This window comes from Vibrio artabrorum, from assembly GCF_024347295.1.
In the GTDB taxonomy this organism is placed as follows: Bacteria; Pseudomonadota; Gammaproteobacteria; order Enterobacterales; family Vibrionaceae; genus Vibrio; species Vibrio artabrorum.
The window spans coordinates 461,372-576,714 of the sequence record NZ_AP025459.1; the positions used below are offsets into that span (position 1 = coordinate 461,372).

Here is a 115,343-nt window from a genome sequence, read left to right on the forward strand (position 1 = left end):
TAAAGCTCAATTAGATACATTCTGGGTGTGGTTAATTGATATAAATCAAAATAATCACAAGTGAGCATTGAATGATTACTTTTGATTGGTAAAGTCTAGTTCGTGAGCAAAACTAGAATCATCACATCCTACAAATCATTAAAATTAAAAATTAATCAGGGGTAAAGATATGGAATTCTTATATGATATTTTCTATATTTTTTACAGTCAGGTAATGACCAAAGCACCGTTGCTACTCGGTCTTGTTACTTGTCTCGGCTACATCCTTCTAAAACGTGACGCAACAACTGTTATCTCCGGCTCTATAAAAACCATCGTTGGTTTCATGATAGTGCAGGTAGGTGCAGGAACATTGGTAGCGGGTTTTAAACCGGTTATTGAAAAAATGAGTGAAATACATGGATTGACAGGATCGGTCATTGACCCGTACACCTCCATGATGTCCACCATGGAAACCATGGGCGACAATTACTCTTGGGTTGGGTATGCAGTATTACTGGCTCTTGGGCTAAATATTCTACTTGTAGCCTTCCGCCGTATTACAGGTATCAGAACCATCATGCTGACTGGGCATATCATGTTCCAGCAAGCTGGCCTCATTGCTGTTTTCTACTTCGTGCTTGGTGCAAGTATGTGGGAAACCATCATTTATTCAGCAATATTAATGGCATTGTACTGGGGTATTTCCTCAAACATCATGTTCAAGCCGACTCAAGAAGTCACGGGCGGGGCGGGTTTCTCTATTGGTCACCAGCAACAGTTTGCGTCATGGGTTGCGACCAAAGTTGCCCCGAAGCTTGGCGATAAGAATGACAGTGTTGACCACATCAAACTGCCTAAATGGTTACATATTTTCCACGACAGTATTGCAGCAACAACGTTAGTGATGACGGGCTTCTTCGGAATTATCCTTCTTTCGTTTGGCCTTGATAATCTTCAAGAGATGGCCGGTAAAACGCACTGGCTCATCTACATTTTCGAAACAGGTTTGAAATTCGCTGTTGCGATTCAAGTTATCGTTACCGGTGTTCGTATGTTCGTTGCGGAACTGTCCGAGGCATTTAACGGTATTTCTCAACGCCTTATTCCTAACGCTGTTTTAGCCATCGATTGTGCGGCTATTTACGCCTACTCTCCGAACGCAATGGTATTTGGTTTTATGTGGGGCGCAGTGGGTCAATTCACCGCTGTTCTTGCAATGCTAGCGTTTGACGCACCAATTATGATCATTCCTGGCTTTATCCCAATGTTCTTCTCGAACGCCACTATCGGTGTGTTTGCTAACCACTTTGGTGGTTGGAAAGCAGTGATGAAGATCTGTTTCGTGATGGGCATCATCGAGGTGGTGGGTTCGGCTTGGGCAATTCATATCTTTGCTCAATCTGGTACTGAGTTTAACGGCTGGATGGGTATGGCTGACTGGGCGCTTGTGTTCCCGCCAATCATGCAAGGTATCTCTAGCTCTAGCATGTTCTTCTTTGTGATTTTGGCTTTGGCGGGCGTTTACATGTTCTTCGCTTCTAAGCAACTACGAGCAGAAGAAGACGCAGAAGCTGCCGCTGAAACAGTGACCGCAGTAACGCCTGAAGGCATTGAGGTTGAAGTCGCGGTTCCACAACAATCGACAGCAACCGCTGAAGCACTATCAGCTTCAACAACAGCAGCTTCTACAACATCAGAAACACGAATCTTGCCAACCGCTGACCAAAAACCGGTTCGTGTCTTAGTGTGCTGTGGCTCAGGGCAAGGATCTTCAATGATGTGCTCTAAGAAAATCAAAGAGTACTTGGACAAGAAAGGCATCCCAAGTTCGACCTTTAACAGCGCTATCACCGATTACAAATCGCACCTTGGTTCATTCGACATCATTGTGACTTCGGTTGCTCTGGCCGCGAAGATCACGGGGTTACCGGAAGGTAAGCAACAGCTTGCGGTGAAGAACATGATTATGGTGAAAACTTTCGGTGACGAGCTGGTTTCCATCATCGAGAACCACTTCCACAAATAATGATAAATGGCTCAGTGGTAGTGCACTGCTGAGCCAATAAAAACAATTATATAAGTGAGCAATAACATGAACTTAAAAGAATCTCTTATCAAGAATAACTCTATCCTACTGAATGCAAAAGCCGCTGACTGGAAAGCCGCAATTAAGCTTGGTACTGACGCATTGGTGATAGCGGGGGTGGCTGAAGAGCGTTACTACGATGCAATTACTAAAGCGATTGGTGAAGAAGGCCCTTATATCTGTATTCACGATGCGTTCGCACTGCCTCATTGCCGCCCTGAAGATGGTGTTATTCGTACCGGATTTGCATTAACCGTGCTTGAAACGCCAATTACGTTTGAAGGCGTTGATGAGCCTGTTGATGTATTGATTACGCTCGCGGGTAAGGACTCAGAAGAGCACATCGAAGGGACGATGCAAGTGGCGAACTTGATTGAATTTGATGAAGACTTCTCAAAACTTCGCGCGTGCAAAAGCCCAGAAGAAGTGGCGCGTTTAATTGATGCTGCATTGCTTCAAGCGGAAGCGGCTTAAGGAGTCGATATGTCTAAATATAGCCAATTGAAACAACGTGTCTTAGAAGCAAATTTGCAGCTCCCTAAATACGCTTTGGTGACATTCACTTGGGGTAATGTCTCTGAGTTTGACCGTGTTAACGGAGTGATAGCGATTAAACCATCGGGTGTTGAATACAGCGACATGACAGCTGAAGACATGGTGGTCGTCGATCTAGAAGGCAAGGTTGTTGAAGGCAAACTCAACCCTTCAAGCGACACCGCAACGCACTTAGAGCTTTATAAAGCATTTCCTGAAGTGAGTGGCATTGTTCACACGCACTCACGCAGTGCCACCATTTGGGCGCAAGCGGGTATCGACATTCCAGCCTTGGGCACCACTCATGCTGATTACTTTTACGGTGACATCCCATGTACACGTCGATTGTCTCACTCTGAAATTGCTGAAGAGTACGAGAAAAATACGGGCTTGGTGATCATTGAAGAGTTCAAGCAGCGTCGAATCGATCCAATGGCCGTTCCTAGCGTGATTGTTGCAGGACATGCACCGTTTTCTTGGGGAAAAGATGCCAATGACGCGGTTCATAACGCGGTGGTATTAGAAGAAGTGTCGGCAATGGCGTTGGCAACGCGCACCTTGAACAGCGGCATCAAAATTCAGCCAGAACTGTCCGATAAACACTACTTACGTAAGCACGGTGAAAATGCTTATTACGGTCAACAGTAAATTGGCTTTTTGTTTAAGTAAGCCGTTTAAGTGGTTTCTATTGTAAGTAGCTTCAATATTAATTAGGCCCGACTTCAGGGGAATAAGTGAGAGGACTCTATGTATAAAGTGCTGGCGTTAGATCTCGATGGAACCGTGTTGAAGGATGATCACACGATTCATCCAGAAGTAAAAAAGGCGATTCAAGAAGCCAAACAAAGTTGTCACGTCGTAATTGTTACGGGTCGACACCACACAGCTGCACGACCTTATTACTACGAATTGGGGTTAGATACGCCAATCATCTGCTGTAACGGCACTTATGTTTATGATTATCAAACTGAAACGGTATTGACTCAAAACGCCATAGAGAAAGATAAGGCACTTGCTTTCATTGATATGGCTGACGAGTTTCAGCTCAAGATGGTGATGTACATCACTCATGCCATGACGTACTCGCAGTACAACCCATTTGCCTACATGCTGGCATTGGAAAGCTGGGCTGAAACGGCACCAGAGCAATATCGCCCACAAATTTACCAAGTGGAATCATTCGTAGAAGCCGCTCAACAAGCTGAACACGTTTGGAAGTTTGTGGTGGAGGGGAGCCAAGATTCAGTCGACTGTTTAATGCAGCACCCATGGATTGAAGAGAACTTCAACGGTGAGCGTTCTTGGTCAAACCGAATCGACTTTGCAGCGAAAGGTAACAGTAAGGGCCTACGCCTTGCTGAATATGTCTCAGAACTTGGTTACCAACCGACAGACGTGATTGCTGTCGGCGATAACCACAATGATATTTCCATGCTTAAGTACGCCGGATTCGGAGTAGCGATGCTCAATGCGGATGACATCGTCAAATCACACGTTCAACGCGTGTGCTCAACAGATAACAACCATGATGGCTTAGCCCGTCTAATACGTGAACAAATTAAAGGATAACAACATGACTAAACCAATGATTCAGATCGCCCTAGATCAAACAAATCTTGCTGCTGCAATTGAAGTGGCAAACAACGTTGAAAGCTTTGTTGATGTGATTGAAGTGGGCACTATTTTAGCTTTTGCTGAAGGGATGACTGCGGTTTCTACCCTTCGTAAAAACCACCCAGACCATATCCTTGTGTGCGATATGAAAACCACCGATGGCGGCGCAATTTTGGCTCGTATGGCATTCGAAGCGGGCGCTGATTGGATTACCGTTTCTGCAGCCGCACACATCGCGACTATTGGTGCCTGTAAGAAAGTTGCTGATGAATTTAATGGTGAAATCCAAATCGAAATTTACGGAAACTGGACCATGGACGACGCTCAATCTTGGGTAGACTTAGGTATTTCACAAGCGATTTACCACCGTTCTCGTGACGCTGAATTAGCTGGTGTAGGTTGGACGGAAGAAGATCTAGTGAAAATGCGTGCACTGTCTGAAATGGGCATCGAGCTTTCTATCACAGGCGGTATCGTGCCGGAAGACCTTTACCTATTTGAAGGCATTAAAGCGAAAACCTTCATCGCAGGCCGAGCACTTGCGGGTGACAAAGGTAAAGAAACAGCAGAAGCGCTAAAAGCTCAGATCGACCGTTACTGGAACTAGGAGGCGCTATGTACCAAAACTTATTGCGTCACCGGATAGGGCTTTATGAGAAGGCCCTACCTAACGAACTCAGTTGGGAAGATAAACTTAAGCAAACCAAAGAACTCGGCTTTGATTTTCTTGAGATATCGGTAGACGAATCAGATGAGCGTCGCAGCCGACTGGATTGGAATGACGATGAAGTGTATGCCTTGCGTCGCCTCTGTGAAAAGCATGGTATCCCGCTGCAATCCATGTGTTTAAGCGCGCATCGCAAGTTCCCATTTGGATCCGCCGATCCGGCGATTCGTCAACAAGCTGTCATCCATATGGAGAAAGCGATCTCACTCGCTTACAAATTGGGTATTCGTACCATCCAACTCGCTGGGTATGACGTCTACTATGAGCCCGCCGATAAAGTGACTCACCAGAGGTTCATTGAAGGCATGAAGCTTTCGGCGCAGTTGGCGGAAAGATCAGGGGTTATGCTCGCTGTCGAGATCATGGATACCGATTACTTGAACTCTTTGAGCAAGTTTGAAGTACTGAGTCGTGAAGTCAATTCTCCGTATTTCACGGCGTATCCAGATGTGGGCAATATTTCTGGTTGGAATTACGACATAGTGACGGAACTGAAGTTGAGCAAGCCTCATATCACTCAGATCCACCTCAAAGACACTTATAAAGTGACTGACGAATACAAAGGTCAATTCCGAGACCTAGTAATTGGTGACGGTGAAGTGGACTTCAATGCCATTTTTGAAACATTGAAAGAAACGGAGTGTGTCGTACCACTCGTGATTGAGATGTGGGCTCAAGATGAGCGTTGGAAAGAGAATATTCTGACGGCACAAAAGCGTTTGAACGAGGTATGTGTTCAAACGGGTGTTCCCGTGCTATTTGATCGTTAACTTACATTTAGCATTATTAACCCGTTTCTCTTTGCGTTCTCAATGCTCCTAACGAAAAGAGAAAATGCAGCATATTGCCCCCAATATGCTGCATTTTTATATCAACATGGTGCTCTAAGCTTATTGAAGCAAAGTTCGAAGTAGTGGCTGTTCTTAAACAGCAATAGTTACATGATCACGGCCTACTTCAGCCATCTTAATTAGGTAGTCCGTATGGTATTTCTTCTTGATGACGATTTGGCTACCGATTTCAGCAACAATCTTCACGACCTCTAACGCATCAGAAGGATGCAATGAAGAATCTTTTGAAATTTCGATATTAACGCCCAAATTTGCCAGTTTCATAATGTCGCTAGAGTGCATGATAATATCCAATATATTTTATTATGGTGGACTATATCATCATCGATTAATTCAACGCCACTCTGCTAAGCCCAAAGTTTTGAACGATGCCCTCAAACTATGATTTCAATATGCAAGTAGTGGAATTTGATCGCAAACTGATATCATGGTCTTTCTTATGGGATTATGCCAACTTTGGCGGGGATGTTGTTGTTCAGTCTCGTGTGAAGAAATGAACAGTCAACTTGATAGGTTTTATCTATAACAAAGATAAATAGAAACGATTATGTTTATTTTTAATGCCGACCTATTCTTTATCCACACTAATTCAATGGTTTAAATACTGGATCTACTTAAATTTACGGTGTCACAACGATTGTGCACATTTACCCTCTAAGGAATCGATCATGAGTAAAAAACTAACTACAGCAGCAGGTTGTCCTGTTGCTCATAACCAGAATGTTCAAACTGCAGGCAAGCATGGCCCTCAACTTCTTCAAGATGTTTGGTTTTTAGAAAAGATGGCGCACTTTGATCGTGAAGTCATTCCTGAGCGCCGCATGCACGCGAAAGGTTCAGGGGCTTACGGTACATTTACAGTGACGCACGACATCACTCAATACACCAAAGCCAAACTGTTTTCTGAAATAGGTAAAAAGACCGACCTGTTTGCACGTTTTACAACGGTAGCTGGCGAGCGTGGCGCAGCGGATGCTGAACGTGATATTCGTGGTTTTGCGTTGAAGTTTTATACTGAAGAAGGCAACTGGGATATGGTGGGTAATAATACTCCAGTATTTTTCCTTCGTGATCCTCTTAAGTTTCCAGATCTTAACCATGTGGTGAAGCGTGACCCTCGCACGAATTTACGCAGTGCCAAGAGCAACTGGGATTTCTGGACTTCTCTACCTGAAGCGTTACACCAAGTCACTATCGTGATGAGTGACCGCGGTCTCCCTGCGACTTACCGTCACATGCATGGCTTTGGTAGCCACACGTTCAGCTTTATTAATGCCGATAACGAGCGTTTTTGGGTGAAATTCCACTTCAAATCTCAACAAGGTATTAAAAACTTATCTGATGCAGAAGCGGCAAAATTGATTGGTGAAGACCGCGAAAGCCACCAACGTGACTTGCTTGAAAGCATTGATAACCAAGACTTCCCTAAATGGACACTAAAAGTACAAATCATGCCAGAAGCGGATGCGGCAAAAGTGCCTTACAACCCGTTCGATTTAACGAAGATCTGGCCACATGCGGATTATCCGTTGATTGAAGTGGGTGAATTTGAGCTAAACCGTAACCCGCAAAACTTCTTCGCAGAAGTGGAGCAATCAGCTTTCAACCCTGCGAATGTGGTTCCGGGTATTAGCTTTTCACCGGATAAAATGTTGCAAGGTCGTTTGTTTGCTTACGGTGATGCACAGCGCTACCGTTTGGGTGTTAACCATCAACATATTCCAGTTAACGCACCTCGTTGTCCTGTACACAGCTATCACCGTGACGGCGCAATGCGTGTTGATGGTAACTTTGGTAGCACATTAGGCTATGAGCCAAACATCGAAGGTCAATGGGCAGAGCAGCCAGAATTTGCAGAACCGGCACTGAATCTTGATGGTGCGGCAGCGCATTGGGACCACCGTGAAGATGATGATTACTTCTCACAACCGGGCGATCTGTTCCGCTTGATGACACCAGAGAAACAAGCGATTCTGTTTGATAATACCGCGCGTGCGTTAGGCGGTGTACCGAAAGAGATTCAACTGCGTCACCTAAGACACTGTTATAAAGCGGATCCTGCTTATGGTGAAGGTATTGGTAAGTTGCTTGAGATCGATGTGAGTGAATTTAGTTCATAATCGATGATTTAAGCTAGTTGTCGAAAGGCCATTGAGTTCACCGCTCAATGGCTTTTTTTGATCTTGCGGTTTACCAAGTGACCTAATATTGGGTAATTTAACGTGTGGTTTGGCTCTCTAGTCAAACGAACTCCTTAAGCTTCGCATGACTTGAGTTGATAGTTTTTGTCTATCGAACTGATATGTTTTACCCATTATCTTTCTACGATTGATGAGCCTATTATTCTGCTATCAGAATATAACGTCGTTGGGTTTGAGATGAATAAAAAAGCAATAATCGTAGAAGGTGGGGCAATGAGAGGGATTTTTGCCGCTGGAGTATTAGACGCCTTTATCAAAGACGATTTTCTTCCTTATGATTTTGCCATCGGTGTATCTGCCGGTGCATCGAATCTTATCGGTTATTTATCTCATGCGCCTAAGCGAAGCTATAACGTAATTACCACGATGGCGACGGATAAGATGTTCTTGAATCCTGCTCGTTTTGCTAAAGGTGGTAATTTGGTGGACGTTAAGTGGTTGTGGAACGAATCTAATCAACGTTATCCACTGGATTGTGGTGAGCTGTTTTCAAGTATCCCACTCATCGCTGCTGTAACAAACATCGATACGGGTAGCGCCGATTACTATAATATTAAGCCTGACAATCTCTCCAACGTAATTGAAGCGACAACGGCTTTACCTATCGCCTATCGTGAAACCCCGTGTTTCTCTGGTGGCTGTTATACCGATGGAGGTGTCGCTGATTCAATCCCAGTTCGTGAAGCATATCGTCGGGGGGCGCGTGATATTACCGTGATTCTTTCTCATCCTCTGAGCTACCGTATGAAACCTCAGAAGCATCAATGGATATTGAAAAAACTGTTAAAGAAATTTCCCCACATTGCCGAGTCGATGGCGGTGCGTGCCGAAAACTACAATCAGTCTCTGGCGTTTATTCGTAACCCACCCAAAGATGCGACCATTAAAGTGATTGCCCCACCAGAAACGTTCGCGGTTAAGCGCTTAACCATGGATAGAAGCATTTTAGATGCCGGTTATGAGATGGGCGTAAAAGCGGGAGAAGAGCATCTTGCGATTCGAAAAGGTGTGTATGGTTTGGATACCGAGGATTGTCATTTTTGTATCTAGTGGATCCACATTGCATCAATGTGGAAATGAAAATACCACGCCGTTCATTAGGACGAGCGTGGCTTGGTATTTAACCTTGGAACGGGTTTATGATTAAACTAATTCATTACCGCTGGTTTTACCTGTGAAGAAGGCATTAACACTGATTAGTGTGGTGTTCGCAATGTTGAATAAAGCATCTTTAGTCAAGAAAGCTTGGTGACCGGTGAATAAGACGTTATGGCAAGCTGACAGTCGTCGGAATACATCATCGACAATCACATCGTTAGATTTGTCTTGGAAGAACAGCTCTTTTTCATTGTCATAAACATCTAGACCAAGTGCCCCAATTTTACCCTGTTTTAGGGCCTCGATTGCCGCCGTTGAATCCAGTAACTCACCACGGCTAGTATTAACGATCATTACGTTGTCTTTCATTTGGCTAAACGCTTTTTTATCCAATAGGTGATAGTTCTCTTTACTCATTGGGCAGTGCAGAGAAATCACGTCAGACTCTTGGTATAGCTTATCGAGTTCAACGTATTGAGCACCTAATTCGACGGCTAATGGATTTGGATAAGGGTCGTAGCACAGAATGTTCATGCCTAAACCTTTCAGAATACGCATGGTCGCTAAGCCAATTTTACCCGAGCCAATCACACCAACGGTTTTGCCGTGGAAGTTAAAGCCAACCAAACCCTCAAGAGAAAAGTTCGCATCACGAGTACGCTGATACGCTTTATGTAGTTTACGGTTTAAACACATCATCATACCGACAGTATGCTCTGCTACCGATTCTGGGGAATAAGCCGGAACACGAACTACTTGCAGGCCAAACTCTTTGGCTGCGTCTAGGTCGACTTTATCAAAACCGGCACAGCGCATCGCGATCAGCTTAGTGCCGCCTTGCGCTAAAATCTCTAACACATCTCGCGATAGGTCGTCGTTTACAAACGCACAAACCACTTCGTTATCATGCGCCATTTTTGCTGTTGTTGTCGTGAGTCGAAAATCGTGAAAATGAAACTCAGCGTTGAGTTCGCCTTTTGCAAGTTTAAATGATTTTTCGTCGTATGATTTTGAGCTAAAAAAAGCAATGTTGAGCATGGCTTCCTCTCTAACCTAAAATATAAATAACCCACTGATTCATTGTCTGAAATGGGATTAAAACGAATAACTCTGTTCAGTGTGCTAGAGTTTTTCACTCTTGTCTATCACCATTAGCCATTGTTATTACCATGATTATTTGGCCTTTATGTTTTCATTTTTTGAACATTATAAATCACCTTACGAGATGGCTTGTTTATAAGTTCATCAATATTGAATGGATCTTACTTTCGGGTGTTGAACGTCTTCTTGGTCTCTTTCTCGGACCAGACGTTAATGTTGAATTGTGCGTCGTCGCTCAGCTCTACTCGATGCCAATATTGAGGTGGGCTTGTGGCAAATTGCCCAGTGTGACGGAATACGTAAATGACGCATATAAGACCTCTTATTTACCGGTATTTTTGTTGATTCACAACGATGAACGGGTCTTTGGACACTGGCTAAATGAGTCAAGTGGTTTGACCCCTGTAGTGCTGCATCAATAACTAAAGAGAATTATTTCTAGATGCGTATAATGAAGGCTTTCGATCTCAATATAGCCGTTTTTTATGCTTGATAATCTTCGTATGGCCTTGAACGTATTGTTCGTGACCATCAATACCGCAATGACTGCGTTTACCGTGAGCTTCTTTGGCCTTATCAAACTGATTCTTCCAATCTCTATTGTGCAAAAGTCGTGTACACGTTTAGCCAATTTCACTTTTTGGTGTTGGGCTTCGCTCAATCAATGGATTTTGAACATTAACAACGATATCGAGTGGCAAGTTGAGGGAGGAAAGGATATCTCAACGAAGCAGTGGTATTTGATGATGTCGAACCATCTAAGCTGGGCGGATATCGTGATCCTGTCTTCAATCTTGAAAGACAAAATGCCGATGACTAAGTTTTTCCTTAAGCATGAATTGCTGTACGTCCCTTTTGTCGGCTTGGCATGTTGGGGCTTAGATATGCCATTCATGCGCCGTCACTCTCGCGAGTTTTTGCTGCGCAACCCTGAGCGTCGAAACGATGATTTCAATGCCATCAATAAAGCGTGTACTAAATTCAAGCTAGCACCGACTACCTTGGTCAATTTTGTTGAAGGAACGCGTGTAAATCACGATAAACTGGTGGCTGCAAAGACACCTTATCGATACCTACTAAAGCCGAAAACCGGCGGTGTGGCGTTTGCTTTGTCTGCAATGGGTCCAATCTTAGATGGGATCGTGGATGTCACTTTGGCCTACCCTGAAAACCAAACATCACCATTTGAAGATATGTTGAAAGGCAAAATGACGAAAGTCGTTGTGCGTATTAAATTGCACCCAATGGATGAAAACGTTAATGGAAATTATTTTGAAGACAAAGCGTTTAAACGTCGTTTTCACAGTTGGTTGAATAACACATGGAAAGAGAAAGACGACTATCTTGATACGATTTATGGGCCTGATACGGCTTATGGAAAGCAAGAGCCGTAAACCCAAATTTATCGATTCGATGGCAATAAAAAAGCCGATAGTTCGCTGAACTGTCGGCTTTTTTATTGAATCGGTTTCGTCAATGACGAGTGAAAATAGATGGCTGCTAGATCGCTTGGTAAGCCTCAATAATGTGCTTGACTTCGCTCAGCTTACCCTGCTTCTCTTGACCTTGCTGCATTCGCAAGTAGTGCTGTAATGTTTTGGCTTTGTACTGCTGAGAGATCTGTAATTGTTGTTGATCAATTGGAACCCAAATCTTGTCACCAACGTTCGATATGTCACGAACTGGTGGACGATTTTTTCTGTCGCCTTGGTTGTTACTGACCAGTAAAATCTCATAGTAACGGCGATTTTCTTCAATCAACACTTCATCAATAAGGGCGAAGTTGAGCGATTTTAAATGGCTTCTCAGTTCGAATTGCTGATGCACAGGGCAAAGCAAGAAATCGATCGCGGTGTTTGGATGTTGACGGTGAATGTCATCGACTAACTTTTGAGTGAGATCCCCCCCCACACCCGCAATAATAACAAGGTGTCTGCCGGTGTGCTTATGCAATGGAATGGCTGCGACATCTAAGCAGTAGACTTGCCACTGGCTATAGGTGTGCTGCTCGGTATGGCTATCCTGAGGGAAGTAATGTGTGAGCTTACCTTTAAGCTCGTTCATTAGAGACGGGACAATATCAACAAAGTGAATCTGAGGCGCTTTGTTGTCCGACAAAAGTTGAACGCCCAAGAAGCCGTGATCACAACAACAGTCCCAAATATGTTGGTAATCATTGCTGACAAGAGAGTGGAGAGTTTGCAGTCGGTGACTAAGCTTCATAAAATTTGCGTCGTTGGAAAGTTATAGGGTGCCTTGGTATCGAAGGCGCATTGTAATGGCTTTATAAAAAAACAAAAGCACATAGATGTGAAATCCTACGTGCTGTCTGTGAATTTGCTGATGTTTATGAAGCTTGTGCGACGTCTCTTATCTGGCCTTCAACACGGTTTTTTCCGAGCTGCTGCGCGGTCAATCTGGCCTGTTTTGCTAACGCTAACGCAGATGTTCTGTCACCTTCTATTCGTGAGAAGCCGATACTGACACTTAATGGTAGCGTGATGTCTGGTGTGGTAATGCTCTTCTCGGCAACGCCTATTCGACATTGTTCCAACTGGAACTTGGCGTCTTTAGGGTCATTCGCTTTGAATAACACCGCAAATTCTTTCCCCCCAACACGTGCAATACAAAGACTTTTTGGCTTAGGGAAGTTCCAACGTATCGATTCAGACGTCACCTTTATCATCTTGTCTCCAACTGCGTCACCGTAGGTACGGTTTAAGTGGTCAAAGTTATCGATATCAAATAGAGCGACATAGGTATCAGGTTCGTTGATGTAGTTTTCTATTTCAATATTAAAACGATTTGTGTTGTCCAACTGTGTCATTGGATCTTTGTTACTCAATTGATGGTGGAGCAGTAAATTAGACAAAGAGACTTCAGTATAATCTCTTATCATACGGAGGATGCTCTGGTTGATCGGTAATCTGGCGTTAACGTAGAGCACCGCGATCAACTGATTGCGCGAGGACAGAGGAATGCAATAGTGGCGCTGGTGTATTTTGAGTTTATGCGCCAAGGGATCCGCGTATTTTCCGCTTTTATAAACCAGGGTACCCAGTGCAAACCGGTCGGCAAGAGATCTATCATAATGTACCGTAGCTTGGTTTCCGTGGTAGTCAATCGTATTGAATGAATGACTCTCTGGTTGATATAGGCAGAATTGGATACCTTTATGATAGGTAAAGCTATCCAGTATGGACTTTAGCTCTTGTTTAAAGCTTGCAAGGTCATCAACCTTGTTAAGTTGCGACAACGATACATTTAAATGGTAAGCCAGATAATTGGCCCCAACCCATAACAGAAGCAGTGAGCCGAGGACGATTCCTGTTAACGTGAATTGGTGTGAGCTGGTCAAAATATCGTGGCGATCTGTACCTGCGATGAATACCCAGTTTAAGCTATTATCCGCATCAAATACCGATATTTTGAAATTATCTTGATAGTAGTATTCGTGTTTACCGAACGTCTCACCCTGTAAAACTCGCTGGCTGATCCCAGCATGGTAGCTGATTGACTTTGAGCCGATGCGTTTCGGATCTGGGTGGAAGACGAGTCGTTCAGTCGCGCGATCAACCACAAACACATAGCCATCATTAAGAATTTTTAAGTTTCTTAAGTTTTGTGTCGCTTGCAGAAGGTCAAACTCAACCCATATTTCTTCTTTCAATTTTTCCGTGGTGTGTTTAACCGCGAAAACCCAACGTCCATTGGTTTTTTGATAAATGGAAGAGAGATAGAAGTTTTTCACAACGCTGTTGAGCGGATGCCACTGTATAGCTGAAATTTGTTCTCTTGAAAGAGGTATGCCTTGTGTGGAAATATAATTCTGAGATTGAGGCTGATATCGAATGATATCGGAGAAGTCTGGTATCTTTTGTAGAATATTCTCGCTGACGTCTCGAAATTTTTTATCATTAAAATTGGAAGTCTTGGATAAATCTAAGTTGGTCTCTAGGAAGTAGAGTTTACCGAATGCTGCTTCAATGTTTGAGCGAATGATAGAATTTGCGGTATGAATATTTGATGATGATTGTTCTGTTGCTATTTTTTCTACTTTTTCTAATTGAGTGATAGCAAGATAAAGCATTCCTACCATTAATAAGAGTATATATGGCTTAAAAAGCCGAATAAGTGTTTTAGGTAAAGCCATGATATCCAAAGACGTGATAGATTCATTTTTATAGTACGGCCATACTAAACAGTTTTTGTGATCACATCAATGCAAATGATTCCATATAGAAAAATGAAATTTGTGATATTCAGCAAACAAAAAAGCCAGTGATAAATATAACTGGCCTCTATTGGTTTTGGTGTGCTATTCGGTGTGCTCAGCTTTCTTGAAGGAATCGTGCAAAATAGCCATTGAAGTCGGAGATAGCAACATTTCACCGTCAGCATGACCGAGTGTGACATTTTTCAGGTTGGTATCGCAAATAGTTACCCAGTTTTGTTTGCGATCATTCGGTAATGAGAATCGAGCCGGCGCATTTGTTTGATTGATCAGATAGATCAATTCGTCGCCCTCTTTACCGATCCCTAAATGCAGCGCGACCGAGCTTAAATGGTTCCAATCATCATGCTCCATTAATGTGCCATCAACACGACGCCAAAATATTCGGTTGGAGTTACGCTTTTCTCCACTGAATGCCCTGATAAAAGGCACCATGTATTGTTGACGTGCAGAGATCATTTCCGATAGCCAAGTCTTAAAGTCAGTCTTGTTATCAGAGTCTTCCCAATTAAGCCAACTGGTTACACCATCTTGGCAATAGGCGTTGTTGTTGCCCTTTTGAGTATGGGATAGCACATCTGCTGTCAGAATATGTGGAATACCAAAAGCAAATAACAAACTTGCCATAAAGTTACGCTTCTGTTTTTCACGCATTGCGATAATTGAGGGGTTTTCTGTCTCACCTTCAACCCCATAATTTTCAGAGCGGTTATCACCGTGTCCATCACGGTTGTTCTCACCATTCTCTTCGTTGTGCTTGTGCTTGTAAGAAACAAGATCTTGCATGGTGAAGCCATCATGGTAAGTGATGTAGTTGACGGTTAATTTATACGGCCAGTGCGCTGCACTGTAAATGTCTCGTGACCCCATCAGGCGAGTGGCAAACTCTTTTAAGTAGCCTTGATCACCACGCCAAAAGCTTCGAGTGATGTCTCTAAGTTTGTCGTTACACTCGTTCCAACCTAACGGAAAATTGCCGACTTGGTAGCCATTAGGCCCGATATCCCAAGGTTCAGCGATCAACTTGGTTTCTTTTAGTACTGGATCTTGAGCAACGGCTTTGAAAAAAGCAGCCTCAGGATTGTAATTATCGCCTTCACGGCCGAGTGTCGCGGCCAAATCAAAACGGAAACCGTCAATTTGAAATTCATTTACCCAGTAACGCAGCGTATCCATGACTAAATTCAATGCTGGTTGGTGCGTCAGATCAACCGTATTTCCGCAACCTGTAAAGTTCGCGTAATGGCAACCATGTTTAATGTAGTGGCGGCTATCCAGTGCTTTTAGGTTGAAGGTTTGTCCTGCTTCACCACCTTCTGCCGTGTGGTTGTATACGACGTCGAGAATCACTTCAATTCCATTGCGGTGCAGTTCGCGAATGGCCGTTTTAAGCTCAGTAACAGCATCTTTTTCTGCATAGCGTGGATCAGGCACCATGAACAGATAGGGGTTATATCCCCAATAGTTAACCTTGTTCATGTCTAATAGATGGGTTTCATGCATGCATGCTGCGATGGGCAAAAGTTGAAGAGAGTTAATGTTTTGCTGTCTGTAGAACGCAAGCATTTCTGGGCTGACCAATCCCAAATAACGACCTTTTGTATGGGAGGCGATTTCTGGATGGAGTTGCGATACGCCTTTCACGTGGGTTTCAAAAAGCACCGTCTCCTCGCGGGCTATCTGCGGCTTTTCGACGTTCTGCCAGTCAAAGGTGTCATCAATGACAACACACTTCGCCATCGAAAAACTCTTTTGATTGGTATACGGCGTTGCGTAATTGAGTGGCTCGCTAATGGCTTTGGCGTATGGGTCTGAAAGTAAAATTGGGCCATTGTCTGTCTCAGCAATGAAACCGTATTTTTGCCCAGCTTTAATTCCGTCAACAAATACATATTTGATATCAGCGTATTCATTTTCTAATTCATAGGTGGTGAATTCATCGTTCTCGTCGAACAGAGCGAGCGATAGAGATTTACAATCTGGAGAATATATTGAGAAGTTGCAGCCAGTGTTACCTAGCGTTGCACCTAGCGGATAAGGGCGAGCGAGCATTCTAGTCATTGCTTGATTTCTTGTGCGTTTATCAATGTCAGTGAACTATAAGTAAAAAGCTTTGTCTCAATAAGGTCAAGCAACTTCATAGATTAATTAACCTGTAAAAAATAATTCGTAGATGAAGTTCAAATTATATATTTGAGCTGGATCTCACTAATGGTGAATTATTAGATCTACGTTGTGTCTACTCCTCCTATATTAAGTGATCTACCTCTTTAAAACACCGTTCTGTTTATTTTCTACTCCCTTCTAGTCCCCCTTAATTTAGTTAAGGGTGGAGGACGTCAAATTTGTCATCCCCGCTTAATATTGACCCCGTTGAAACGAATTAGGGGAAACCCTAAACCTCTCTATCTTACGACTACCATTACTGCCTTTGGTCGCCGCAAGAGAGCAAAAATATAAAAATCTAAAATAAATCGTCCTTAATGGAGTTAAGAATGAAAAAAGTAAGTTTGATTGCTGCAGCGGTGACTACTGCACTTATGGCTGGTTCTGCATTCGCTGAGAATGAAGTTGCACTGGATGTAAAAAGTGGTGATTCGGCAATGGAAGTAGAGGTAAAAAACCCTACTGATGTTATCGCCGACGGTTGGGAAGTGCATGGTTATATGTCTTCTAACGTTCGTGTCGTAGATGGTAAAACAGTAGACACTGAGTTTGGTAAGCCAGATTACAAAACGGCTGGTACTCACGGTAAGAGTACAAACCAAGTTGAGTTTGTAGTTAAGAAGCACTCTGAATACCAAAATGGTGTGTGGGCTGATTATGTTCTTCGTACTGAATATGGTAACGGCAACTCATATGCTTATTCTTCTTCTGGTAGCCAAAAAGATAACACCACAGCACAACTTGAAGTAAAGGAAGCGTATGTTGAGCTGGGTGGCATTTTAGGTGATGATACCTCAATCTGGGGTGGGCAACGTTTCTTAAACCGTGCTGCAGGTATCTTGTCTGGTGAGTTCTGGAAACAATCTTCTGGTATTGGTGCTGGTATTCAAACTAAGCTAGGTGGTAACACGGCAGGTATCGCATACGTGATGGCAGATCCTGATGCTGGTTCTTCAACTCCAGGCGCAGAGCGTACGACAGCTTCTTCTATCGACTTGTATTACTACGGAGTAGATGCCGGTATTGGCTCTCTTGACTTTGACTTGAAATACGGTCAAAAAGTTGTAAACGGTGGTGAAGATGAAGATGGTATCGGCGCATCTGTAACGCTAAATACAAGCTACTACGGCCTAGATGGTTGGACACAAAACGCGATTGCATACGGCACTGGTGTGATGCAAAACCGTGGTGTTAACTTCGGTGGTTGGTCTGGCGGTAATGATGATGCTGAGTCTCTATTCTTGACTTCTTACGGTGTGTTAAATATCTCAGAAAGATGGCAACTGGGTACAGAAGCGACATATATCACAGCTCTTGACGAACTTTGGGGCGCTAAAGGCCTAACACGTTATATTGTTGCAGCTCGTCCTTCTTACAAGCTGAACGACAACGTTCGTTTAGAAGCAACGGCTTCTTACGGTCATGAAGAGGGTGATCAAGGCTACTGGGGGCGTACAGGTGATGATGTAGAAAGTAACATCATTAACTTGGAGGTTGCTACAGCGTTCACGGCAAACTCCGATTACTTCGGTCGTCCACAAGTTAAGCCTTATATTAGTTACATCAAAGCAGATGATGATGCAAGTGCTAAGCAAATTGGTATCGAAAACGGTAATGACCAGTTTGTATTCGGTGTGCACACTGAAATTTGGTTCTAAACCATTGACAGTATAGGGCAGCCAATTGGCTGCCTTTTTCTGCTTTCCCCAGCAACAACCAATAGTGAGAGAGATTACAATGACAAATAAAAGCTCTATGTTAGCCGTTTTACTAGGTGCCTTGCTAAGCGGTTGTGCTTCCGATGCTCAAGTTCAGACACAATTAACACCTCCAAACAATGCAGAGGTGTGTTGCAGTGACTTTTCACAGTTCCCATTCGCTCAGCTTAACGACAGTGAAGATTTAAAATTTGATATCGACTTAGGTTCTCCTGTCGGTACATTTACCACAGGTAATAGCCACTTTGCTGCCTTTAAATTCAGCGATCGCTCTGCAGAAATGGTGGTAACACTGTCTAGTTTGATGATTGATGACTCGGTGTTTGCTCCAGAAGCGATTCTACTGGATGAACACTTCCAACCAGTGAAAACATTGAAGTTTGAAGACTTTAAGGTTCAGGCATCCGATGCGTTTACACGTACTAGTTACATTGAACGCCTACGTGTTGATGCAAGTAAGACACCTTACATTATTATCTACACACCTGCTGATGAGCTAGGAAAAGCGATCACAGTTGATCACCCTGCGAAAGTTCGTGCGAAAGAGTTTGGTGAAGTGATGCCTATGGTCACAGATCCCGTATACACCAATCAACTCGGTGGTCGTCTAGAGTTAGAAGTTGAAACTCTCAAGCTTCGTCCTTACCGTGCTAAAGCTGCTGTAGTTCCAGTGACTGCTGTTGCCGCGCCTGTGGTAGTGGCAACTAACAAAGCTGATACGCAGATTCGTGTGCAACAAGAGACAAAAGACTTCTATTTATCGGCTATACAAAATGCGGTTAAATCTGGTGACGTACCTAAAGCCTTAAGTTTGTTAGATGAAGCAAAGGCGCTCAATGTTGAAGGTGCACAAGAAGCTTTTGTGCGAGCCGTCAACGCGAAATAACTTATTAGTTTAATAGATTAAGGCTTAATGGCTTAGTAGCCCAGTATCTTAGTCGCTTAGATAGAGATCGAACGCTCCTTTAAGGGGCGTTTTTTCTATCTGTATTGATATATTTTAGGTTTAGAGGTAGTTATGCAATCTGAATTGATTCTTATTGATGAGTTCCTAATTCCACAACTTAATCGAACTCGCACGCTTCGCCTTTATCTTCCTGCGGGTTACCGACGATCAGAACAAGCTTATCCGGTCTTATACATGCACGATGGACAGAATGTCTTTGAAGAGTTCACTGCGACATATGGGATGTGTTGGGATGCACGAACCACCCTTGATGAGATGCAGAGACGTGGTAAATTATCGGGGTTAATTGTCGTGGCAATCGACAGCAGCAATGAGCTTGATAAGATGGCGCGTTATAACGAGTATTCGCCTTGGAAAGCACATCGAGATATCAAAGAAATGGGCGTGGGTGATGAGTTACTTAAATTTGGTGGTGAAGGTGACGATTACATGGCTTTCATCTGTCAAACATTGAAGCCTTATATAGACCAAAACTACAGAACAAAGCCTAGCCGAGAGTTTACGTATCTTGCTGGTAGCTCCATGGGGGGATTAATCAGTTTGTATGGAGGCTCTCTATATCAGGATATCTTTGGTGTACTTGGGGTCTTCTCTCCAGCGTTTTGGTTCAATAAACCCTCATACTTTGAATATATGAAAGAGTTTAACTTTCGGTATCCAACGAAAATATATATGGATATGGGAACGGATGAAGCTCGCGAAGGCGCAATAGTCGATTTTGCTGGTGTATATCTAAGTGGTTCGCGGCAAATGAATAAGTTACTCGCTCAAAAACAGAACCTGACGCTGTTTTATCAAGAAGGTAAAGATCATAAGCATAATGAACTTGCTTGGTCTCTGCGATTCCCTGACTTCATCGACTTTATTTTTAGATAATAAAAGAAAGGCCTAATTCCATTCTATTTTTAGTAAAAAGGGGATTAGGCTTTTTGTATATAGGCTTGCTTGCAACGCAATTAGTCTTTGGCTACTGATAGCTGTTGTTTATTCCGTTTATTCAACAAGTAGTCATTGTTAAACATACAAGGGTGTTTCCTAGAGAAATCAGGTTTAGCAAATTGTAAGTCACTTAAAATGGCACTACTTGGTTTAGGTTGAATATCAATATGCGCTTGTTTATTGCTTACTGTGACTTGATTTTGGTGACGATCGATCATTACATCTAACTGCTCTGTCAATAGTGTCGAGATAACAGCCACAGATTCTTGGTCTATATCCAGTTTAAGAACCAATGTTATTTCGGAGCTTATTGTACCTTCTAAATTTGAGTGAATCTGGTAGTGAGAAATACCACTTTTAGATTCAAATTTTAGCCGTAGTTGACCTCCTTTTCCAAAAGGTAACGTCGCAACCAATTCATGCCAACAACTTGGAAGGTTGGGTGTTAGGTGTATCTCTTTATCTAATAAGCGTGGGCAGTATCCCAAATAGTCTTGTTGCGCGTTACGAGCATATTCGGAAACAGACCAAGCTTGAGCGAATGTGCCGGATTCTACAAGATCACGGCCATCGACTTGGTAAGCATCCAAATTCTCACTCATTGTTCCTCTACAGCCTTGTGTAAGGATTTGCTTCGCTAAGTTTTTGGATAGTTGGTAACTGAGGTCTTGTTTTTTAAACTTGTTGAGAGCGGTGATGGTAAAGCCGGCATTCCACCCCCAGATCGTACCATTGTGATAAGCCGCGTCTTTGTGGTACATGGCTTGGTTGTCATGATATGGGTGAAAATCAACGTGTTCTTGTTGTAACGAACAGATCCCCCATGGGAACAATAACTTTTCGACAGCATTCTTGATGATGTATTGCTCTCTTTCGCTCTGATTTAGCTCAACTTTCTGAGGAATTGAAATCGTCATGAGTTGGTTTGGCCGCACGCTATAGTCGGGAACGTCACCTTCAGATAAATGGTCGGCTAAGCGATTATGTACATGATCCCAAAATTTAGTTGCGAAGTTTTCCTTCACTTTTCCTGCCTGGATTTTCCAGCGATTTTCTGCTTCAGAGTCGCCCACTAAAGTTGCGAGTTGAATGGCACAGTTTAAGCTTTCAAACCATAAAGCTTGGATGTCATTGGCTTTAGGTCCACGAGGAGACCAAGGTGTCATCCCATCAATTTTTGCATCCATCCATGTATCAGGATGGCGATGTGCCATCAAGCTATCTTCATTTAAGTAGTGTTTTTCGACACCTGTGATGAAGCGCTTCAGGGTTGGGTAAATAGCCTTAGCGAACGCGACATCACCAGAATAGTTGATGTATTCGAGAGCTTCTCGAATCATCCACGGTGTACCATCTGTAGTGTTGTAAATGATGTTGGTTTTACTTGTCACGCGATTGGGGATTCGGCCAAAATTCACGGAGCTTTCGTCGAGCATCTGCATTGATGCAAAGTTTTCAATTATCTCTTTAGCTTCGTTAAATAAGCCATTAACCAAGCTTGTTCCTGATAAAGCGATAAACGTATCGCGGCCCCAGCAGTCTTTGAACCAAGGTAGCCCAGCCCAAATACCTGTTCCAAATTCATGGCTAACAAAGGCTCTACTGGCAAGGCGTGACCACATAACTGCCCGATTGTATTCCAGGTCGTTGGTCCACAAATAACTATTGGTCAGGAATTCATAAGCTCGCTGTTGGTGAAGAACGTGCTCGTTATTTTTGACCGCTTGATTCACCAGTAAACTAGCGGATTCAAGAGTGTCAGCAAAGCCTAAATAGACAATAAGGTCTGTTTGTTTATTCGACGTTGAGAGCATCAGTTTTACATTACTCTCTGCGAGTTGAACTAGGTCGCGCAGTTCATGGTGATCGTCTAGTGAGACCTCTTGTGCATGTATTGAATGGTTGCCAGCGATGGCGACAAATCTTGGGCTGCCTTCAGGGCAAACTTGAGGGCTGAGTTCTAAGACTACATTTGAGCTTGAGGTATGAACGGTAGAGTGAACCGTCGGTATGTTGAGTTCTGGAATCAGGCTTAAAATGCTTGGTTTGTTTGACAAAACGGTGAGCGATACAAGCCTCGAACCTTGAATAAGGCTTAGTGATTCCTGACTATTATTGTAATGATGCTCAATTCCATAAGGCATAAGGCGAGCACATTGAGCCTTTAGCTTATTATTTACCTTGCCGTTGGTATAGCTGGCGAAGGATCCGAGTATCCAACCTTGATGGTGACGATATTTTCCGCTGTTTACATAGTTATAGGTGGCACCGTGATAATAACCATCGATGTTATCCCCGAATACAAACGGGAATGACTGTTTGTCTGTGATGGCTAGTTCTTGGAATAGTTGCTCGTGTGGTATTGCAAACTCAGGGTGCTTCCAGTCAGGAAATACGCCCTCAATCTCAATGAGTTGAATATCAAGTCGCTCTCGTTGAGGGGTTGATTGAGTGTTGTATTCCCCTTTGCTTATGGTAAGGGTTGGAGTCGATGAGGAGAATCCAACCTTTAAGGTGTACTGACCGGCTTCAGTGGGTGAGAGCAGTAGGTCATTGCCAATGCCTTGTGTGTTGATAAGAGATATTGCTTGTTCGAACTCGCAAAGTGTTGCTTCACTTTCATGCCCTGAAAGTGTCCATTGCTTGGTTCCATCTGAATCAGAGATCTTGAAGCGATAGAGATCGGTTGATAAGCATATGCTTGCTCTGTAAGAGCCATCTTGCTCTTTGATCAGTGGGGTATCTAACCCCCAACCATTAAATGTTCCTTTGAGATAAAGCGTAGGGATTTGCATAACGAGGTGACTTCCAAAACAAAAAAGGCACAGCATGCGCTGTGCCAAAGGACAATAGGATATTAATAAGAAGAAAGATTATTTGGTAATTTGCTTAGCTGCTGTGTCTAGTGCTTCTTTAACCGTTTGCTTACCTTGCATTGCGTTATCGATTGCAGCACCCTCAGCGAACCAGTAAGCGGTCATTTGCGGGATGTTAGGCATGACTTCGCCGTTTTCAGCGTTCGTCATAGTTGACTTGATGCGTTCATCACTCTCAAGGATCTTTTGGAATGATTTCAGTGTCACGGCACCAAGAGGTTTATCATCATTCATGATTTTCAGAGCATCGTCTTGGAACAGGTAGTTTTCTAAGAACTCGACAGCAAGGTCAGTATTTGGACTTGCAGCATTGATACCAGCACTTAGGATTCCAACAAACGGGTTACCCTTACCACCATTTAATGTTGGCAATTCTGCAACACCATAATTAACACCAAGCTTATCTAAGTTGCCCCAAGACCAAGGGCCGTTAATAGTCATCGCGACATTACCATTGGTAAACTCGGCTTCAGAAACTGAGTAATCCATGTTCGGGTTAACAACGCCTTGGTTTACCATATCAACTAAGAATTGAAGACCGTGAACGCCCGCTTCGTTGTTAACACCAGTGCTTTTAGCGTTATAGCCTGTTTCTGTTTTCTCAAAAGCGAATGCACCACCAGCAGAGATCATTGGCCATGTGAAGTAAGCATTTTTCACATCCCACATGATGGCTTTTTTACCTTGTTTAGCCATCTCTTTTTGAATAGCAGCAAGTTCTTCCCATGTTTTCGGTGGGTTTGGAAGTAGATCTTTATTGTAGATGAGAGAAGGTGCTTCGATTGCTAGAGGGTATCCTACAATTTTTCCGTTCACTGTGACCGCGTCCCAACTGAAGTCGACAAGCTTTTCTTTGAACTCTTTACTTGGGTTGAGTTCGTGAAGTAAACCTGATTCAGCGTAACCACCAAAACGGTCATGTGCCCAGAAGATGATGTCTGGACCGCCTCCTGTTGCTGCGTGTTGTTGGAATTTAGCTTCCAGTGAATCCGGGTACTGAACATTGATTTTTACACCGGTATCTTCTTCAAATTGTTTACCAATTTCAGCGAGTCCGGCATAACTTTTATCACCATTAATCCAAATAGTGATTTCACCTTCTTCCATAGAAAAAGCGGGTGCATTGAAAAGAGCAGCAAGGGTACAAATAGACAGTGTTTTCAATAAAGGTTTCATAGTTTCATTCCTTATTCAGAAGGTTATCCATAACGATAATCACTTCAATCAGTTCTTATTATCTAGGAGTGATTTTATCGGTTTACTTGTGCCTTGAGAAATAGGTAAATAGATAGGAGATATAGCAAAAATCTATATCATGAAGGCGAAGCTAGAGTTTTAGAGGAAGATGGGCTGCTTTTGTGATATTGAACGTGAAAAGAAATGTGAAGGTGGGCTCAAACAAATTGTTGGTCATTTTTCTAGAGCTGGCTAAGGCGATAATTGCGAATGTCGGTTTATGCTGTATTCAGTTAAAACCACTGATTAGGAATAATAAAAAAGGCAAGGAATTACCTTGCCTTTGTGTGTGTAAGGAGCTTATGGAGCTATAGTTTTAAAGCAAAAGATTCATAAGGTGCTAGGTGTAATAGTGAATCTAGATTCGAAACTTCACCATAGTTGTTGATTAGGCAAGTTGGTGTTTGGGTGCGATATTGTTCAGGAACTTCAAGCGTTAATGACTCTCCTGAGAAGTTACATACGACAAACAGTTGCTCACCATCTAACTCGCGAACGTAGGCAAAAACCTTATCATGTTCTTCAAAAACAGGAATGAAAGATCCGTAGACAATTGCTGGATGAGCTTTGCGTAACTCAATTAATTTCTTGTAGTGGTAAAATATTGAACCTGAATCGGCTAATGCACTTTCGACATTTATATCCGGGTAGTTTGGATTGAGCTCAATCCACGGTGTTCCGTTTGAGAACCCTGCGTTAGCTTGATTGCTCCAGTGCATTGGGGTTCTGGCATTGTCACGGCTGTTCTCATGAATGGCATCCATCATGTGTTCATGAGTGACACCGGACTCTGTTTTTACTTTGTAGAAATTATGAGTTTCAATGTCCTTGTACTGATCCAAGCTGTCGAAGGCAACGTTGGTCATGCCAATTTCTTCACCTTGATAGATATAGGGTGTGCCTTTCAAGAAGTGTAGACAAGTCGCAAGCATTTTTGCTGACTCAATTCGGAAGTTTTTGTCATCACCGTATTTTGACACCAAGCGCGGTAAATCGTGGTTATTCCAGAATAGGGAATTCCAGCCACCATCGGCTAGTTCTAGCTGCCATTTAGTCAGAACATTCTTGAATTCTCTAAGGTCGAGCGGAATAGGATTCCATTTGTCACCGTTTTCCCATGTTAGGGTGATGTGTTCAAATTGGAATACCATCGATAGCTCATTTCTATCTTGTCCGCTGTATAGCTTAGCGATCTCTGGTGTTGCGCCCCAAGTTTCTCCAACGGTTAACAAATCTTTATTGCCAAAGGTAGCCTGATTCATTTGTTGTAATAGCTGGTGTAGTCTTGGCCCGTTGCCTGTAATTCCTTTATCGATCTCTTTACCGATAAGGTCGATCACATCTAATCGGAAGCCGCCGATGCCAAGGTCTATCCACCAGTTCATCATATTATGAACTTCTTCTTGTACCTTCGGGTTTTCCCAATTCAAATCTGGTTGACGCTTTGAAAATAGGTGGAAGAAATATTGTTGTGTCAGCTCATCCCAATGCCAAGCGCTACCGCCGAAGATCGATTCTTGGTCGTCTGGTGCGCTGCCATCCGGTTTTGCATCACGCCAGATGTAATAATCTCTATATGGGTTATCTTTAGAAGAGCGAGCTTGTTCGAACCAACGGTGTTCGTCTGACGTGTGGTTTACCACTAAGTCCATGACAATTTTAATATCACGTTTTTTTGCTTCGTCCATAAGGCATTGCATGTCTTCCATGCTGCCAAACTCTTCAGCAATCGCTTGGTAGTCCGAAATATCGTAACCATTATCATCCATTGGAGATTGGTAAACCGGCGATAACCAAATGACATTGATGCCAAGTTCCTTGAGGTAATCGAGCTTACTGATAATCCCATTTAGGTCGCCGATACCATCGTTATTTGAGTCTAAAAAGCTACGCGGGTAAATTTGGTAGACTACCGCGTCATGCCACCATTTCTGTTCCATCTCAATGTCCACTGAATTAGATAATTGTCTTTACTATAATGATTTCGTCTTTGAGTGGGAAATAGCATTACTAATGCTCTATATAGAAAAATCCTATATCATGTTGTCTATCCGCGGTGTGGTGTCATCAGTGGATTAATTTGTCGAATTTCTAACCTCGCATTTTGTGATCGAATGCAAACTAAGAGAGTTTTATGAATAAGTTATATCGATATTTTCTGATGGTTGCGCATACAGGCAGTATTAAAGGTGCTGCAGAAAAACTGAACATAAGCCAGCCCTCCTTGACCGCTGCAATTAAGAAATTAGAGAGTGATATTGGTGTTGCTATTTTTATTCGGAAGTCAAAAGGCGTTGAACTTACCGAGTATGGATTGTTGTATCGTGAATATGTGCAAGAGCAGCAAGAAAAGCATCTGTCGCTAATGCACCGTTTTACTGATATGCAGCAGCGCCAATTAGGTAAATTGAAGCTCGGCACAGGGGAAGCTTGGTGGGAGCAATTTGTCTGTAAGGCTGTTGAAGAGTACAAACAACAAGAACAAATGGGTTCGTTACATTTAGAGTTCGGAAATAATTTATCTTTGATGCATCACCTTGTTCAAGGGGATATAGACTTGTTTGTTGGCCATGAAATTTATGGATTGCATGAGCGATGTAAAGTGACTTTTTACCCACTATTTCAAGACAAAGAAGCCGTGTTTGTCCGAAATGGTCATCCATTGTTAACAAAGACATATCTAGATTCCAGCTTGTTAAGGCGTGACATGTTGGCGTATCCCATACTCCAAGTGACTCCCGATCACTCCAGACACAACTCCGTACTTTCTGATCACGTAAACTCACAATCTTCTGGGCGAGATGCTGAAGTAATAGGGCGAGATGTTTATGATGTTGATTCTCTTTTTCCGAGCTTAGATATGTTAAGCATGTCAGATGCTGTGATGCCATACAGTCACAAAATGTGCGATTGGATGAATAAAAGAGGTTTTGAAACTTTATTGATTGATGATTCTAAGCGAGGGAATGTCGGTCTTTACACGAAGCTGGGGGCGGACGATCTTAAGATTAAAACCTTCATTGAAATTTTACAGAAAGCTAATTTTGATTAGGCGTTTCAAACGAACAGGATTTTGTGAATTTTCGATGGTTTAACATCTGCACTGCTCATGGCATTTCGGTACTTAACATATTTGAGATTTACGTTAAGTACCGTTATCGTTATTTTGACGCCTCACCATGAATGACTTTGGGAGCCGTTGATTGGATGTTTAACATTCAAGCTAAAGTCGCGAGAGGTGTTATTTATCACTCAAGTAACCGATTCCATTTTCCACATGTGGCGTCTGTTGTTTTTAATTCTTGTTCTTGAATCTATTGTTGAGTTACTGAAGCAACGGGGCCACCCACACTGACATTTAGCTCATTAATCGCATTCAGAGTGAAGGTGTAGCTACCCGCTTCTGTTACGTTAAGTTGACAATTCTCGCCTGAACCAAGGTTGATTGTTCCATCTGCAAGTTCAATAGAGTCACAGCCAAGATTCGGTGTTTTCCAATCTGCGTCCGCAAACTTGAAGCCATAGTTGCCCACTTCTAAATCACCCGTTACCGAGTAAACGCCGTTGCCAATAAAGGTCATCGTCCAAGCATCAACAGGGTTCCAGCCATTCATATCACCACGAACATATACGGTCGTTTGGCCGTAGGGAGGGATGCTCGATACATCCTTGTCTGAGTTATCAACCGGTAACCCCGCACCTTGTGCACCATTCTGTGCTTGTACAAATACAGCGGTGGTTAATGCCGGTACTGTGAAGGTTCCAGCGGCAAAGCTTGCACCCTTCACTTTGTTGTCGGCCGAGTTTTGTTGGACATCGTGAAGGGTAAAGCCGGTTGCTCCGGTGATTTTGAATGATTGAGGTTGATGGGTTGAGTTTATAACCGCAACAATCGCATCATTGGCAGGGTCAAGATCTTCGCCTGTCGTTATGCCATCATCGATAGACATCACGATTAGACCTTCGATTTGATTTTCCCCAACGTTGTGGAAATCAACACGCTTGATGACTTCTTCAGCGGTGTCTAAGCGGAACAGTTCACTTGAACTGCGGATTTTTAATAGCTCTAGGAATTGCTGGTTAGTTAACTCAATATCCTTAGTGTTTGGCTTTGCTGTCTGGTCAGCAGCAATGGTTTTGATCAACTCCCAGTTAGCACCATCTTTGTCTTCACGTGGTAAGCCAACATTCCAATTATTGTCAGTCCCATCGAACCTCACCCGGTTGTACCAATCACCAGAATCGTAAGAATCGCGCTGCATTGACTTAGAACGCAACAGCTCAGAGCCCATATGAATAAAGGGTATGCCTTGCCCCAACATCACGGTAGAGAGCGATACAGACTGCATACGAGCACGCTCTGCAGAACTCGTACCCGTGGCGATCTTATAGGCGTTATTATCCCAAAGCGTTTGGTTATCGTGTTTCGACACGTAAGAGATGTTCTCTGACGGCATCTTAGTGTAGCCCGCGGGTGCGCCATTGTAGTCGACGTTTTTACCCAGTTTGGTATCGCCTTTGTAATCAATCAGCACGTATTCTGCTAAGTTGCCGGCCATCCCCAAGCGAACAAGATCTTGGTTGTGTAAGCGACCATTGATCGAATCTTGATCAACTTTGGTTTCTTCGTTGGCAATTGCAGCATTACCGAAGCCTTGGTTAAAGCGAAGTGGGTGGTTGCCCTCAGAGTCGACGCCACCATCAAACGGGCTGCCGCCACGAACGGCATCACGTAATCGATCAGAGAAGGTCCCGATTTCTGTGCCTGCCATGTTGATTTGGTTTGCTTGATCGAAGCGTGCGTTATTCGCGACTTCGCCAAAATCCCAACCTTCACCGTAGAACAGTGTGTTTTTGTCGATTTTACGTACTTCAGCAAGAGCTTCTACCATTACGTCTTTGGGTTGGTGGCCCATTAAGTCAAAACGGAAGCCATCCACTTTATAATCGTCAGCCCATACTTTAAGTGAATCGATCATCAATTTACCCATCATTAGGTTTTCGGTCGCAGTGTTATCACAACAGGTCGAGTTCTCCACGCCACCAGTGTTGACGTTAAGACGGTGGTAGTAGCCAGGGACAATCTTATCCAGCACTGATTTGTCGTTTACGCCAGATGCATTGGTGTGGTTGTATACCACGTCCATGATCAGCTTGAGCTCCATGTCGTGGGTGGCTTTTACCATTTGACGGAATTCGAGAATACGCTTAGAGCCATTAGGATCGGTCGCGTAACTTCCCTCTGGAACCGTGTAATGAAATGGGTCGTAGCCCCAGTTGAAGCTATCAAGCATACGTAAGTCATTCATTAATGCTTGGGCGTCGCCCGTTGAAGGGTCATAACCATCGAGTACATCTTCAATGGTTTTGTTTTCGTCTTCGTTACCACACAAGGCTGCCGCTGGTTTTACATCGCATAGCTTGCCAACTGTGTCGGTAATATCGACACGGTTCGCTTCTGCTTCATCGACGGTGGCGATATCAAATGCCGGTAATATATGCAGCGTAGTTAAGCCTGCATCTTTCAAAGCTTGAAGGTGCTTGACCGACTCACGATCGGCTTCTGTGAGCGCGAGGTACTTGCCGTTTAGGCTCGTTGTGCCTAGCTTGTCGCTAAAGCTAAAGTCTCGTAGGTGTGATTCGTAAAGTACGTGATCTTCGTCTTTTTTGACCGTTGGGCGCTTATATTCCACCCAACCTTCTGGCATTAAGGCTGGGTCATCAAGGTCGATAACTTGCGAGTATGCAGAGTTCTTCGACAAGCTGAGTGAGTAAGGGTCAGTGACTAGGCGTGTTTCAATGTTGCCTGTGATTGGATGGTAGACTGTCACTTGGTAACGATAGTAACGGTTGACGGCATTAGACACAGTATCCGTCGCCCAAATGCCTGTTTCAGGGCTCTCCGTCATGGGGAACACTTGGGAACTTTGCAGGTCTTCGCTATAAAGGACGAGTTCTACATCTTGCGCGGTTGGTGCCCAAAGCTTGAAGGTAGCAGCACTGCCTTCAACAATCGCACCTAATTCTTCTCCCATTGCATTACCAGCATCTTCGCTCGCAAATACCGCATCAAGCACACCTGGTTTTTGAACCTCAGTGGAAGAGATAACGTCGCCATTGGTATTGTAGGCAACAAGAATGATCTGAGATTTCAAAATCGTGCGCAGTGTGCGGTCGTCAACATCGATAGTCAGGGCTGGTAAGCTTGCAAGGTGGCGGAAACGGGCTTTCAATGCGGAAGACAGTTCCCCGTCTTTGCTTAGTTCGATGGCTGTACCCCCGACAATCTTTTTGTCATCGTTCATCGTGATGCTGTTATCGAGTGCGTAGAACAGCTTCACAGAATCAGCGTTACCAGCGGCTTCCCAAGCGATAGTCTCTGCGTCCAACCAATGTGCTTTTTGACCATCAATATTGACTGGGCGTTCTGAAACTGGCTCATAGTACAACTCACTGCTGCCCTGGAACCCGAACACACCTTGTGTATCACCAAGTTGAGTGAGATCGACTTTAGAATTGGCACTGCCAAACGCTTTCTCGTCACCATTGTGTAAAATGAAGTTCATGCATTTATGTGGGTCAGAAGCGTCTGGGTCGACTTTTAATACGTAGTAGGCGCCATAAGTGTCACTGATACCGTCAAATTCATAAGGTGCTTCCCAGTTAGTACCGGTTTCGCTCAACCCCATGCCTATCAAGTCTGTGCTAGTGCAACCATCGCCATTCCATAGGTGAAGTCCCCAGCCGTCGTAAGTAGAGCCAGACGTGCTCGCGGCTGCCACATCACGTTTGTAATAAACAACCACTTCGTTTTCGCCTGCTTTGTATAAACCGCTGTTGCCAGAGTCCGTGCTGTTGTCGGTATCACTGCCACAACCAACGATCAGAGCCGCAGTGAAGAGAGGTAAAATCGCTTTGGTTAGAGCAGAACGCTTGAAATTGCTCTTTTTGGTTCTGTTGAAGGTATTTGGTAGAGTGATGCTTTTATTCATATTTATGTTGTTCACGTTTGATATCCATATGTCACTTTTTATGAAGATGAATATCCTAGTCTTAACAATGGTCAGCTATTTGTGATGGCTATGTATAAAGTTATTTTTAATAGGTAAAAATAGATAACCTAGTGTCAATATCACGTTTTGTATTTGGTTTGCGTTAAATGAGTTGGATCAATGGCTCATTTGTTTAATATTAATAATGCAGGGCGTAGAAGCCAGGCGTAGTTAATAAGGATGAGAGCTCATCCTTATTAATGTGAGGAATATATCGAATTGAGAGAGTGTTAATTTAACTCAGGAATTAAGTTGTTTATCAATTAATTAAAGGGGAGTTGTTCGATAATTAATAGTGATAAATATATTATCCATGTAAGGATAGCACCCAAGCCAAAGATGCCAATGGTTTCAATTCAACATTAAAACGGCCAACACCGTTCTCAATATTGAGCACTTGTTGCGCTATGCCTTCAATCTGCTCATCAAGTAAGTAATTGCCATCAACTCGTTTGAGTTTTTGAATGACGTCATGTGAAATCTCTATTTGAATACTTTCTGTGGCGTGCTGGCTGAAATTTACCGCAACGATGGTGAGTTCTTGGTCGTTATAGCGTAGGAAGGCGTATACCGAATCGCTTAAGTTATTGCTCTGGTGTAAGTCTCGGTAGTCACCCGTCATCGATGAATGCGCTAGCGAAAAATTCATTACCTTTCTGTAGAAGCATCGGAGCTGTTTTTCGCTATCGTTCAGTAACCCGCCATCGAATGCACCGTGGTTCATCCATTTTTGGTGCTGTGGGACACCGATGTAGTCAAAGATGGATGTACGCGAGGGTTGTCCAAAGCCTGCATTGTCCGCCCCCGGTTCTCCAACTTCTTGCCCAAAGTAGATCATGGTTGGAGAACTGCTCAATAACGCGCTGACTAGCATCGCAGGCTTTGCGACATGTGGATTGCCAACAAACTCGGGAGAAGCGATGCGCTGCTCATCATGATTGTCCAAGAAGTGCAGCATGTGGTGCTCAATGTCCATCAGTCGATGTTGGATCTCAGGGATGATGGCTGTTGAAGCTTTGCCCTGCATGATGGCTTTGAGGCCGTCGTATAGGTCAACCTTGTCATATAAGTAGTCCATTTTGCCTAGGTGAATATAGTCTCGGTATAAGTCTGGCTGATACACCTCTGCCATTAGCAAAGCCTCCGGGGTATGCATCTTTATCGAGGCGTTAAGGTAGCTCCAAAACTCGACAGGCACCATTTCAGCCATGTCGTAGCGAAAGCCGTCAACGCCTTTGGCTAACCAGAATAAGGCGATGTCTCGGAATTTAACCCAAGAGTTAGGTACCGTTACTGATTCCCAGAAATGATAATGATCGCGGTAATCACGCTGGGCATAGTTTTTGGGTAGCTCAGGAAAGTCTTTTGTGCCGTCAGGGCGTACACCGTAATTTATTTTCACGGTTTCATACCAATCGTCGAAATCCGGTTTCGCTAAGCGTGAGCCGTTTCCTGTCCATTTGGCGGGCACTTCGATAAACGGTGAACGTAGGTTAGGGTGCGACTCACCACCAAGCGGTGTAAAAGCTGGCTCTATCTCCGGCAGTTCAAAGGTGCTGTTGGGGATGTAGTAGAAGTTATTGTCTTTGTGGTATGCCTGCGTAGTGTCATCGTGAGTCCCAAAGTCACTGACGCCTTCAGGATTATTTAACCCTATATAATGACGTGCAACGTGGTTAGGAACGATATCGATGATCACTTTTAAGCCGTTGTTGTGGCTTCTTTTGATTAATGCCTCAAACTCTTCGACACCTTGCTCAGGATGATCGGCGAGATCTGGGTTGACGGAGTAGTAATCTTTAACCGCATAAGGTGAGCCTGCGCGGCCTTTCACTACGCTCGGATGATCGTCTGAGATCCCGATGTGTTTGTAATCATTGATGACGGCGTGATGTGGCACTCCGGTATACCAAATATGAGTCATGCCGAGTTTGCGGATTTCAGACAGCGCTTTGTCGGTAAAGTCACTGAACTTGCCGACGCCATTTTGCTCGATTGTGCCCCATGGAATACGTTGGGTGTTTTTATTGCCAAATAAACGCGTAAAAACTTGGTAGATGGCGTATTTTTGGTTGTACATATTTATAATTCCTTTAACTTCCATCCTGTTATGTCAGGATGAAAGGGCTGGTGTATTTTTGGCAGGCTAACTGAATTGCAATATGCTTTACTCATCCTTATTCAAATTTTCAGGGCGTAATTGCTACAGTATGTGAGCTGTTACTCAAAAGGAGTCGACGTTGTCTTCATCTATTCAAATCGTTATCACTTATTTGGTTCTGGTGGCGGGATCTATGTTGTTTGCTGAAAGTTCTAAAACGCTGCTGGTGTGGTATCTCGTTATTGGTGTGGTAACGTTTTTGGTGTACGCAAAGGATAAGCGAGCCGCGATCAAAGGCAATTGGCGTGTGCCAGAGAAAACCCTGCATATTTTTTCTGTTGTTGGTGGTTGGCTAGGGGCGCTGATCGCTCAAGATACGTTGCGACATAAAACGCAGAAGCAGCCGTTCAGAGCTATCTATTGGGTGACAGTGGTAGTCAATGTTGCAGCGTTTGTATGGACCTTAACACCGAGTGGGCAGGCGACGTTTGGGCGTTGGGTGAGTGGTATTATTGGGTATTTTTAACGAATGTGATGGCCAGTATTTGTCTACTCGCCATCAATAGGTAATATGGGTCGATTAGAGCATCGGAATCGTTGATGCTAGAAGCAAGCACGCCATACCGTAGTTGAAGCTTTTGATGCGGATGGGGGTTGTTAACCAGTGTTGCAGCTGTTTACCTGCCGCCGTCCAGAAGGTCACTGACGGTAAGTTCGCGAGCGTGAAGATACCTGCGATGATCGCAAGCTCCCACCACGAACTGCCGCTGCTATAAACGGAGAACGCAGTCAGCGCCATCGACCAACCTTTCGGATTCACCCACTGAAAACTTGCAGCGCCGATGAAGGTCATTGGCTTGTAAGCCTCGGTGCTTTTGGCTTTGCCACTCATGGCTATCTTGATTGCAAGGTACACGAGGTAAGCAAGGCTCAGGTATTTCAGTATTTGGTGCGTCACTGGGTAAGCATTGAAAACACCCATCAAGCCGAAACCAACCAGCAGCAACATGGCTGCAAACCCAAGTGCAATACCTAACATGTGTGGAATGGTTCGGGCAAAGCCAACGTTTGCACCTGATGTCATGAGCATGATGTTATTTGGACCCGGTGTGAAGGTCGAGACAAACGCAAATAAGGCAAGTGCGCTAAGTTGTTCTAAAGGCATAATGGTTCTCCAGCAATAAAATGAACGAAGTGACTGACCGGTCATGACTTTCACGTGTTGAGAAACATAGTAGGTGGAAAATGAGGCAATTATGTGCTTTTATTTCATCTATTATCACTAAATGCACAATAATAAGTACTTATGGATAGATTTGACGAAAGGATATTGCAAGAGCTTAAATTGGACGGCAGAATCTCCAATATTGAGCTGTCAGAGCGGATTGGTTTGTCGGCTTCAGCAACCCTAAGGCGAGTACAAGATCTCGAGCGCAAAGGTATTATTCAAGGCTACCGTGCAGTTTTGGATAACGGGTTGATGGGTGTCGGTTTTATTGCTTATGTTTCGATTGGTTTATCGAGCCACAGTAAAGCCGCCCAGTTGGAGTTTGAACAACACGTCAGTATGGAAAAAGAGGTGGTGGAGTGCCACAACATTACCGGTGCCAACGAGTACTTGCTCAGGGTCGAAACCAAAGATCTACCAAGCTATAAGAAGTTTCATGCCGATGTCCTTGGGGAATGTGCTCAGGTTCAATCCATCACGACCATGGTTGTGATGGATACCCCCAAAGACGAACGCTAGTCGAGTTTAATTTCTGGAGAGGCACAGTGCCAAATACCAATCAGTTGTTGTTGTTCTTAGATGTGGTTCAACAAGGGTCGTTTACCAAAGCAGCCACCTTGCATGATATGGACAATTCGTCGCTCTCTAAACAGATCAAAAAACTCGAGCAGGATTTAGGTGTACAGCTGCTCAACCGTTCTACACGTTCGTTTTCTTTGACGTCGGCAGGGGAAGATATTCTCGCGCAGACTTATGTGTTGAAAGACACCATCAATCAGATACAAGGCATAGCCGATTCTTACCAGTCCGAGCCCCAAGGCGTGCTGAGAATTACCTCACCAATCTATTTTGGTCAACAATATCTGCAACCTATTATCACTCAGTTCATGAGGCAGTACCCGGATGTTCAGATCGTACTTTCATTAGACGATAAGATCACCAATATCATTGCTGGGCAGTTTGATATTGCGTTTCGCTTCAGTAAGCTTGTTGAATCCAACTTGATTGCCAAGAAAATTGCCGACAGTAACTTCATGCTCGTGGCATCAAACGGTTTTGTGAAGCAGCACGGTGAACCCAAAACGCCGCAAGATCTGCTCGCGCTGCCTGCGGTGATTTATACCAATGGCGATATGACGGTCGACCATCTACGCATCAGTGAAGAGCCGCATGGCAACACCTTCCAGAGCCTAACGATTCGAGGCAACTGTAAGGTGAGTGATGTGCGTACCATGGTGTCTTGTGTGAAAGATGGCTTAGGGTATGGCTTCCTTGATCAATCGAATTTGTATGCCTCAATGAAAGAGCTCGGCTTAGTCACCTTACTTCCGGATTACCCGATTTCTACGACGGATACCGCCATCTACGCGGTGTATCCACACCGCAAGCAGACCAAACTGGTTAAAGAATTCATTACTACGGTTCAAGGTTATATTGGTTCTCCAACCATTTGGGAGAAGATGCAGCAAGGTTAGTTGTTTTTCTAATCGTTCAAACATAAAAAAGGAGCCAGAACGTCGAACGGTCTGGCTCCTTTTTATTCCTCCGGCTATAGCTAATTTACAATGTAAAGCTTAGCTATAGCTGGCGCGAACGGCTCATGCTCACTAATACCTATCAATGCTCATGAATCACTTCTTTACCACTCGGATAAGCTTTGGAACCCAGCACATCACCGTCGACTTCTTTACCATAGTAGCCTTGGTGGTTGTGGTAACGCTTAGTATTACCTGCAACATCACCTTTGTATCGTGGGTCTTGTGGGCGTTCATGACTATTCACAAATGCAGCCACATCCCAAGCATCTTGAATCGAAAGCTGCTGGCTCTTTCCAAGCGGCATGTTTTCATAGATAAAGTAGGCAGCGGTGTTCACGCGGTGCATACCCGCGCCCCAGTTATACGCGTTTTCGCCCCACAGTGGTGGGAAGTATGAACGGCCATCTGATCCTTTAATGCCTTCACCATTTTGACCATGGCAGGTTTGACAACTGGTTTGGTAAACCTTTTCGCCACGCGCTATCGATGGCTCTTGTTCAGGGTTTGCAATCTTAGGGTAGCCACGGCCGGCCAGTTTACTGCGGTCATCGATTGGGTATTTGCTTAACAGCTCTTCAGGGAGAGGGAAGCTTTCCGCTTTACCACCGACTTGTAAGTCAGCATCGCTGATCTCAGGAACAGGCGTGTCTTGCATGCCGTTCTTATCTAAGATTCCGCCCATCGCCAGCCAGTATGAATACGCCGTCAGTGCAACCATTTCTTTTGAACCCTCAGCCGGTGGCAGACCATTCATTGAGTAGGTGAAGCAACCTTGGATACGCTCTGCGTAGCTGTTTACTTTGTCGTTCTTGGAACGATACGCAGGGTAGGCCATATACGCACCCCAAAGAGGGGCAGCGTTAGGCTTCATGCCTGCTTGCATGTGGCAATTTACACAGTTTTGCTCGTTGCCGACGAACGTACCACGCATCTGTTGTGAATCGACAAACAGGGAATAGCCCAGTTTTACTTTGTCGCCAAACTCCCCATCAGGAATATCGACCAAGTCGCGTGGCACCAGATATTTGTTATCTTGAGGTTTCTCAACTGCTGGCAGTTCGGTTTGGCGATCAGGCAACTCTGCTTCGGCATAAGCGATTCCAGAGGCAAGGGTTGCGGTAATTAAAAGTAGTGTTTTCATGCGAGCCCTTTAGTATCGGAAAGAGGCGAAGTAGTAAGAGAGGTTTTTGATCTCATCGTCGGTTAACTTGCTGGCGATATTGCCCATCATGTTTAAATCATCACCCTTACGAGTGCCGTTTTTCCAAGCGTTGAGCTGAGTCTGAATGTAGTCGGCATGCTGGCTCGCTAGGCGTGGGAATTTGTCGACACCCATACCACTTGGCCCATGACAGGTTGCACAAGCAGGAATGTTTCGATCCCAATCACCTTGGAATACAAGTTTACGATACGGGTTATCGATATCGGCTTGTGAGCCGCGTTGTTCTAAATCGGTGAAGTCGTATGAAGGTAGTGAAGCGAAGTATTCAGCAACTTCCCGACGAATCGCAGGATCAGAGACACCATCAGCCATGCCCTTCATGATCGCGCTTTGACGCTCACCATTTGAGAACAGAACAAGCTGATGCTCGAGGTAATCAGCATTGAGGCCTGCAAGCATAGGGGCGATATTGGGCATGCCTTTCCCGTCGGCTTGGTGGCAGCCACTGCAGGTTTCTGCAGCTTCTGGCATTGGATGGGGTGCTGCTTGTGCAAAACCGGATAAAGAAAGGCTTCCTAGAGCAGCGATGCAAAGCGTTAGAGTTTGAGTTTTTATGTTCAGCTTAATCATGAGGCGTCGCTATTGGTTGTAATGCACGCATTTTCGACATAATTGGTTGTTCGCGCTATTGTGGATTTCCACATTAATTCACTGGGAACTTGAGGTAAGTTTCACATTAATAACCTCAGTCACCATGGTGGTATTGATGTGGATTTCGATAGGTGAATCCAACTGCCGTTAACGAAGTGCAAGGGAACTGCCATGTTCGCCTCGGTGTGACTGCTTGTTAAGGCTCTTTATGGCACCGATTGTATAAGCATAGACGCTTAATGGGGCTAGGTGAGAAACTTGCAGGGAAGTGATGTGAAGAATTGATGCTTTGGCGTTGAATAGCTTAAAAAAAGCAGAGCAACCTCGAATGACGAAGTTGCTCTACTGTGCCCGGTCTTGATTTGACTGAAATAGGGGAGCTGTTAACGCCTAGACTTTGTAGATCTTAGCCGGAAGCGCTTGCCTTGCTGCTGCACCCACAACCCAATCCAACATCACACCTTTGCCTTCTCGCGTTGGGTCAATCAAGCCAATATCATTAATGTTAACGCCATCGTTTGACTTCATTTTCACGGGTTGTTGTGTGTCACCGATCCAGTGTGCACGCTCACCGAGTTCTTTATGACCAAAGCCGTGTTCAAAGCCTAATGTGCCCGGTTTGATGCCATCGATCACCATTGCCAATGCATGTGTGGTTGAGCTCGGAGTTTCAATGGCAAACACGTCACCGGTTTTGATTCCCGCAGAAGAAGCGTCTTGCGGGTGGATGTAAACTGGATTTACCCCTTTGATGGATTTTAAGCGTGGTGACAAATTCGATACCGCACTGTGAATGTTGGACTTAAAGTTGGTTAGCGTAAATGGCCACTCTTTTGCTGGGAATTGCTCAGCCAAAGGTGTGCCGTCTGCCAGTTTTTGTGGGTACCATGTCGGGCAACCCATATATTGCTCGCCACTGATGGTATTGCGAGAGGTTCCCAGCTTTTCATTCCAAATAGCCAGTGGCTTGGTCCATTTGTACTTCATGGTTTCATTAGTGTAGGCATTGGTGGCGTCTTCAAAACGGCCGCCACGCGCAAAGATATACGCTACCTTGAGCATCTCTTCAGGCTTGAGCGTTTTGTTCATCACTGGCACTAGGCGTTCGAGACCAGACCAAACAATATCTTCCGCATCGACGTTCGGTACGCCACCTTTGACGAAGGCTAAGTTTGCCGCCGATCGTAGGTAGAAATCTTCAGCGCTATGAATACCATGCCAGTTGCCTTGATTGTCTTTGATTACGTTGTCGCCGAAGCCTCCTAGGCCAAGCGTTTTCGCCACATCAATAAAGAAGTTCTCTAGGTTGATGGCTCGTCCGTCTTGAGTGCGGGAGGTTTTAGGCTCAACAATCGGCCAGCGAGCGGTGATCGCTTTGGTCGCGACACCATGCCACGGAGTTGCCATGCCCCAGCTTTCGTAGGTCACCGTGTCTGGCACGAGGTAATCCGATAATGCTGTCGTTTCATTAATGAAGGCATCGATAGAGACGATCAAGCCAAGCTGTTTTGGGTCCTTAAGCTTCTCGCCTAATAGGTTGTCTAAACCCGGAACACCATAAAGTGGGTTCGCCATGTGGTTGATCCATGCCTTTGCTCGGTAAGGATAGCCATCAATCGCAGCTGATAAGTGCTCAGTTAAAAGCGGTGCTGAGATTGGGTACCAAGGCGCGCGCGTTGGGTAGGGTGATTGACCTGCCGCAACACGACGCTTGTATTCACTGGTCTTGTGATATGGGAACTTGCTGCGAGACAAGAACACGCCTTGAGGCTTAGTCTTACCTTTGAACTTAGTAAAATCGTAGCGAGGGCCTGCAACTGAAGTTGGGTAGCCGCCGGCTTTCGCCATCGCACCGCCTTTCATATTGATGTTACCGATCAGCGCGTTCAGCATCAAAATAGAGAACGAGTTGTAGAAGCCGTTGGTGTGCATGTTGCCACCGTGTGTATCGACGACCGCTTTCGTCCCGTAGCTCGTAAAGCGTTTTGCGAGCGCAATAATTTGGTCTTGTGGGATGTCACACTGCTCACTGTAGTAAGCAAGGTCATATTTGAAGGCTTCGTCTTTTAATCTTTGTAGAGAAGATTTAACACGAACAGTCTGGCCATCGATCTCTATGTCTTGATCAACGAATAGTTCCGCTTCATCCACCTGAATATTTGCTGTGAATTGTGACGTTGTTGTATCCAAGACGATAAAGGCATCTTCGTCAGACAGTGGTTCGCCCATTTCGAGTAAACCCATATCCGAAGCACGAAGCATACGCCCATTTTGCGGGTGTGTTTCGTCACTGATCACAAGGTGTGAAGCGTTACACCAGTGTGCAGTGCCTGCATTTTGCATCGCCTGTGCACTTGGACGAGACAAGAAGTCATGATTGTAGCGTTGGTTTTTAATGATCCATTGGATCATACCCAGTACCAATGCTGAATCGGTGCCCGGTTTGATCGGTAGCCAATTGTTGCGATCACCTGCTGCAAGGCTTGAAGAACCTGCTGGAAGGCTTGGTGTGACGATGGTGTAGCTGAGTTTTCCGTTGGTACGAGCCTCAGCCAGTTGTCGTGCTTGGCGCTTAAACGGGTTACCCGCTTGTGCTGGAGACATACCGATGAACAGAATGAACTCGGCGTTATTAAAGTCGGGCTTTAAGTGCGAGAACTTATCTAAGTCATTCATGATCGCGCCAGAACCTGCGCGGAACGCGTAGCCACAGTAAGATCCGTGGTGACCAAAGTTGCGTGTGCCGTAACTGTTAAATGCAAAGCGCTTCAAAATGTCGTCACGGCCTTCATTTCCGGCATTAGTCACCAATAACTGGTTGGCTTTTGGCCCGTATTCAGGGTTGTTTGGATCGAGTGGTGTTTCGATATCGCGAATCGAACGTAAACCCTCAACTTCGCCTTCACCGAACAAGTCGCCCCCCTCGGTGATCTCAGAGATAAGTTGCTCGTAGCTGATTGGCTCCCACTTGCCTTCACCACGCTTACCGACGCGTTTCAGTGGCTGAGTGATTCGGTATGGGCTGTTTTGAATCTCTAGCATGCCATTACCACGGGCGCAGGCTGTCGAGCGATTATTGATACCGGATTCACCAGACAAGCCAATGTAGGCATCTTTTACCGGTGTTTTGAACGGGATCTGCTGGTCACTTGATAGTGGGTGATATGGGTTACCTGAAATACGCAAGATCTCGTCATTGCGATTGTCGATGCGTACACGTAAGCCACACAGTGTCCAGCAACCAAAACACATTGATGGTGCCACGCGTTGGTTTGGATTTGGTGAGATCTTACCTTGCTCATCGACACTGTATTCGGTTTCTAACGAATTACCGTGGTGGATGTGGTTGGTTTTCTTACCTGCGGTGCCGTCGATAGCACCGTGAACGATATGCTTTGTGGTTGTCGCATAACCTGCAGCAAAGGCGCCCACACCACCAGCAGCAAGACCTGTTTTCAAAAATTGACGACGTTTGTTATCCATGATGATTCCTCAGACTACAAGCTATGTGAGCGGTTAAGTGGTGATGATGTGTTTTGAGCTGATATCGTTTTCGGCCCCGAACGAGTAGACACGATTTCAGAGGCGAACAACGCAAGTGCTAGCCACAGACCACACATGCCAACGATGCCGAGTAATCCTGCGCTACCCATAGGCAGTTCATAAGGGAATGGGCCTACATCAAAACGTGGAATGGTTTGAACTTCCATCATGGTGACCCAGCGTACCGCCCATGCTGAAACCATGGTTGCAAGCGCAACAGCGATAATTCCTAGCTTACTTTGTGATAGGCGTTGCAGTGGCAGAACTAAGATCATGCACAGTAAAATGCTGGTGGTCATGATGCCCAAATTGACGCTCCAAGCGTCGTTCTCATACAGATTCAAGTGATCATGGTTAGATGCCCAAATCGACATGAGAATGATGGCAAGGCCACCCGTTAAGGTAATGGTTCTTTGTACTAGAGCGAGGTCTGTTGGTTTTAAGCTTGGCTTGGTGGATGGCAACAAAGCCCAAATCAATAGGGTTAAACCCGTTGCAGCAAAGAACGCGGTCGTGAACCAAAGCAGCGGAGAAGCCGGTTGATGCCAAAGCGGTCGGCTCGCCAAAATCGCAATCTCGGCGCCTGTATAAAGCGCGATGCTTAGGCCTGATAACGCAGTTGCAGCGGCTAATGCAATCATCACTTTTTTCGATATCTGCCAATGGCCCAGTGTTAACCAAGACAGGCGTTTTAGCAGTGGGTTTTCACTCTCTTTGAGCTGTGCGATGTCATCACGCAGGTAAACCCATGCGGTTGTAACAGCTAACCCAGAGAACAAAGGTAGAAACAGAGATCCTAACGACATCCATGACCAAGGTGTGATGTGAGCGTAGAAATGCCACGCACGTCCCGGTTGGTGCAAATCACCAGTTAAAGCTAATGGCCCAACAATCGCGCCGATGGCCAGCACAAGCACAAGAGCTGAACGGAATTGATGGCTGGTTGAATTTTTGAATATCAGGGCAATCAAAAACAGAATCGCAGCCGCGTACGCTGAGCCGATGTAGAAGAAATACTGAACTGCCCACGGTAGCCAAGCGATCTCTTGAGCGGGAACTAACACCTCAGTGATATTCATGCTGTCTCTCCTTGTTTTCCTAGTGTTGCGATGGCTGAATCTTGTTTGTCAAAGGACGAGTTATCAATGGCGGCTGGATCATAAATCGCAGGCTGACCTTCTATATGGCTAACGAAACGCTCGTTCATGCCGATATAGAAAACATGTGGATTGGTATTTTGCTCTGGCTTCAGTACTTTGATGTCGTCTTGGTTTTCATTGAGTAAGCGGTTGATCTCACTGTTTGGATCTTTAAGGTCACCAATCACACGCGCGCCACCAACACAGGTTTCAACACAAGCGGGCAGTAAGCCGTCTTCAAGGCGGTGTGCACAGAAGGTACATTTGTCAGCGGTAAGGGTGTCGTTATTGATGAATCGAGCGTCGTAAGGACAAGCTTGAACACAGTAAGCACAGGCTACGCAGCGTTCGTTGTCGACCATCACAATGCCGTCTTCACGTTGGAAGGTCGCTTGAACAGGACAAACCTTGATGCAGGGAGCGTTATCACAGTGATTGCACAGGCGAGGCAACATGAACGATTTTACGTTTTGTTGAGCGATTGAACCATCATCAAGGGAGACTTCATATTGTTTTACGGTGGTTCTGAACTGACCAATCGGCGCTTGGTTTTCAACGCTACAGCCAACTGTACACGCCTGACAGCCAACGCATTTACGTAAATCAACCGCCATGGCGTAGCGTTTACCGACTTCGCCTTTGCGGTCAGGTTGGTTGTTATTGCGAATGGCGGTGCTTGCGACTGCAGTGTTGATTCCGGTGATGGGAATGAGCGCAGCACCCGCGGAAACCTTGCCGAACTGGCTGAGAAACCGTCTTTTCAATGAGTCCATGTTGTTACCTATAAATGGGTATTCTATCTATTGGGCTCATTGTTAGCTTTTGGGCGTACGCGGGGTATTGTGGATTTCCACATACCCAGATCAAAGTTGATCTAGAACAAATGTGGTTTTATCAATCTAGCTGTTATGCTTTGTGTAAACGCGCTATTTAACGTGTCGTCAATGCTGTTATTTGAGTGTACATGCCGTCAGTGTGGAGAAAGAGATTTTAGTGACAGTCCGAAACCTAATATTAATCGTTAGCCTCTGGTGGTTGAGCCTAACCGCAGGAATCTGTTTAGCCGCTCAAACGGAGCAAGAGGTTAAAGCGACCAGTGCTGTTGAGTCGGAACAGGTTATTGAGGTCGGTGTACTGGCTATCCGAGGCAAGCGTTCCGCACAGCAGCGTTGGCAGCCGACGATGGATTGGCTGTCGGAGCGCATTCCCGGAAAACACTTTGTCTTGAAACCTTTCAACTTGGAAGAGATGGCCGAAGCGGTAAAAGGTGTTGAGGTCGACTTTGTCATCACCAATCCGGGTCAGGCGGTACGATTAGGTCGTCAATATGACCTCTCTTGGATGGCGACCATGACTAGCCATAATTTCGAAGATCGAGGCATCAGCAATACCCGAAGTATTGGCTCTGCCTTGGTGGTGAGGAGAATGTCACCTTATATCTCGCTCGAACAATTAAGCGGTAAGCCGATTGCGGCCGTCTCTGAAAATGCATTCGGTGGCTATCTAACAATGCGTTATCAAGTGATGCAACAAGGGCTTAATCCCAACCGCTTTTTCTCTAACACCCAATTTTTGGGCTTCCCGATCGACGCCAGTTTGTATCAACTGCGTGAGGGGCATATCGAAGCGGCGGTGGTTCCAGTTTGTTTAGTCGAGAACATGATCAGTGAAGGTTTATTGATCGCGGGGCAATATCGAGTTATCGACAATCAAGCGCCTAAGGGGTTCCGATGCCAAGTGTCTACGCCGTTGTACCCCAATTGGTCGTTTGCCAAAACAGAACGGGCTTCTTCGGCACTGGCCAAACAGATGAGTCAGGTGTTATTTGCGATGCCTAAGAGCAGTGCACCCGCCATTGCAGCGAATGCATCGGGTTGGACGTCACCGACAAGCCTGCTTCCGATCGATAAACTTTATCAACAACTCGACATGCACCCACTGCAACAACCTTGGTGGAAAGAAGCGCTAATTTGGCTTAAGTTTAATCAACAGTGGGCATGGGCGTTCTTTATTCTGGTGGTGCTATTGAATGCTTACCACTTCTGGTTAGAGTATAAATTTAGCCGCAGTAAAAAGCAGTTGGAATCCACCTTACACCAGTTAAAAAGCAAGAGTGAACAGCTAGAGCATTCTCAACGTATCGCGGTCGTTGGTGAACTTGGAAGTAGCTTAGCACACGAGATCAATCAGCCTTTGGCAGCGATTCGTAACTATAGCGAAGGTGGTTTACTGCGGATTTCGAAGAACAAGCCACTGACAGATATAGAGCCTGTGTTCGAGAAGATTCAGTCTCAAGTGGATCGTGCTGATGCGATTATTCAACGCTTGAGAAACATGATAAAGAAACGCTCATCAAAGAAATCTCAAACGGATATCGAGCAGTTACTAACAGACACCATTGAGCTGCTGCAATTTCGCTTACAGAAGCACAAGATAATCATGGAACGTCATGCTGTTGGGCATCCTATCCAATGGTATGTCGATTCTGTGGGGTTGCAGCAGGTGATAGTCAACTTGATCAACAACGCGACCGATGCGTGTAACGTACAACAGCATCGCCAACAAAGCGCCATGTCTGATATTGATAACAAAAATAGTCAACCCGCGACAATTAAAGTGATTACCGAGTATCAACCGGATAAAATGATGTTGTCGATTATCGATAACGGCACGGGGTTAGAATTCACTGAACAAGAAGTGACTCAAGCTTTTGTGAGCAGCAAAGAAAACGGCTTAGGGTTAGGGCTCGCGATTTGCCAAGATGTGATAGAAGATCACAGTGGGCAAATGGCCATCAAGTCACTGAACCCGCATGGCTGTCATGTTGCGGTGACACTGCCTTTCTCTCTTTCAAATGATTCATAAGGAATCTTGTTATGTCTGAACGCCATCAAAGGCTTCCTGTCTACGTGGTTGATGACGATGAGTCGATGCGCGACTCGTTGGTGTTCCTATTAGAAGAACATGATTTCACCGTGTCAGCTTTTGAAGATGGCCTGAGTTTTTTGGATTCAGTGGATTTGAGTGTGCCGGGGTGTGTGGTGTTAGACAGCCGAATGCCAGAGATGAGAGGCCAGCAAGTTCATGAGTTAATGGTGAAAGCGCAGAGCCCACTGTCGGTGATTTACCTGACAGGCCATGGTGATGTGCCAATGGCGGTCGAAGCCTTACAAGCCGGCGCGGTGAATTTCTTTCAAAAGCCAGTTAAAGGTCGCGAGTTAGCTGAGGCAATCAAGCAAGGGTTAAAGGCTTCGGAAAAGCGCCTACATCTGAACGTGTACCGACAAGCATATGCATCGTTGACCACACGTGAGATAGATATTCTTAAGCAGATCATAGATGGCAAGCGTAACCAAAAGATCGCCGATGAATTATGCATTGCAATGAGAACAGTGGAAGTACACCGAGCCAGTTTGATGAAGAAATTCTCGGCTAAAACGGTCGCTGAGCTTGCTTATGTATATGGTCAATTGACGTAACGATAGTCGGGCGATATTCCTGATAGGAAAACACCGATGTGACTGCTGACTTCTAGGGGGCTGATAAAAGGAACGCTTCATAATTTGTCGGTATTGAAGCAAGATCACACCGTCTATGAGTTGCTGCCCCTAGGCGACTTATCGCAATGTAATCTTGAGATACTGAACGACGGTCATTTTAGGACGGAACGCATTCATCACGGCGCTTCTCCTTGTTATTCGAAACACAACATTCACTAAGGGTTGAACATTCTCTCTGCGTTGAGTCTGGTATCAGCCGAATTAGGTTAAAATATTTTATGAGTACAATGGGAATTGCAATTAGTGCCGCGGCTCTTTCGTTAATACTTGTGGCGGTTTGGCTAGTTTCTTTATCGCTAAAAAAGCAGCGCTTGGAACAAGAACGTAAAGCGCGGGCCGACAGTTATCGAAAAGCGATTGAAAAAGCGCGTATTCAAGAGCAAAAAGAACGCCACTTTAAAGCTGAAACCGGACATGTACCGTCGATTCTGTATTTAGCAAAAGAAGCTGAACGTAACAATATTAAGGAAGCTCTGTATTGGTACGACAAAGCGGCACAACTCGATAATATCAATGGTATGTATGGCATTGTGCGCCTGAGTATGAAACGCCAAGATGATCTCGTACTTAGAGAAAAAGCCTGTTTTTGGAAGATTGCGATATCGGCATTGGATAACGATTTGGGTGCGAAGTTTGAGATGGGTAAAGCGCTGGTGCTTGGCCTTGGTACCGATAAAAACATCCTGAAAGGGTATACCTACATTGAAGAATCTGCGATTGGTGGCAATACCGAAGCGATGCTCTATATGGGGGAATGGTGCTTAAACAAAGAAAATCCGGACTATTCAGCTGAAAGTTCAGTTGAGTGGTACCATAAAGCCGCGAAAAATAACAACCTAAATGGCAACATAAAACTGGGTATGAGTTATTTAAACGGTGTTGGTGTTGAGGCTAATCACGGTGAAGCGGTGTATTGGTTTGAAACGGCCGCTGAAAAAAATAATGCAGAAGCGATGTTTTTAGCGGGCGAAGCTTGGATAGATCATGGCGAACAGGGTAATACTATTGCCTATATCTGGCTGTTTTTATCAGCTCATTTTGGTTACACCGATGCCAAACCATTGCGAGACAAAGTCGGCGGCGTACTTGGTGTGGATACGATAGTAGGATTACAAGCTCTGACTAAGCCAATAATGAATAAGTTGACTCAAGGAGCCATCACTAAACACTCGATCATTAAAGCACTCAACAAGCTCTATAAGCGTCATGTTCCTATTCCCAAGAAGGAGTGTGACATTTCAGATGAAAATTGTGATGAATTCAGTGTCGAGAGCCATGGTCTAAACCGATCATCGGCGAGTGAGCCTGATTCGAAATTCGATTACAGTCAGCAGGCGAGAGCTAGCCAAGAGAGTGATACGACAAAGCAAGACAACACCCCAGAGACAAATTCAACGGATAAGCCGACAAATGTGAACCGTGGTGCTTTGGACTTTAGTCAGGCGACGGTTGAACCCAGTTGGAAAAATAACCACTAATATCGGGTTAGATTATTGATAAATAGATGATCTTTGAGTGATTGACGGTCTTTAGAAGTTCACAATAGAAAAAGGGAAGCGGAGGCTTCCCTTTTTTGTATGTGATTAACTGTTAAAGCTTATTGAGCTTTGTTTTGATTCGCTTGGCAAACTGCAGCTGTGAAGACAACGTCAGTTGAGCTGTTAAGTGCTGTTTCTGCTGAATCTTGAATTACACCGATAATGAAACCAACGGCTACCACTTGCATCGCGACATCGTTTGAGATGCCGAATAGGCCACATGCGAGTGGAATTAATAGAAGTGAACCGCCTGCAACACCCGATGCCCCACATGCTGAAATTGCAGCAACAAGGCTTAGTAGAATGGCAGTGAAGATATCAATCTCAATCCCCATCGTGTGTACGGCAGCCAGTGTTAACACTGTGATAGTGATAGCAGCACCCGCCATGTTGATCGTTGCACCTAGAGGGATAGATACCGAGTAAGTATCTTCGTCTAGTTTTAGCTTTTTACAAAGGTTCATATTCACTGGAATATTTGCAGCGCTTGAACGGGTGAAGAAAGCGGTTACACCAGATTCACGGAGACACTGAAGTACCAGTGGGTATGGGTTCTGTTTTGTCTTTATAAAGACAAGCAGTGGGTTAACCACAAGGGCTATGATCAGCATTGAACTGAGCAGAACCGCTAATAGTTGACCGTAGCTCGCAAGAGCATCAAAACCGGTTGTTGCGAATGTCATCGAAACAAGACCAAAGATACCGAATGGTGCAAGACGAATAATGAAGCGAACAATGTGTGACACACTGTGGCTTAGGTCTTCGAAAACCGCTTTGGTGGTTGCTGATGCGTGGTGCAGCGCCAGACCAAGGCCGATAGCCCAAGCAAGAATACCGATGTAGTTCGCATTCATTAGCGCACTCACAGGGTTATCAACAAGTTTGAATAGAAGGGTATGGATTACTTCAGCAATACCTTGAGGAGGGTGAGCGCCTTCTGCACCAGCAACCAGTGTCAAAGTGGTTGGGAACATGAAGCTCAGTACTACAGCAGTCAGTGCTGCAGAGAACGTACCAATCAGGTAAAGCACAATGATTGGTCGCATATGAGTATGCTGACCCTTCTTTTGGTTTGCGATAGAAGCCGCAACAAGAATGAAGACTAAAATGGGGGCAACCGCTTTCAGAGCGCCAACAAACAGACTACCTAGTAGGCCTGCATCTTGAGCTGCTGAAGGAGAAACCATGGCGAGAATGACACCGAAAACAATACCAGCAAGGATCTGTAGAACGAGATTTCCACGAGCGATGCGGGCGAGCATGTTGTGATTTTGCATAAAATACCTGCAATTGTTAATTTATTATAGTGATGTATCTTTTTATAAAGTGATACTCAATCCAACTATATATTAGCGGAATGGGCGGTTATATTATCGGGATCTACTGGGGTGTCTAGGAATAGTTTACATTTAGGGTGATTGTTTGCGCTATGTGGTGCTTTTGGAGCTAAATGTTAATTTTTTGTGGGGCGAATGGGGTATAAATTCGTGTGATAATACTCTGTCGGCTCAATGTTCTGATGAAGGTGAGCTTAGAATCGATTTACAACATCATTATGCGCGAAATGCGGTTATCAAGATCAAGCTGAACCCCGAAAGCACTAAGCTTTATCGGTTATAAATGAATAAAGCGAATGAGCCTGAGTCGAATTTAATATAGATAGGGCTCTAGAGAGCGTCATGTGTTATTGGGTAGGCAAGCAGTGTTCATTGATCAAACAATAGTAAACCGGGTAAAAATATACGCTAGCCACGATGGTAAGAAATCATCGTGGCTGACATGATTTTATCATTTATGAACAGGATTAATGATGGTTGTGATTCATCTTTTTCATACCGCTCATTACTTTTTTCACGGGTGCATCAAAGGTCTGTGTTTCACCGTTTGCGAAGGTCAGTGTCACTTCGATTTGCTCACCTTCTTTTAGGCTGCTGTTTAGATTGAACAACATGATGTGTAGGCTACCTGGTTTAAGTACCGCTTCACCATTCGCAGGAATAGTGATCTCTTGAACTTGGCGCATCTTCATTATATCGCCGTCGACGATAACATCGTGAAGCTCTACCTTTCCTGCCGCAGGCGTCGTTGCAGAAACGATAGCGCGATCTTTGTTGCTGTGGTTGACTAAGGTCGTGAATACTGCGCTGTTCACTGCTGAAGGCGGTGTTGCACGTGCATATGCGTCATGAATCAGAATGTCGTTATTCGCTTGAGCAAGAGGAGTGAGTAATAAGCCAGCGAGAGCCAATGCTTTTAACTTCATGTTGTTGTCCTTAATTGTTATGTTGTTGGTCTGGGAGCTGACTTTTTTCGAATTTTATTCATTAAGTTTTTTAATTTTCTATACGTTCTCAGCCGTTGGTGGTTTCGTGCGTTAATCTGTTGATGGCTTCAACAATTGGCGCTGGCGTTAACGTATGCGGCACTTTGGTTATCAGCGTGCCATCGGGCTTTAAAAAATAAAAATATGAGCTGTGATCTAAGGTGTATTCCAACTCTGAACCTTCAAGTTTGGTCTTTCTGAAAATCACCCCATAGTTATGTGCAAGCGTTGTTGTCACCTCTAACGGGCCACTCAATCCTTCCATCATTGGGTGGAAATATTGTGCATATTCGTAGGAGGCTTGCGCAGCATCACGTTCAGGGTCAAGAGAGACAAAAATTGGGCGGATTTTTGCTTTTGCTTCATCAGAGACTTGGTTAAGCGCCCCGGCTAACATCGCTAAAGAGGTCGGACAGACATCAGGGCAACGTGTGAAACCGAAATAGACGATACGAATTCTGTCATCATTGCCATCAAAGATTTTTGTTGGTTGGTTATCTTTACCGAAAAGGGTCGTTTCAGATAATTGTTGCTTTGCAGCGTGTTGTTTTTGAGTTTCGTATTGACCATCAAGATAGCTTTTAATGCCAAAGCCAAGTACAAACGCGACCACTAATGCTAACGACCAATTTTTACTCATCTTGCCATCCTTATTGCAGGGTTTACGGTTTTAACGCCATCGGTGAGTTCACCGAGCCAAGTCATTGTATTCATGGTACACGCAGGCAAAATGACGTCACCCTCATAGATATTATTCCCAATGTTTTTCAATTGAAAACGGGCGGATCCCATGTCCATTTCTAAGCCAGTAAGTGACAGCATTAATGTGTCAGAGGCTGCATCATCCCAAATGACGTTGACTTTGGTTGGGACCAGAGGTTGAGCGGTCTCATGTTCAAGAGTCATAGCAACCGCGTTTTGTTCGCAAGACGCAGTGGAAAGCATGCAGTAGTCATCTAAGTTAACGTCAACAGAAGCATGCGCCATGGCGGATTTTAATTGCTGAATGGCTTGTGGCCCATAAAAGCCAGCCACGAGAGCAATACCAAGAGTCGCAACCTTTAATGCAGAGTGCATGTCGTGTTCTCATCGAATGTTATAACAGCAGCGATGTTATCACACCCCTCAATACGAGCTTGTATCAAAAAGCAATTTTGTGCGTATCGTAGAATTAAAAAAGCGAAGCCTTAGGCTTCGCTTTTGTCTGTGCAATAGGGATAGAACTTAGTCTTTCTAAGTTCTATCCGCTCTAAACGCTTTTCAGCAGTTCGCTGAATGGTTAGTCAGCGTTGCGCTCTGCAAATTTCTCTAGCCCTAGGACTAGAACGATCGCGGCCAACATCATCACAATAGCAAGTGCAAGTTGAGATGGCTGAGCGGTCACTGTTTCGAAATTGAATGGCGACAGATTGTGTTGAAGTAGGGGAACCTGTTCACCTTTTGAATTGATGTGCCAGCTTATGGTTTCTTTCCAAGGCCAAATCTTAGGTAGCGTACCTATCATCAAACCCGTTAAGAACACCAATGTGAAATCGCGGAATGAGCGCAATAGCCAAGAGAGCACGTGTGAGAAAGTCAGTAGACCGATCACACAACCGACGAGGAAGAGCGCAAGCACATCTATCTGAAACCCTTTAACGGCGCCAAGAACGGGGCCATACATACCTATTAGCAAGAGAATAAAGCTACCGGAGATGCCAGGTAAAATCATGGCACATATCGCAATGGCACCGGCAATGAGCAAATTAATGCTGGTTGGCTCCATTTGTAGGGGCTTAATCACGGTAATGCTATAAGCAAAGGCCATACCAAGCAGTAAAAAGACAAATCGAATCATGTCGCGCTTTTCGACTTGCTTAAGCACATGGAAAACCGACACTAAGATAAGGCCAAAGAAGAAAGACCATAGTGGAATAGGGTGTGTGACCAATAACCAAGAGATCAGCTTTGCAAGCGTTGCAATACTGGTGAAAATACCTGCAAACAGCGAAATTAAGAAAGCTCCGTTGATGTGCTTAAACGCGGCTTTGAAGCCTTCACGTTTCCATAAGCCAAGCAAACTCGGGTTAACTCTTCGAATGCTCTCAAGTAGCGTATCATAGATGCCGGTGATGAATGCGATGGTGCCGCCTGATACGCCAGGGACAACGTCGGCTGCGCCCATGGCGATGCCTTTGAAAAAAGTACTTAAGTAGTTCATGACTTTATAGAGTTGAAGGTGATTTTGTGCAGTATACAAACTTTCGTATAAAAAAAGTATGGATATACTAGGGTCTGTTGACCTTTCGAATAAAATTGAACCACGAAAGATCAACAGACCCTAGCGAGAAAGCGCTTTTATTTTTTCCGTTTTTTCTTCTCGAAGCTACCAACGAAAAAAGCGAGCCACTACCCGTGACTCGCTCCGGTTCGTCTTAAATTTGAACGGGTCTTAGTATCCCATTAATTGCAGTAAGTTCTTAGCGGTATTGATGGCTTCTTTACGGTTGGCAATGTTCAGCTTTTGATAAAGGTTCCGAATGTGAGTCTTGATTGTTGTCCCTGCGACATCCAACTCTTGAGCGATCTGCTCGTTACTAAAACCTGAGTAAATTAATCCGAGCACTTGCCATTCTCGCTGGGTGAGTGGGCTAGTGCGCACAAGCTCAGGGATGTTGGGGTGATTAACCAGATTCTCAACAAAATCTTCGTCAAAGTGAATCGAACGGCTACGCTGAGTTGTTGAGATGTCTTTCATGATTTGTTGAGCGCGGTGACGCTCTAAATCGCCTAAACCCGGTTTATTACTCAGTTTGTCTACGATATGACCAATAATGCTACCGTCGATTAAAAAGTTACCGACCATGCCCGTTTGATTGGTCATATGCAGCGCTTCTTCAAGTAACACTCGCGCACTGTCTTCGTCGTTCGTTTGGGTGCGCAGCACCGCTTCAACAATTAAGTTTCGGTTAGTGTCAGTGACAAGGTGAGACCGTTGAGCTTCGCTTTTTAAGAACGTTAATGCTTCCTCTGCGTCTTCGTATTGCTCTAAGATGATGTGAGCACGAACAATATTTCTCCATTGCAGCTGGCAGAAGTGGTTACTGGCTGATTCCGGCCGAACCGCTACATTTAGCCAATCATGGATAGCATCTTTATCGCCTGTTATTTGCCAAAAAAGTATCAAAGAAAGAGAAGCGTTTGCTGTCCAATCAACGTGGTAAGTGGACTGGCGTAACAAGTGTTGAATCTGGTCGATAAATTTCGACGCTTTATCAATTTCGCCACGGCTTAGTGCGAGTCGAGCCAGCATTGAGTAGCTGTGTAAGTGCTTACTTGGGGAGTGATGGCCAAGGATATCTAAGCCTTTGTAACAACACTCTTCCGCTTCATCTAATCGGTTCCAACACCAGAAGATCTGAGCTCGAACACGAAGCAAAAATTCGTGTAAAGGTACGTATTGAAGTTGATGCTCTTCAATCAATTTAAACGCGCTATCTTGCAGCTCGAATGCCGCCTGAACATAACCTTGAGCAATTAGAATTTCACTCTGTTGCAGAATCGCCCACAGCGCTTGATGGTAAACCTGATGCTGACGTGCCAGCTTTTCAGTCTGTTGCATCATTGGCAAAGCACGGCTTAGATTACCTATCACGTGGTTGACTTCGCCAACAACGGAGGTGGCTACAATTCGGCTGCGGTATACGGTGGTATTGAGTTGGCTCAGTGCAAGCTCTGCTAACTCTAGTGCCTTTTCAGGTTCATTGTTGTTGATCGCCACTTGTGCGCGCAGGGCGTTGTATTGACCCTGTTGTTGAGTATCCAATTCGATGTTTCGAGCTTGAAACTGCGTTTCGGCTTCTTCTAATAGCGTACCCACTTGATTATAGCGGTGCTGACTTTGTGCAAGCCATGCGCGTAGCATGGATAACTTTGGATCACTGTATAGTTGATCCGTTGTTAACTGTTTGATGGCCATTTCTAACGATGAAAGCTCGCCTTGGTTGAACATTTGCCACCCATGTTCACTCAGGATTTGAATAATCAATTGTGGGTCGTCAGCGCGCTGGGCGTGTCGCAGTGCTTGATGAGGCGTTTTTTGTTTAATCCATGCTTTCGCCGCACTTCGGTGCAATTCGGCTTCTTGTTGAGGAATTCGAGCCTGACGCTCGTGCGCTAAAAACTCGCCGAACAGATTATGGAAGCGGTACCAGTTTTTTTCGCCCTCTAGCGGGTAGATGAACAGACCGAAGCGATTGAGTGACTCGATCATTCCGAGCGCATCTTCACGCTGTGTCAGCGCACTGGCGAGTTCGTCATTGAAGTGGTCGAGCACAGAACATTGCATCAAGAACTGTCGTGTTTCAGAGTCTAAAAGGTCGAACACTTCTTCAACTAAATAATCCCAAAGGTGAGCATGGTTAAAAGTTGAGAACGACTCTGCTGACTGGGCAAGGGTGCGTTTTTGATGTTGTGCTTGCAGCGCAATCAGTTGCATTGCAGAAGGCCACCCCTCTACATAAGTACAAATGCTATCCGCCGTGACGTCATCAATGCCATCGGTCACGCGTTGATTGAAAAAGCGCGTGGTCTCTTCGGTATCAAAAGCTAACGAATCGTTACCTAACTCAATCATTAAGTCTCGAACTCGAAGGTTAGCGGTACCAAGCGGCGGCATACTGCGACTGGTGACGACGACGGTCAGGTTATCGGGCATATGCTTTAGGAAAAAACGCATGGCTTCGTGAATATCGTCATTGTTCACTAAGTGATAGTCATCCAATACCAAGAAACATTCTTGGTGGAATTCAGACATTTCAGCAAACAGTTCACCAAGTAAAGAGTGCAGTGATGAAAACTGGCGATTCTCTGCTAATTTTTGGGTTTTGGGACAGGCGTGTTGAGTCGCTTTGTTCAGTGATTGCAGTAGGTAGTTGAGGAAACGGAATGCATCATTGTCACTTTCATCGATGCTATACCAACCCACATTGGGTTTATCGATTAACCATTGGGCAGCCATGGTGGTTTTACCGTATCCCGCTGGAGAGCGAAACAACACGAGCTTATAACAAGCTGCACCTTGTAGGAGGTCAAGCACTCTTGGGCGCAGTATTGCATTATGTAAGCGGCCGGGACGAGTCAGTTTCGAAGGGATCCACATATCGAAGTCTTTCACCTATTCCATGGCTTATGTTCTGGATTATCCCAATTTATCGTTGAGTGCACTCCAATAACATTAGCCTAATTACTTAAGTCTGCACTCATAGTACGTGACGCAAAGCGATGCAGACTATGATCCTCCTCTGAAACCTTGCACTTCTGCATGTTTTTGGCCCTCTACGCCCTACATTTGTGATTTAAGTCACTTGTCGGGCGATTTTTACCTGTCTTTATCTCCTACTGTGTACGGATTGTTGTGCAAAAAATGAGACGCAGAAAATATTTTCGTGATCTGAATATCAGATTTGGCAATGAGGTTAAATGCGTTCAGTTGACGTCAGATTCAGCCAAGTGACGTTATCGAATGGGAGCTTGTGATCTTAGTCACTTCAAGTTTTTGTTCTCAGGCAGAACATGAGAGTCAGATCACTAACCCAATCGCGTTACGCCCCCTACGCCCTCCCATCTACTCCTAGTCAGTGGCGTTAGCAGGATGATGTTTAGTTTATGGTGACCGTGCACGATATGTCACAGATGAATTAGAACTATTAAAAGCGAGATTTCTGAAATGAAACCAACTCAGCAAAAAACTTTCGATAAAGTGTCATTCCAAGAGAGTGTTAAGAAACATTTATCTGCAACCTACGCCACAACCGTTGAAACAGCAGACAGCCGTTCATGGTATCTAGCAATGGGTCGTGCTCTTGCAGAGCTCACGACTTTTGACCTGCTAGAAACTGAAAATGATGAAAAAATTAAGAACGCGAAAAGCGTTAACTACCTATCTCTAGAGTTTTTGATTGGCCGTTTAACCGGTAACAATCTGATCAGCATGGGTCTGTACGAGCAAATCACTCACGCGATGGAAGAGCTAGGTCAAAACCTAACGGACCTTCTAGAAGAAGAGCGTGACCCATCACTCGGTAATGGTGGTCTTGGTCGTCTAGCGGCTTGTTTCATGGATTCTTGTGCCGCTCAAGAATACCCAACAGTCGGTTACGGTCTTCACTACGAATACGGTCTATTCAAACAATCTTTCCAAGACGGTCGTCAACAAGAAGCACCTGATGCATGGCGTGGTGTGGAAGGTTACCCATGGGAAGTCGCTCGCCCAGAACTCGCACAACACATTGGTTTTTACGGTCATGTAGAAGTTGAATACATCGACGGTAAAGAAGTTCGTATTTGGGTTCCAGGTATGGAAGTGAAAGCAATGCCTTGGGATCTCCCTATCGTAGGTTACGAGTCAAACACGGTTTACCCACTGCGCCTTTGGGAATGTCAGGCAATCGCACCATTCTCACTTGCGAGCTTCAACAACGGTGATTACTTCGAAGCGCAACACTCGCTCATCGATGCAGGTAACATCACTAAGGTTCTGTACCCGAACGACAACCACGAGAAAGGTAAAACTCTGCGTCTAATGCAGCAGTACTTCCACTCAGCAGCGTCGGTTCGCGATATTTTACGTCGTCACGAAGCCGCAGGTTTCTCTCTAGAAGATCTGCCTAAGCAAGAAACGATTCAGCTTAACGATACGCACCCAACGATTGCGATTCCTGAGCTAATGCGCATCTTGATTGACGAGAAAGGTCTATCTTGGGATCAAGCATGGGAAATCAGTGCTCATACGTTCGCCTACACCAACCACACACTACTTCCTGAAGCACTAGAGACTTGGTCTGAATCTCTGATCAAGCGTCTTCTTCCACGTCACATGGAAATCATTTTTGAAATCAACCACCGCTTCATGCAAGAAGTTCGCAAGATGTGGCCGGGTGACGGTGAGAAGCAAGCGAAGCTTTCTATCATCCAAGAAGGTTTCCACCGTATGGTTCGCATGGCAAATCTCTGTGTGATTGGTTCTTACAAAGTAAACGGTGTCGCGGCGCTTCACTCACAACTGGTTAAGAAAGACTTGTTCCCTGAGTTCAACGAAATCTTCCCAGGCAAACTGACTAACGTAACAAACGGCATCACGCCGCGTCGTTGGTTGAAGTTCTGTAACCCAGGTCTATCTACACTAATCACTGGTAAGATCGGTACTGAGTGGCCAGCAAAACTTGAGCAGCTAGAAGGCATCGCTCAGTTTGCAACGGACGCGAAATTCCAAAAAGAATTCATGGCGGTTAAGAAAGAAAACAAACAGCGCCTAGCTGATTGGGTTCAAGAGAACATGGGTATCGAGCTAGATACTAACGCTATCTTTGACGTTCAAATTAAACGTCTTCACGAATACAAGCGTCAGCATCTAGATTTGCTCCACATTCTCTCTCTGTACCACCGTATTCTTAACGAACCGGGTTTTGAGTGTGAGCCACGCGTATGTTTCTTCGCAGCGAAAGCCGCACCGGGTTACCACTTGGCGAAAGAGATCATCTTCGCGGTTAACAAGATTGCAGAGAAGATCAACAACGACCCTCGCATCGGCAACAAACTGAAAGTGGTCTTCATTCCTGACTACCGTGTCAGCATGGCTGAAATCATCATCCCTGCCGCAGACGTTTCTCAGCAAATCTCACTAGCGGGTAAAGAAGCATCAGGTACGGGCAACATGAAGATGGCGTTAAACGGCGCGCTGACTATCGGTACGATGGATGGTGCAAACGTTGAGATTCGTGAAGAAGTGGGTGATGAAAACATCTACATCTTTGGTCTAGACGTTGATGGTGTTCAAGCACTGAAAGCTCAGGGCTACAACCCATACGACTACTACAACGCTGACCCACTATTGAAAGCGTCTCTGGATCTACTGATTGGCGATGAGTTCACTCCAGGTCAACCGGGTCTTCTGCGCGCGACGTTTGATAGCCTGCTTGATGGTGGTGACCCTTACCTATGCCTTGCTGATTTCGCCTCTTACGTGAAAGCGCATGAAGATATGAGCAAGCAATACAAAGACCAAGCGGGTTGGGCTAAGAAAGCGATTCTTAACACCGCGTTGGTCGGTAAATTCACCTCAGACCGTTCAATTCGAGATTACGTGAATAATATTTGGAAACTTGAAGCGGTTAACCGTTAATACTTCCAAAGTAGCCAAGGCAGTGTCTGTCTTGGCTCAATTAGCTTGGCGGCAAATGGATAGGTTGCCTATCACTGGCCACTTTCAAACTGATTGCCACAAGCTAATTGATGAGTAATAGACTAAATAACAACCCTACAAGATTGAAAGCGTCAGAGCGTTTTCGGAGAGAGCGATGAAAGAACAGACCGTATTAAAACAAGTCGCAGAAATGGCACATATTGCCGACAGTTACGTTAGTGCGTGGGGCGATGAAGCACAAGTATCAGACGAAACGATCACGTCGCTACTGGCTTCATTGGGATACGATACGAGCAGCGATGATGCTCTGCTAAAGTCAGCAGAAAGAAAACACAAAAAAGAGGTGCTGGATCCAGTTCTTGTCTTGCGTGATGGTGAGCCAGTAGAAGTGGCGCTAAATTTAGGTGTCAGCGCTCGTGAAAGTGAGTTTAGCTGGTGCTTAGAGACCGAGCAAGGAGAGGTACTTGAAGGCTATCTTCAATCTCAAGTCGTTCGTGACGAGCGTGCCGAGGGTGGCCCTTTAGTGTTTGCACTGCCAGGTGATTTGGCATGGGGTTACCACAAGTTGATAGTCAGCCGTAAACGCCGTAAGAAGCCTTATGAGATGACATTGATTATTACACCAAAGGCGTGTTTTAAGCAGTCACCAATTGAGCAAGGCAAAAAACTATGGGGGCCAAGTGTTCAGCTGTACACACTAAGAACTCAGCATAACTGGGGCGTAGGTGACTTTGGTGATCTAAAACAGCTGGTGGCTGATATCGCCTCTCGTGGTGGTGACTTTGTCGGGCTAAACCCAATTCACTCACTGTTTCCTGCCAATCCAGAAGGCGCGAGCCCATACAGCCCATCTTCACGTCGTTGGTTGAACATTTTATACATTGATGTGAGCTCAGTACCTGAATTTGCATTAAGTGCAGAAGCACAACAAATTGTAGGCAGCGCTGATTTTCAGCTTCGTTTACAAAAAGCTCGCGAAGCGCACTGGGTCAATTATACGGAAGTGTCTGAGCTTAAAATGAGCATCTTACCTCTGTTATTCGCAGAATTTAAGGTCCGCCACCTAAACAAAAATAGTGACCGTGCCCAAGCGTTCTTAGCGTTTGTGGAAGAGGGCGGCGACAGCTTGATGCATCAAGCGGCGTTCGATGCTTTGCATGGTGAATTACATGCTGAAGATTCAGGTATGTGGGGATGGCCGGTATTCCCTGACAAATACCGTACATTCGATAGCACTGCGACACAGAAATACATTAAAGAGAACCTAGAACAAGTGCATCTCTACATGTATCTGCAATGGTTAGCCGATTGCCAGATCAACGATGCACAGTCTCTCGCTGAAGAAAAAGGTATGGCGGTTGGCCTTTACCGAGATCTTGCGGTAGGTGTTGCTGACTCAGGCAGTGAGTCATGGGCTGATGACGGAAACCTAGTGATGGATGCAAGCATTGGCGCTCCACCCGATATTCTTGGTCCTTTAGGACAAAACTGGGGTTTACCGCCACTGAACCCTCAAGTGCTGAAAAACACCAGTTACGACGCTTACATTAAGTTGCTTCGTGCAAACATGAAACATTGTGGTGCGCTGCGTATTGATCATGTTTTAGGTCTACTGAGGTTATGGTGGATTCCTAAAGGTGAAGACGCAACCAAAGGGGCGTACGTCTACTATCCCGTGCAGGATATGTTGTCGATTTTGGCGCTTGAATCTCACCGTTACCAATGTAGCGTTATCGGTGAAGACTTAGGAACTGTGCCGGACGAAATTGTCGATATCCTTGCTGATGCGGGTGTGCACTCTTACAAAGTGTTCTTCTTTGAAACATCAAAAGAAGACGGTGGCTTCATCTCACCTCAGCACTACGCATCACAATCAATGGCAGCATTATGTACTCACGACATGCCAACGCTTCGTGGCTTTTGGCATTGTGATGATTTGAAGATGGGTCAAGAGATTGGCTTATACCCAGATGCTGCACAACTAGACACTCTGTTCGATGACCGCCTTGAATGTAAGCAAGGTATCTTAGATTCAGTGGCATGGCATGGTTTCCTACCGGAAGGGGTTGGTCGTGATGCAAGTCAAGTACCGATGGACTCTTATCTTGCTGAGGCACTTCAACTGCATGTTGCGGCTGGTGGTTCAACTTTATTAAGTGTTCAATTAGAAGATTGGCTTGAGATGGATAAGCCAGTAAACATTCCTGGAACGGTCGATGAGTACCCTAACTGGCGTCGTAAGCTATCAATGAACTTGGATGAAATTTTTGCTCACGAAGGGGTAAACCGTATCGCTTCCAAGCTGACAGAGACTCGAGAAAAAGCCGGTAAATAGTGTCATTGAGTGACTGGAATATAGGTGGCTTTTTGCTTATGGCTTATGAAACTACAACCTCGGTCACTCAATAATGAATGCTCATCTGATAGAATAAATTGTCATAATATTGCCCGCATCAAGAGCGGGCATTTTTGTATTATATTTTTTGAATGTTTGGTTAGGGAGAAAGGTTTTGGAACTAAGTTCGATTTCAAAGCAAAAACAAATATATACCCAACTATCACAGGCTTGCTTCACTGACCCATTTGCGTTTTTAGGTCCTTACTTACCTTCTGATCAAGGTGCATTAAGAGTATGGATTCCCGGGGCAAATAAAGTCGAGTTGATCATTGGAAAGGAACCACGTGTTGAGTTAGTGCGAGAGGGGGAAAGTGGTTTCATCCTTAAGCAAGAAAGAGACTTACGTTACACACACTACAAACTTGCGGTGGATTGGTCCGGTGTCGAACAGATCATCGATGATCCATACCAGTACCATGATCTGTATATGAGTTACGAAGATCTTCATACACCTAAAGAGATGTATCATCACATGGGGGCTCAGTTTATTACGCTAGAGCGTGATGGACAGACGATTTCAGGTACGCGTTTCTTGGTGTACGCACCGCATGCAACTGCGGCAAGCTTGGTGGGTAACTTCAACGCTTGGGATGGTCGCCGCCACCCAATGCAACGCCTAGATTATGGTCTGTGGGGGCTATTCATTCCTGAACTGGAAGAAGGCGCTCAATACAAGTTTGAATTAAAAGGACCACATGGAGAAGGCTTACCGCATAAATCCGACCCATGGGGTTTCTACTCAGAGCAGTACCCTTCATTTTCATCGGTGACTTACGATCATGCTCGCTACCAGTGGCAAGATGCACAGTGGCAAAATCGCCCAGTGACGCAAAAACGTAAAGAAGCACTTTCCTTCTATGAATTACATGCAGGTTCTTGGAAACGTAATGCTGAAGGTGAATTCTTAAATTACCGTGAGCTAGCCGCCGAGTTAATCCCATACTTGACGGATCTTGGCTACACACACGTCGAATTAATGCCGGTTTCAGAACACCCATTCTATGGTTCTTGGGGCTATCAGCCAATTGGTCTTTTTGCGCCAACGAGTCGTTTCGGCTCTCCGGATGACTTCAAATACTTCGTTGACCAATGTCACCAAGCCGGTCTAGGTGTCGTTTTAGATTGGGTTCCTGCCCACTTCCCAAGTGACGATCACGGCTTAGCGAACTTCGATGGTACACCATTATTTCATGATCCAGACCCTCGTCGTGGTTGGCACCAAGATTGGAACTCGTACATTTACGATTTAGGCAAAGAGCATGTTCGTCGTTTTTTGGTTTCTAATGCATTGTACTGGTTCGAGCAATTCCACATTGATGGCATTCGTGTTGATGCAGTCGCTTCGATGTTGTACCTCGATTACTCGCGTAGCCACGATCAATGGATTCCAAATGCAGACGGTGGCAACGAAAACTATGACGCTATCGCGACCCTGAAGTGGATGAACGAAGAAGTTTATAAACACTTCCCGAATGCAATGACGATTGCTGAAGAGTCGACGGCTTTCCCTGGTGTTTCAGCCCCGACTTTTATGGGCGGTTTAGGCTTTGGTTTTAAGTGGAACATGGGCTGGATGCACGATAGCTTGTCTTACATTCAAGAAGACCCAATCAATCGAAAATATCACCACGATACGATTACTTTCCCGTTGGTTTATGCCCATAGTGAGAACTACGTATTGCCTCTGTCTCATGACGAGGTCGTGTACGGTAAGGGGGCAATCCATAATAAGATGCCTGGTGATGAATGGCAGCAAACAGCAAACCTACGTGCTTATATGGGTTATATGTATGCGCAGCCGGGTAAAAAGTTAAACTTCATGGGATCTGAATTTGGTCAGACGGCTGAATGGAACCATGATGATCAATTACAGTGGTTCTTACTCGACTTTGAGCGTCATCAAGGTGTACTGCGCTTAACTAAAGATTTGAATAATCTATACCGTTCTGAAGTCGCGATGCATGATCTTGATTTTGACCCGAACGGTTTTGAGTGGCGGCTACAAGATTCTGCACAAGCGAGCATTTTAGCTCATGAGCGTATCAGTGAATCTGGTGAACGTGTATTGGCTGTATCGAACTTTACGCCTGTGCCTCACGAGCACTTCCGTTTAGGCGTTCCTGCGCAAGGACAATATTCACTGCTGCTTAATACTGACTCGGTTGATTACGCCGGCAGTGGTTTTGAAGTGAAGCCGATTGCAGAGATCGAATCAGTAGAAAGCCAAGGCTTAGGTACTTCTATTGAGCTACGCCTACCACCGTTATCGACGGTTTTTTATAAATTGCACTCGTTTAAAAGCTAAATCAATTCAAAAATTTAATGAATTGAGACCATGAAAAAGGGAGCTTTCGAGCTCCCTTTTTGTATTGCTTGCAAATGTTTATGTCACTTAACCGCGTGGTTTTTGGCTCTCTTATGATTTGGTTATATTATTTTGCCAATCTAAAAAGGGTACCAAAACAGTTGTTCTTCAAGCATCCGCTTTGTGATTGCCGATAAAACGATCAGTGCGATAACCGCTAAACAAACAAAATCGACACGTTTTAAAGGGGCGTAACTGTACCAAGTACGAGCTTTGTGTCGGCCAAAACCACGTAGGGTCATCGCATTTGAGATCTCGTCTGCTCGGTCTAAACTTGAAAAAATCAATGGCCCTAGAATCTTTGCGACGTTTTTAATGCGCGTAATGAGTGGGGCTTTTTTGGACAACTCCACTCCGCGAGCCTGTTGAGCGTGCATGATATTAATGAAGTCTTTTTTTACTTCAGGTAAGTAACGTAGCGTTAAGCTGACCGCATAGGCGATCTTGTATGGGATGCCGATACGATTGAGGCTTGCGGCAAACTCCGTGGGATGTGTTGTGAAGACAAAGATCAACGCAATCGGGAACATACTCATATACTTAAGCGTGACGGTGACTAAGTAAAACAGGGTCTCTTGGCTCAACGAGTAGTTACCCGGTAATGTCAGCAATAAGGTTTCGCTGCCGATGAGCTCTGTCCCTTGCTGTGGAGCCAGCAGATACATGAACAAAGCATTGAGGCTTAATACACTCGCCGTACCTAATAACAAAGGCTTATACACGCGTACTGGCACATTGGTCAGCTTTAACAGATATAAACCAGCCACAATAAGCAACGTAATCAATCTTAGGTCGAACGTCGTTAAGACCACCGTTACCCAAGCTAAGAAGAGGGCAAATTTGGTGATGCCATTGAGAGCGTGCAGCGGTGATTTTGTATCGATGTAATTGATGCCGAACTTTACTTTTGATGCATTCATAGCGAATTTTTCTCGTGGTCGATGAAGTACTGCATGAACGCATTGGTGTCGTCGATTTTCATCATAGTGGCAAGTTCATAAATGCTGGTTGTACAAAGGTTTGCACGCTCTAAAAGCGAGGGTTGGCTAAAGACTTCAGTCATGGCTGCATTGGCGATTAGTTTACTATCTGCGAGCACAATTGAACGTGTGGTGTACTCGAGAACCAGGTGCATGTCGTGTGAGATGATCACCACAGTAATACCCAAATCGCGGTTGAGTTTTTGGATAAACGCCAGCATCGAGGTGTAGTTACGGTAATCTTGACCTGCTGTCGGTTCATCCAAAATAAGAAGCTCAGGCTCCAGCACTAAGATAGACGCGATGGTGACACGTTTTTTCTGACCGTAGCTCAGTGCTTCGATCGGCCAGTGGCGGAACTTGCTCAGCCCACACAACGCCAGAATATGCTCTACTTTTTCTGTGATCAGTTCTTCTGCAATATTGCGGTTACGAAGACCAAAAGCAATCTCATCAAAAATCATATGATGGGAGATCATATGATTGGGGTTCTGCATTACGACACCGACTTTCTGGCTTCTTTCAAAGATAGAAAGTTCAGATAGGTCTTCACCATTTAGATAGGAAGAGCCAGAATCGGCATCGATCACCCCCATGATGAGTTTAGTGATGGTGGATTTACCCGAACCGTTTTTGCCCAGAATCGAAACAAACTCACCTTTGCCAATTTTGAAGCTCACATCTTCAAGTGCGTTCTTCTCGCCGTCGTAAGAATAAGTCAGGCCATGAACTTCGAGTAAAGGTGGATACTGTTTTTCTGCAACAGGGGCGGGGCGCTCAGCAAACCAAGCTTGAACCGCAGGACGGAATCTTTTGTAATCTAACGCCTTGAGGTTTGACAGCTTATCTTCGTTAGTTAGCGGAGCTTTCGCCGCCTTTAACGCCGACAAGTAAAGCGGCTCGCGAATACCGTGTGTGCCAAGTAATTCAGAAGCCAAGATTTCATCGGGTGTGGTGTCTGCGACGATTTCACCGCGTTCCATTAAGATCACGCGGTCAATATTGCGGTGTAGCACATCCTCGAGACGGTGTTCGATAATTACGATGGTCTTGTTGGTTTCTTTATGCAGTTGGTCGATGATCTCAATCGTTGCCTTACCTGTTTTAGGGTCAAGGCTGGCTAGAGGCTCATCAAACAGCAAGATATCAACGTCATCAACTAAGATGCCCGCTAACGATACTCGCTGTTTTTGACCTCCGGAAAGGTCGTGAGGTGAACGCTCAAGCATGTCCGCTAGGTCGACCATTTTTGCCGTCGACTTTACTAACGGGTACATGTCAATGTTCGACATCAACTGATTTTCTAATGCGAAGGCGATGTCTTCACCGATACTCAACCCCACAAACTGGCTGTCAGTATCTTGCAATACCGTACCCACTTGCTCGGTATAATCGTGCATCGAAAACTCAGAGGTATTCCTGCCGCAGATCTCTAAAGAGCCCGTTACCTCACCTTTGATTGCATGAGGTATCAACCCATTGAGACACTGACCAAGAGTCGATTTACCACTACCACTTGGTCCAATAATGACGATTTTCTCTCCTTTCTCTATCCTTAGATTGATATTTTTTAGCGTCGGTTTGTCCAGCGACTCATATCTAAAAGAGAAGTTCGAAAATGCTATAGTCATTATCGCTTATGCCTCGGTCAAGTTGCGGCTTTGTTTGTTGCGTTTAGCGACTGATTTGAGGATCAGGAAGCCAACAATCGCAATGAGGACGGTATTACCCGCAGCGATAATAAACAGTTGAGTGAATACTTTAGTGAACGGTTCGGCGTATAGGATGGTATCGAGAAACGCCGAACAGCCGTAGCCTACAACGTTACCTGCGAGGGCAAGCACGATAAATAATACAAAGTCTTTCATGGGTAGTTCGCCATGTTGAAGACGATTCTTCGTCATCATAGGGAATAAGCCAATAACCATGCCCACGATGCCTGAGCCAAGAACCCAAGTTAACCACACGCCCCAGCCAGCGAATAAATCCGTTACCCAGTGACCGATAAAGCCGACTAAGAAGCCAACAATTGGACCGAACAAAACAGAAAACAGTGCTAGGACTGCCATTGCTGGTTTCAATGTCGTGTTTGCAAACACTGGGACACCAAACATTGGTAAGCCACCAATGCCGTACAGTGCCGCGCCAATGGCAATAACAACCACTGTTTTAGCTGAAAAGTTCATAGATAACCTCGAATACTGAAAGATAAAGCTTAATAAAGAACGAATATTCGCCATTACTACTATGCCTCTCAATGAGAACATTTTTTGGGCAAATATAAAAAATAAGGCGCGCATTATACAGTAGAACTCTTCTATAAGGGAAGATAAGTGTCTAGATGTCTAAAATTCCATCTGAACAGCTAAATATTGTGTGAAAAGCGCACTTTTGTGGTTAATCAAGCAACAAAAAAGCCAGAATGGATCTGGCTTTTCACTCGCTTTAATTGCCTGTTAAGCAGGTTGTTGTATATCTACGAACGTTTAGTGGTCAAGGTATAGATAGTTTTGCCAACTCTTCATGCGAATAAGTACTTTACGCATAATCGACACATGAGTGAAACTGTCGGAATAAACAGCAACCTCGACCGCAGTCCCCATCGGTAAATGGTAGTCAGACAGATCATCCGTGATGCTCAGTTTAACAAACACCCGACCACTGGTACGTAATGCATCCGTACCGAGAAGGGCACCTCTAGCTTGGAATTGGCTCTCACCAATGGCTGGAATTACTTCATCGATACGCCCTTTAAATACCTTTCCTGGCAAGGCTCTAAATAGGAACTCAGCTTCGTAACCCGGTTGTAGACGTTGTAAGGAGTTTTGTCTGAACGCCGCGGTATAGAACTGCTCCTCTGTGTGAACAAATGTCATCACAGGGGCCAAAGGAAGTGGTACTGCCATGACACCTGGGCGCAATGCTAGCTGCGTAACGTATCCGTCAGTGGGCGCTCGAACCACGGTTTGTTCTAAATCAAACTGAGCTTTACGCAACTCTGCCAATAAGCTCAAAACGGCGGTGTTCTCGCCTCCTATTTCAGACTCCAAGGCGATGTTTGCTTGTTCCAGATTCGCATCGGCGACTTTAACGGCGGCTTCTGATGCTTTGTAAGCTTGTCTGCGAGTGTCTAATTGTTGCTCGGTAAAGGCGCCGCTGTCATAACCGCGTTTGTAACGAGAGAATTCACGTTGGGCTTTATCTCTCTCTGCGATGGCTTTGATTCTTGCAGCCTCTGCTTCAGCCACTTCAGATTCCATACCCAGTGCACCTTGGCTCGCTTCTTTTACCTTGGCTTCTAATCTTGCGACTTCCGCTTCGAATGGCACGGGGTCGATTTTGAAAAGAATATCCCCTTTCTTAAGAGGCTTATTTGCCTCTACAGGCACTTCGATAACTTTGCCTCTCACACCGGAAACGATCGGTGTTGTTGAATACACTTGGTTACCGAGTTGCGTGAAAGGGTGGTTGTAGTTCATCAATAGAATTAAGGTACCAATCAGGACGACACCCCCAAGCACAGCGGTTGGGACTGTCCATTTGTTGAGCGGAATATTAAAGACTTTGAAGATGGTGATACAAAGTGCCGCATAGGTCATTATCAGCAGTAAATCCATTACTTAGCCTCCTGATCTTGAGCGTTGTTTGTTTTTTTCTCTGAGCTATTTTGTGTGGTATCGGTGTGTTTGAGCTGCGCGATTTCTTCCTGAAGGGTGCTTACTTGATCAATTAAAATATCGACGCGATGATGAATGTCGTGTTGCTCTTCTTCTAATTTGGCGAAGCCCCAACCGCGATCTTTACGCCATAGCGTTGCCCAGATCCAAAGGAATGGCCAGATAGTGTGTAAGGTGAATAGGCTAACCCAGCCTGACACATGAATCGCATCTTGATGAGGGTGATTGCGTTCTTTCGCAATTTCATAGGGGATATCGTGAATGACGATGATGCCGTAAAAGATGACTAATGCGACGAAAACCAGTAGACCGAGTGCAAAGTAGTCTAAAAACATAACAGGTCCTTGTAATGTTAGATATTAGTTATAAATATACTACGCTATCATTCAAGTAATTGTTATAAAAATGATTTGTTGAGTTAAAATAATGTGTCATCGATTCTGGTACCAATAAAATCCTTGGCGGACTTTATAAGATCTCATCGTGTTTTAAGATAGGACTTCGACTGAGGGCTTGGTGGTAGAGTTACATATCGCTACTCTGTACACACTTGATTACGACCGTTAGCTTTCGCTCGATATAGCGCTTTATCGGCGCGGTAGAAGGTGCGTTGAGTGTTTTCCCCCTCGCGATGCAAAGTGATACCGATACTGACCGTTAATCCACGTTCACCCAGTATGTCATGCCAACCAAATTGAAATATACGCTCACGATAATTTTCAGCGTGCATTTCTGCCTGCGCAAGATCGGTGTTTTCTAGGATGACTAAGAACTCTTCGCCACCAAACCTAATACATGAAGCACCTTTGAATTTGAAGTGAGAGCGCAGTTCTTGAGACACATTAACTATCGCCTTATCACCCACTAAGTGGCTCAGTTCGTCATTGATGGATTTAAAGTGGTCAATATCGACAACCATCAATGTAAAAGGCGTTTCATTCAGCAGCATGTCTTTCAGTTTTACATCTAACCATCGACGGTTACGCAAACCTGTCAATGGATCGGTGAAAACATCTTGTTGTAATTGTGCCACCGCATTCTTGTGTTGTTCGGTTGTCTCTTTCAGCTCTCTGTTTTCTTGCTCTGAGAGGATGAGCTTGAGTTGTAGCTCAAAGCGAGAAAGGCGGCGCAGTTGACTCGCTCCCAGTTCGCTGATTGGAATCTGCTTCATCAGATCGGTTTCAATTCGGTAACCTTTTTTCTCATAACTCAGCGCTTCTTGAAAACGTCCTTGTTTTACACACACTTCGCTCAAGGAGTCATAGAAACGCTTTGCAAGGACAGGAGAGGCGTATTCACTCACGCGTTTATCGGTACTTGAAAGGATCATGCTAGCGTATTCTTGTTTGCCGATAGCACTCAGGCAATGTGCCATTTCCAAGCGAGTCATCATCGCCAGCCAATTTGCTCGGGTATTATTGACGGGATACTGAACCTTCGCTAAACAGTTCAATGCATCGTTATATTTTTTCTTGCTACGAAGTACTTTTGCTTGGTAAAGCAGTATCTGAGTGGTCAGTCGTTTGTTGCTGACGAGAATACTCAGTTCTTCACATTCGTTCAGTAAATCATTGGCTGCGGTGATGCGGTTAAGCATGAGCAGGTTCGCGACCATATGAAGTTTAAATTTGAGCCGAAGAGAGCGACTGCTTATTGCATGGTCGATGCTATTGATCTTTTGGTAATAACGAAGGGCTCGATTATGATCGCCATAGGCATCACATAGGTTCCCCATACCTAAAATAGCCGCCACATATTTATCAATGTAGCCGTATTCAACCGCCATCGATGACGATGTTACGAATTCATTCAGAGCTGCGTTGTAATCCCCAATTTTAACTAAACGGTCACTTAAACTGGTTTTAACTGTAAGAATATCTTCTATATCAGAGGGTAAGTGGAGTAGATCTAATGCATGCCTTAACTCTTCGATACTGGCTTGGTTTTGTTGCAACTTCGCCCGGTATTCAGAGCTGATGATGTAACAATGCGCTTGTTCGGTTTTGGTCGTCGAAATATGTTGTCGAATATGATTCCAGAAAATGATCGCTTCTTCACCTGATACCGATGAAGGGTCCAAGCCGGCATCCGTGATCTTGCACAATAAGGTTTCCATCAAGATTGTACCTCAGTATCGTCTTCTTCAAGTTGTTCAAGGGTGAACGGAAACGTCAGAATATCATTGAGGCTGATGATAGGTTGCGGGCCTTTTAACCCCTTTCTGTGCCAAGGATAGATTTCCAACATGGTACTGAGCGTTTGGAAGGTCTGTTCTGCGGCGTGTCCTTTTTCTGAAAGCATAAGAGCAACCCGCTCTGAACTTAGCCTCGAAATGAAGTCGTTTCGATTACATAAAGTATGGGCAATCTCAGTGCAGATATCTAAGTAATCGGTATCTGGATGCTGAAACATAATGATGCTGTGGTTTGAGCGTTTGAGTTCTGTTTTAAATAGCACCAGTTGTTCCCACCAAAAGGTTTCCGAAACAACATAAGAAAAGTGTTTCTCGGGATTGTATTCGTGCTGACCCCGAATACGGTTAATCAGTTTTCTTGCTCTTTGTTCAAGTTGGCGTTTTGAACTGCGCGCTTTATCTAAGCCGACGCGGTTGGTCTGCTCTCGAAGCATACCGATAGAATATTGACGATACTTTTTAAAGGCGACGAGAGCGCCTTTAAAATCCAGGTTCTCTTCTGCAACGAGTGATTGTTGATAACATATCTGACTGAGTAGTTCGCCATTATCAAATTCGTTGGCCGACAGTTCTGCGAGTTTAAGCAATTCTGTGGCTTGTTCTGGCCTTTTTCTAAGCAACTCTAGGCGAGCTCGACTGATGTAGGAGTGCGCCTTCATCCATACTAAGTTGTGTTTTATCGCCAAGTTATGAGCTTTGGCTGTTGCTTTTTCCGCGTCATCTAAACGTTCTAAGCCAAGGAGAGCAAGCCCCCTAAAATCCCATACTTCGGCATGCCAAGTATTATCTTTATGGTATTTCAAGGCATCTTCTGCACCGTCGAGCACAGATAACATTTGAACATAATTATTGAGCAGGTAGTAATCCCAAGCGAGCAGTATTCTTGCTTTACCTTCAAGCCAACCTATACGACTGACATTGGCTACTTTTACCGCGAGTTGGTGGGTAGAGCATGCGAGTTTATACTCGTGAGTGATTCGCCAAATGTTGCCTAGGCCAATCAGGCATTCAATTTGTATCTCGATATCATCAGTCAACGCAGATTGCTCTAACGCATTGATCCAGTACTGTTGTGCGGAGTAATATTTGGCTTGCCCCCAGAATTGGAGAGCATGTAAATGGAGAATTTCAGGAAGAAAAAGGTCGGTATCTAATTGGCTTTGTCGTTTGTGGGCTTCTTTGATGTATTTTAAACCTTTCTGGTAATCCATCAGGTTCCAGCAGCATCTGGCCATTAACATCAGTGACTGGATCGCGCCCTCTTCAAACAAAACTTGCTCTGATCTGAAGAGGCATTGCTGTGTGATCTCTAGGATCACTGATGGCTCAGAGTCGATGCGAGTTTTGAGTTGTTCTAGTTCTGTTTCAAGAAGGTGCTGATTTTTATCCAAGGCTTAGATCCATAATTATCGAGCATATTGATAACACAATCATTATAAGAGTGTTATCAAGGATAAGCATCATTTATCTCTCTTAGAGCGTCAAAAAAACAACTATCTTTTAAAATTATAGGTGTGACCTCATGTTGTCACTTTAAATCAATGAGTTCCAGAAGAAATACCAACACGTTTAGCTGTTATGAGAGCAGTTGCTTTAGGGTTAGTGGCCGCTCTGTCACACCTAGGCGTTGCGCAGCGGTGAGCCCTTGCTTATCTTGGTAGCATAGATTGTGCCAAGCTCTAAATATGTCCAGCAATGGTAAGATGCCTCCTGGGCGAAGCTTCCGCCTAGGTTCATTGATAAAACTATCAAATAACATTTGGAAGCGCTGCTGATAGAATTTAGTTTGTTGGATAGAAGTGGTATTAAACCACGGCTTTTGTTTTGAATTATTACCGGTTAAGTAGCAGATGCCTTTCTGATTGTCGCCTTGATTTGCGATAGCCCAGCGATCGCGCCACCAACTCATATGAACGATGTCGATCTTTTCAAAACGTTGGTCGTCTTGCCAGCCAGAATCTTCTTCTACGTACATTAAGTCAATATTTAGACTCTGAATGCGTGGTAAACAGACGCTTAGTGCGGCGGATCTTAACAAGGGTTCTTGTGGCATATAGATCGTGACGTGTTTGTTTTCTTTACACATATCAAGCACATGCAAGAAATGAGCATATGAGGTATAAGGTGGTCGAATGAGGGCACCTTTAGAAGGGTAACTGAATGCAGTGAGGTTACCCATTGGGTCTTCAACATTACCCCGAGCAAGAATCACTTGGTATTGCTGCTCAATGCGCTCTTTCAGTTTGTCGGATGGTGGAGGGAGATCGAAATTTGCCTCTGACGAATACGCTTTTGAGACAAAGCGTGCAACGTCATCGTAAGGATCATGGTCAACTTTCCCCGACGGTTCTTCATGCTGAGAATAGTTGACATGCTGACAGAGGATATAGCCAGAATGCGCTTCACCTGTGGCGATCCAAAGCACACCATTATTACTTTTTGGTTGTAAACGCTGATAATGCGAAGCAAATTGATACTCTTCAGCATGATTGACCCATCTTGCATCAATCATTGCTAATTTTCGACGACAGCGGCTTGCGATATGCTCAACATGGTCATAGAAAGTCTTGGGATTGATTGCTAATTTTCTGCAGATCTCACGGACAGAATAACTCATAAACAATAAGCCCATGAGGTTTTCTTGAAACTGGAGTTTTTTGTTGGACCCAGACCACTTGTCAACAAACGTTGATTGGCAGTCTTTGCATCGATAGCGTTGCCTGTCACCACTGTAACCAAAGGCGTGATAGAGATGTTTATGGGTATGAACCGATAGGCCGAAGTTATCGCAATCATCATTACGACAAGCAGGAAGGCCATCGCTGTGAAGTTGTCTTAAACGATGAAGTTCGTTTAACACTTCACGATTATTAAGTAAGGGGGGGAAAGATCCACACTCACGACAAACCATCGCTGGACGCTTAGGATTCGCATGTTGCAAAACATAGAGTTTTGCATCGCTCAAGCCAAAGTTGTCACACGCCAATGTTTTACAAAAGTTGAGTTGTAATCCATCCGCATCTTTTGGCAGCTTGTCGTTGGACACGATCGCCCCCTCGGGGTTATTTAGGCAACCAAGCGAGCTTGGTTGCGAGGTATTGCGTTTCAATCTATGTATCGTCAAAAAGGAGCTAGTGCAAGAAAGTTAGCTTGAGTCTAGCGATTAAATGTTGATTGCTGTTTCAAGCGCAACGGTCATCATATCATTGAATGACTTTTGACGATCTTCTGAACTCAGTTTCTCACCACGGATGATGTGATCAGATACGGTAAGGATAGTTAGTGCTTTCGCGCCTAGATCCGCAGCCACACCGTAGATACCAGCCGCTTCCATATCAACACCAAGGATACCTAATTTTTCCATTTTTTCGAAAAGGTCAGCTTCTGGTGTGTAGAAAAGGTCGGCAGAGAATACGTTACCAACTTTAACTGGAACTTCTTGTACACGAGCTTGTTTAACGGCTTCTTCTAGAAGACCGAAATCAGCGATAGCCGCAAAATCGTGGTTGTTGAAACGAATACGGTTTACTTTTGAGTCAGTTGATGCACCCATACCGATAACAACATCCATGAGTTTAACGTCGTCACGTACTGCGCCACAGCTACCTACACGGATCACATTTTTCACACCGAACTCTGCGATTAGCTCATGTACGTAGATGCAGCATGATGGGATACCCATACCGTGGCCCATAACAGATACTTTTTTACCTTTGTAAGTACCTGTGTAGCCAAACATGTTGCGAACGTCACAAACTTGCTTCACGTCATCAAGGAAGGTTTCTGCAATGTATTTTGCGCGAAGCGGGTCGCCCGGCATCAGTACTGTTTCTGCGAAATCACCAGCTTGAGCATTTATATGAGGTGTTGCCATGGTCGTTCTCCAAAGTTTAAACGGTAATTATAGGAACAGGATTAATCAATTACCGATTCTGTTGAATTGAATTCGTTTTGTTGAGGCAATATTAGCGAGTTAAAACGAGGCCCCATGAGATGTTTGTCACAAAATGGCCTCAGTTATACAGTTTTATTGATATAGATAACTAAATCTGTTGAAAGCGCAAAGGCAATCGATTTTGCGTGACCAAATCGATATGCAACAAGAGGGTAAATATGTCTGGTAACGTAAACCTATAGGTGTTTAGCGATAAGTAACCGTTGTAGAGATGTTAAATCAACGATAATCTAAACTTAGATAAAAGGTAATCCAAGGAAATGTATGTCTTACTGCGCTCACGCGACGTTTTTTCACTTTATGAGAACACAACTACGTAAGATAGCCCTGCTTGCGGTTAGAAGCTTTTTGATTATTGGAGTCGCTTCACCGTGGGTGTCTGCAGCAACATTTGAACTTCCTCCTGCAGAAAGTCGCATTGTAGGGCGCATACAACAACACGAAGTGGCTGCTGGCGAGACGTTGGCCAACATTGCAAAGCAATATGATATTGGCTTTCTCTCTTTAATGGCTGCAAATAAAGGGGTGGATCCTTTTCTGCCCGCAGAAGGTTATGTGTTAAGCATCCCTAGTCGTTTAATTTTGCCTGATACGCCAAGGAAAGGCATCGTCATCAATCTTGCAGAGCTAAGGCTGTATTACTTTGAGCCTGAAAAAAATCAGGTGCACGTGTTTCCTGTCGGCATCGGTCGAATCGGGCGTGATACTCCTGAGATGATCACTAAAATAAGCCAAAAAAGACCCAACCCAACTTGGACTCCACCGAATTCAATCCGTGAAGAGTACCGAGAAAAAGGCATTGAATTACCTCAAGTGGTGCCTGCAGGGCCGGAAAATCCGCTTGGTGATTATGCATTGCGACTTGCTTATGGTGCCGGTGACTATTTGATCCACGGCACCAACAAGGATTTCGGAATAGGTTTACGGGTCAGCTCTGGTTGCATTCGAATGGAACCCAAAGATATAGAGTGGCTTTTTGAGCAAGTGCAGCGTGGTGAACAAGTCACCATTATTAATGAACCGATCAAAGTGTCATTGGAACCGGATAGAAGTGTGTTTGTAGAAGCACATGAACCATTGACGCGAAGTGATGGATCTAAGAAATTGCTGCAAATTCCGGTTGAATTAAAATGGTGGCTTCAAGATGCCGATATTCCTAGCGCAAAGGCGAAAGCGGTTATCTTTGCCCAAAACGGCGTCCCTGTTGAAATCACACCCCCTATGATTGAGTTTTAGTTCGATAGGTTCCTTGAAACGGATTTCTGCTTGCTCTCTCCCTTAAATAAAAAACACCACCTCTATTTGGAGGTGGTGATATCAATTTACTGCATTTTGCGACTGATATAATCTACAGCTTCATTGCGTATGTCTGACTACTTCGTGTAAGACTGTGCAATGTTGTCGATACGTTCGTTCGCACGATCCGCTTCTTCTTTTGCTGCCATTGCGGCTTCAGATGCTTCTTGAGCCTTCATCTCAGCTGCCGCTTTGTCACTCTTAAGCGCTTCAACTTCGTTGCTTAGTTCAGCAACTTGGTTCGTCAATTGGTCCATCTCTGACATTGCAGCTTCTTCTGGCTCAGAAGAACAACCAGCTAAAATGAAAACTGAGGCTGCAGCTGCGATTAACGTCTTATTCATAAGAACTCCTTGCTTATTTATCATCAAAAGATGCGCTATACATTCTTTATCATATAGTCGCTTCATTAATGATTGTAGCGACTAATTTTTTAAGCGCAAAATCAATAACTAAAGAAATCGTTAAATTATGAAGGTAACTAGCTAAGCATCACAATGTGTCTCATTTTTGAGATGCGACATATTTGAAGTCGGCTTTGACGATGTATCGTGACGCTATCCCTTTGCTAGCAATAGATACAATGTTCTAGCTAACGATAGATTCAAGGATAAATTTACGGTGATCTCTATCCTTATAAAGCACTTTCGCGGTATCATGTTACGTTAAATTAATTTTATTCAATACCATCATGACTGGAGAGTCCTTTGCACTTTAAAGATTTAGGCTTAGATAACCGCTTACTGAAGAACTTAAAACATTACGACTTCAAGAAAGCGACAGAGATCCAAACAAAAGCGATCCCTGTTGCTATTGCTGGTAAGGATCTATTGGCTTCATCAAAAACGGGATCAGGCAAAACATTGGCGTTTGTGTTACCAATGATTCACAAAGCATTAAAAACAAAAGCGTTTTCTGCTAAAGATCCTCGTGGTGTAATTTTGGCTCCTACTCGTGAGTTAGCGAAACAAGTTTACGGCGAACTGCGTAGTATGCTTGGTGGCTTATCTTACGAAGCGGCGCTTATTTTGGGTGGAGAGAACTTTAACGATCAAGTTAAAGCGCTGCGTAAGTACCCGCGTTTTATCGTCGCGACTCCAGGCCGCCTTGCCGACCATCTAGAGCATCGTTCATTGTTCTTAGATGGTGTTGAAACGTTGATCCTTGATGAAGCTGACCGTATGTTGGATTTAGGTTTTGCTCCTGAATTACGTCGTATCGCGAATGCCGCTAAACACCGTCGTCGTCAAACGTTGATGTTTTCTGCGACGCTTGATCATGCGGAAGTCAATGGCATTGCTAATGAAATGCTAGACGCACCGAAGCGTATCTCTGTAGGCGTGTCTAACGAACAACACCTTGATATTACTCAGAAGTTTTACCTGTGTGACCACTTAGATCACAAAGAAGCGATTTTAGACCGAGTTCTGGAAGAGGCGGAATACCGCCAGGTGATGATCTTCACTGCAACGCGCGCTGATACGGATCGCCTAACGGATAAGCTAAACGAGAAGAAGCTGAAAGCAGTGGCATTGAGCGGCAACCTCAACCAAACACAACGTAATGCCATCATGAGTCAGTTTGAGCGTGCGGTTTACAAGATCTTAGTAACAACCGATGTTGCTTCACGTGGTATTGATATTCCAAACGTAAGCCACGTTATTAATTTTGATATGCCAAAGCACACCGAAGAGTACGTACACCGTGTGGGTCGTACGGGTCGTGCTGGCAACAAAGGTGATGCAATCTCTTTGGTTGGCCCAAAAGACTGGGATAGCTTTAAGCGTGTTGAGCTTTACCTCCAACAAGATCTTACTTTCTCAGTGCTTGAAGGCTTAAAAGGTAAGTTTAAAGGCATCAAGCCACGTAAACCGACTTTTGTGAAAGGTGGCCCGGCTAAGAAGAAGACAGCGACTCAAGCTAAGAAAACGCCGAAGAAACCGGTTAAGCGCGATAAGAGCTTCCACCAGAATGTGGCCGTGGGTGATAGCGTATTTATCCCTAAGAAGAAAGTGGCTCCAAAAGTGGACGACGAGTAATCAACTCACCACAGTGATAATCGAAGGTTGATAAAAACCGATCTTTATAAAAGCTAATGCAAATAAAAACCGCCGGCGATGGCGGTTTTTTTGTCTTTGCTCTTCGAACTACGGTAGGTGGAATGGGGAACGGTTCTACTTAAAAAGAGAAAATAGGCTGAAGGATATTGACCAGTAAGGCTTTGCTCAAAAGTGTATCGTTGAAAAAAAACCAGTCATATGTGACTGGTTTTTGGCGTGATTAATATTATCTTTGGTGCGAAATGCAATGAGATAATTAAATTAAACCTTGAAGAAATCCAACTGCTGTTTTTGTTGTTCAGCGAGTTGCGATAATTCATGACTTGCAGTTGTCGCTTGGGTGATACCGGTTACGTTTTGGGTCACCAAATTGTAGATATTGGTAATATTACGATTGATATCAGCGGTTACTTGGCTTTGCTCTTCTGCGGCAGAGGCAACTTGCGTATTCATATCGGTCATGTCGGTGATTGAATTCGCGATATTTGATAATGCTGAGCTCACTTCACCCGTCAGGTGTTGGTTGCGTTCCAGCATTGACAATGAACGGTCCATGCTCTCATTTGCGTTACCTGACTCAACTTGTAAGCCTTCGATAATCGCTTGAATCTCTTTGGTAGAGTCTTGTGTACGTGCTGCTAACATGCGGACTTCATCGGCTACGACGGCGAAACCACGACCAGTTTCACCAGCACGAGCGGCTTCGATTGCAGCATTGAGTGCAAGAAGATTGGTTTGCTCAGAGATACTCTGAATCACTTCAATCACTTTACCAATTTGTTCAGATTGTTCTTTCAATGTGCCCACAACATTTGCGGCTTCGCTAAGCTGAATTGCCATTTGTTCGTTCGCTTGGTTGCTCTCATTAAACAAACTCATGCTGTGCGTTGCCATTTCATCAGCTTGCTTTGACGCGACATCGGCTTGCACTGCATTCTCGTTAACGTGCGATGCTGTGCTTTCAAGTTGATTGACAGCAGAAGCAACTTGTTCAACTTCTTGTCTTTCTTGGTCTGAGTTCGCACTTGATTGTGTCATGACAGCAGCAAGCTCTGTTGAAGCTGAAGCGACTTCCATACTAATTCGAGAGAGTGAGCTGACGGTGTTTCGTAATTGTACGATGGATTTATTGACATCTTGCGCTAGGCGTGAGATTTCATTGTTACCATGCTCTTCAGCTTTAACCAATAAGTTACCCGTAGCGACTTCACGCATCGTTTCCTGAATATTACTGATGGGCTTAACAATCACACCAGCGAGTATCCAACTGATAATTAATGAAGCGGAAAGAATGATTATCAGAACAATGGTGGCGATATCGAGTGTACTCTTATGGTGTGCGCCATTTCTATCGACTTCTTGGGTGGCAATATGATTCAACTGTTTAGACAGAATATCGATAGCTTTTACCATCTCATTACCAGCGTTACGAAATTGATCGATCGCTATTTTGTAACGGTTATCAAAGTCAGAGGTGAGAGTGGTATTACCGTGTTTCACTTTTAATAGCGGCAGTAAGGCTGTTTGAGTTAACTCGACGTAATGATTCATAGCCTTACGCATCTCATTTACTTCGTTTTGCATCCCTTCTACGGAATCTAATGAATCTAATAGGCGAGCATTTTGCGCACGCTTTTGATTCAGATGTTCAACTAACGTTTTCATATCATCGGCGTTGAACAAACTGTAAATAGACTTAATACGCATATCGTAGCTGTTGTCGACGATCTCGCTGAGTTCTTCTTTATGTATGATCAACTGATCGGTTGCGACTGACACATCACTAAATGCATTTTCAAGCTCTTCACCACCGACAATGATACCCGCCAAAAGTAATACGACGGAAAAAAGAACAGGAATTAAAATCTGTATTTTTATAGATAAGCCACTGAGAAGATTTCGCATGTTGTGTATAACCTTGAATAAATTTATAAGAAGAGAGCCGTTATTATCAGAATTATAGGTTGATTCTAATGAATGGGACTAACAATTCAATCTGTAATGGTATTGATTTTATCATACGATAGTAGGAATTTAAAAACATGTTTATTTATTATTTAGATAAGCAAGGTTGTTACATATATTTTTTATTTCTTTTACATTTTTCAGGTTTTTAATCTAGAAATATATTGATAGGTGTCCATATAAATAGAAGAGATAGTTTGATATTTTTAAATATATGTCGATAAAGCAGAGCAATCATTAAGTTTGATTAATATGTGATGAGCAATTGTTCGAATAAGAGCGAAATTTATTATAAATCTGTCGTTGTCACACAGGCTTCAATTAAGTGAAACACAACTGTCACATTTGGATTTTAAAGTAGGCACCGTTCGAGTAAAACACAACGGCAATAACGCCACTTAAGGAAATTTGTGATGAAAAAGACAGTTATCGGTGCAATCGCTCTTCTAGGTGCACTCACAGTGACTCCGGCTTCAGCTAAAGAAACTATTTCAGCAGTTGGTTCAAGCAGCGTGACTCCACTGATGGAAGTTTTCTCTGAAACATACATGAAAACGCACTCAAACGTATTTATTGAAGTACAAGGCCCAGGCTCTTCGGCTGGCGTTAAAGCTGCGAAGAACGGCAGTGCTGATTTAGGTATGTCTTCTCGTAATCTTAAAGATGATGAGAAAGAAGCGACATTAATTGAAGAAGTCATTGCTCGTGACGGCATTGCCGTCGTGGTTAACCCTAAAAACGGTCTTAAAGGTCTGACGGCTGAGCAAGTGACCGCTATTTACAAAGGCAAAATAACGAACTGGAAAGACGTTGGTGGTGCAGACAAGCCCATCGTAGCAATCACTCGTGACACTGCATCCGGTACTCGTGGTGCATTCGAAGATATCATGTCTCTTAAAATGAAAGTGTCTGGCATGAAAGTATCAGCAATCTCTCAACGTGCTCAAGTTGCGAACGGAAACGGTGCACTAAAAACAATGGTGGCATCTAATCCTTACGCAATCGGCTATATCTCTTTAGGGACTGTCGATAGCTCAGTACATGCTCTTGCCATTGATGGTACTGAAGCATCTGTCGACAACGTGAAGAACGGTTCTTACAAAGTGGCTCGTCCTTTCCTTGTCCTTTACAAAAAAGGTAAGCCTTCTTCTGAAACTCAAAAGTTCCTGGATTGGATGTTAACGCCGGAAGCGCAGACGCTTGTTGACAACAAAGGTTACATCTCAATTCACTAATCTCAAATTACTTAATATTGCTCAGCCGACCTTTTCTGGCTGAGCCTTTTTTATCCCACTTCGAGTGACTTCGTGCGCTGACAAAGCGTGTTAAGGATCATCGATATGTGAGACTTGTTATGACCATCGCAACGAATAGTGAACAGCTTATGAATAGCGAAGCGACTCAACTCAAACCCAGTCTACGTCAAAAGAAACGTATCGATTGGAGAGAACACATCTTCCACGGCTTATTTCTTACCAGTGCCATCATCGGCATCGTATCTCTTGCTGTTATTGCTTACTTCATCGTTAAAGAAAGTATCCCAGCATTCCAACAAGCGGGCCTTGCGGGCATCGTTTTAGGGCAAAACTGGCTACCACCGGCACTTTATGGTGTCGCGACTATGATTGTTGCTTCTGTTGTATCGACATTAGGTGCGGTCGTGGTTGGCGTGCCTATTGGTGTATTGACGGCAATCTTCATTGCTGAAATCGCTCCCAAGCGTCTAGCGGACATCATTCGCCCTGCTGTGGAGTTGTTAGCGGGTATCCCATCGGTAGTTTATGGTTTCTTTGGCCTAGTGATTATCGTCCCCCTGATTCAAAACGTGTTTCAAGTGCCTGCGGGTAATACCATTTTGGCCGGTATTATTGTACTGGGGGTGATGATTCTTCCAACGGTAATCACGGTTTCGGAAACCTCCATTCGAGCAGTACCAAGAACATACAAAGAAGGGTCTTTAGCGTTAGGTGCATCAAAGATCTTCACCATCTTCAAGCTTCTCGTTCCTGCTGCTCGTTCAGGCATCATGACAGGGGTGATCTTGGGAATTGGTCGGGCGTTAGGTGAAACGATGGCAATCATTATGGTGATGGGTAATGCGCCAGCAATGCCTGAAGGTATTTTAGATTCAGCTCGTACACTCACCGCGAACATTGCGATTGAAATGTCTTACGCGAGTGGTATTCACGCAAGTGCGCTATACGCGACGGGCGTTGTTCTCCTTATTTTCATCATGTCTCTGAATGCAATTCTACTTTATTTGAACCGTGAGAAGGCGAGGTAAATATTATGTCTTTGGAAAATAATGTCACACCTCAAGCTAAGCCAACGAATTTGCGAGGCAAGACGATGAATGAAGTCGCGTTAAAGAAAGCTCGCGCACGCAAAGACGCGGTATTAAGTGGTTTCATCTGGACTGCGGCAGCGCTAACGGTGGGTTTCTTATTCTGGATTATGTGGTACATCCTTTCTAACGGCTTACAGCACGTTGATTGGAAGTTCATTACGGATGATTACACACGTACCGGTGATGAGCATGGTATCTTTCCGATGATCATCTCCACGATATACATGGTTATTGCATCAATAGCGGTAGCGGCACCACTTGGCATCATGACGGCAATCTATCTGACTGAATACGCAAAAGTGGGCAGTCGTTTAGTTAAGGTTATTCGTTTTTGTACCGAGTCATTGGCTGGTATCCCATCCATTATTTTCGGTTTGTTTGGTATGACATTCTTCGTTGCGATTTTAGGTTTAGGTTTCTCTATCCTATCTGGTGCGTTGACATTGAGTATCTTGATCCTTCCAGTGATTATTCGTACCACTGAAGAAGCGTTGATGGCTGTTTCTCAAACTTACCGCGAAGGTTCTTACGGTTTGGGGGCTTCAAAAATATACACCATTTGGCGTCTGATTCTTCCTAGTGCGATGCCCGGTATCCTCACTTCCGTTATTCTGAGTATCGGTCGTGTGATTGGTGAATCCGCCCCTGTCTTCTTGACTGCAGGTATGGTGGCTCGTATCCCAGATTCATTGATGGATTCTGGACGAACACTCACCGTTCACTTATATAAATTGACGACAGAGCTGTTTACCATTGAAGAATGGAATCAAGCTTACGGTACAGCAACAGTACTGATTGTTCTTGTACTACTGATCAACACGCTAACTAAGTTGATCGCCAGACGTTTTAATACAGCCACTTACTAAGCAAAGGCTTCTTGAGCCAAATAAGCTGATAAAACGAACACAGTACAGATTTTGATGAATTACGAGATGATGAACATGAACAAATTTAATATTAAAGATTTAGACCTTTTTTATGGCGATAACCAAGCACTTAAATCGATTAACTTACCTGTACCTGAGCGTCAAGTTACCGCTTTGATCGGCCCATCGGGTTGCGGTAAGTCAACGTTATTGCGCTGTCTGAACCGCATGAATGATCTTATTGAAGGTGTCAAAATTACTGGTTTACTTGAGATGGACGGTATTAACATTTACGGTAATATTGATGTCGCTGACCTGCGTATCCGCGTTGGTATGGTCTTCCAAAAACCGAACCCATTTCCTATGAGTATTTATGAAAATGTGGCTTATGGTCTGCGTGCACAAGGCATTAAAGATAAAAAGCATATTGACGAAGTGGTTGAAAGCTCGCTTCGTGGAGCCGCATTGTGGGATGAGGTAAAAGATCGCCTTAAAGCGCACGCATTTGGTCTATCTGGTGGTCAACAACAACGTCTGTGTATTGCTCGCACGATTGCGATGCAACCTGACGTGATTTTGATGGATGAACCCACTTCAGCGCTAGACCCAATTGCGACACACAAGATTGAAGAATTGATGGAAGATCTGAAGAAAAACTTCACTATCGTGATTGTCACGCACTCAATGCAGCAAGCGCGTCGTATCTCAGATCGTACAGCTTTCTTCTTAATGGGCGAGTTGGTTGAGCATAACGAAACGAGTGTTATCTTCAGCGAACCAAAAGATGATCGTACCAAAGGCTATGTAAACGGTGATTTTGGTTAATTGATGATTTAACGCTTCTCATTGATACGCAAGTTAGATAATCGAACCGCTCGATAAAATTATCACTATAACTATAAGCGATGGATGTTTTGCCCTACTTTAGGTGGGGCTTTTTTAGTGTTTCAACAAAAATCTCAAGGTCGATAAAATTTTGGGCAGAAAATCCCATTTTTGTCGTCCTTCTCATGCTTGTGACAATGTAAAAATAGAAATTGCGATCCGCTTAACATCTCATTTTTAGTTATATTGATTGCATATCAAGGCTTCGGTATTTTTCGCTTAACCATCAACCGCCAATGGATGAAAGCGTGTCGACTCAAGTCTTTGCAAAACAAATTTCTGCTGCGCGTAACCACCGTTTATTGGCAGAACCTCTTTTTGACTACCTTATTAAACGGCTCTCGCCCCAGGGGATCGGTATCTTTGTTGAGCCGACACCTGAAAGTGATGTGTTACCACTATTTGCTTACGGTGATTTAACGTCACTCGCACAATACCCTGCGACATTCTGGCCTTGGGTTTCCCAGTTCGATATCACGGACGGCATGCTTGCTATGGCAACCAATACGTGTCAGTGGCAGCACGAGGGAGTGTTGGGTGGTGAGTCATTTATCATGATGCTCGATAACAGGGCTGCCTATAGAACTTTTTTAATCGTTCAAAATTGCAATCAAGAAAAGGCCCAAAAAACGTTTGATCAAGCGTTTGATTTTTTTCAATTAGTTGCAGCTCGTTGGCAGTATATACGCGCAGAGAAGAATGCCGAGTGTGAGAGCAAATATAAAGATGCCCGTGAAGCACAATATCTCGACGAAATTAAGCTTCGTGAATTGTTTGTTGACAATATTAAACTGGTTCATGAGGTGGCGTTAGAGCTTTCTAACCCAGAATCGTTAGATGCCTTGTATAAAGCTTCAGTAGAAGCGGTTCGAGACAGGTTAGGTTTTGACCGTGCCATCTTTATGCTGCTTGATATGAAAAAGTGCAGTTTTAGTGGAACTTATGGAACAGATGAAGCGGGGAAAACCAACAGCGAGTACCACACTCAATACGACCTACATCAACTCGAAGTCGAATATATAGAAGCTCTGTCTGACAACCACACTAACTTAGTTATTATCGAACATGCACCACTCTATACTGAGGGAAAAGTCGTCGGTCAAGGGTGGAATGGTATGTTGATCTTACGTGAAGGGGACAAACCGGTCGGCTGGATTGCCATAGACAACTATATTAAACGCTCGCCAATAACTCATTACCAAAAACAGATGCTTGAATCTTTTGGTTCTCTGCTCTCTCAAATATACATCCGTAAACGTCAAGAACAAAATATACGCATGCTGCATTCGAGCATGGTTGAACTGTCTCGTTGCGATAGTGTCAGTGGAGTGTGTAAGTCGGCAGTCAGCTTCGCGATACAGCACTTAGGCATAGATCGATTAGCGGTTTTTCTTACCGATAAGAATTGCAGTTATATGCAAGGTACTTGGGGGACAGACGTTAAAGGTAACATTGTCGATGAATCTTATTACTTATCGGAGCTGGTGGAACGTAACATTGTGTCGGCAGCTCGCGCTTGTCCTAATCAAGTAGCCTTTGAAGAGTCAGTACCCATCTATCACGACTTTAATATTGTGGGAGTCGGTTGGACGGCAATGACCATGCTTACCACGAATACGGGGCAGCCTATTGCATTTATAGCGGCGGATAATTTGTTGACTCGCAGCCCCCTAACGTCGCAGTTGCGCGAAGTGATTCGTATCTTTGCTTCTAGCCTTGCTGAAGTCCTTCAAAGAACCATGGCACAAGAGGAACTTAAAAAGCTGAATGAAACGTTAGAGCAAGAGGTCAGTAAGCGCACTCAAGAGCTTAAACGAGCAAATGAGCAATTGGATATCATCTCTAAACTCGATCCTCTGACACGTCTTGGAAATCGTCGTAAATTGGCACAGGTTTTAGATAATTTGAATTGTGATGACCAAGGTTTGATGGCCGTGCAAGAGGAGGTCACATTTGGATTGATCCTGGTCGACCTCGATCACTTTGGTCTGTACAACAGCGTTTATGGCCACGCGGAAGGTGACGCCGCTTTGCGTATGGTCGGTCAGATATTAAACAACCATGTTTATAGTGATAAAGAGACGTTTTGTCGTATTGGTGGTGAAGAGTTTATGCTGTTGATGATCGGCACAAACTACTCTGAAACGAAACAGCGTGCAGAGTTGATCAGAAAGCGTATCGAAGAGGAGAAGATTCTGCATTGTGAAAGCAGCACCAGTCGATATTTAACGGCATCTGTCGGTTACGCTTCGATAACTTCTGATCAACAACAATTCGATTTCGACCTGCTGTATGACATGGCAGACAAAGCGTTATATCAAGCCAAAAATTCGGGACGCAATCGGGTTGTCTCTGCGTTAAAAAAACAAAAGGTGGCTGCGACACTTTCTTAAAACATGACCTGATTTCGCTGATTAATTCTCTCTTCTTATTCTAAAAATAAAGGCCGTTGATTTTAAAGTGATCAACGGCCTTTATGCGTAACTATTTTACAGGAAAACCTTTAACTAAAGCGCTTCTAGTGAGCTATTACGTCCTTTAGTGGCGACTCGTTTGGGCTTTTTTACGGTCTTAATTGCCAATTTAGGGTTCCATGGTTGAGTGGATGAACTTGCCTCTCCGTAGAGGTTCTGGGTTAGCTTCACGAGTTCAGTTTCGATAGTTGCTATCGACTCATCGCTTAGATCTGGATTTTCAGATTTCCACTGTTCAAACAAGGTGCGTGTCATTACTCCATCGTGTGCCTTAAGAGCGGCGGTCAGCGCTTCTTCAGTGTTGGAAGGGCGTTGAACTGGCTGAGTTGATTCCGTGGGTGCGCCACGGCGTGACCAGAAGTAGAAAGCCATTACTGCGCTGATTACCCACAAGACAGCAAACAGGGCGGTGAGATAAGGCCAAACGCCTGGATTATCTACCTTAATCACTCTTGGTGTGGCTTGTTGGGCAGGGGGCGGAGCGACAGGTGGAATGCTTGCTGCCACACGATCGCTAGCCTTTACGGTTAACTCTAGCCCCGGTGCTTTACTGGTTTGCTGTGATTGCGAATCGGTATTGAACCAAGCTTGAGAGACATCTGGAAGCGAGATGTTTCCTGCTTCTTTCGGGATCAATACCTGCTTGTAAACCACCACCGCATCGCCAGATTGTGTTGTACCAAATTGTGGTTTCTCTTCGTACACACGTACCGAGCTGGGGTAGGTGATGTTCAGTTTTGGTAATTGATGTTGGGCTAAGTTGCTAGCGGTCATGGTGATGGTTCGAGTTAGAGAATCACCCGCTTCCATTTCAATCTTGTGCTTGTCACCACCTAAAGTACTGCTATCTGTCAGCTCGTTGCCTTGGCTATCTGACCATTTCTGAATCAACTTGAAGTGAGAGGTGGGTAACCACTCACCTTGGTAGCCTTTTGGTACGGGTTTGACCGTTACGTTTAAGGTTTCTACCGGAGTGTCGAGCTGAAAAAGGCGCGTTGTACTTGAGTTGTTGGTTGAATAAACCACCGCCCCGGTTAACTTCGGACCTTGAAGCTTAAATTGCCCTGCGTGTTGTGACGAGATATGGAAAGACTGTTGAACAACCGTGACTTCTTGTCCATTGATCACATCTTGAAATTGCTTCGATTCGCCAATCGGATCTACGTCTAATTCTGTAGAGCTTGGTGGTGCAATTTGAGGGTCTTGCAGCCTTCTTGGATCCGCTTTAATGATGAGTTTTACATCAAGCTCTGCGACCTCTTGAGGGTACAGGGAGTCCTTACTCAGATTGAGCTCGAACTCTGCCATATCACTCTGCGTTGGAGCCGCTTTATCTACCGAAACGTTAATGATGATTGGCTGGGTTTTTGCGCCTTCAATATCGAGGCTAGGGATCGTCAACTGGCCTAATCGAAGTGGTGCAAGGGTAATGTTCCATTCGCTAGACACTGTGCGACTGCCGTTCACGATTCGTATCGACGAACCAAAGTTTGGTCTGCCGACATAAAAGTCCTTTTGCAGTGCTTTTAGGTTTAAAGCGTCAGATGAGACTTTTTCGTCGGTTGCGACTCGGAGTAGGAAGACTTCATCTTTGGTGACACTGTTTTGGGAAACACTTGCAACAGCCGTCGCGGCTAATACAGAATGTGATGAGAAAACACCGATCATCAGTGTCAGTAGCATCGATAAAAATGGCTTATTTAAAAATCGCATGGTTACCACTTTTTGTTTTGGTTGTTAGGGGCACTTTTTTGACGTGCTTGTAAAAACATTTGTGCTTTCAGCAGCTGGCTCGGATCACGGACACTTTCTACTTGTTCAAGTTTTCGCATATCAGAATCACTCGACATAGGCTGATCGGATGCCTGTGTTACAGCCTGCTGATCTTTCTTATGACTCTCTTCTTTAGTCGCCCGTTGTGCGTGAGCACTCTGAGGTTTTGAGTCATCTTTGTCATGTGATGGTCGACCGGCTTGGCTCGCTTTATTTTGCTGCGCAGTTTGCTTGGTGTTGTCTTCATTCGTCTTGGAGTCCGAGTGATTTTTAGACTGGCCTTGATCTGCGTTTTGCTCTTGGTTGCCGCTTGGGTTGTGTGACTTTCCGTTGTCGGCTGAATGTTGCTGTTGATCCTGCGAGTTCTGTGAAGAATCATCTTGCTGACCTTGCTGACCTTGCTGACCTTGCTGACCTTGCTGACCTTGCTGACCTTGCTGACCTTGCTGACCTTGCTGACCTTGCTGACTTTGTTTGTTTTGGTCTTTGGACTTAGAATCGTTTTGCTTTTGCTGCTTTTGAGCTTGCTCGACAATCTCTAAGTTCTTCTTCGCATAAGCATGGTCAGGGTTCGACTTTAGAATGCGTTTATATCCTTGTATCGCTTGGTCGTACTTTCCCTGTTTTGCCTGTGCATTGGCGAGGTTATAGCGGGCATCTTCGCTAGAAAGGCCTTGCAGTGTCTGCTCGGCGGCTTTGAAGTCACCGGCTTTGTATTGCGCAACCCCTTTCCATTCTTGTTGTTTAAACTGCTCGGCGGCTTGTTGAAAGTCCTTATCTTGATATAACTGATAACCTACTTGGTCATCGCTTTTCCAAGGGCTTGCAAACGCAGTATTGGGTTGGCTGAATGAGACAAGCACAGCGAGACCACACCAAATGATTCCTTTTCGGAATAACCCAAGTGCAGGCAGCAATAGGAAAGGCAATAGCCAATAACCGCTGTTCACTCTGGTATTGAGTGAGTTATGGGTTTTCGTCACTTCTGATGTCGTCGCAATCCGGTTTAGATAGCCCGCAATGTGCTCAACATCTGAATTATCAACTTGCACCTCACTGAACGTGCCGCCAGAGCGACGAGTCAGGTCGCGCATATTGTCTAGGTTGGTTTTTGCAACCACGGTTTGCCCTGAATCTGTCTGTAACATCGAACCGCTTGGTAGCGAGATCGGTGCGCCACTTTGGGTGCCGACAGCCAAGATTGATAGTGTCCAATGGCTATCTGAGAGCAGTGAGTCGATCGCTTTCTTTTCTTGATCATCGATGTCGTCGGCAATGAGTACTAGATCCCCTTGGTGGATATGAGCCCGAGTCATCATCTCAATCGCGAGTTTGACCGCTGATGGTGCATTACCGCCTTGGAATGGCATGATGTCTGGAGACAGATTAGGGACTTGATTCTTAATGGTATTGATGTCTGAGGTTAACGGGCTAATGGTGTAAGCATCACCGGCATATGCCACCATTCCTGTGAGGCCCTCTTTCCATAATGAAAGCAGATCCAGCGCCTTATATCGAGCCTGTGTTAAACGATTCGGTTTAATGTCTGTGGCATAAAGAGACATCGACATATCCATGATCACAACGCGCGCCTGTGTTTTTTCAAAACTGGGCTGTTCATTTTTTTCAAAGCTTGGGCCAGCCAATGCGATGACGCCTATTAGCCACCAAAGACCAAAATAAGTGCTTCGGTTTTGTGATGGTTTGCCCGATTCAGGGGCTAAGACACGGGCGATGTGTGGCGCGAATACCCCTTGCTTTGATTGTCTCTTACTGAGCCACCAAATCGCAGGCAGCACGGCGAGAGCGAGGAACCAATACGGGTAGATAAAAGTAAAGTTAGACATTGTTTCTCCTAATGGCTAACAGCATAAATGCGAAGAACATGGCCGCAGACAGTGGCCATACGAACCACTCTTGTTGTGGTCGCCATATTTTCGTCACGTTCGTCACGGGTTCTAGGTGGTTGATGGTGTCGTAAATCGTTGCTAGCTCTTTACTGTCTCGTGCTCGGAAGTATTGCCCACCAGTGCGTTTGGCGATTTCCATTAGCGTACGTTCATCCAAATCTTGAGCGGTATTGACCTTACGAGTCATGAAGAAGTCTTTAACCATCATTTCACCCGCACCGACACCCACGGTGTAAATTGTCGCATGGTATTTCTTTGCAATATCTGCCGCTTCTAGTGGATCTAATACGCCCGCAGTGTTACTGCCGTCGCTGAGTAAGATCATTACACGTTGAGGTGCGTCACTGTCGACGAAGGTTTTAGTCGCAAGGCCAATACCATCACCAATGGCGGTTTGATTACCAATCAGCTTCAGTACGGCTTGATTCAGTTGTTGTGAAAGCGTATCTCTGTCCAGTGTCAGCGGGGTCTGCAAGTAGGCGTGATCAGCAAACAGCACTAACCCAACTCGGTCGCCTTTGCGCTGCTCGATAAAATCACTCAAGACATGCTTTACTGCGGATAAGCGGTCGATGTATTCGCCATTGAACTGCATGTCTTCTTGACTCATGGAGTAGGAGAGGTCGACAACCAACATTAAATCACGGTGTTTCGGCTGGAACTCGACCGGATCGCCATACCAAACGGGACGTGCCATTGCTGTCACCAATAAAAGCCAGATAATGACCGATAACGCTTTGGGTAAGCGACTGCTCGGTGTTTTAGTCTGGCTGTCTTCGGGCAGAAACGGCAGTCTTAGGACATTGCTTGATTCTGATTTTGGCGACAACCAATAAACCAGGAGCGGTACTGGCGCAAGGAACAACATCCACCACCAAACAAATTCAATATTGAATAGTGCGTTGTTTAGAAAATCAATCATAACGACCTCGTTTTGGAGGAAGGGCTTTACGAAGCCAGGTTTCACAGTCGTTAACCAATTGCTGGTGAGCTTTTCTCTGTTCGTCGTTCATTGAGGTTGTATCTTGGTAGAGCGTTTGTTGCCATTGTGCTTGCTTGGTGGCAAATAACGGCTTCGCTAATTGTGAATCTAAGAACTTCAGCCAATCATCACCCGCTAAGCCTGCGACTTTTTCTCGTGGAAAATAGCTCAGAGCAGCCTGGCGAATAATGTCTTGTGCCTCACTTGGAGACGGACTGCTCTTTTGAGACCGGTTGTTTTTTTTAGGCTGAAAGTAGGCGAGGGCTTCGTTCTTCGCTTGTTGTTTTTTTTGTCTGCGTTTCACAATGAAAAACACTAAGGCGATCAGAGCAATGGCCGTGATAATGACAGCCCACCATCCCCACGCCAAAGGCCACCAAGTCGGGGCATCTGGCGCAATAACCGGACTTAAATCTAAGGGCTGTTTCATGACTGAGCTCCTGATATCTGGCTCATGAGTGACTGCGCACTCGACAGCGAGCTATAGGGTATCGCCAGAGACAATCCGACCTTTTCTAACTGCCGTTTTTTCAACAAAAATGCACGATTCAGTTTTTCCTTTTCTTTGCTTGAGGAGAAATTAAACCATTGAGTTTTGCTGCCATCGGTGACCTGTTTAGAACCTTTATAGGCGGTTTCACCTTGCTCCAACGGATCGTAGAAATGCACCAGACGTACTCTGTTGTGTCTGCGAATTTGACTGATAAGTGAGTAGTCACTTTCTTGGTAACGGACAAAATCACTGAGCATAATAATATCGCTTCCTTTAGGGCAAAGCTGGTGCAGAGATTTCAGCCCATGCTCTAAGGTCGTGTCGCTGTGAGTGTCGTGATTAGACAGTGCCGCATTATTGATTTCGATGATTTTTTGTAAAATCCGCAGTGGAGCATGGTTGCTCGCACTTGGCTTGATCTCAATGATCTCTTGGCCAGTATCAATCACCGCGCCAATTCGGTCTTTTTGAGCCACAGTGAGCCAGCACAGTTGGCTAGCAAAGTGAGCAAGTTGAACCGATTTCAGCAATAAGGTTGAGCCAAAAATCATACTGCTTGATAGATCCAAGAATAAAATGACAGGCTGCTCTCGTTCTTCAGAGAACAGCTTGGTATGTGCTTTGCCCGTTCTGGCCGTCACACGCCAATCTATGCTGCGGATATCGTCGCCCGCTTGATATTGACGAACTTCAGAGAAGTTCATCCCGCGACCTTTGTGGTTGCTCTCGTGTTGACCGTTAAGCTGCGACCAAAGACTTTTAGCGGGAGGTAACCAGCGAACAGACTGCGCTTTGTACTGCAGCAGCTCATCTAGATTCAACGTAACGCCGTCACTATGGTTGGGTAGTTGATTATTCATGCGCGTATCCCTATGCGCTGCCAACCAATGAAATAAGGTGTGCGATCACTTGGTTTGCGGTGACACCTTCAGCTTGTGCGTGGTAGCTGCGCAGTAAGCGGTGGCGTAACACAGGGAATGCCATCGCTTGAACGTCTTGTGGCGTAACATAATCTCGTCCTGCAAGCCAAGCATGAGCACGGGCACAACGGTCTAACGCAATAGTTGCACGCGGGCTGACACCCATGTCTAACCATTGATCAAGTTGGTCACTGTATTGCTTAGGTTGGCGAGTCGCCATAACCAGTCTGATGATGTACTGCTCAATGGTGTCTGCCATGTGAATTTTGAGCACTTCTTGTCGTGCTTCGAAGATCGTTTGTTGAGAAATAGGCTCGGGTTGAACAGGTTGGTTTCCTTGAGCCTCGCCTCGATTCAGGCGCAAGATCTCAAGTTCACTGTCTATATCGGGGTAAGCCACTTCTAAATGCAGCAGAAATCGGTCTAATTGAGCTTCTGGCAGCGGGTAGGTTCCCTCTTGTTCAATCGGGTTTTGCGTGGCCATCACCAAAAATAGATCTGGAAGAGCATACGTTTTTCGACCTGCAGTCACTTGCTTCTCAGCCATCGCTTCCAACATTGCCGCTTGAACTTTCGCCGGAGCACGGTTGATCTCATCCGCTAGAATGAGCGAATTGAAAATTGGCCCGGATTGAAAAGTGAATTCACCGGTTTCAGGGCGGAAGATGTCAGTACCGGTAAGGTCTGCTGGTAATAAGTCAGGGGTAAATTGAATACGGTTAAAGTCTCCTTCAACGCAGTCAGCCAAAGATTTAACGGCACGAGTTTTCGCTAATCCTGGAGGCCCTTCGACGAGGATATGACCATCTGCCAATAGGGCGATCATTAGCTGTTTAACGAGTTCTTGTTGGCCAATGATTTGAGATTCTAAATATTTTTGAAGGACTTCGAAGTTTGTTTTGTGCATTTTTGGACTCTCTGGGTATCCATTTAATTTCTATTTTGAGTATTGGTCACTGACTATGAGTAAAAAGTTCCAGTGTATCGGTGTAATTTATTTTTTCAAAAATGGAGTGATTTACAACTGGTTAGCTAAAAATACCACTGATTCATGTTGTTTCGCATCCCCATTGTATGGGCAAATTCTGACGAGAATATCCTCTAGTTTTATTGGTTGTGGCCGATACATCAATCAGGTTAGGCACCACATTTTGTCGGTGCATTAACAAAAGTCCTGTTTAAGGTCTACGAATCATGACTGATTTTTGGTAAAGGTCCACATATGCTTAAAAATAACTCTCTGAGTATTAAACAAAAAGTTGTACTCGGTATCACTTTCGCGGTACTTGCATCTACGATCGTTGTGGGTGCAATGGCTCAACAACAAGCAAGAGATGTATTGAGTCATCGATTGACCGATATTGAACTTCCAGGAATGCTGGAGCGAATTAATGGTGAAATTGATCGCGAAGTCTCTCAGTTATTGTTAGCCGCAGAGCAAATAGCTTCCAATGAGTTTATTTCTGACGCTATCGTGTCAACAGAACGTGATCCCGCCCAAGAGGCGAAGCTGATTAAACAATTGAACAACGTTGTCAATCAATACCAGTTGAATGATGCCTCGGTAGCGAATCGCCAAACGGCATACTACTGGAATCAAGATGGCTTTCTACGCCAGCTAAACCAACAACAAGATGGTTGGTTCTTTGGTTTTACACAATCGGGTCAGAAGACCATGGTCAGTATGTTTCAAGAGCCGGCTACGGGTGAAGTGAAAATGTTCGCTAACTACCAACAGCCTTCTGGCATAGCGATGTCTGGTTTATCTAAATCGATGGATGACATGGTTAAACTTCTGAACAGTTTCAAGATTGAGAAGACGGGTTTTGTCTTTTTGACGGATAGCCAAGGTGATGTACAAATTCACCGCGAACGTTCACACAGTGGCTCTTCACTTCAACAGCTGTACGGGCCTCAATCGAGTCAGTTATTGAACAAGTCTGGTTTCAATTTGATTACGAGTGAAAGCCAAGGGCAAGAGGTATTTGTCGCCAGCTTGTATGTATCATCAATGGACTGGTTTGTTATCGGCGTGGTACCCAAGGATGAGGTATTTGCTGAGCTCGACGCAACTGGGCAAAAGATGTTGATCATGACAGCAGTCGTGGCATTAGTCTTTATTCTAATGGGCATAGTGCTAGCAAACAGCATTACTCAACCAATCAAGCTCCTGGCTAAGCGGTTCCAAGCTCTTGGTGAAGGCGATGGCGATCTTGCACAGCGTATTGAAGTGAAAGGTAACGATGAAATTGCACAACTTTCTGCAGGCTTTAATGGCTTCATTGACAAAATTCATGAATCAATGAAAGAAGTGTTCTCGACCAGCCAAGCGCTTCAGGTCGCGGCAGAGAGCGTTTCGAATAAAGCGCATGTTACCCATAATAATAGTCAAGAACAACGTGATCAGACCCTTCAAGTTGTCGCAGCGATTAATGAAATGGGAATGACCATCAGCGAGATTGCATCAAATGCAGCAACAGCCGCAGAAACGGCCACTCAAGCTTCGGACAACACAGAAGTCGGGCGCACAGTGGTCAACAAAGCAAAGGATGCGATTAGTCGCTTGGCTCAAGATATTGAAAGTACGGGGCAAGTCGTAGAGCAGCTCGCATCAACCACACAAGACATCGGCTCCATTTTGGGTGTGATTCGTGATATTTCCGAGCAAACCAACTTGCTGGCATTGAACGCGGCAATTGAAGCTGCACGTGCTGGTGAGCAAGGGCGTGGCTTTGCCGTTGTAGCGGACGAAGTTCGTAACCTTGCTAGCCGCACAGCAGACTCAACAGAAGAAATTCAGAAGATGATTAACCAACTGCAAAGTGATGCAAAAGATGCTGTTGCGGCGATGAGTGCAGGACAAGTGATTACCCTTGAGGGGGTATCGGCATCGGATGAAGCCGTGGATGTGCTTGGTGGTATTTCCGGTCGTATTGTTGATATTTCTGACCGCAATACTCAAGTTGCCACCGCAACGGAAGAGCAATCAACGGTGGTTCACACCATCAATCAGAACATTGAAGAGATCAATGCAATCAACGAAGTGACCACTGGTACCGCTGAGCAACTTGCTGAAGCAAGTCAAGAGCTTAGAGAGCTGTCTTCACGTTTAGATAAGATGGTTGGTTCTTTTAAGCTTTAATTGCTTTAAGCCTTAATATGGCACGGGCTTGTGCGATAGACGAAGAGCTGGGTTCACTTAAACGTGAATCTGGCTCTTTTGCTTTCAAGCTTGTCGCATTTTAACTGACGTTCACTTGATCTGGTTTCAAGCTTTGTACTTAATCGTCCTAGCATCATAGGGCGTAAATGAGTAAAATCTCGTTAAGTTTAATATTTAGGTAAGTACCATGAGCGATTTTGAAAAAGAACTAGAGCAGATAACTCAAGAGATGGGGGATGAGCCAGAAGTCCAACTCCCATCAATTGAAGAGCAAAAAGCGATTGTTGCTGAATTAAAGCGACTAGAAGCCGAAGGAAAACTGACGCCGGACGTGTTAGAAAAGCATTTTGGCCAGTTCAACAAAACAAGTGATACGCCGCCAATCCACTAAGTTGGTTTAGACGGGTCTTTTGCCTGAAAAGAATGCGATTAGCGGTTGGGTTGATAGCCTGACTCATCGATAAAGGTCTAGCGGTTGTTAGGCCTTTTTTATTGCCGCTAGCATAATGATAACAATGGGTAGGAGGCGCCACTGTCGGTAGCCGTTACTGTCCGGACCTGCGGGTGAAGCTTTTCAATGACATCTGAAATTTAGTCTCGGAAGATGAAAAATCCCCCGTACTCAGTAAGAGGGATTCGATATGGACAAGTTATCTTAAAAAGGCTAAACGATTAGTCTGTGCCGTACTCTTTGTATAGGCGACGACATGCGCGACCATCACTGTGGAATAAGTGACAACGGTTCGCTGGAATACCAATCGCCAGTTTATCGCCGGGTTCAACCGTTAATGTGTCTGGTTGACGGTAGATAACGTCAGCATCGGCACTGTCAAGATTTAGATAAACCTGAGTTTCGTTACCGAGTTTTTCGACGATCATGACTTCCCCTTCAATCGTCGCATCACCGACTTCAGCAGGCATCAAGTGTTCAGGGCGCACTCCCATCGACATACGGTCACCCTCATTCACCGTAGTACCGTCAACAGGGATCCAGAAAGTCATGCCGTTTGAAAGTTGTACTAATACGCGTTCTGCTTCAGCCTTTTCAATGTGTACTGACATAAAGTTCATTTTCGGTGAGCCAATAAAACCCGCCACAAAACGGTTTTTCGGATAGTGGTATAGGTCAAGTGGCTTACCGACTTGAGATACGTACCCACCATCAAGAACAACGATTTTATCAGCCATTGTCATGGCTTCCACTTGGTCGTGAGTCACGTAAATCATGGTGCAACCAAGTTGACGCTGCAACTTAGTGATTTGCGAACGCATTTGAACACGCAGTGCCGCATCTAAGTTTGATAGTGGCTCATCAAGTAGGAATACGTTGGGTTGAGAAACCAGAGTACGACCAATCGCAACACGTTGACGTTGGCCACCAGATAACGCTTTAGGTTGACGTTCAAGAAGGTGTCCTAACTGAAGAATTTCAGCGGCATGTTCAACTCGTTTATCGATTTCCGCTTTATTTGCGTTTGCCAGCTTAAGACCAAAAGACATGTTGTCGTAAAGGTTAAGGTGAGGGTAAAGCGCATAAGACTGGAATACCATACCCACACCACGCTTGGATGGCTCAACATCATTCATGCGTTGGTCGCCAATGTACAAATCACCAGACGTAATGTCTTCTAGACCTGCGATACAGCGTAATAGCGTCGATTTACCACAACCTGATGGTCCAACGAATACTACGAATTCACCTTCGTCGATGTCTAAGGTTACGTCCTTAGAAATCTGTACATCACCATATGATTTATAAACGTTTTTTAACGTGACACTCGCCATCTAGCTTGTCCTCGATCGATCAAATTTTAAGTTTTACTGCTTATCATTATAAGGAGTTTTTTGGTCTAAGCAGTAACTGTAGGAATTAGTTATTATTGAGTGAGAAAGAAAAAGTGGGTGAGACTTAGATTCGATAACCAAGCCCACCCGTCATAGCCAAACTGGCGTCTATTGCCCCCACATCGAACGAAATCTCCCCCGTGACTCAATCACAGATTTCGCACGATGCGAATAGAACGACAGCGGGCAGTCAAGCCAACTTAATGAACAATGTGGTGACACATGACACTGGCTGGTAAAGGGTTCTTACTATCCACTCTTGGATGAATGCAGTTTCGGTGAAATCGCATGAGGGTACATCCTCCCAACGCAAAATTAACGAGGGGGAGTAGCAGGGGAGGAGTTGATAAACCGGGTTCTTGATTATCAGCGATCCAGTTCAAATAAATACACCCCATAACGGTGATATTGATCACGATGAGTATGTTTTTTGTGATTTCAGTCTCTAATCTGACGCGATGGCGATCACGATTTTAAGCCATAATAGCTAGGGCGTAGTGACTAGGATGATGAGTTAGGGGGGGTTTTCTCCGATCATACCCCTGAAAACTGGCTCGTCTTGGTTGATGTGCTCTACGTATAAATATAAAAAGGATATTGACATGAAAAATGCTCTAAGCGCTGTAGCTCTAGGTACATTAGTTGCTCTGGGTTCTTTTGCTGCAAATGCTGCTATCGAAGAAGGACAACTAACAATCTGGGTAGGTGGTGACAAAGCTTATGAAGGCATGGCAGAGGTAGGTAAACGTTTCGAAGAAGATACGGGTGTTAAAGTAACCGTTGCTTTCCCTGATAAACTAGAAGAGAAATTCTCTCAAGTTGCCGCAGCGGGCGATGGCCCTGACATGATTTTTTACGCGCACGACCGTTTTGGTGGCTTTGCAGAAGCGGGTCTTCTTGCAGAGATTAAACCTTCTAAAGAGACGAAAGAAGGTATCGTAGACTTTGCATGGGATGCTGTGTCTTACAAAGGTAAAATCATTGCTTACCCAGTAGCGGTTGAGTCAGTTTCTCTTATCTACAACAAAGCATTGGTTCCTAACCCTCCTAAATCTTGGGAAGAGATACCTGCGCTAAACGCGAAGCTTCAAAAAGACGGCAAAAAAGCGATCATGTGGCCTCTACGTGGCGGCGCTTACTTTACATGGCCTCTACTTGCAGCTGACGGCGGTTACGCATTCAAACAAACGGCTGAAGGTTACGATGTTAAAGATGCCGGTGTAGCGACAGATGGTGTTGAAAAGTCTCTAAGTTTCATCGAGAAAATGGTTCAAGATAAAGTTATTTCTGCTGACATGGATTACTCAGTTGCTGAGTCTGAATTCGTTGCGGGTAACGTAGCGATGACAATCAATGGCCCTTGGGGCTGGGCAAACATTGATAAATCGGGCATAGATTATGGTGTAACGACACTGCCTAAATTTAACGGCAAAGCATCTAAGCCTTTCGTTGGTGTCTGGGCTGGTGGTATCAGCACGGCTTCTCCAAACCGCGATCTAGCTGTTGAGTTCATGGAAAATTACCTACTCACCGACGAAGGTTTGAAAAGCCTGAACGACGATAAACCGCTAGGCGCTGTGGCACTCAACTCTTTCCAACATCAATTAGACAGCGATACTCGCATTGCCGCCACAATGGACAATGCGATGAATGGCGAAATCATGCCTAACATTCCTCAGTTCACCACATTTTGGTACAGCATGGAAGAAGCGATCGGTAACGTAGTTGACGGTCGCCAAACCGTTGATCAAGCGCTGAAAGGTGCTGAAGCTCGAATGACTAAGTAATAAGTAAGCTCAACCTTTAAGGAGGGGGCAACCTCTCCTTACTTTTCTATTTTTATCTATATCGTTAGCAGGTTCCTCTATGCAGTCAATTCAAGGTTCAGATGCGATTCCAGCACCTTCAAGCCTCCCAGGCAATAAAAGCGTCTTCATCAAATGGGGGGTGCTTGGTAGCGTTGGCTTGATTAATGGCTACGCTACAATCTTAATGTATTCTCGCGGTGAGCTCGCATTCGCGCTGCTTACTGTAATCTTAACGGCTCTGGCTCTTTATGTTTTTGGAAGTAAAAAAACTTACGCCCACCGTTATATATACCCAGGTATTGCCGGAATGATCTTGTTCATTCTTTTTCCTTTGGCATACACCGTAGGGCTTGCATTTACTAACTACAGTGCGAAAAACCAGTTGTCTTTAGAGCGTACTCAAACCGTTCTGTTAGATCGCACTTTCCAAAGTGGCGATAGTTACCCATTTACTCTGTACAAGACCGATAACGGTCATCAGATCGTCGTTAAAGATGGCGACCAACTATTAGCGACGGATGTATTTTCTCTTGAAGACATGACCGAGAAAGATATGTATCTATCGGTGATTGCGTCTACACAAGGCAAAAAAGAGCAGATCAAAACGATCATTCAAAATAGAGCGGCGATCAGCGGTGTCGATTTCCATCTGCCAAACGGCGATGACATCCGCATGAGTGGCTTGCGTAAATTTGCTGCCGTGACACCGCTTTATACCCTTCAGAACGATGGTGAAACGCTATACAACAATGAATCTGGCGAAACCTTGAAGCCCAACATGGAAGTGGGTTTCTATCAACCCGTTGATGATAATGGCGAGTTTACGGGTAACACTATCTCTCCAGGTTTTGTTGTAGGAATCGGAACGGCTAACTTTGAACGTGTTTGGAAAGATGACGGCATTAAAGAACCGTTTATCAGTATCTTTATATGGACGGTTGTATTCTCGATTTGTACGGTAGCGTTCACACTGGCGATCGGCTTGATTCTGGCGAACATTGTACAGTGGGAAGAGCTGAAAGGGCGCGCAGTGTACCGTGTTCTGCTGATTCTGCCTTACGCCGTACCAGCGTTTATTTCGATTCTGATCTTTAAAGGCCTATTTAACCAGAGCTTTGGTGAGATCAACATGGTACTTGAGAGTATCTTTGGTTTAAGCCCTAACTGGTTCTCAGACCCTATCTTGGCGAAAACCATGGTGTTGATTGTTAACACATGGCTAGGTTTTCCTTACATGATGATTCTGTGTATGGGTCTACTCAAAGCGATACCTGAAGATTTGTATGAAGCATCAGCGATTGATGGTGCAAACTTCATTGATAACTTCAAGCGCATTACGTTCCCATTGATGATTAAACCGCTCACTCCGTTATTGATTGCTGCGTTTGCTTTTAACTTTAACAACTTTGTCATGATTCAACTATTGACCAACGGCGGCCCGAACATGATTGGTACTTCTGAGCCAGCGGGTTACACAGACTTGCTTGTTAGCTACACGTACCGAATCGCCTTTGAAGGCGGCGGCGGTCAAGACTTCGGTCTAGCAAGTGCTATCGCAACGCTTATCTTCCTATTAGTGGGTGCACTAGCGTTACTCAACCTTCGTTTCACTAAACTGTCTCAAGATTAAGGAGCACGACAATGGCTATGGTACAAGGTAAAGGCCTAAAATACCGAGTGTGGGCAACGCATGCAGTGTTGTGGTGCTTCTTGGCAATGATTATCTTCCCACTACTGATGATCATCGCGATCTCGTTCCGTGAAGGTAACTTCGCAACGGGTAGCTTGATTCCGGATAATCCATCTTTGGAACACTGGAAATTAGCTCTGGGCATGTCAGTGACGAACGCAGATGGCTCAGTTACTCCGCCTCCATTCCCAGTGCTGACTTGGTTGTGGAACTCCATTAAAGTCGCGGGTATTACCTCTATTTTGATTGTGGCACTGTCTACAACATCGGCTTACGCATTTGCTCGTATGCGTTTCAAAGGGAAAGAAACGATTCTGAAAGCGATGATGATTTTCCAAATGTTCCCAGCAGTACTGGCTTTAGTTGCTATTTACGCGCTGTTTGACAAACTTGGCCAATACATTCCGTTCTTAGGCTTGAACACCCACGGTGGTTTGATTTTCTCTTACCTAGGTGGTATCGCACTGCATGTATGGACGATTAAGGGTTACTTTGAAACGATTGATAATTCTCTGGAAGAAGCCGCGGCACTGGATGGTGCAACGCCTTGGCAAGCATTCAGACTGGTTCTACTGCCGCTGTCTGTGCCAATCCTAGCGGTTGTATTTATTCTCTCTTTCATTGGTGTTGTTGGTGAGGTGCCAGTTGCTTCAATCCTATTATCGGATGTGAATTCATACACGCTTGCAGTAGGGATGCAGCAGTACCTATACCCTCAGAACTACTTATGGGGTGACTTTGCGGCAGCGGCTGTACTTTCCGCTCTTCCAATCACTATCGTGTTCTTACTTGCTCAACGTTGGTTAGTTGGTGGATTGACGGCAGGTGGTGTAAAAGGATAAGCTGTACTTTATAAGAAAGAAAAAGAGCGACCTTTAGGTCGCTCTATATTGGCATTTTTATTACATCATTTGGTTTGGCCGCCGATCAGTAATAAAAATAACCCTCAGGTTACGCATAGCTGGCTACTAATCAGGTTCCTTACGCTATTAATGATTAGTGGTTTTTGTAACTCTAACCCAAGTATTTACTTGGGTTTTTTTATGCCTGCTACTTTTTTTGGTCTCCACTCAAACGGTCAGAGGCCGTTCTAAAGCTTCGAGTCATCTCTCTCTTGAATCTCTTGCGTCTCGTTTCTTCTACTTGAAGTTATGAACGAGTCTCACAAATCAGACCCTAGTATAAGAATCTATTGCTCTATTGATATGTTGCGAATAATCCAATGCGTGATACTTCAATGATTTACATGCAACAAATGCAGAAGTTACAGAGAAAATGTAGATAGAAACGTGAGGGTGCTGTGAATCTTAAAGTGTTATAACTCAGGCTTATTGAATAAAGTTAAGGCAATCGCGATAGCAAATGGTCAACACTCAACGCCGAGGTCTATTCGGGTCGATAGCTAAGGACTGTGAATGGCAAGTGGGGACATTAAAACTCTTTGTTAGAGGGGGCACAACCCAAGTGTTGTAACAACACATAGATGCTTTCTTGATCGAGCGCGACACGGCGAAAGAGATCCGCAAACATCGGGTCACCGCCAAAACACGTTTGAATATAGTGGTTGATTTCATTGCTGTCGTAACCTTCGACGTACAAAGTTCTAACCCATTGGTACTCAACAGCCTTTAAATTGTTCAGTGTAGATTCGCTAAGAGTGGGGCGTGTGACGCTCAAGAGTAGCTCCAGAAAATTGAATACATCCATTATGATTGGCGGTATTTAACCAGAGCAAAATGACGACTGTATGACAGTCAATTGAAACAGGTGAATAAGCCCTGATTCATTTCAATCTTGAGTTAAGTATTAAGAGCAGTACACGACATTGAGTGTGTCGTGGTTCTGTTTATGCGAATCAATATCAGATAAACCAATGCCAAGCACGGGCTTGGCATTGTCATCAGGTTTTATCGGGTAGAGTTGCTGGTGGCCCTTACTTAAGGTACTTCACATGAGCTTCCATCTCTTCACCGATCTGTTTTCGCATGTTCATTAGACGAATAGCCGAATCTCTTAATTCGATGTCTTCTGGTGTGTTTGGCTTCCATTCTGGCACTTTAGTCGGGTTACCGTTCTCATCGACTGCGACCATAATAACGATACAGTGAGTCGTTAAGCGGTTGTTGAGCTCTTTAGGATCGCTCGCTTGCACATCAATCGCGATATGCATGGAAGATGACCCGGTATAGATGACCTTGGCACTGACCTCAACAAGGTTGCCAACATGGATCGGTGCAACGAATCGAATACCGCCAGCGTAAGCCGTAATACAATATTTGCCACTCCACCCAGCAGAACAAGCATAAGCCGCTAAATCGATCCATTTCATCACCGCACCACCATGAACTTTACCACCGAAGTTCACATCTCCAGGTTCAGCGAGAAAACGCAGAGTCACGTCTCGTTTGCCTTTTCGTGGGTTATCGTTACTGCTCATCTATCTTCCTTTATTATCGTGCTAAATAACATACCGGTTACTTGCTAGTAACAATATACATGAGATGAGAGAATTTAAAGTGGGTAATCTCACGCTTGAGACTAATTTTTCAAACGGGGTGACCCACCCATGAGTATTGATGGCTGCAGGTACCGGAGGTGATAGATAAACGCAAGTCGGCTATTTTAAGAGTAAGTGGAGAAGGGCAATAATAAAAAAACACCTAGCGTGATGCTAGGTGTTCCTGTGCAGGTAGATACCTCATACTGCGGCTTTTCTCATATGAGTACTTTTATGTACGCTAACCAACCGTTGCCCGTTTGATCTAGCTTTGCTGAGGCAAAGGTAATTTAAGCCTTGGTTTTCTTTTTATTTGCGCAAGAATGACCCCTGAAATTACCATCACACCGCCAATAATATGGAATTGGTTAACGGTTTCACCGAGCCAAGTCGCTGCCAGTACAATCGCAATAACAGGCATCAAGTTCATGAACATGGCACTTGAATCAGCCCCGATAGTATCGATGGCTTTCACCCACATCCAAGGTGCTAATATTGAGGCGGCAACTGCTGCGTAAGCGATCAAAGGAATCGCTTGTTGTGAAGGCATGAGTTGATCGCTGGTTAGCCAAAGTGGCGTCAGCATTGCAACCGCAAATATTCCTTGCATGTAAATCACCACCCAGTTACTGATGGGCATTTTCCAGCGTTTCAACAATACACAGTATGAAGCGTAAACCAAGGCCGCTATTAACATATAGCCGTCACCCTGTGTGAGCTGTTGGTGGAGGAAGAATAAAGGGTCGCCTTTGCCTAGCATTAGCGCTAATCCTGATAGAGACAAAATACCCCCCACAATGCTCAAACTCGAAATGGATTTGTGTAATAAAGGAACGCTGAGAAAAACACTGATTAATGGCACCAATGAAGTGATCAGCGCCATGTTAGAAGCCGTCGTGGTCAAGCCTGCGTAATAGCCTAAAGATTGATTTAAGACCATACCTAGAAAGGCAAGGAAAGCCAATTTAGATAAGTTAGGTTTAATCACTGACCATTGCTTGATAACCGATTTAATACAGAACGGCGTGAGAATTAACATCGCAATGAACCAGCGATAAAAACTCATCGCGCTTGGTTCAATAGTGCTCGCGGCCAGTTTATTGACGATAGCATTTGCACCCCAAATACAGACAGTAAAAAATGGTAAAAGATAGTGCATGTGAATTCCGTCGAAAATAAGTTGATGCAGCTAGTTTGACAGGTCGTTATACTTACAGATATCTTTAAAAAGACATCAGACGCGACAGGAAGACAAGTTTGAAAAAACATTCAAGAAACCTTCATCCATCCTTATCAATCGAAAAAGCACCATCGAATGTATTTATGAATTTCGAAGCTTTCTTATCGAACACGGAAACTCGGGTGCATAGCCACCCTTGGGGACAAGTACAGTTGATCAGTGGTGGGATCCTTGAAATGGAAGCAGAAGGCACACGTTTTTTAGCGCCTCCGCATTTAGCGATTTGGGTACCTGCGGGGGTCATGCACTGCAGCTACAACCGTAAACCTTTAGAGTACTGCTCCCTGAACATTGCTCATGAGTTGACTCACCATCTGCCTGAAAAAACCAGCTTAATAAAGATCACACCTATTGTCTCTTCGATTATTGATGACTGTCGCCAACGTGGTATTAGTGTTGCTCAAAGTGAAAAAGATCAGAGGCTCGTTCAGGTCTTACTCGATCAATTAGCTGAGCGACAAGTCGAGCACCATTTTTTACCTTCCACTGATAATAAGTACCTTGCTCCGATTCTGGCGGCTATAGAAGAAAATCCGACCGAAGAGATTTCACTCAAAGACTGGGCTGATAAGGTGCATGCGACCGAACGCACTTTATCGCGTCATTGCCAAAGTGAGTTGGGGATGAGTTTTACTGAATGGCGATTGCGAGTACGATATTTATATTCAATGGATCTTTTAAGAAACGGGCAGTCCGTTAAAGAAGTGGCACTTACATTAGGGTATAACCAAGCAAGCCCCTTTATTAGCATGTTCAAAAAATACGCAGGTTTGACACCAGAACAATATAAAAATCGTTTATTGTAAGGAGGTTGGGGTAGAAGCTTATTCGAGGTCGAAACAAAGTCATATATGCGCTTTTAAATACTGCGAGACACCTTTAAAACGACACCATGTTCCAGTGTTAACTTGCTTGCTTGGTTGCGATATTTAAGGGCATGAATGTATATTGACATATTTCGTTAGTCAGCGTCGGCTTAATATACTGAGGCGTTTGCGAGTCGCTCAAAACAATCAGATCGCGCTTTTATCTGGGAGGAGTGATATTAGCCATTAAGGCTGAGGTTCAATGATGCTCGAATGACGTCGGTAAAATCAGTATTAAGAACAAAAGAACAAGATGCTCATACATGAAGCCTCTTGTTCTTATGCGCTTAAGAACGGATTTCGGGGCGATAAAGCGGCCATATCCTAAAATCAAAAATTATAGCGCACTCCCAACGTGACGCCTTTAATTACCACATCTGCAATATCAAATTCAGCTGTTCGATATCTATAACCCACTGAAAAGTCGAAATTATCAAACATGTAGCCCACTTCTAAACCGGCTTGATATGAAAACGTCGAATCTGAAGCTGATTGGCCAGAAACCGTTGTTTCACCATTCATAGAACCCACGCCGAGGATAAGCGCACTGTATAAATTGTTACCTTCATCAATAAATTTGGGACGAGCATTAATGTAAAAGGCATCCCCTTGAACTCTTGCATTGTTATTAGTAAATTCAGCGTTACCAAAACGTTGGTATTCGAGCTCTAAACCAAAATCGACACTAGGGTGTATCGGTAAGTTATATCCAATAAATACGCCTCCACCTAAGTCATTGTTTTCATCAATCGAAGCTGAACCTGAACCTAATTTTGTATTGTTAACTAGAAAAACATTACCACCGGCGTAAAATTGATCTCGATCTGCAGCGGAAACACTTGCACTTAAGAGTGCTAATACAACAAGCTTTTTCACGTTAAAATCTCTTCTGTAGGAATAAATGAAGTATTCTGTGCTTAGTTGGCACTAATTTCAATTCGCTAGAACAAATTAGGGATTATTATTTTTATTTCAGCCTATTACTGAGTTTTTTGTCAAAAATATACTGGCTTCACTGGAGCATTTAATTGATCTTTTAACGACGATGACTGTTTCAGTCTCTGACCAAACTTATGAATCCGATTTTGCAGCAGAAAATAGCTTGTAATAGTGAGTCTGGCAACGTATTCGCTGTTTAAAAGGGCTAACTTTAGAATGAAATCATAGTAGGAATGGTGAAAACTAATCTTGTGTCGAATGAATACGCTCCCAAGAGGCGTAAGATCTGGCAAAACAAACGTTTAAGCGTCCCCACTCTCACTAGGATTAAAAATGAAAATGAAAACGACTATCACAATAGCACTTACTGCCCTTTTTTCGGTATCAGCATTCGCATCGACTCATGCTACGATGGACATGCACAGCCTTTCGAATCAGGTATCAACGCAGTACCCTGATATAGCTTGGACGACGGTTGATAAAATTGCATCAGAGCTTCCTGAACAGCCGATTGTTGTTGGCTTAGATATTGATGACACTATGTTATTCTCAAGCCCGGTTTTCTATTACGGTAAACAAAAATACTCTCCAGACTCGTTTGATTACTTAAAAAACCAAGATTTTTGGAATGAAGCTTCTACTGGCCTTGATCGTTTTTCTATTCCCAAAAAGTCGGCGGTTGAATTGGTCACAATGCACTTAAAACATGGTGATACCGTTTACTTCATTACTGGTCGAACGGCTCCTCAGGGTCAAGAGACTTTAACCACCACTCTGCGAAACATTTTTCCTAAACAATACAAAGAGCAAATTAAGCCTGTCGTTTTTGCCGGTTCTTTAGACAAAGTTCAACAACTCAAAATGGCTAAAATTTCTCAATACTATGGTGATTCAGATAAAGACATCACCAGTTCTCGTGAGGCGGGTGTAAAAGCTATTCGCTTCCTACGAGGCGCACAGACAACGTATACACCGTTGCCTCATGCTGGTAAGTATGGTGAAGAAGTTCTTATTAACTCAAATTACTAAAATTACCGTTACTCGATCTGAACAATAACGTTATGTTTTAGCTGGCGCAGTGTGACTCATTGCGCTCGCTATCGATAACTCTTGTTGCCATCGTCTGAATAATTGGTGCAAATACGACGAACCTGTTCAATCTATAGATGATCTTGAACAGGTTTGTATATACAGGCGTAACTTAAACGTTGGAATGTGCTTTTTTCTTCTTTGATTTGAAGGCTTTCATTGAGATTTTTAAAACGAGTTGTTCTTGTTTCGCTGAAATAAGCTGCTTGGTTAAAGCTTTGTGGTGTAGGTCCGTGATAAAGCTCTTTTCCCAAGGGGTAAGGCGGTCATACTTAAATAAAATAATGTCATTAAGTACATTGAATAACTCGTATTGGTTTTTATCCATGCGATTGTTTAGCATTCAGTTTGAGCATCTATGATCGGCAAGCCCATTGGATTTTATCGGGTTTATCTGACAATCATTAAGCATGACACTGACGAAGATGATGACTGCTGTTCGTAGCGCTATGCCTCCCTTCTTCCTCTCTTTTTCACCAAAAGCATTTAACCCACGATTCCCCAAGGCAATGTTGGCTTAATATTGGATTCAATCACTTCAGCGGTCAAAGAAACGGCGTCCGTATACAGCCCTTCAATCTGGTCGTGTTCTAAGGGTTCACAGCCTAAAAAAATGGCTTCTCCTAGACGAAGGTTATTGACTCGAGTTTGGCCGGTTCTCTGAAGAGCCCAGTTAACTGAAGCAGAGTTTCCTCCGGAGATAATCTCAAGGTTAATCCCAAATGTTGCTTCAATTCCATCGGCAAGATCAGAAAGAATTGTCATATTTTGTTCATCCGGAGCGACACCATACCGACAGGCTAAATTCGTACCAATGCCTTTTATCGCGATATTAGGTAAACAAATGATCGCCCGAATAAAATCAATCACGTTATTCGGCATCACGCCTTCTCTGAGATCGCCAAGCTCAACCATAATAATAATATCGTGACAACAATTCTGTTGTTGGGCGACATGTGAAAGTCTTTGAATCACTTCAATTTCCGAATTTACACTCATATCACTGTATTTTATTACATTCTCCACTTGGCTTAGCATGGGGGTACGTATCAGCATTTTTGGGATAGAAAGACCAGATTCAGTCATATTTTGAAGATTTTCGATTCTTGAATCGGCTAACATAATGGCGCTAGCATCAATGAGAACTTGTGCGATAATCGGGTGAGAGAGAAAGACTTTTGTTACAGGCGTAACAGAGATATTTTTCCGTGATAGCTGAGTCATTAAAAACTGAGCGTTATGATGAATTTTTCCACAGTCGATGTCTAACCTAGGGTAGTTCACCTTTTTTCGGCCAGTTTGCTTGCTATCGTAGGGAAGGCTGATGTTACGATGTTCAGTAGATGTTCGACAGGCTGAGATAATGCATCAGTAACAGGTAGGCCAAACTTGGTCGTGTAATGGTCTATCTCACAGCGTGTTTCATCCAAAGACATCCCTTCATGATTCAGTGTAAGTCCAATAACATCGGTATTAGAAAACATTTCGATAAGATTGATTTCTGAGGCAATCGAAGGCATTGGGCAATCAGGAAAATCAGTACGGTATAAACGTTTAGGGGCATGTTGCAAAATCACACCCGTTGGACAGCTGCCACGTAAGATAAAAGCGCTGGTTGAAAACGCAGGGTGACTCAAGGCTCCTTGCCCTTCAATAATGATCAGGTCCGGATCTTCTTTTTCATAGGCTTGTACAATGACAGATTCCAACTCGCCAGCGCAAAACTGTGAAGGGACAGCATCGAGTGCAACGCAGTATTGTGCGCCTTGTATAATCCCCGTTTGACCGGTGGCAATCAGAACAACGTTAAGGCCTTTTTTAGTCAGTTCATTCACTAAAATGGTCGCGGTTGTTCGTTTTCCTAGCGCACAATCCGTTCCCATTACCGCAATTCTTGGACATTGTACGCTGTGTATTTTCCCGCTAAATGTTTTCAGATCGGCTTTATTTTTAGGTTTGCGAGTATCGAATATTCGAACATTATTTTTTAAGCTCGCTTCTAAAAATAGAGGGTCATCAGTGAGAAATTCATGCAAGCCATATACAATGTTCATCCCTAGAGACATGGCATTGAGAATGATGTTTTTATCTAAGTCTGATAACAAACCACTTGATGGTGCCATACCAAAAATGAAGTAATCGGGAATGCTTTCTGCGTGAATGATGGCTTCTTCAGCATTGGCCAGGATAGGAATTCCATTGGCTTCATTATCCAGTAGTTCTCCAGCATCTAAGCCGGCAGATTCACTATCAATAACCGATAGAATACGATAGCGTAACGAGTGTCTTACTAGGCCATTAGCGGTTTTACCATCGATTTTACCGAAATTGCCTTCGCAATAGATAATCGCTGAAGGGGTAACGGGTTTTACTTTTCTGAGCCAGTGGTAACCAAGGTGCGAAATGGGGGACGTTGTTGTTGCTTTCTAGCTGTTCAATTTTAGTGAGTTTGAATATGTTTCTTAATTTTTCGCTTGAAATGGACATAATTAAAGCCTGCAGTAAGGCTTAGGAGGGCGACTAAGGAGTGCCGAGGTGATAGTACGGAAAAGAAAAGAAGTCCCTACTAAGCGGTAGGGATAAAAACCAAGGTAACACACTTACCAGACTTTTGTTGGTTATTATTAATACGTTTTCTGAGTCCATCACTTTCAGGTTTACCTAAACCTTAATTGCCTGACTCCGACCATTTTCGAAGTCAGGCATGATGAAAAGTTCAGTGTAAAAATGCCCCGATTTATGAGGTCACTTCATTCTTCCACAGCCTTACCGCGAGTGACTGGTTTGGTTTTTTGATAATTAACGAAAGTGCAATGGACACTAAAATCAACGTTAGCATAACGTGAAAGGTTGCTAAAAAACCGCCAAAGAGAGACGCAATGACAGAACCTGCAAAGCTGCCAATACCAAACCCTAAATAGATGATACCGTAATTCTTCGCTACATTTTCTAGGCCAAAGAAATCACTAATGAGAGAAGGGTAGACCGTTATAGTCCCGCCAAAGCTAAATGCGATACAAGCTAATGATAGATAGAAGGTATGCAGTGTGGGAGTGATAAAGATCAAGGTGCTAACACCAGCAAGACAGATAACTAATGCGATGGTGATGACGTACATTCGTGTGATTTTGTCGGACAGTACACCTAGCACGATACGTCCTCCTAGATTTGCAACCGCAATGACAGAAACGGCGGTGGCAGCAATCCCAGCCGACAGATGAACGTAATTTTCACCGATATCCTTCGCAATACCAATCGCGTATAACCCAGACATACATACGGTGGTGAATATTAGAGCCAGCATGTAGAACTGAGGTTTGCTCATTGCTTGTTTTAGAGTAAAACTATCGCTCGTTTCCGTGAGTTTATGAACCGAGGTAGATCGGTCTTGTTTGGGTGCTTCAACGACCAGTAAGCCTCCAATCAAAACCAATGCCATGGCAATCACACCCCAAACATCAAACGCATTCTCAAGCCCAAAGTGCGTTAATGAATACATATTGATGTATTTGAACCCTAAGCTGCCAAGGCCATAAGCACCAATGGCACAAGCGGAAGCGATCCCTTTGTTATTAGGAAAGAACTTGATGCAGTTAGTGAGTGCAAGTAGGTAGCCAGTACCGTCGGCAAACCCGACCAAGAAACCAGCGCATAAATACAATGCGGTTAGACTTGATGCTACTGACGTGAGATAGAGGCTTGAGCCGAGTAATAGTCCGGAGAATATAAGCACTTTTTTGATACCAAACCGTTCTTGAAGCTTACCTGAAATGGAAGACGCTACCGCCAACGCAAGACTCAATAGGCCAAATGCAAAGGCAACTTGTTTGACGGGTTGGTCGAGTTTATCTGCTAGATGAGCGTTGAATAAGCTCCAGGTATAAACGGATCCAAGTGCAAATTCAATGAGTACGGTGCCAATTAGGGTGAACCATTTGTCACGTGGTCGAATAGGGTTGCTCATAGTGGAACGCCTTTAAATGAATACTAAATAAGTTAAGTTGGCTCTAACTTATTCAACTATCATTTAGGCTTCAAGCGGCAGAAAAGGAAAAAAAATCAACGGTAGTGACAGTGGAATGAACGGCAAAAATAGGGAATGAATTACAAACCCATTAAGTCTCTAAAGGGCTTGATGTTGGAGCGGCTTACCGGAATCAGGGTGTCTGTACCATTTAATTTGATACGATAGGTACTGCTTGCCCAAGGGATGATCTCTTCTATCTGGTTTAAATTTATCCAGTATGACCGGTGAACTCGAAAAAAGTGCACATTATCCACTTGGTTAACAAAGTCACTTAGCATCATTGGCGATGTAAACAAACCGCGCTGCGTGACAACTTCGGTTATTTTCCCATTTGCACTGGCGACGATAATTTCTGCGACAGGCGTAATTCGAATGCGGTTGTTTTGATACAAATTAACGCTGGCTTTTGGATCACGATGAGCATGGTATGAGTCTTGTTTGGTGGACGACAAAGCTCTTTGGTATTCGATTTTTTCGAGCGTTTTTTGCACTCGAAGCTCACTAAATGGTTTGAGAATATAATCAAAGGCTTCAATGTCGAAGGCTTCAGCTGCGTGCTCTCTGTAAGCGGTTGTGAAGATGATTTTCGGTGGGCACTTTGAGTTATAGAGGCTTTTAGCCAGTAACATCCCGTTGACCGATGGGATGTTGATATCTAAAAATGCGATGTCGATTTCTGTACCTTGGATATACTCCAATGCCTTCAACCCATCATCAAACTCAGCCACTATTTCAATCGTGCTGTATTTATGGATCAGATATTTGAGTTCTTCACGAGCCAGATATTCGTCTTCAACTAAGATTGCTGTTGTCATTATATTTGCCTTTAGGAATCACAAAAGAGATACGAGTGCCCGGGGTAAGACGTTCTATCTCAAGTCCTTTCCCGTACAATAATTGAATTCGTTGATGGACATTATTGAGCCCGATCCTTTTCGATTCGATCGTACCAGAATAAATTTGTTCAATAACCGTATTTGGGATGCCAACGCCATCATCACAAATCGTGATTTCAATACCATTGAGTTGCTGTCTAACGCGAATGCAAACCGTACCACTGCGACCATTCGGTATGATGCCGTGACCGATAGCATTTTCGACTAAAGGTTGTATCAGTAATGGTGGTATTGAGGTGTCGACAGTGTCCACATCAAATTGTACAGATAACTTATCTCCAAAACGGGCTTTTTCGATAGCTACGTAGTCTTTAACCTGCTGCAGTGCCTTTTCTAGAGGAATCATCTCATCGACATTTTCTAGGTTAAATCGCATGAATCCCGCCAGTTTGCCGATGAGATCTCTGGCTTTATCGGGTTCGATTCGTATCAGAGTGGAGATAGCATTGAGGGTATTGAACAGAAAATGAGGGTTGATCTTGTTTTGTAATGCCCCAAATTCTGCCTCGTTAGCCATGATTTTTAATTTTTCGACCTTGGCAACCTCTAATTGAGTTGAAATGAGCTGAGACAAACCGATCGCCATTTCGTGTAAGGCTAGCGTGATTTGATGGGGTTTATTAAAAAAGATTTTTAAGGTTCCCGTGACGTTACTGTTTTCAAATAACGGGATTATCATTAATGACCGAAAAGTGTGCTCTTGAATATTATTGCTCTTAATAATCGTACCATTTTCAATCGCCGTTTTTGTCATCAGGCTGACCTGGTTGTGATGGCTAGAGTATTGCTGCTCTCCATAACCCACATACACTTGCACATCGCGAGTATCTGTAATCGCGACAGCATCGGCATTGCACTCCCTTTTTATGATGGTACAAACCTGTTTTAGTGCATCATTTGAGCTTTTTCGTATATAGGGTAGAGTTTGGTTAGCGACTTTTAGGGCTTGTTTGGCTTGATATGCCGCGACTTTATCTTTTTCGCTTTCCATATCTTGTAGCCATTTAATGATCAGAATCACGCACACTGAGCCTAAAATCATGGGCAACCCAATAGCATCGACTATCGAATAGGAGAGGGCTTTGTCCTGAGATAAACCAATGATGAGTATCATGGTCAACACTTCGCAACCAGCAGCGACGAGAAAACCGTACTTAGCATAGTTAGCGTAGTTAGCACGTAGGTAGACCCAAGAGGCTAAGATCCCAGCTAAAACACTACTGATTAAACATGGAATCGATGATGGGCCATTGAGATCAATAAGATACCGGTGAATACCAGAGATGAGTCCTACGGGGATGCCAACCCAAGGTCCAAAGAGCACGCCACCTGAGACAATCGAGATAATACGAACATTGACTAGCGACCCTTCAACGTGCACTCCTGTATAGGTACTAAAAATGGCGAACGCCGTGAAGAACAGTGTCAGTATCGTGCGTTCTAGTGTGTTGCGACTCTGCTTTGCAATCAGAGTCTGAAATACTTTCATATGTGTTAGAAAGTAGAGAGCCATGAGTAGCAAAGATGCTCGTTCGACCATGGCTAACAGCATCATTAATTGATTCGACAACATATAAGGACCTAAAAAATAGCAAGGGCGGATTTTACCTTTCCCCGTTTGCCGTAGACAAGGTGATTAATGATACAGAAGCTGAAACTAAAAAACCGAAATGTGATGTGTCTTTTAGTATGCTTGGCGACTTAAATCTGACTAACAATACAACATCGATGTTAAGTGTGGGCACTGATAAATCGCCTTGTGTCGGCAATATTGCTTAGCATCCGGGACTGGCATGTTGGCAAGGATCTATTTGGTCTTGTTTGATACGGCTTTCGTTTACTGCCACATAACCAACACTGCGGCGATAGAAAGCAGAATAAGGGCAAAGATGTCTTTACGAGCAATGTGTTGCCCTAGCCAGAAATAAGAGATCAACACCATAAAGATCACTTCAATTTGCCCCAATGTTTTTACATAAGGCACGGCTTGCAATGACATCGCGCTAAACCAACCAAGAGAGCCAATCACACTGGCGAGGCTTGTCATAACCACCAATTTCGATCCTTTAAATATCTGGCGGAATGTCGCCCGATCTCTAAAAAACAGAAACGTACAAATAATGATGGTCTGAAGTGAAATGACTAAAAATAACACCCAAGCTGCGCTATGCGGAAAGGGTAGCCCGATACTCAAGCTTGCTTCACGGACCCAAAGAGAGGTTAAAGCAAAAGCAGTGCTGCATGCCATACCAAGTAGAAAAACCTTGGGAGAGAGGCTTCGCCAGCCGGAAGAGCTACTCATGATCAACACGCCCAACGTGCCAATGATTACGCCTAACCAGCCCGTTACCGTTAAAGCAGTGCCAAAGAATAACACCGAAAGTACAGCTGATACGGGGGCTTCACACTTAGCCAGTCCGGCTCCTATTGCATAGTTTTCTCTTTTGAACAGCATCACCATTAAGGCTGTAGCAAGGATCTGCATGATTGCAGCGGCACCAATGTAGAAAATAAATTCACCGGAAAAATGCGGTGTGGCTACGGGCTGCCATTGATAGAGCGCATAAAGATAAATAAGCGCGATCGGGCCTGCCCAAATAAAACGAGCCAGTGTGACTCCTGCCACACTCATCGTTCCACTTAATTTGCTTTGAAATGCATTGCGCCAAGATTGGCTAAAAGCCGCAAGAAGAGTAAAAGCTATCCAACTAAAAGACATGACGCTTCCATGTGTAATGTAATTTACTGATTATATTAACCAATCCTTACTCAGTTAACATTAAAAGCTTGGCTTTAAGTGCTATTCGATATCGCTACATTTATCAAAAGATCGGTTCTTTTTTGTTCTTGAAATAGAACAGCGCGCTGATCAAAACGAATAATAGGGTGAAATAATAGAAGAATGAAGAGAGTGAAGCCAAGAAGTCGAGGTTTTGTTCTATCTCTTGTGCGGTGTAACGCTGGGATACTAACTTGTAGTAGTAGGCATATAAAATGCCGATCAATCCATATCCAAGATTAAACATTAGACCTTTAAAGCTAAGCACGGTGGCTCTGATGTGTGATTGTGTTTTTTGGTTGAGATGATAGCTGATGAAAATGTTCATCGTCATGATGATAAAAATCAGCACGAGTGCTGGAATCACTCCGTAAATTGACCACCCTAAACTGATCCAATAATAGGTCACCATGGTCGCGCCCCCCATGACCGCAATAAAGGTTTTTGGCGCCATACTTTCTGTTAATCGGCGGCTTTGTCCCGCTAAAATTATTTTAAGCAAACTGATCCCAGCACCGATAAAACCAAAGTAGATAATCGGTATATCGATAGCAAGGTAGTACTGGCTATTCATGGTTAGGAACATTCGCGAGGTATGCTCGAACAGGCTGTAGTAG

General features: G+C 44.4%; 86 protein-coding genes and 4 pseudogenes (1 of these 90 cut by a window edge). 36 read left to right on the top strand and 54 right to left on the bottom strand.

What is annotated here, in order from left to right; translation table 11 throughout:
- Window positions 1-169 precede the first annotated feature (169 nt).
- The 6 genes from OCU36_RS16220 to OCU36_RS16245 all read left to right on the top strand — a co-directional run bounded on the left by OCU36_RS16220 (window position 170) and on the right by OCU36_RS16245 (window position 5,713).
- Window positions 170-2,008 (top strand): PTS ascorbate-specific subunit IIBC, encoded by a 1,839-nt coding sequence (locus tag OCU36_RS16220; RefSeq protein ID WP_261840566.1) that lies wholly within the window; start codon window positions 170-172, stop codon window positions 2,006-2,008.
- Between the two features lie 66 nt (window positions 2,009-2,074).
- On the top strand, window positions 2,075-2,542 hold the full coding sequence (locus OCU36_RS16225) for a PTS sugar transporter subunit IIA (protein WP_261840567.1): 468 nt from the start codon (window positions 2,075-2,077) through the stop codon (window positions 2,540-2,542).
- A 9-nt stretch (window positions 2,543-2,551) separates the two neighbouring features.
- A complete protein-coding gene (locus tag OCU36_RS16230) occupies window positions 2,552-3,250 on the top strand; it encodes an L-ribulose-5-phosphate 4-epimerase (protein ID WP_261840568.1) in 699 nt (232 codons plus the stop codon).
- Between the two features lie 99 nt (window positions 3,251-3,349).
- Window positions 3,350-4,171, top strand: coding sequence for a pyridoxal phosphatase (locus OCU36_RS16235; protein ID WP_261840569.1), 822 nt, complete (start codon window positions 3,350-3,352; stop codon window positions 4,169-4,171).
- 4 nt (window positions 4,172-4,175) lie between these two features.
- The gene (locus tag OCU36_RS16240; protein ID WP_261840570.1) at window positions 4,176-4,823 is read left to right on the top strand and encodes a 3-keto-L-gulonate-6-phosphate decarboxylase UlaD; all 648 of its coding nucleotides are present in this window, start codon (window positions 4,176-4,178) and stop codon (window positions 4,821-4,823) included.
- Window positions 4,824-4,831: 8 nt separating this feature from the next.
- Window positions 4,832-5,713, top strand: a complete 882-nt coding sequence (locus OCU36_RS16245) for an L-ribulose-5-phosphate 3-epimerase (RefSeq protein ID WP_261840571.1) — start codon at window positions 4,832-4,834, stop codon at window positions 5,711-5,713.
- A gap of 153 nt (window positions 5,714-5,866) precedes the next feature.
- On the opposite strand, the gene OCU36_RS16250 is transcribed toward OCU36_RS16245, so the two are convergent.
- On the bottom strand, window positions 5,867-6,076 hold the full coding sequence (locus OCU36_RS16250) for a hypothetical protein (protein ID WP_065583766.1): 210 nt from the start codon (window positions 6,074-6,076) through the stop codon (window positions 5,867-5,869).
- A 386-nt stretch (window positions 6,077-6,462) separates the two neighbouring features.
- Between OCU36_RS16250 and OCU36_RS16255 the strand changes: the two genes are divergently transcribed.
- Window positions 6,463-7,914, top strand: a complete 1,452-nt coding sequence (locus OCU36_RS16255; protein ID WP_261840572.1) for a catalase — start codon at window positions 6,463-6,465, stop codon at window positions 7,912-7,914.
- A 258-nt stretch (window positions 7,915-8,172) separates the two neighbouring features.
- Window positions 8,173-9,045: a patatin-like phospholipase family protein gene (locus OCU36_RS16260; RefSeq protein WP_261840573.1), complete on the top strand. Its 873-nt coding sequence runs from the start codon at window positions 8,173-8,175 to the stop codon at window positions 9,043-9,045.
- A 93-nt stretch (window positions 9,046-9,138) separates the two neighbouring features.
- On the opposite strand, the gene OCU36_RS16265 is transcribed toward OCU36_RS16260, so the two are convergent.
- Window positions 9,139-10,131: a 2-hydroxyacid dehydrogenase gene (locus OCU36_RS16265; RefSeq protein ID WP_261840574.1), complete on the bottom strand. Its 993-nt coding sequence runs from the start codon at window positions 10,129-10,131 to the stop codon at window positions 9,139-9,141.
- A 224-nt stretch (window positions 10,132-10,355) separates the two neighbouring features.
- A pseudogene (locus OCU36_RS16270) lies at window positions 10,356-10,478 on the bottom strand (DUF1971 domain-containing protein); the annotation flags it as partial.
- 201 nt (window positions 10,479-10,679) lie between these two features.
- Between OCU36_RS16270 and OCU36_RS16275 the strand changes: the two are divergent.
- On the top strand, window positions 10,680-11,588 hold the full coding sequence (locus OCU36_RS16275; protein ID WP_261840575.1) for an acyltransferase: 909 nt from the start codon (window positions 10,680-10,682) through the stop codon (window positions 11,586-11,588).
- Window positions 11,589-11,694: 106 nt separating this feature from the next.
- Here the strand turns inward: OCU36_RS16275 and OCU36_RS16280 are convergent, their stop codons facing one another.
- The 3 genes from OCU36_RS16280 to glgX form a co-directional block, all read right to left on the bottom strand.
- Complete coding sequence (locus tag OCU36_RS16280) at window positions 11,695-12,417, bottom strand: tRNA (adenine(22)-N(1))-methyltransferase (RefSeq protein WP_261840576.1); 723 nt, start codon at window positions 12,415-12,417, stop codon at window positions 11,695-11,697.
- Between the two features lie 124 nt (window positions 12,418-12,541).
- Entirely contained in the window at window positions 12,542-14,284 is a 1,743-nt protein-coding gene (locus OCU36_RS16285; RefSeq protein WP_261840577.1) for a sensor domain-containing diguanylate cyclase, read from the bottom strand.
- Between the two features lie 228 nt (window positions 14,285-14,512).
- Complete coding sequence (gene glgX, locus OCU36_RS16290; RefSeq protein ID WP_261840578.1) at window positions 14,513-16,489, bottom strand: glycogen debranching protein GlgX; 1,977 nt, start codon at window positions 16,487-16,489, stop codon at window positions 14,513-14,515.
- 434 nt (window positions 16,490-16,923) lie between these two features.
- Here glgX and OCU36_RS16295 point away from each other — a divergent pair, with 434 nt between their 5' ends.
- The 3 genes from OCU36_RS16295 to OCU36_RS16305 all read left to right on the top strand — a co-directional run bounded on the left by OCU36_RS16295 (window position 16,924) and on the right by OCU36_RS16305 (window position 20,155).
- Entirely contained in the window at window positions 16,924-18,252 is a 1,329-nt protein-coding gene (locus OCU36_RS16295) for a carbohydrate porin (RefSeq protein ID WP_261840579.1), read from the top strand.
- 79 nt (window positions 18,253-18,331) lie between these two features.
- Window positions 18,332-19,198: a MalM family protein gene (locus tag OCU36_RS16300; RefSeq protein WP_261840580.1), complete on the top strand. Its 867-nt coding sequence runs from the start codon at window positions 18,332-18,334 to the stop codon at window positions 19,196-19,198.
- Window positions 19,199-19,330: 132 nt separating this feature from the next.
- Window positions 19,331-20,155: an alpha/beta hydrolase gene (locus tag OCU36_RS16305; RefSeq protein WP_261840581.1), complete on the top strand. Its 825-nt coding sequence runs from the start codon at window positions 19,331-19,333 to the stop codon at window positions 20,153-20,155.
- An 80-nt stretch (window positions 20,156-20,235) separates the two neighbouring features.
- Here the strand turns inward: OCU36_RS16305 and OCU36_RS16310 are convergent, their stop codons facing one another.
- The 3 genes from OCU36_RS16310 to OCU36_RS16320 form a co-directional block, all read right to left on the bottom strand.
- Window positions 20,236-23,061 carry an amylo-alpha-1,6-glucosidase gene (locus OCU36_RS16310; RefSeq protein ID WP_261840582.1) on the bottom strand — a complete coding sequence of 942 codons (2,826 nt, stop codon included), beginning with the start codon at window positions 23,059-23,061 and terminating at the stop codon, window positions 20,236-20,238.
- Between the two features lie 30 nt (window positions 23,062-23,091).
- On the bottom strand, window positions 23,092-24,270 hold the full coding sequence (malE, locus tag OCU36_RS16315; RefSeq protein WP_261840583.1) for a maltose/maltodextrin ABC transporter substrate-binding protein MalE: 1,179 nt from the start codon (window positions 24,268-24,270) through the stop codon (window positions 23,092-23,094).
- Window positions 24,271-24,638: 368 nt separating this feature from the next.
- On the bottom strand, window positions 24,639-26,270 hold the full coding sequence (locus tag OCU36_RS16320; RefSeq protein WP_261840584.1) for a glycoside hydrolase family 13 protein: 1,632 nt from the start codon (window positions 26,268-26,270) through the stop codon (window positions 24,639-24,641).
- A gap of 194 nt (window positions 26,271-26,464) precedes the next feature.
- Between OCU36_RS16320 and OCU36_RS16325 the strand changes: the two genes are divergently transcribed.
- Window positions 26,465-27,382, top strand: a complete 918-nt coding sequence (locus tag OCU36_RS16325; RefSeq protein WP_261840585.1) for a LysR family transcriptional regulator — start codon at window positions 26,465-26,467, stop codon at window positions 27,380-27,382.
- 262 nt (window positions 27,383-27,644) lie between these two features.
- Here the strand turns inward: OCU36_RS16325 and pulA are convergent, their stop codons facing one another.
- Both pulA and OCU36_RS16335 read right to left on the bottom strand, forming a co-directional pair.
- Window positions 27,645-31,322: a pullulanase-type alpha-1,6-glucosidase gene (gene pulA, locus OCU36_RS16330; RefSeq protein WP_261840731.1), complete on the bottom strand. Its 3,678-nt coding sequence runs from the start codon at window positions 31,320-31,322 to the stop codon at window positions 27,645-27,647.
- A 367-nt stretch (window positions 31,323-31,689) separates the two neighbouring features.
- Complete coding sequence (locus OCU36_RS16335) at window positions 31,690-33,462, bottom strand: alpha-amylase family protein (protein ID WP_261840586.1); 1,773 nt, start codon at window positions 33,460-33,462, stop codon at window positions 31,690-31,692.
- 214 nt (window positions 33,463-33,676) lie between these two features.
- Between OCU36_RS16335 and OCU36_RS16340 the strand changes: the two genes are divergently transcribed.
- Window positions 33,677-34,009: a DUF1294 domain-containing protein gene (locus OCU36_RS16340; RefSeq protein WP_261840732.1), complete on the top strand. Its 333-nt coding sequence runs from the start codon at window positions 33,677-33,679 to the stop codon at window positions 34,007-34,009.
- Window positions 34,010-34,063: 54 nt separating this feature from the next.
- On the opposite strand, the gene OCU36_RS16345 is transcribed toward OCU36_RS16340, so the two are convergent.
- Window positions 34,064-34,648 carry a LysE family translocator gene (locus tag OCU36_RS16345; RefSeq protein WP_261840587.1) on the bottom strand — a complete coding sequence of 195 codons (585 nt, stop codon included), beginning with the start codon at window positions 34,646-34,648 and terminating at the stop codon, window positions 34,064-34,066.
- A gap of 141 nt (window positions 34,649-34,789) precedes the next feature.
- Here OCU36_RS16345 and OCU36_RS16350 point away from each other — a divergent pair, with 141 nt between their 5' ends.
- Complete coding sequence (locus OCU36_RS16350; protein ID WP_261840588.1) at window positions 34,790-35,230, top strand: Lrp/AsnC family transcriptional regulator; 441 nt, start codon at window positions 34,790-34,792, stop codon at window positions 35,228-35,230.
- Window positions 35,231-35,256: 26 nt separating this feature from the next.
- Window positions 35,257-36,186 carry a LysR family transcriptional regulator gene (locus OCU36_RS16355; protein ID WP_261840589.1) on the top strand — a complete coding sequence of 310 codons (930 nt, stop codon included), beginning with the start codon at window positions 35,257-35,259 and terminating at the stop codon, window positions 36,184-36,186.
- A 142-nt stretch (window positions 36,187-36,328) separates the two neighbouring features.
- On the opposite strand, the gene OCU36_RS16360 is transcribed toward OCU36_RS16355, so the two are convergent.
- From OCU36_RS16360 to dsrO, 5 genes are all read right to left on the bottom strand, one after another.
- Window positions 36,329-37,390: a c-type cytochrome gene (locus OCU36_RS16360; RefSeq protein ID WP_261840590.1), complete on the bottom strand. Its 1,062-nt coding sequence runs from the start codon at window positions 37,388-37,390 to the stop codon at window positions 36,329-36,331.
- 9 nt (window positions 37,391-37,399) lie between these two features.
- On the bottom strand, window positions 37,400-38,041 hold the full coding sequence (locus OCU36_RS16365; RefSeq protein ID WP_261840591.1) for a c-type cytochrome: 642 nt from the start codon (window positions 38,039-38,041) through the stop codon (window positions 37,400-37,402).
- A gap of 411 nt (window positions 38,042-38,452) precedes the next feature.
- A complete protein-coding gene (locus OCU36_RS16370; protein ID WP_261840592.1) occupies window positions 38,453-41,545 on the bottom strand; it encodes a tetrathionate reductase subunit A in 3,093 nt (1,030 codons plus the stop codon).
- A 14-nt stretch (window positions 41,546-41,559) separates the two neighbouring features.
- On the bottom strand, window positions 41,560-42,684 hold the full coding sequence (gene nrfD / locus OCU36_RS16375; RefSeq protein ID WP_261840593.1) for an NrfD/PsrC family molybdoenzyme membrane anchor subunit: 1,125 nt from the start codon (window positions 42,682-42,684) through the stop codon (window positions 41,560-41,562).
- Window positions 42,681-43,517, bottom strand: coding sequence for a sulfate reduction electron transfer complex DsrMKJOP subunit DsrO (gene dsrO / locus OCU36_RS16380; protein ID WP_261840594.1), 837 nt, complete (start codon window positions 43,515-43,517; stop codon window positions 42,681-42,683). Before dsrO ends, nrfD begins: the two co-directional genes overlap by 4 nt.
- Window positions 43,518-43,737: 220 nt before the next feature.
- On the opposite strand from dsrO, the gene OCU36_RS16385 reads away from it, so the two are divergent.
- From OCU36_RS16385 to OCU36_RS16395, 3 genes are all read left to right on the top strand, one after another.
- Entirely contained in the window at window positions 43,738-45,609 is a 1,872-nt protein-coding gene (locus OCU36_RS16385) for a sensor histidine kinase (protein ID WP_261840595.1), read from the top strand.
- 11 nt (window positions 45,610-45,620) lie between these two features.
- The gene (locus OCU36_RS16390; protein WP_261840596.1) at window positions 45,621-46,223 is read left to right on the top strand and encodes a response regulator transcription factor; all 603 of its coding nucleotides are present in this window, start codon (window positions 45,621-45,623) and stop codon (window positions 46,221-46,223) included.
- A gap of 308 nt (window positions 46,224-46,531) precedes the next feature.
- Window positions 46,532-47,782 carry a tetratricopeptide repeat protein gene (locus tag OCU36_RS16395; RefSeq protein WP_261840597.1) on the top strand — a complete coding sequence of 417 codons (1,251 nt, stop codon included), beginning with the start codon at window positions 46,532-46,534 and terminating at the stop codon, window positions 47,780-47,782.
- Between the two features lie 119 nt (window positions 47,783-47,901).
- On the opposite strand, the gene sstT is transcribed toward OCU36_RS16395, so the two are convergent.
- From sstT to malT, 6 genes are all read right to left on the bottom strand, one after another.
- Window positions 47,902-49,119, bottom strand: a complete 1,218-nt coding sequence (sstT, locus tag OCU36_RS16400; RefSeq protein WP_261840598.1) for a serine/threonine transporter SstT — start codon at window positions 49,117-49,119, stop codon at window positions 47,902-47,904.
- A 527-nt stretch (window positions 49,120-49,646) separates the two neighbouring features.
- Window positions 49,647-50,105: a copper chaperone PCu(A)C gene (locus OCU36_RS16405; RefSeq protein WP_261840599.1), complete on the bottom strand. Its 459-nt coding sequence runs from the start codon at window positions 50,103-50,105 to the stop codon at window positions 49,647-49,649.
- 88 nt (window positions 50,106-50,193) lie between these two features.
- Window positions 50,194-50,805 (bottom strand): SCO family protein, encoded by a 612-nt coding sequence (locus tag OCU36_RS16410; RefSeq protein WP_261840600.1) that lies wholly within the window; start codon window positions 50,803-50,805, stop codon window positions 50,194-50,196.
- A complete protein-coding gene (locus tag OCU36_RS16415) occupies window positions 50,802-51,242 on the bottom strand; it encodes a hypothetical protein (RefSeq protein ID WP_261840601.1) in 441 nt (146 codons plus the stop codon). Before OCU36_RS16415 ends, OCU36_RS16410 begins: the two co-directional genes overlap by 4 nt.
- Before the next feature lie 202 nt (window positions 51,243-51,444).
- A complete protein-coding gene (locus OCU36_RS16420) occupies window positions 51,445-52,365 on the bottom strand; it encodes a DUF368 domain-containing protein (protein WP_261840602.1) in 921 nt (306 codons plus the stop codon).
- Window positions 52,366-52,596: 231 nt separating this feature from the next.
- The gene (gene malT, locus OCU36_RS16425) at window positions 52,597-55,305 is read right to left on the bottom strand and encodes an HTH-type transcriptional regulator MalT (RefSeq protein ID WP_261840603.1); all 2,709 of its coding nucleotides are present in this window, start codon (window positions 55,303-55,305) and stop codon (window positions 52,597-52,599) included.
- Between the two features lie 567 nt (window positions 55,306-55,872).
- On the opposite strand from malT, the gene OCU36_RS16430 reads away from it, so the two are divergent.
- The 3 genes from OCU36_RS16430 to glgB all read left to right on the top strand — a co-directional run bounded on the left by OCU36_RS16430 (window position 55,873) and on the right by glgB (window position 63,050).
- On the top strand, window positions 55,873-58,326 hold the full coding sequence (locus OCU36_RS16430) for a glycogen/starch/alpha-glucan phosphorylase (protein WP_261840604.1): 2,454 nt from the start codon (window positions 55,873-55,875) through the stop codon (window positions 58,324-58,326).
- 175 nt (window positions 58,327-58,501) lie between these two features.
- Window positions 58,502-60,682, top strand: a complete 2,181-nt coding sequence (gene malQ / locus OCU36_RS16435) for a 4-alpha-glucanotransferase (RefSeq protein WP_261840605.1) — start codon at window positions 58,502-58,504, stop codon at window positions 60,680-60,682.
- A 175-nt stretch (window positions 60,683-60,857) separates the two neighbouring features.
- The gene (gene glgB, locus OCU36_RS16440) at window positions 60,858-63,050 is read left to right on the top strand and encodes a 1,4-alpha-glucan branching protein GlgB (protein WP_261840606.1); all 2,193 of its coding nucleotides are present in this window, start codon (window positions 60,858-60,860) and stop codon (window positions 63,048-63,050) included.
- Between the two features lie 140 nt (window positions 63,051-63,190).
- Here the strand turns inward: glgB and OCU36_RS16445 are convergent, their stop codons facing one another.
- The 9 genes from OCU36_RS16445 to deoD form a co-directional block, all read right to left on the bottom strand.
- Window positions 63,191-64,030 (bottom strand): energy-coupling factor transporter transmembrane component T family protein, encoded by an 840-nt coding sequence (locus OCU36_RS16445; RefSeq protein ID WP_261840607.1) that lies wholly within the window; start codon window positions 64,028-64,030, stop codon window positions 63,191-63,193.
- Entirely contained in the window at window positions 64,027-65,721 is a 1,695-nt protein-coding gene (locus tag OCU36_RS16450) for an ABC transporter ATP-binding protein (protein ID WP_261840608.1), read from the bottom strand. The genes OCU36_RS16445 and OCU36_RS16450 overlap by 4 nt, the downstream gene beginning before the upstream one ends.
- Window positions 65,722-65,727: 6 nt before the next feature.
- A complete protein-coding gene (locus tag OCU36_RS16455) occupies window positions 65,728-66,276 on the bottom strand; it encodes an ECF-type riboflavin transporter substrate-binding protein (protein ID WP_261840609.1) in 549 nt (182 codons plus the stop codon).
- A gap of 300 nt (window positions 66,277-66,576) precedes the next feature.
- A complete protein-coding gene (locus OCU36_RS16460; protein WP_261840610.1) occupies window positions 66,577-67,707 on the bottom strand; it encodes an HlyD family secretion protein in 1,131 nt (376 codons plus the stop codon).
- Entirely contained in the window at window positions 67,707-68,102 is a 396-nt protein-coding gene (locus tag OCU36_RS16465; RefSeq protein WP_261840611.1) for a DUF3302 domain-containing protein, read from the bottom strand. The genes OCU36_RS16460 and OCU36_RS16465 overlap by 1 nt, the downstream gene beginning before the upstream one ends.
- A gap of 200 nt (window positions 68,103-68,302) precedes the next feature.
- Window positions 68,303-69,883 carry a GGDEF domain-containing protein gene (locus OCU36_RS16470; RefSeq protein WP_261840612.1) on the bottom strand — a complete coding sequence of 527 codons (1,581 nt, stop codon included), beginning with the start codon at window positions 69,881-69,883 and terminating at the stop codon, window positions 68,303-68,305.
- On the bottom strand, window positions 69,883-71,352 hold the full coding sequence (locus OCU36_RS16475) for a tetratricopeptide repeat protein (RefSeq protein WP_261840613.1): 1,470 nt from the start codon (window positions 71,350-71,352) through the stop codon (window positions 69,883-69,885). Before OCU36_RS16475 ends, OCU36_RS16470 begins: the two co-directional genes overlap by 1 nt.
- Window positions 71,353-71,537: 185 nt before the next feature.
- Window positions 71,538-73,007 (bottom strand): lactate dehydrogenase, encoded by a 1,470-nt coding sequence (locus OCU36_RS16480; protein ID WP_261840614.1) that lies wholly within the window; start codon window positions 73,005-73,007, stop codon window positions 71,538-71,540.
- A 117-nt stretch (window positions 73,008-73,124) separates the two neighbouring features.
- Window positions 73,125-73,835: a purine-nucleoside phosphorylase gene (deoD, locus tag OCU36_RS16485; protein WP_261840615.1), complete on the bottom strand. Its 711-nt coding sequence runs from the start codon at window positions 73,833-73,835 to the stop codon at window positions 73,125-73,127.
- Window positions 73,836-74,180: 345 nt separating this feature from the next.
- Here deoD and OCU36_RS16490 point away from each other — a divergent pair, with 345 nt between their 5' ends.
- A complete protein-coding gene (locus tag OCU36_RS16490) occupies window positions 74,181-75,152 on the top strand; it encodes a L,D-transpeptidase family protein (protein WP_261840616.1) in 972 nt (323 codons plus the stop codon).
- 137 nt (window positions 75,153-75,289) lie between these two features.
- Here the strand turns inward: OCU36_RS16490 and OCU36_RS16495 are convergent, their stop codons facing one another.
- Window positions 75,290-75,556: an Lpp/OprI family alanine-zipper lipoprotein gene (locus tag OCU36_RS16495; protein ID WP_261840617.1), complete on the bottom strand. Its 267-nt coding sequence runs from the start codon at window positions 75,554-75,556 to the stop codon at window positions 75,290-75,292.
- 363 nt (window positions 75,557-75,919) lie between these two features.
- On the opposite strand from OCU36_RS16495, the gene OCU36_RS16500 reads away from it, so the two are divergent.
- Complete coding sequence (locus OCU36_RS16500; RefSeq protein ID WP_261840618.1) at window positions 75,920-77,251, top strand: DEAD/DEAH box helicase; 1,332 nt, start codon at window positions 75,920-75,922, stop codon at window positions 77,249-77,251.
- Between the two features lie 282 nt (window positions 77,252-77,533).
- Here the strand turns inward: OCU36_RS16500 and OCU36_RS16505 are convergent, their stop codons facing one another.
- A complete protein-coding gene (locus OCU36_RS16505) occupies window positions 77,534-79,177 on the bottom strand; it encodes a methyl-accepting chemotaxis protein (RefSeq protein WP_261840619.1) in 1,644 nt (547 codons plus the stop codon).
- 473 nt (window positions 79,178-79,650) lie between these two features.
- Between OCU36_RS16505 and OCU36_RS16510 the strand changes: the two genes are divergently transcribed.
- The 5 genes from OCU36_RS16510 (at window position 79,651) to OCU36_RS16530 (ending at window position 85,728) form a co-directional block, all read left to right on the top strand.
- Window positions 79,651-80,472 (top strand): phosphate ABC transporter substrate-binding protein, encoded by an 822-nt coding sequence (locus OCU36_RS16510; protein WP_261840620.1) that lies wholly within the window; start codon window positions 79,651-79,653, stop codon window positions 80,470-80,472.
- A gap of 119 nt (window positions 80,473-80,591) precedes the next feature.
- Window positions 80,592-81,521, top strand: a complete 930-nt coding sequence (gene pstC, locus OCU36_RS16515) for a phosphate ABC transporter permease subunit PstC (RefSeq protein WP_261840733.1) — start codon at window positions 80,592-80,594, stop codon at window positions 81,519-81,521.
- Between the two features lie 65 nt (window positions 81,522-81,586).
- Window positions 81,587-82,450 carry a phosphate ABC transporter permease PstA gene (pstA, locus tag OCU36_RS16520; RefSeq protein WP_261840734.1) on the top strand — a complete coding sequence of 288 codons (864 nt, stop codon included), beginning with the start codon at window positions 81,587-81,589 and terminating at the stop codon, window positions 82,448-82,450.
- A 75-nt stretch (window positions 82,451-82,525) separates the two neighbouring features.
- The gene (gene pstB, locus OCU36_RS16525) at window positions 82,526-83,275 is read left to right on the top strand and encodes a phosphate ABC transporter ATP-binding protein PstB (protein ID WP_261840621.1); all 750 of its coding nucleotides are present in this window, start codon (window positions 82,526-82,528) and stop codon (window positions 83,273-83,275) included.
- Window positions 83,276-83,571: 296 nt separating this feature from the next.
- Window positions 83,572-85,728 (top strand): GGDEF domain-containing protein, encoded by a 2,157-nt coding sequence (locus OCU36_RS16530; RefSeq protein WP_390206331.1) that lies wholly within the window; start codon window positions 83,572-83,574, stop codon window positions 85,726-85,728.
- 114 nt (window positions 85,729-85,842) lie between these two features.
- Here the strand turns inward: OCU36_RS16530 and OCU36_RS16535 are convergent, their stop codons facing one another.
- From OCU36_RS16535 to OCU36_RS16560, 6 genes are read right to left on the bottom strand one after another with little or no spacing between them, the layout of a single operon-like run.
- Window positions 85,843-87,522 carry a BatD family protein gene (locus OCU36_RS16535; protein ID WP_261840623.1) on the bottom strand — a complete coding sequence of 560 codons (1,680 nt, stop codon included), beginning with the start codon at window positions 87,520-87,522 and terminating at the stop codon, window positions 85,843-85,845.
- 2 nt (window positions 87,523-87,524) lie between these two features.
- On the bottom strand, window positions 87,525-89,429 hold the full coding sequence (locus OCU36_RS16540) for a vWA domain-containing protein (protein WP_261840624.1): 1,905 nt from the start codon (window positions 89,427-89,429) through the stop codon (window positions 87,525-87,527).
- Complete coding sequence (locus tag OCU36_RS16545) at window positions 89,422-90,414, bottom strand: vWA domain-containing protein (protein ID WP_261840625.1); 993 nt, start codon at window positions 90,412-90,414, stop codon at window positions 89,422-89,424. Before OCU36_RS16545 ends, OCU36_RS16540 begins: the two co-directional genes overlap by 8 nt.
- Complete coding sequence (locus tag OCU36_RS16550) at window positions 90,407-90,904, bottom strand: DUF4381 domain-containing protein (RefSeq protein ID WP_261840626.1); 498 nt, start codon at window positions 90,902-90,904, stop codon at window positions 90,407-90,409. Before OCU36_RS16550 ends, OCU36_RS16545 begins: the two co-directional genes overlap by 8 nt.
- The gene (locus tag OCU36_RS16555; RefSeq protein ID WP_261840627.1) at window positions 90,901-91,827 is read right to left on the bottom strand and encodes a DUF58 domain-containing protein; all 927 of its coding nucleotides are present in this window, start codon (window positions 91,825-91,827) and stop codon (window positions 90,901-90,903) included. The genes OCU36_RS16550 and OCU36_RS16555 overlap by 4 nt, the downstream gene beginning before the upstream one ends.
- 10 nt (window positions 91,828-91,837) lie before the next feature.
- Window positions 91,838-92,794, bottom strand: a complete 957-nt coding sequence (locus OCU36_RS16560) for an AAA family ATPase (protein WP_261840628.1) — start codon at window positions 92,792-92,794, stop codon at window positions 91,838-91,840.
- A gap of 315 nt (window positions 92,795-93,109) precedes the next feature.
- On the opposite strand from OCU36_RS16560, the gene OCU36_RS16565 reads away from it, so the two are divergent.
- Window positions 93,110-95,029: a methyl-accepting chemotaxis protein gene (locus OCU36_RS16565; RefSeq protein ID WP_261840629.1), complete on the top strand. Its 1,920-nt coding sequence runs from the start codon at window positions 93,110-93,112 to the stop codon at window positions 95,027-95,029.
- 208 nt (window positions 95,030-95,237) lie between these two features.
- On the top strand, window positions 95,238-95,441 hold the full coding sequence (locus OCU36_RS16570) for a restriction endonuclease subunit S (protein WP_261840630.1): 204 nt from the start codon (window positions 95,238-95,240) through the stop codon (window positions 95,439-95,441).
- Between the two features lie 281 nt (window positions 95,442-95,722).
- Here the strand turns inward: OCU36_RS16570 and malK are convergent, their stop codons facing one another.
- The gene (gene malK / locus OCU36_RS16575) at window positions 95,723-96,835 is read right to left on the bottom strand and encodes a maltose/maltodextrin ABC transporter ATP-binding protein MalK (protein ID WP_261840631.1); all 1,113 of its coding nucleotides are present in this window, start codon (window positions 96,833-96,835) and stop codon (window positions 95,723-95,725) included.
- Window positions 96,836-97,497: 662 nt separating this feature from the next.
- On the opposite strand from malK, the gene malE (OCU36_RS16580) reads away from it, so the two are divergent.
- The 3 genes from malE (OCU36_RS16580) to malG all read left to right on the top strand — a co-directional run bounded on the left by malE (OCU36_RS16580) (window position 97,498) and on the right by malG (window position 101,235).
- Window positions 97,498-98,682 carry a maltose/maltodextrin ABC transporter substrate-binding protein MalE gene (gene malE / locus OCU36_RS16580; RefSeq protein ID WP_261840632.1) on the top strand — a complete coding sequence of 395 codons (1,185 nt, stop codon included), beginning with the start codon at window positions 97,498-97,500 and terminating at the stop codon, window positions 98,680-98,682.
- A gap of 79 nt (window positions 98,683-98,761) precedes the next feature.
- Window positions 98,762-100,333 carry a maltose ABC transporter permease MalF gene (gene malF, locus OCU36_RS16585; protein WP_261840633.1) on the top strand — a complete coding sequence of 524 codons (1,572 nt, stop codon included), beginning with the start codon at window positions 98,762-98,764 and terminating at the stop codon, window positions 100,331-100,333.
- An 11-nt stretch (window positions 100,334-100,344) separates the two neighbouring features.
- Window positions 100,345-101,235: a maltose ABC transporter permease MalG gene (gene malG, locus OCU36_RS16590; protein ID WP_261840634.1), complete on the top strand. Its 891-nt coding sequence runs from the start codon at window positions 100,345-100,347 to the stop codon at window positions 101,233-101,235.
- A gap of 589 nt (window positions 101,236-101,824) precedes the next feature.
- Here the strand turns inward: malG and OCU36_RS16595 are convergent.
- The 3 genes from OCU36_RS16595 to OCU36_RS16605 all read right to left on the bottom strand — a co-directional run bounded on the left by OCU36_RS16595 (window position 101,825) and on the right by OCU36_RS16605 (window position 104,049).
- Complete coding sequence (locus OCU36_RS16595; protein WP_261840635.1) at window positions 101,825-102,070, bottom strand: hypothetical protein; 246 nt, start codon at window positions 102,068-102,070, stop codon at window positions 101,825-101,827.
- A 256-nt stretch (window positions 102,071-102,326) separates the two neighbouring features.
- On the bottom strand, window positions 102,327-102,830 hold the full coding sequence (locus OCU36_RS16600) for an acyl-CoA thioesterase (RefSeq protein WP_261840636.1): 504 nt from the start codon (window positions 102,828-102,830) through the stop codon (window positions 102,327-102,329).
- A 325-nt stretch (window positions 102,831-103,155) separates the two neighbouring features.
- The gene (locus OCU36_RS16605; RefSeq protein WP_261840637.1) at window positions 103,156-104,049 is read right to left on the bottom strand and encodes a DMT family transporter; all 894 of its coding nucleotides are present in this window, start codon (window positions 104,047-104,049) and stop codon (window positions 103,156-103,158) included.
- Window positions 104,050-104,147: 98 nt separating this feature from the next.
- On the opposite strand from OCU36_RS16605, the gene OCU36_RS16610 reads away from it, so the two are divergent.
- Window positions 104,148-104,936, top strand: coding sequence for an AraC family transcriptional regulator (locus tag OCU36_RS16610; protein ID WP_261840638.1), 789 nt, complete (start codon window positions 104,148-104,150; stop codon window positions 104,934-104,936).
- 390 nt (window positions 104,937-105,326) lie between these two features.
- Here OCU36_RS16610 and OCU36_RS16615 read toward each other — a convergent pair whose 3' ends face one another.
- Window positions 105,327-105,872 (bottom strand): porin family protein, encoded by a 546-nt coding sequence (locus OCU36_RS16615; protein WP_261840639.1) that lies wholly within the window; start codon window positions 105,870-105,872, stop codon window positions 105,327-105,329.
- A 396-nt stretch (window positions 105,873-106,268) separates the two neighbouring features.
- Between OCU36_RS16615 and aphA the strand changes: the two genes are divergently transcribed.
- Window positions 106,269-106,964 (top strand): acid phosphatase AphA, encoded by a 696-nt coding sequence (gene aphA, locus OCU36_RS16620; RefSeq protein WP_261840640.1) that lies wholly within the window; start codon window positions 106,269-106,271, stop codon window positions 106,962-106,964.
- A 172-nt stretch (window positions 106,965-107,136) separates the two neighbouring features.
- On the opposite strand, the gene OCU36_RS16625 is transcribed toward aphA, so the two are convergent.
- The 9 genes and pseudogenes from OCU36_RS16625 to OCU36_RS16660 form a co-directional block, all read right to left on the bottom strand.
- Entirely contained in the window at window positions 107,137-107,367 is a 231-nt protein-coding gene (locus tag OCU36_RS16625) for a hypothetical protein (protein WP_261840641.1), read from the bottom strand.
- A 6-nt stretch (window positions 107,368-107,373) separates the two neighbouring features.
- Window positions 107,374-107,475: pseudogene (locus OCU36_RS20170) on the bottom strand (type II secretion system pilot lipoprotein GspS-beta); the annotation flags it as partial.
- A 15-nt stretch (window positions 107,476-107,490) separates the two neighbouring features.
- Window positions 107,491-108,308 (bottom strand): annotated as a pseudogene (locus OCU36_RS16630) (alanine racemase); the annotation flags it as partial.
- Window positions 108,305-109,511, bottom strand: a pseudogene (locus OCU36_RS16635) (DUF1611 domain-containing protein). The pseudogenes OCU36_RS16635 and OCU36_RS16630, both read right to left, overlap by 4 nt.
- Before the next feature lie 250 nt (window positions 109,512-109,761).
- A complete protein-coding gene (locus OCU36_RS16640) occupies window positions 109,762-110,988 on the bottom strand; it encodes an OFA family MFS transporter (protein ID WP_261840642.1) in 1,227 nt (408 codons plus the stop codon).
- Window positions 110,989-111,128: 140 nt separating this feature from the next.
- Window positions 111,129-111,866, bottom strand: coding sequence for a LytR/AlgR family response regulator transcription factor (locus tag OCU36_RS16645; protein ID WP_261840643.1), 738 nt, complete (start codon window positions 111,864-111,866; stop codon window positions 111,129-111,131).
- Window positions 111,844-113,520, bottom strand: a complete 1,677-nt coding sequence (locus OCU36_RS16650) for a LytS/YhcK type 5TM receptor domain-containing protein (protein WP_261840644.1) — start codon at window positions 113,518-113,520, stop codon at window positions 111,844-111,846. Before OCU36_RS16650 ends, OCU36_RS16645 begins: the two co-directional genes overlap by 23 nt.
- Window positions 113,521-113,784: 264 nt before the next feature.
- A complete protein-coding gene (locus OCU36_RS16655; protein WP_261840645.1) occupies window positions 113,785-114,666 on the bottom strand; it encodes a DMT family transporter in 882 nt (293 codons plus the stop codon).
- Window positions 114,667-114,769: 103 nt separating this feature from the next.
- A protein-coding gene (locus tag OCU36_RS16660) for an MFS transporter (RefSeq protein ID WP_261840646.1) crosses the window boundary here: on the bottom strand, window positions 114,770-115,343 show its final stretch. The gene runs 758 nt beyond the window's last position; the window shows 574 of its 1,332 coding nt (coding positions 759-1,332); its start codon lies beyond the right edge, outside the window; the stop codon is at window positions 114,770-114,772.

Coding starts and splice junctions, on each gene's coding strand:
- malE (WP_261840632.1), top strand. CDS start 97,498: ATGAAAAATGCTCTAAGCGCTGTAGCTCTAGGTACATTAGTTGCTCTG.
- OCU36_RS16415 (WP_261840601.1), bottom strand. CDS start 51,242: ATGCACTCTGCATTAAAGGTTGCGACTCTTGGTATTGCTCTCGTGGCT.
- OCU36_RS16250 (WP_065583766.1), bottom strand. CDS start 6,076: ATGCACTCTAGCGACATTATGAAACTGGCAAATTTGGGCGTTAATATC.
- OCU36_RS16265 (WP_261840574.1), bottom strand. CDS start 10,131: ATGCTCAACATTGCTTTTTTTAGCTCAAAATCATACGACGAAAAATCA.
- OCU36_RS16280 (WP_261840576.1), bottom strand. CDS start 12,417: ATGAAGCTTAGTCACCGACTGCAAACTCTCCACTCTCTTGTCAGCAAT.
- OCU36_RS16530 (WP_390206331.1), top strand. CDS start 83,572: ATGGATGAAAGCGTGTCGACTCAAGTCTTTGCAAAACAAATTTCTGCT.
- malG (WP_261840634.1), top strand. CDS start 100,345: ATGGCTATGGTACAAGGTAAAGGCCTAAAATACCGAGTGTGGGCAACG.
- OCU36_RS16540 (WP_261840624.1), bottom strand. CDS start 89,429: ATGTCTAACTTTACTTTTATCTACCCGTATTGGTTCCTCGCTCTCGCC.
- OCU36_RS16460 (WP_261840610.1), bottom strand. CDS start 67,707: ATGGATTTACTGCTGATAATGACCTATGCGGCACTTTGTATCACCATC.
- OCU36_RS16240 (WP_261840570.1), top strand. CDS start 4,176: ATGACTAAACCAATGATTCAGATCGCCCTAGATCAAACAAATCTTGCT.
- malK (WP_261840631.1), bottom strand. CDS start 96,835: ATGGCGAGTGTCACGTTAAAAAACGTTTATAAATCATATGGTGATGTA.
- pstA (WP_261840734.1), top strand. CDS start 81,587: ATGAATGAAGTCGCGTTAAAGAAAGCTCGCGCACGCAAAGACGCGGTA.
- OCU36_RS16410 (WP_261840600.1), bottom strand. CDS start 50,805: ATGAGTAAAAATTGGTCGTTAGCATTAGTGGTCGCGTTTGTACTTGGC.
- OCU36_RS16470 (WP_261840612.1), bottom strand. CDS start 69,883: ATGGAAACCTTATTGTGCAAGATCACGGATGCCGGCTTGGACCCTTCA.
- OCU36_RS16305 (WP_261840581.1), top strand. CDS start 19,331: ATGCAATCTGAATTGATTCTTATTGATGAGTTCCTAATTCCACAACTT.
- OCU36_RS16640 (WP_261840642.1), bottom strand. CDS start 110,988: ATGAGCAACCCTATTCGACCACGTGACAAATGGTTCACCCTAATTGGC.
- OCU36_RS16285 (WP_261840577.1), bottom strand. CDS start 14,284: ATGCTTTATCTTGCTATCACTCAATTAGAAAAAGTAGAAAAAATAGCA.
- malT (WP_261840603.1), bottom strand. CDS start 55,305: ATGTGGATCCCTTCGAAACTGACTCGTCCCGGCCGCTTACATAATGCA.
- OCU36_RS16275 (WP_261840575.1), top strand. CDS start 10,680: ATGCTTGATAATCTTCGTATGGCCTTGAACGTATTGTTCGTGACCATC.
- OCU36_RS16445 (WP_261840607.1), bottom strand. CDS start 64,030: ATGAATGCATCAAAAGTAAAGTTCGGCATCAATTACATCGATACAAAA.
- pulA (WP_261840731.1), bottom strand. CDS start 31,322: ATGAATAAAAGCATCACTCTACCAAATACCTTCAACAGAACCAAAAAG.
- pstB (WP_261840621.1), top strand. CDS start 82,526: ATGAACAAATTTAATATTAAAGATTTAGACCTTTTTTATGGCGATAAC.
- OCU36_RS16605 (WP_261840637.1), bottom strand. CDS start 104,049: ATGCACTATCTTTTACCATTTTTTACTGTCTGTATTTGGGGTGCAAAT.
- OCU36_RS16565 (WP_261840629.1), top strand. CDS start 93,110: ATGCTTAAAAATAACTCTCTGAGTATTAAACAAAAAGTTGTACTCGGT.
- OCU36_RS16505 (WP_261840619.1), bottom strand. CDS start 79,177: ATGCGAAATCTTCTCAGTGGCTTATCTATAAAAATACAGATTTTAATT.
- malQ (WP_261840605.1), top strand. CDS start 58,502: ATGAAAGAACAGACCGTATTAAAACAAGTCGCAGAAATGGCACATATT.
- OCU36_RS16340 (WP_261840732.1), top strand. CDS start 33,677: ATGTTGTTTGCTGAAAGTTCTAAAACGCTGCTGGTGTGGTATCTCGTT.
- OCU36_RS16535 (WP_261840623.1), bottom strand. CDS start 87,522: ATGCGATTTTTAAATAAGCCATTTTTATCGATGCTACTGACACTGATG.
- OCU36_RS16335 (WP_261840586.1), bottom strand. CDS start 33,462: ATGTACAACCAAAAATACGCCATCTACCAAGTTTTTACGCGTTTATTT.
- OCU36_RS16625 (WP_261840641.1), bottom strand. CDS start 107,367: ATGCTAAACAATCGCATGGATAAAAACCAATACGAGTTATTCAATGTA.
- OCU36_RS16390 (WP_261840596.1), top strand. CDS start 45,621: ATGTCTGAACGCCATCAAAGGCTTCCTGTCTACGTGGTTGATGACGAT.
- OCU36_RS16325 (WP_261840585.1), top strand. CDS start 26,465: ATGAATAAGTTATATCGATATTTTCTGATGGTTGCGCATACAGGCAGT.
- OCU36_RS16450 (WP_261840608.1), bottom strand. CDS start 65,721: ATGACTATAGCATTTTCGAACTTCTCTTTTAGATATGAGTCGCTGGAC.
- OCU36_RS16345 (WP_261840587.1), bottom strand. CDS start 34,648: ATGCCTTTAGAACAACTTAGCGCACTTGCCTTATTTGCGTTTGTCTCG.
- OCU36_RS16545 (WP_261840625.1), bottom strand. CDS start 90,414: ATGATTGATTTTCTAAACAACGCACTATTCAATATTGAATTTGTTTGG.
- OCU36_RS16510 (WP_261840620.1), top strand. CDS start 79,651: ATGAAAAAGACAGTTATCGGTGCAATCGCTCTTCTAGGTGCACTCACA.
- OCU36_RS16245 (WP_261840571.1), top strand. CDS start 4,832: ATGTACCAAAACTTATTGCGTCACCGGATAGGGCTTTATGAGAAGGCC.
- OCU36_RS16320 (WP_261840584.1), bottom strand. CDS start 26,270: ATGGAACAGAAATGGTGGCATGACGCGGTAGTCTACCAAATTTACCCG.
- OCU36_RS16300 (WP_261840580.1), top strand. CDS start 18,332: ATGACAAATAAAAGCTCTATGTTAGCCGTTTTACTAGGTGCCTTGCTA.
- OCU36_RS16405 (WP_261840599.1), bottom strand. CDS start 50,105: ATGAAGTTAAAAGCATTGGCTCTCGCTGGCTTATTACTCACTCCTCTT.
- OCU36_RS16550 (WP_261840626.1), bottom strand. CDS start 90,904: ATGAAACAGCCCTTAGATTTAAGTCCGGTTATTGCGCCAGATGCCCCG.
- OCU36_RS16260 (WP_261840573.1), top strand. CDS start 8,173: ATGAATAAAAAAGCAATAATCGTAGAAGGTGGGGCAATGAGAGGGATT.
- OCU36_RS16430 (WP_261840604.1), top strand. CDS start 55,873: ATGAAACCAACTCAGCAAAAAACTTTCGATAAAGTGTCATTCCAAGAG.
- OCU36_RS16645 (WP_261840643.1), bottom strand. CDS start 111,866: ATGACAACAGCAATCTTAGTTGAAGACGAATATCTGGCTCGTGAAGAA.
- aphA (WP_261840640.1), top strand. CDS start 106,269: ATGAAAATGAAAACGACTATCACAATAGCACTTACTGCCCTTTTTTCG.
- dsrO (WP_261840594.1), bottom strand. CDS start 43,517: ATGGACTCATTGAAAAGACGGTTTCTCAGCCAGTTCGGCAAGGTTTCC.
- OCU36_RS16570 (WP_261840630.1), top strand. CDS start 95,238: ATGAGCGATTTTGAAAAAGAACTAGAGCAGATAACTCAAGAGATGGGG.
- OCU36_RS16365 (WP_261840591.1), bottom strand. CDS start 38,041: ATGATTAAGCTGAACATAAAAACTCAAACTCTAACGCTTTGCATCGCT.
- pstC (WP_261840733.1), top strand. CDS start 80,592: ATGACCATCGCAACGAATAGTGAACAGCTTATGAATAGCGAAGCGACT.
- sstT (WP_261840598.1), bottom strand. CDS start 49,119: ATGCAAAATCACAACATGCTCGCCCGCATCGCTCGTGGAAATCTCGTT.
- OCU36_RS16295 (WP_261840579.1), top strand. CDS start 16,924: ATGAAAAAAGTAAGTTTGATTGCTGCAGCGGTGACTACTGCACTTATG.
- OCU36_RS16225 (WP_261840567.1), top strand. CDS start 2,075: ATGAACTTAAAAGAATCTCTTATCAAGAATAACTCTATCCTACTGAAT.
- OCU36_RS16465 (WP_261840611.1), bottom strand. CDS start 68,102: ATGTTTTTAGACTACTTTGCACTCGGTCTACTGGTTTTCGTCGCATTA.
- OCU36_RS16495 (WP_261840617.1), bottom strand. CDS start 75,556: ATGAATAAGACGTTAATCGCAGCTGCAGCCTCAGTTTTCATTTTAGCT.
- OCU36_RS16235 (WP_261840569.1), top strand. CDS start 3,350: ATGTATAAAGTGCTGGCGTTAGATCTCGATGGAACCGTGTTGAAGGAT.
- glgX (WP_261840578.1), bottom strand. CDS start 16,489: ATGACTAGAATGCTCGCTCGCCCTTATCCGCTAGGTGCAACGCTAGGT.
- OCU36_RS16395 (WP_261840597.1), top strand. CDS start 46,532: ATGGGAATTGCAATTAGTGCCGCGGCTCTTTCGTTAATACTTGTGGCG.
- OCU36_RS16490 (WP_261840616.1), top strand. CDS start 74,181: ATGTCTTACTGCGCTCACGCGACGTTTTTTCACTTTATGAGAACACAA.
- OCU36_RS16560 (WP_261840628.1), bottom strand. CDS start 92,794: ATGCACAAAACAAACTTCGAAGTCCTTCAAAAATATTTAGAATCTCAA.
- OCU36_RS16650 (WP_261840644.1), bottom strand. CDS start 113,520: ATGTTGTCGAATCAATTAATGATGCTGTTAGCCATGGTCGAACGAGCA.
- OCU36_RS16555 (WP_261840627.1), bottom strand. CDS start 91,827: ATGAATAATCAACTACCCAACCATAGTGACGGCGTTACGTTGAATCTA.
- deoD (WP_261840615.1), bottom strand. CDS start 73,835: ATGGCAACACCTCATATAAATGCTCAAGCTGGTGATTTCGCAGAAACA.
- OCU36_RS16220 (WP_261840566.1), top strand. CDS start 170: ATGGAATTCTTATATGATATTTTCTATATTTTTTACAGTCAGGTAATG.
- OCU36_RS16255 (WP_261840572.1), top strand. CDS start 6,463: ATGAGTAAAAAACTAACTACAGCAGCAGGTTGTCCTGTTGCTCATAAC.
- malE (WP_261840583.1), bottom strand. CDS start 24,270: ATGAAACCTTTATTGAAAACACTGTCTATTTGTACCCTTGCTGCTCTT.
- OCU36_RS16370 (WP_261840592.1), bottom strand. CDS start 41,545: ATGGATAACAAACGTCGTCAATTTTTGAAAACAGGTCTTGCTGCTGGT.
- OCU36_RS16600 (WP_261840636.1), bottom strand. CDS start 102,830: ATGAGCAGTAACGATAACCCACGAAAAGGCAAACGAGACGTGACTCTG.
- OCU36_RS16455 (WP_261840609.1), bottom strand. CDS start 66,276: ATGAACTTTTCAGCTAAAACAGTGGTTGTTATTGCCATTGGCGCGGCA.
- OCU36_RS16420 (WP_261840602.1), bottom strand. CDS start 52,365: ATGAACTACTTAAGTACTTTTTTCAAAGGCATCGCCATGGGCGCAGCC.
- nrfD (WP_261840593.1), bottom strand. CDS start 42,684: ATGAATATCACTGAGGTGTTAGTTCCCGCTCAAGAGATCGCTTGGCTA.
- OCU36_RS16230 (WP_261840568.1), top strand. CDS start 2,552: ATGTCTAAATATAGCCAATTGAAACAACGTGTCTTAGAAGCAAATTTG.
- OCU36_RS16360 (WP_261840590.1), bottom strand. CDS start 37,390: ATGAAAACACTACTTTTAATTACCGCAACCCTTGCCTCTGGAATCGCT.
- OCU36_RS16350 (WP_261840588.1), top strand. CDS start 34,790: ATGGATAGATTTGACGAAAGGATATTGCAAGAGCTTAAATTGGACGGC.
- malF (WP_261840633.1), top strand. CDS start 98,762: ATGCAGTCAATTCAAGGTTCAGATGCGATTCCAGCACCTTCAAGCCTC.
- OCU36_RS16655 (WP_261840645.1), bottom strand. CDS start 114,666: ATGTCTTTTAGTTGGATAGCTTTTACTCTTCTTGCGGCTTTTAGCCAA.